107 protein-coding genes, 1 tRNA gene and 1 pseudogene (1 of these 109 only partly in view) are annotated in these 112,917 nt (G+C 74.1%); 36 read left to right on the forward strand and 73 right to left on the reverse strand.

The features are described 5' to 3' along the window. Positions 1-610: 610 nt before the first annotated feature. Complete coding sequence (locus C892_RS0118080; RefSeq protein ID WP_017558331.1) at positions 611-1,327, forward strand: aspartate/glutamate racemase family protein; 717 nt, start codon at positions 611-613, stop codon at positions 1,325-1,327. Between the two features lie 35 nt (positions 1,328-1,362). Here C892_RS0118080 and rdgB read toward each other — a convergent pair whose 3' ends face one another. Further along, the gene (gene rdgB / locus C892_RS0118085; protein WP_017558332.1) at positions 1,363-1,986 is read right to left on the reverse strand and encodes an RdgB/HAM1 family non-canonical purine NTP pyrophosphatase; all 624 of its coding nucleotides are present in this window, start codon (positions 1,984-1,986) and stop codon (positions 1,363-1,365) included. Beyond that, positions 1,983-2,660, reverse strand: coding sequence for a ribonuclease PH (gene rph / locus C892_RS0118090; RefSeq protein WP_017538295.1), 678 nt, complete (start codon positions 2,658-2,660; stop codon positions 1,983-1,985). The genes rdgB and rph overlap by 4 nt, the downstream gene beginning before the upstream one ends. 103 nt (positions 2,661-2,763) lie before the next feature. Between rph and C892_RS0118095 the strand changes: the two genes are divergently transcribed. After that, complete coding sequence (locus tag C892_RS0118095; RefSeq protein ID WP_017558333.1) at positions 2,764-3,423, forward strand: hypothetical protein; 660 nt, start codon at positions 2,764-2,766, stop codon at positions 3,421-3,423. Between the two features lie 48 nt (positions 3,424-3,471). Here the strand turns inward: C892_RS0118095 and C892_RS0118100 are convergent, their stop codons facing one another. The 7 genes from C892_RS0118100 to clpS form a co-directional block, all read right to left on the reverse strand. After that, positions 3,472-4,251, reverse strand: coding sequence for an MBL fold metallo-hydrolase (locus C892_RS0118100; RefSeq protein ID WP_017558334.1), 780 nt, complete (start codon positions 4,249-4,251; stop codon positions 3,472-3,474). Between the two features lie 215 nt (positions 4,252-4,466). After that, positions 4,467-5,273, reverse strand: coding sequence for a thioesterase family protein (locus C892_RS0118105; protein WP_026124469.1), 807 nt, complete (start codon positions 5,271-5,273; stop codon positions 4,467-4,469). Between the two features lie 50 nt (positions 5,274-5,323). Continuing rightward, on the reverse strand, positions 5,324-6,271 hold the full coding sequence (locus C892_RS0118110; protein WP_017538299.1) for a PLP-dependent cysteine synthase family protein: 948 nt from the start codon (positions 6,269-6,271) through the stop codon (positions 5,324-5,326). A gap of 5 nt (positions 6,272-6,276) precedes the next feature. Then, positions 6,277-6,555, reverse strand: coding sequence for a MoaD/ThiS family protein (locus C892_RS0118115; protein ID WP_017538300.1), 279 nt, complete (start codon positions 6,553-6,555; stop codon positions 6,277-6,279). A gap of 53 nt (positions 6,556-6,608) precedes the next feature. Continuing rightward, positions 6,609-7,049 carry a M67 family metallopeptidase gene (locus tag C892_RS0118120; protein WP_017538301.1) on the reverse strand — a complete coding sequence of 147 codons (441 nt, stop codon included), beginning with the start codon at positions 7,047-7,049 and terminating at the stop codon, positions 6,609-6,611. Positions 7,050-7,128: 79 nt separating this feature from the next. After that, positions 7,129-7,677: a DUF2017 domain-containing protein gene (locus tag C892_RS0118125; protein ID WP_017558336.1), complete on the reverse strand. Its 549-nt coding sequence runs from the start codon at positions 7,675-7,677 to the stop codon at positions 7,129-7,131. Positions 7,678-7,686: 9 nt separating this feature from the next. Then, positions 7,687-7,983, reverse strand: coding sequence for an ATP-dependent Clp protease adapter ClpS (gene clpS / locus C892_RS0118130; protein WP_017538303.1), 297 nt, complete (start codon positions 7,981-7,983; stop codon positions 7,687-7,689). 116 nt (positions 7,984-8,099) lie between these two features. Here clpS and C892_RS0118135 point away from each other — a divergent pair, with 116 nt between their 5' ends. Continuing rightward, positions 8,100-9,410, forward strand: coding sequence for a nicotinate phosphoribosyltransferase (locus C892_RS0118135; protein WP_017558337.1), 1,311 nt, complete (start codon positions 8,100-8,102; stop codon positions 9,408-9,410). After that, positions 9,410-10,021, forward strand: coding sequence for an isochorismatase family protein (locus C892_RS0118140; protein WP_161631989.1), 612 nt, complete (start codon positions 9,410-9,412; stop codon positions 10,019-10,021). The genes C892_RS0118135 and C892_RS0118140 overlap by 1 nt, the downstream gene beginning before the upstream one ends. Before the next feature lie 7 nt (positions 10,022-10,028). Here C892_RS0118140 and C892_RS0118145 read toward each other — a convergent pair whose 3' ends face one another. The 12 genes from C892_RS0118145 to C892_RS0118200 form a co-directional block, all read right to left on the reverse strand. Next, positions 10,029-11,039: a tryptophan--tRNA ligase gene (locus C892_RS0118145; protein ID WP_017538306.1), complete on the reverse strand. Its 1,011-nt coding sequence runs from the start codon at positions 11,037-11,039 to the stop codon at positions 10,029-10,031. Positions 11,040-11,049: 10 nt separating this feature from the next. Continuing rightward, on the reverse strand, positions 11,050-11,991 hold the full coding sequence (locus C892_RS0118150) for a zinc metalloprotease (protein WP_017558339.1): 942 nt from the start codon (positions 11,989-11,991) through the stop codon (positions 11,050-11,052). A gap of 103 nt (positions 11,992-12,094) precedes the next feature. Further along, on the reverse strand, positions 12,095-13,825 hold the full coding sequence (locus C892_RS0118155; RefSeq protein WP_017558340.1) for a DEAD/DEAH box helicase: 1,731 nt from the start codon (positions 13,823-13,825) through the stop codon (positions 12,095-12,097). A 51-nt stretch (positions 13,826-13,876) separates the two neighbouring features. Further along, positions 13,877-14,053: a hypothetical protein gene (locus C892_RS31855; protein WP_017538309.1), complete on the reverse strand. Its 177-nt coding sequence runs from the start codon at positions 14,051-14,053 to the stop codon at positions 13,877-13,879. A 4-nt stretch (positions 14,054-14,057) separates the two neighbouring features. Then, on the reverse strand, positions 14,058-14,858 hold the full coding sequence (locus C892_RS0118165) for a class E sortase (protein WP_026124470.1): 801 nt from the start codon (positions 14,856-14,858) through the stop codon (positions 14,058-14,060). A 124-nt stretch (positions 14,859-14,982) separates the two neighbouring features. Further along, complete coding sequence (locus C892_RS0118170; RefSeq protein ID WP_017538311.1) at positions 14,983-15,225, reverse strand: DUF3039 domain-containing protein; 243 nt, start codon at positions 15,223-15,225, stop codon at positions 14,983-14,985. 54 nt (positions 15,226-15,279) lie between these two features. Further along, positions 15,280-15,864, reverse strand: a complete 585-nt coding sequence (locus C892_RS0118175) for a YqgE/AlgH family protein (protein ID WP_017538312.1) — start codon at positions 15,862-15,864, stop codon at positions 15,280-15,282. A 91-nt stretch (positions 15,865-15,955) separates the two neighbouring features. Continuing rightward, the gene (locus C892_RS0118180; protein ID WP_017538313.1) at positions 15,956-17,365 is read right to left on the reverse strand and encodes an NAD-dependent malic enzyme; all 1,410 of its coding nucleotides are present in this window, start codon (positions 17,363-17,365) and stop codon (positions 15,956-15,958) included. A gap of 167 nt (positions 17,366-17,532) precedes the next feature. Next, the gene (locus C892_RS0118185) at positions 17,533-18,198 is read right to left on the reverse strand and encodes a cytidylate kinase-like family protein (protein WP_017538314.1); all 666 of its coding nucleotides are present in this window, start codon (positions 18,196-18,198) and stop codon (positions 17,533-17,535) included. A 38-nt stretch (positions 18,199-18,236) separates the two neighbouring features. Continuing rightward, positions 18,237-19,178, reverse strand: a complete 942-nt coding sequence (locus tag C892_RS0118190; RefSeq protein WP_017538315.1) for a tetratricopeptide repeat protein — start codon at positions 19,176-19,178, stop codon at positions 18,237-18,239. Positions 19,179-19,196: 18 nt separating this feature from the next. After that, complete coding sequence (locus tag C892_RS0118195; RefSeq protein ID WP_017558341.1) at positions 19,197-20,900, reverse strand: coenzyme B12-dependent isobutyryl-CoA mutase large subunit; 1,704 nt, start codon at positions 20,898-20,900, stop codon at positions 19,197-19,199. 76 nt (positions 20,901-20,976) lie between these two features. Next, positions 20,977-21,492 carry a MarR family winged helix-turn-helix transcriptional regulator gene (locus tag C892_RS0118200; RefSeq protein WP_026124472.1) on the reverse strand — a complete coding sequence of 172 codons (516 nt, stop codon included), beginning with the start codon at positions 21,490-21,492 and terminating at the stop codon, positions 20,977-20,979. Between the two features lie 255 nt (positions 21,493-21,747). Between C892_RS0118200 and C892_RS0118210 the strand changes: the two genes are divergently transcribed. The 3 genes from C892_RS0118210 (at position 21,748) to C892_RS0118220 (ending at position 26,050) form a co-directional block, all read left to right on the forward strand. After that, the gene (locus C892_RS0118210; protein WP_017558342.1) at positions 21,748-23,754 is read left to right on the forward strand and encodes a glycosyl hydrolase family 18 protein; all 2,007 of its coding nucleotides are present in this window, start codon (positions 21,748-21,750) and stop codon (positions 23,752-23,754) included. Between the two features lie 93 nt (positions 23,755-23,847). Beyond that, the gene (locus tag C892_RS0118215) at positions 23,848-25,533 is read left to right on the forward strand and encodes a glycosyl hydrolase family 18 protein (protein ID WP_017558343.1); all 1,686 of its coding nucleotides are present in this window, start codon (positions 23,848-23,850) and stop codon (positions 25,531-25,533) included. A 64-nt stretch (positions 25,534-25,597) separates the two neighbouring features. Then, positions 25,598-26,050: a GNAT family N-acetyltransferase gene (locus tag C892_RS0118220; protein ID WP_017558344.1), complete on the forward strand. Its 453-nt coding sequence runs from the start codon at positions 25,598-25,600 to the stop codon at positions 26,048-26,050. On the opposite strand, the gene meaB is transcribed toward C892_RS0118220, so the two are convergent. From meaB to C892_RS0118235, 3 genes are read right to left on the reverse strand one after another with little or no spacing between them, the layout of a single operon-like run. Further along, positions 26,028-26,975 carry a methylmalonyl Co-A mutase-associated GTPase MeaB gene (gene meaB, locus C892_RS0118225; protein WP_017538321.1) on the reverse strand — a complete coding sequence of 316 codons (948 nt, stop codon included), beginning with the start codon at positions 26,973-26,975 and terminating at the stop codon, positions 26,028-26,030. The genes C892_RS0118220 and meaB overlap by 23 nt on opposite strands. A 46-nt stretch (positions 26,976-27,021) precedes the next feature. Next, the gene (locus C892_RS0118230; protein WP_017558345.1) at positions 27,022-27,558 is read right to left on the reverse strand and encodes a DinB family protein; all 537 of its coding nucleotides are present in this window, start codon (positions 27,556-27,558) and stop codon (positions 27,022-27,024) included. Positions 27,559-27,561: 3 nt separating this feature from the next. After that, on the reverse strand, positions 27,562-28,749 hold the full coding sequence (locus tag C892_RS0118235) for an acetyl-CoA C-acetyltransferase (RefSeq protein ID WP_017558346.1): 1,188 nt from the start codon (positions 28,747-28,749) through the stop codon (positions 27,562-27,564). 100 nt (positions 28,750-28,849) lie between these two features. On the opposite strand from C892_RS0118235, the gene mce reads away from it, so the two are divergent. Continuing rightward, positions 28,850-29,296: a methylmalonyl-CoA epimerase gene (mce, locus tag C892_RS0118240; protein ID WP_017558347.1), complete on the forward strand. Its 447-nt coding sequence runs from the start codon at positions 28,850-28,852 to the stop codon at positions 29,294-29,296. Between the two features lie 290 nt (positions 29,297-29,586). After that, entirely contained in the window at positions 29,587-30,891 is a 1,305-nt protein-coding gene (locus C892_RS0118245) for a DivIVA domain-containing protein (RefSeq protein WP_017538325.1), read from the forward strand. 254 nt (positions 30,892-31,145) lie between these two features. On the opposite strand, the gene C892_RS0118250 is transcribed toward C892_RS0118245, so the two are convergent. The 3 genes from C892_RS0118250 to C892_RS0118260 are packed head-to-tail and all read right to left on the reverse strand — an operon-like array spanning position 31,146 to position 33,465. Beyond that, positions 31,146-31,880 (reverse strand): alpha/beta hydrolase, encoded by a 735-nt coding sequence (locus tag C892_RS0118250; protein WP_017558348.1) that lies wholly within the window; start codon positions 31,878-31,880, stop codon positions 31,146-31,148. Between the two features lie 33 nt (positions 31,881-31,913). After that, complete coding sequence (locus C892_RS0118255) at positions 31,914-32,210, reverse strand: Rv1322 family protein (protein ID WP_017538327.1); 297 nt, start codon at positions 32,208-32,210, stop codon at positions 31,914-31,916. Between the two features lie 55 nt (positions 32,211-32,265). Further along, positions 32,266-33,465 (reverse strand): 3-hydroxyacyl-CoA dehydrogenase, encoded by a 1,200-nt coding sequence (locus tag C892_RS0118260; protein ID WP_017558349.1) that lies wholly within the window; start codon positions 33,463-33,465, stop codon positions 32,266-32,268. A 70-nt stretch (positions 33,466-33,535) separates the two neighbouring features. Between C892_RS0118260 and C892_RS0118265 the strand changes: the two genes are divergently transcribed. After that, positions 33,536-34,549, forward strand: a complete 1,014-nt coding sequence (locus C892_RS0118265) for an LLM class flavin-dependent oxidoreductase (RefSeq protein WP_017558350.1) — start codon at positions 33,536-33,538, stop codon at positions 34,547-34,549. Between the two features lie 36 nt (positions 34,550-34,585). On the opposite strand, the gene C892_RS0118270 is transcribed toward C892_RS0118265, so the two are convergent. Continuing rightward, positions 34,586-34,966, reverse strand: a complete 381-nt coding sequence (locus C892_RS0118270; protein ID WP_017538330.1) for an SCO5389 family protein — start codon at positions 34,964-34,966, stop codon at positions 34,586-34,588. Positions 34,967-35,147: 181 nt separating this feature from the next. On the opposite strand from C892_RS0118270, the gene nucS reads away from it, so the two are divergent. Further along, complete coding sequence (gene nucS / locus C892_RS0118275; protein WP_026124475.1) at positions 35,148-35,825, forward strand: endonuclease NucS; 678 nt, start codon at positions 35,148-35,150, stop codon at positions 35,823-35,825. A 132-nt stretch (positions 35,826-35,957) separates the two neighbouring features. On the opposite strand, the gene gdhA is transcribed toward nucS, so the two are convergent. After that, positions 35,958-37,310, reverse strand: coding sequence for an NADP-specific glutamate dehydrogenase (gene gdhA, locus C892_RS0118280; RefSeq protein WP_017558351.1), 1,353 nt, complete (start codon positions 37,308-37,310; stop codon positions 35,958-35,960). A gap of 332 nt (positions 37,311-37,642) precedes the next feature. Here gdhA and C892_RS0118285 point away from each other — a divergent pair, with 332 nt between their 5' ends. Further along, positions 37,643-39,187 (forward strand): M28 family peptidase, encoded by a 1,545-nt coding sequence (locus C892_RS0118285; protein WP_017558352.1) that lies wholly within the window; start codon positions 37,643-37,645, stop codon positions 39,185-39,187. A 390-nt stretch (positions 39,188-39,577) separates the two neighbouring features. Then, complete coding sequence (locus C892_RS0118290) at positions 39,578-40,183, forward strand: cob(I)yrinic acid a,c-diamide adenosyltransferase (RefSeq protein ID WP_017558353.1); 606 nt, start codon at positions 39,578-39,580, stop codon at positions 40,181-40,183. Here C892_RS0118290 and C892_RS0118295 read toward each other — a convergent pair. From C892_RS0118295 to C892_RS0118420, 26 genes are all read right to left on the reverse strand, one after another. Continuing rightward, the gene (locus C892_RS0118295) at positions 40,180-40,473 is read right to left on the reverse strand and encodes an MTH1187 family thiamine-binding protein (protein ID WP_083932588.1); all 294 of its coding nucleotides are present in this window, start codon (positions 40,471-40,473) and stop codon (positions 40,180-40,182) included. The two genes, C892_RS0118290 and C892_RS0118295, sit on opposite strands and share 4 nt — an antisense overlap. 40 nt (positions 40,474-40,513) lie before the next feature. Further along, the gene (locus tag C892_RS0118300) at positions 40,514-40,969 is read right to left on the reverse strand and encodes a DUF2550 domain-containing protein (RefSeq protein WP_017558354.1); all 456 of its coding nucleotides are present in this window, start codon (positions 40,967-40,969) and stop codon (positions 40,514-40,516) included. A 31-nt stretch (positions 40,970-41,000) separates the two neighbouring features. After that, on the reverse strand, positions 41,001-41,411 hold the full coding sequence (locus tag C892_RS0118305) for a F0F1 ATP synthase subunit epsilon (protein ID WP_017558355.1): 411 nt from the start codon (positions 41,409-41,411) through the stop codon (positions 41,001-41,003). A gap of 88 nt (positions 41,412-41,499) precedes the next feature. Further along, positions 41,500-42,945, reverse strand: coding sequence for a F0F1 ATP synthase subunit beta (gene atpD / locus C892_RS0118310; RefSeq protein WP_017538338.1), 1,446 nt, complete (start codon positions 42,943-42,945; stop codon positions 41,500-41,502). Between the two features lie 9 nt (positions 42,946-42,954). Further along, positions 42,955-43,866 (reverse strand): F0F1 ATP synthase subunit gamma, encoded by a 912-nt coding sequence (locus C892_RS0118315; protein WP_017538339.1) that lies wholly within the window; start codon positions 43,864-43,866, stop codon positions 42,955-42,957. Positions 43,867-43,870: 4 nt separating this feature from the next. Beyond that, on the reverse strand, positions 43,871-45,511 hold the full coding sequence (gene atpA / locus C892_RS0118320) for a F0F1 ATP synthase subunit alpha (protein WP_017558356.1): 1,641 nt from the start codon (positions 45,509-45,511) through the stop codon (positions 43,871-43,873). 77 nt (positions 45,512-45,588) lie between these two features. Next, complete coding sequence (locus C892_RS0118325) at positions 45,589-46,395, reverse strand: F0F1 ATP synthase subunit delta (RefSeq protein ID WP_017558357.1); 807 nt, start codon at positions 46,393-46,395, stop codon at positions 45,589-45,591. Next, positions 46,395-46,934 carry a F0F1 ATP synthase subunit B gene (locus C892_RS0118330; RefSeq protein ID WP_017538342.1) on the reverse strand — a complete coding sequence of 180 codons (540 nt, stop codon included), beginning with the start codon at positions 46,932-46,934 and terminating at the stop codon, positions 46,395-46,397. Before C892_RS0118330 ends, C892_RS0118325 begins: the two co-directional genes overlap by 1 nt. A 39-nt stretch (positions 46,935-46,973) precedes the next feature. Beyond that, positions 46,974-47,192 carry an ATP synthase F0 subunit C gene (gene atpE, locus C892_RS0118335; RefSeq protein WP_017558358.1) on the reverse strand — a complete coding sequence of 73 codons (219 nt, stop codon included), beginning with the start codon at positions 47,190-47,192 and terminating at the stop codon, positions 46,974-46,976. A 115-nt stretch (positions 47,193-47,307) separates the two neighbouring features. Next, positions 47,308-48,147 (reverse strand): F0F1 ATP synthase subunit A, encoded by an 840-nt coding sequence (gene atpB, locus C892_RS0118340; RefSeq protein WP_017538344.1) that lies wholly within the window; start codon positions 48,145-48,147, stop codon positions 47,308-47,310. Positions 48,148-48,255: 108 nt separating this feature from the next. Further along, positions 48,256-48,474 (reverse strand): hypothetical protein, encoded by a 219-nt coding sequence (locus C892_RS0118345; RefSeq protein WP_017538345.1) that lies wholly within the window; start codon positions 48,472-48,474, stop codon positions 48,256-48,258. 63 nt (positions 48,475-48,537) lie between these two features. Continuing rightward, complete coding sequence (locus C892_RS0118350; protein ID WP_017558359.1) at positions 48,538-48,987, reverse strand: Cg1360 family ATP-synthase-associated protein; 450 nt, start codon at positions 48,985-48,987, stop codon at positions 48,538-48,540. A gap of 240 nt (positions 48,988-49,227) precedes the next feature. Continuing rightward, on the reverse strand, positions 49,228-50,406 hold the full coding sequence (locus C892_RS0118355) for a glycosyltransferase family 4 protein (RefSeq protein ID WP_017558360.1): 1,179 nt from the start codon (positions 50,404-50,406) through the stop codon (positions 49,228-49,230). A 107-nt stretch (positions 50,407-50,513) separates the two neighbouring features. Further along, positions 50,514-51,227, reverse strand: a complete 714-nt coding sequence (locus C892_RS0118360) for an L-threonylcarbamoyladenylate synthase (RefSeq protein WP_017558361.1) — start codon at positions 51,225-51,227, stop codon at positions 50,514-50,516. A 64-nt stretch (positions 51,228-51,291) separates the two neighbouring features. After that, a complete protein-coding gene (prmC, locus tag C892_RS0118365) occupies positions 51,292-52,149 on the reverse strand; it encodes a peptide chain release factor N(5)-glutamine methyltransferase (protein WP_017538349.1) in 858 nt (285 codons plus the stop codon). Further along, positions 52,146-53,213, reverse strand: coding sequence for a peptide chain release factor 1 (prfA, locus tag C892_RS0118370; protein WP_017538350.1), 1,068 nt, complete (start codon positions 53,211-53,213; stop codon positions 52,146-52,148). Before prfA ends, prmC begins: the two co-directional genes overlap by 4 nt. Before the next feature lie 114 nt (positions 53,214-53,327). Then, positions 53,328-53,537, reverse strand: coding sequence for a 50S ribosomal protein L31 (gene rpmE, locus C892_RS0118375; protein WP_017538351.1), 210 nt, complete (start codon positions 53,535-53,537; stop codon positions 53,328-53,330). A 217-nt stretch (positions 53,538-53,754) separates the two neighbouring features. Next, entirely contained in the window at positions 53,755-55,044 is a 1,290-nt protein-coding gene (locus tag C892_RS0118380) for a serine hydrolase domain-containing protein (RefSeq protein WP_017558362.1), read from the reverse strand. Between the two features lie 62 nt (positions 55,045-55,106). Next, entirely contained in the window at positions 55,107-56,912 is a 1,806-nt protein-coding gene (locus tag C892_RS0118385; protein ID WP_017558363.1) for an L-lactate permease, read from the reverse strand. A gap of 201 nt (positions 56,913-57,113) precedes the next feature. Next, positions 57,114-59,123 (reverse strand): transcription termination factor Rho, encoded by a 2,010-nt coding sequence (gene rho, locus C892_RS0118390; protein WP_017558364.1) that lies wholly within the window; start codon positions 59,121-59,123, stop codon positions 57,114-57,116. Between the two features lie 419 nt (positions 59,124-59,542). Further along, entirely contained in the window at positions 59,543-60,532 is a 990-nt protein-coding gene (gene thrB / locus C892_RS0118395) for a homoserine kinase (protein ID WP_017538355.1), read from the reverse strand. Next, on the reverse strand, positions 60,529-61,587 hold the full coding sequence (thrC, locus tag C892_RS0118400) for a threonine synthase (protein ID WP_017558365.1): 1,059 nt from the start codon (positions 61,585-61,587) through the stop codon (positions 60,529-60,531). The genes thrB and thrC overlap by 4 nt, the downstream gene beginning before the upstream one ends. Before the next feature lie 127 nt (positions 61,588-61,714). Further along, a complete protein-coding gene (locus tag C892_RS0118405; RefSeq protein ID WP_017538357.1) occupies positions 61,715-63,013 on the reverse strand; it encodes a homoserine dehydrogenase in 1,299 nt (432 codons plus the stop codon). Positions 63,014-63,070: 57 nt separating this feature from the next. Continuing rightward, on the reverse strand, positions 63,071-64,462 hold the full coding sequence (lysA, locus tag C892_RS0118410) for a diaminopimelate decarboxylase (RefSeq protein ID WP_026124477.1): 1,392 nt from the start codon (positions 64,460-64,462) through the stop codon (positions 63,071-63,073). Positions 64,463-64,549: 87 nt separating this feature from the next. After that, positions 64,550-65,680 carry a DALR anticodon-binding domain-containing protein gene (locus tag C892_RS0118415; RefSeq protein ID WP_017558367.1) on the reverse strand — a complete coding sequence of 377 codons (1,131 nt, stop codon included), beginning with the start codon at positions 65,678-65,680 and terminating at the stop codon, positions 64,550-64,552. Beyond that, positions 65,680-66,039 (reverse strand): response regulator transcription factor, encoded by a 360-nt coding sequence (locus C892_RS0118420; protein ID WP_017558368.1) that lies wholly within the window; start codon positions 66,037-66,039, stop codon positions 65,680-65,682. Before C892_RS0118420 ends, C892_RS0118415 begins: the two co-directional genes overlap by 1 nt. A gap of 110 nt (positions 66,040-66,149) precedes the next feature. On the opposite strand from C892_RS0118420, the gene C892_RS0118425 reads away from it, so the two are divergent. Further along, positions 66,150-66,221, forward strand: a tRNA-Arg gene (locus tag C892_RS0118425). Positions 66,222-66,314: 93 nt separating this feature from the next. Continuing rightward, positions 66,315-67,067, forward strand: a complete 753-nt coding sequence (locus C892_RS0118430; protein ID WP_017558369.1) for a hypothetical protein — start codon at positions 66,315-66,317, stop codon at positions 67,065-67,067. On the opposite strand, the gene C892_RS0118435 is transcribed toward C892_RS0118430, so the two are convergent. After that, positions 67,057-67,260 carry a hypothetical protein gene (locus C892_RS0118435; RefSeq protein WP_017558370.1) on the reverse strand — a complete coding sequence of 68 codons (204 nt, stop codon included), beginning with the start codon at positions 67,258-67,260 and terminating at the stop codon, positions 67,057-67,059. The genes C892_RS0118430 and C892_RS0118435 overlap by 11 nt on opposite strands. 124 nt (positions 67,261-67,384) lie before the next feature. On the opposite strand from C892_RS0118435, the gene C892_RS0118440 reads away from it, so the two are divergent. Both C892_RS0118440 and C892_RS0118445 read left to right on the forward strand, forming a co-directional pair. Further along, a complete protein-coding gene (locus C892_RS0118440; protein WP_017558371.1) occupies positions 67,385-69,181 on the forward strand; it encodes a gamma-glutamyltransferase family protein in 1,797 nt (598 codons plus the stop codon). Between the two features lie 124 nt (positions 69,182-69,305). After that, positions 69,306-69,791, forward strand: coding sequence for an inorganic diphosphatase (locus tag C892_RS0118445; protein ID WP_017538364.1), 486 nt, complete (start codon positions 69,306-69,308; stop codon positions 69,789-69,791). On the opposite strand, the gene C892_RS0118450 is transcribed toward C892_RS0118445, so the two are convergent. From C892_RS0118450 to C892_RS0118460, 3 genes are all read right to left on the reverse strand, one after another. Continuing rightward, entirely contained in the window at positions 69,788-71,227 is a 1,440-nt protein-coding gene (locus C892_RS0118450; protein WP_017558372.1) for a carboxylesterase/lipase family protein, read from the reverse strand. The genes C892_RS0118445 and C892_RS0118450 overlap by 4 nt on opposite strands. A 173-nt stretch (positions 71,228-71,400) precedes the next feature. After that, positions 71,401-72,969 carry a glycerol-3-phosphate dehydrogenase/oxidase gene (locus C892_RS0118455; RefSeq protein WP_017558373.1) on the reverse strand — a complete coding sequence of 523 codons (1,569 nt, stop codon included), beginning with the start codon at positions 72,967-72,969 and terminating at the stop codon, positions 71,401-71,403. Beyond that, on the reverse strand, positions 72,966-73,550 hold the full coding sequence (locus tag C892_RS0118460) for a TetR/AcrR family transcriptional regulator (RefSeq protein ID WP_017558374.1): 585 nt from the start codon (positions 73,548-73,550) through the stop codon (positions 72,966-72,968). Before C892_RS0118460 ends, C892_RS0118455 begins: the two co-directional genes overlap by 4 nt. 17 nt (positions 73,551-73,567) lie before the next feature. Here C892_RS0118460 and C892_RS0118465 point away from each other — a divergent pair, with 17 nt between their 5' ends. The 3 genes from C892_RS0118465 to C892_RS0118475 all read left to right on the forward strand — a co-directional run bounded on the left by C892_RS0118465 (position 73,568) and on the right by C892_RS0118475 (position 77,718). Next, entirely contained in the window at positions 73,568-75,190 is a 1,623-nt protein-coding gene (locus tag C892_RS0118465; protein ID WP_017558375.1) for an FAD-binding oxidoreductase, read from the forward strand. A gap of 182 nt (positions 75,191-75,372) precedes the next feature. After that, positions 75,373-76,893: a peroxidase family protein gene (locus C892_RS0118470; protein ID WP_017558376.1), complete on the forward strand. Its 1,521-nt coding sequence runs from the start codon at positions 75,373-75,375 to the stop codon at positions 76,891-76,893. A gap of 27 nt (positions 76,894-76,920) precedes the next feature. Further along, positions 76,921-77,718 carry a protein phosphatase 2C domain-containing protein gene (locus C892_RS0118475; RefSeq protein ID WP_017558377.1) on the forward strand — a complete coding sequence of 266 codons (798 nt, stop codon included), beginning with the start codon at positions 76,921-76,923 and terminating at the stop codon, positions 77,716-77,718. Here C892_RS0118475 and C892_RS0118480 read toward each other — a convergent pair. Beyond that, positions 77,715-78,449 (reverse strand): hypothetical protein, encoded by a 735-nt coding sequence (locus C892_RS0118480; protein ID WP_239647434.1) that lies wholly within the window; start codon positions 78,447-78,449, stop codon positions 77,715-77,717. The genes C892_RS0118475 and C892_RS0118480 overlap by 4 nt on opposite strands. 470 nt (positions 78,450-78,919) lie before the next feature. Between C892_RS0118480 and C892_RS0118485 the strand changes: the two genes are divergently transcribed. Beyond that, positions 78,920-81,481 (forward strand): ATP-binding protein, encoded by a 2,562-nt coding sequence (locus C892_RS0118485; RefSeq protein WP_152513425.1) that lies wholly within the window; start codon positions 78,920-78,922, stop codon positions 81,479-81,481. Further along, positions 81,481-82,158 carry a response regulator gene (locus tag C892_RS0118490; RefSeq protein WP_017558380.1) on the forward strand — a complete coding sequence of 226 codons (678 nt, stop codon included), beginning with the start codon at positions 81,481-81,483 and terminating at the stop codon, positions 82,156-82,158. Before C892_RS0118485 ends, C892_RS0118490 begins: the two co-directional genes overlap by 1 nt. 19 nt (positions 82,159-82,177) lie before the next feature. Here the strand turns inward: C892_RS0118490 and C892_RS0118495 are convergent, their stop codons facing one another. Together C892_RS0118495 and C892_RS0118500 are read right to left on the reverse strand one after the other, a co-directional pair. Continuing rightward, complete coding sequence (locus C892_RS0118495) at positions 82,178-83,290, reverse strand: glycerophosphodiester phosphodiesterase family protein (protein WP_017558381.1); 1,113 nt, start codon at positions 83,288-83,290, stop codon at positions 82,178-82,180. A gap of 145 nt (positions 83,291-83,435) precedes the next feature. Continuing rightward, positions 83,436-84,368, reverse strand: a complete 933-nt coding sequence (locus C892_RS0118500; protein WP_017558382.1) for an aminoglycoside phosphotransferase family protein — start codon at positions 84,366-84,368, stop codon at positions 83,436-83,438. Between the two features lie 277 nt (positions 84,369-84,645). Between C892_RS0118500 and C892_RS0118505 the strand changes: the two genes are divergently transcribed. Continuing rightward, positions 84,646-86,688, forward strand: coding sequence for a heavy metal translocating P-type ATPase (locus tag C892_RS0118505; protein ID WP_017558383.1), 2,043 nt, complete (start codon positions 84,646-84,648; stop codon positions 86,686-86,688). 12 nt (positions 86,689-86,700) lie between these two features. Here the strand turns inward: C892_RS0118505 and C892_RS0118510 are convergent, their stop codons facing one another. Continuing rightward, positions 86,701-86,964 carry a hypothetical protein gene (locus tag C892_RS0118510; protein WP_051060563.1) on the reverse strand — a complete coding sequence of 88 codons (264 nt, stop codon included), beginning with the start codon at positions 86,962-86,964 and terminating at the stop codon, positions 86,701-86,703. Between the two features lie 69 nt (positions 86,965-87,033). Continuing rightward, on the reverse strand, positions 87,034-87,723 hold the full coding sequence (locus tag C892_RS0118515; protein ID WP_017558384.1) for a sirohydrochlorin chelatase: 690 nt from the start codon (positions 87,721-87,723) through the stop codon (positions 87,034-87,036). A gap of 784 nt (positions 87,724-88,507) precedes the next feature. Here C892_RS0118515 and C892_RS0118520 point away from each other — a divergent pair. The 3 genes from C892_RS0118520 to C892_RS0118530 all read left to right on the forward strand — a co-directional run bounded on the left by C892_RS0118520 (position 88,508) and on the right by C892_RS0118530 (position 91,150). Continuing rightward, complete coding sequence (locus C892_RS0118520; protein ID WP_017538379.1) at positions 88,508-89,317, forward strand: nucleotidyltransferase domain-containing protein; 810 nt, start codon at positions 88,508-88,510, stop codon at positions 89,315-89,317. Positions 89,318-89,378: 61 nt separating this feature from the next. Continuing rightward, positions 89,379-89,954 carry a peptide deformylase gene (gene def, locus C892_RS0118525; RefSeq protein WP_017558385.1) on the forward strand — a complete coding sequence of 192 codons (576 nt, stop codon included), beginning with the start codon at positions 89,379-89,381 and terminating at the stop codon, positions 89,952-89,954. 224 nt (positions 89,955-90,178) lie between these two features. Beyond that, complete coding sequence (locus C892_RS0118530) at positions 90,179-91,150, forward strand: coiled-coil domain-containing protein (RefSeq protein ID WP_017558386.1); 972 nt, start codon at positions 90,179-90,181, stop codon at positions 91,148-91,150. Between the two features lie 53 nt (positions 91,151-91,203). Here C892_RS0118530 and C892_RS0118535 read toward each other — a convergent pair whose 3' ends face one another. From C892_RS0118535 to C892_RS0118545, 3 genes are all read right to left on the reverse strand, one after another. Next, a complete protein-coding gene (locus C892_RS0118535; RefSeq protein WP_017558387.1) occupies positions 91,204-92,448 on the reverse strand; it encodes an MFS transporter in 1,245 nt (414 codons plus the stop codon). A gap of 25 nt (positions 92,449-92,473) precedes the next feature. Further along, positions 92,474-93,265, reverse strand: coding sequence for an alpha/beta hydrolase (locus C892_RS0118540; protein ID WP_017558388.1), 792 nt, complete (start codon positions 93,263-93,265; stop codon positions 92,474-92,476). A gap of 91 nt (positions 93,266-93,356) precedes the next feature. Then, on the reverse strand, positions 93,357-94,445 hold the full coding sequence (locus C892_RS0118545) for a CPBP family intramembrane glutamic endopeptidase (RefSeq protein WP_239647435.1): 1,089 nt from the start codon (positions 94,443-94,445) through the stop codon (positions 93,357-93,359). Positions 94,446-94,629: 184 nt separating this feature from the next. Here C892_RS0118545 and C892_RS0118550 point away from each other — a divergent pair, with 184 nt between their 5' ends. The 3 genes and pseudogenes from C892_RS0118550 to C892_RS32805 form a co-directional block, all read left to right on the forward strand. Further along, positions 94,630-96,804 (forward strand): elongation factor G-like protein EF-G2, encoded by a 2,175-nt coding sequence (locus tag C892_RS0118550; protein ID WP_017558390.1) that lies wholly within the window; start codon positions 94,630-94,632, stop codon positions 96,802-96,804. Positions 96,805-97,155: 351 nt separating this feature from the next. After that, on the forward strand, positions 97,156-97,839 hold the full coding sequence (locus C892_RS0118555) for a formylglycine-generating enzyme family protein (protein WP_040685498.1): 684 nt from the start codon (positions 97,156-97,158) through the stop codon (positions 97,837-97,839). A 131-nt stretch (positions 97,840-97,970) separates the two neighbouring features. Further along, a pseudogene (locus tag C892_RS32805) lies at positions 97,971-98,090 on the forward strand (hypothetical protein); the annotation flags it as partial. Between the two features lie 23 nt (positions 98,091-98,113). Here the strand turns inward: C892_RS32805 and C892_RS32315 are convergent. Both C892_RS32315 and C892_RS30725 read right to left on the reverse strand, forming a co-directional pair. Continuing rightward, positions 98,114-98,827 (reverse strand): hypothetical protein, encoded by a 714-nt coding sequence (locus tag C892_RS32315; RefSeq protein WP_017558392.1) that lies wholly within the window; start codon positions 98,825-98,827, stop codon positions 98,114-98,116. 130 nt (positions 98,828-98,957) lie between these two features. Next, the gene (locus C892_RS30725; RefSeq protein ID WP_083934414.1) at positions 98,958-99,176 is read right to left on the reverse strand and encodes a helix-turn-helix domain-containing protein; all 219 of its coding nucleotides are present in this window, start codon (positions 99,174-99,176) and stop codon (positions 98,958-98,960) included. A 300-nt stretch (positions 99,177-99,476) separates the two neighbouring features. Between C892_RS30725 and C892_RS0118570 the strand changes: the two genes are divergently transcribed. After that, positions 99,477-100,244 carry an SDR family oxidoreductase gene (locus C892_RS0118570; protein WP_017558394.1) on the forward strand — a complete coding sequence of 256 codons (768 nt, stop codon included), beginning with the start codon at positions 99,477-99,479 and terminating at the stop codon, positions 100,242-100,244. Positions 100,245-100,351: 107 nt separating this feature from the next. Here the strand turns inward: C892_RS0118570 and C892_RS0118575 are convergent, their stop codons facing one another. Next, the gene (locus C892_RS0118575; protein ID WP_017558395.1) at positions 100,352-101,152 is read right to left on the reverse strand and encodes a M48 family metallopeptidase; all 801 of its coding nucleotides are present in this window, start codon (positions 101,150-101,152) and stop codon (positions 100,352-100,354) included. A gap of 127 nt (positions 101,153-101,279) precedes the next feature. Beyond that, positions 101,280-103,226, reverse strand: a complete 1,947-nt coding sequence (locus C892_RS0118580; RefSeq protein ID WP_017558396.1) for an amidohydrolase — start codon at positions 103,224-103,226, stop codon at positions 101,280-101,282. A gap of 473 nt (positions 103,227-103,699) precedes the next feature. Between C892_RS0118580 and C892_RS0118585 the strand changes: the two genes are divergently transcribed. Next, on the forward strand, positions 103,700-104,854 hold the full coding sequence (locus C892_RS0118585; protein ID WP_017558397.1) for an acyltransferase family protein: 1,155 nt from the start codon (positions 103,700-103,702) through the stop codon (positions 104,852-104,854). Between the two features lie 136 nt (positions 104,855-104,990). Here C892_RS0118585 and C892_RS0118590 read toward each other — a convergent pair whose 3' ends face one another. Continuing rightward, a complete protein-coding gene (locus C892_RS0118590) occupies positions 104,991-106,007 on the reverse strand; it encodes a CDP-alcohol phosphatidyltransferase family protein (RefSeq protein ID WP_017558398.1) in 1,017 nt (338 codons plus the stop codon). Positions 106,008-106,247: 240 nt separating this feature from the next. On the opposite strand from C892_RS0118590, the gene C892_RS0118595 reads away from it, so the two are divergent. Then, a complete protein-coding gene (locus C892_RS0118595; protein ID WP_017558399.1) occupies positions 106,248-107,687 on the forward strand; it encodes a GuaB1 family IMP dehydrogenase-related protein in 1,440 nt (479 codons plus the stop codon). Between the two features lie 82 nt (positions 107,688-107,769). On the opposite strand, the gene C892_RS0118600 is transcribed toward C892_RS0118595, so the two are convergent. Then, positions 107,770-108,258, reverse strand: coding sequence for a nitroreductase family deazaflavin-dependent oxidoreductase (locus tag C892_RS0118600; protein WP_017558400.1), 489 nt, complete (start codon positions 108,256-108,258; stop codon positions 107,770-107,772). Between the two features lie 226 nt (positions 108,259-108,484). On the opposite strand from C892_RS0118600, the gene C892_RS0118605 reads away from it, so the two are divergent. From C892_RS0118605 to C892_RS0118620, 4 genes are all read left to right on the forward strand, one after another. Further along, positions 108,485-109,285, forward strand: a complete 801-nt coding sequence (locus tag C892_RS0118605; RefSeq protein WP_017558401.1) for an ABC transporter ATP-binding protein — start codon at positions 108,485-108,487, stop codon at positions 109,283-109,285. Continuing rightward, positions 109,282-111,435, forward strand: coding sequence for a YhgE/Pip domain-containing protein (locus tag C892_RS0118610; RefSeq protein WP_017558402.1), 2,154 nt, complete (start codon positions 109,282-109,284; stop codon positions 111,433-111,435). The genes C892_RS0118605 and C892_RS0118610 overlap by 4 nt, the downstream gene beginning before the upstream one ends. Positions 111,436-111,525: 90 nt before the next feature. Continuing rightward, positions 111,526-112,116, forward strand: coding sequence for a TetR/AcrR family transcriptional regulator (locus C892_RS0118615; protein WP_017538397.1), 591 nt, complete (start codon positions 111,526-111,528; stop codon positions 112,114-112,116). A gap of 135 nt (positions 112,117-112,251) precedes the next feature. After that, positions 112,252-112,917, forward strand: partial view of an ABC transporter ATP-binding protein gene (locus tag C892_RS0118620; RefSeq protein WP_017558403.1) — the 5' portion only. 108 nt of this gene lie beyond the right edge of the window; the window shows 666 of its 774 coding nt (coding positions 1-666); the start codon lies at positions 112,252-112,254; the stop codon falls past the right edge of the window.

Consider the following 112,917-nt stretch of genomic DNA (forward strand, 5'->3'; position numbering starts at 1 on the left):
TGAGTTCTCAAGAAGCAACCGCTCATCCCGTACAAGCCCCGGACCGTCCACCGGTCCGACCGCTTTTCCGCTAGAGGCGGCTTTCCGCTTTGTTGTGCTCCCACTTTATCAGGGCCGCTCATTTCCGCCAAATCGGCGGGTTTCGCATTTCCCTGGGACTCTCCGCTTCTCCCGCGGACCGTTCCCCCGTCCGCGCACACGGCGCCGACATCGGATCGGATTCGGAAGACGCCCGCTCAGCGGGCAGAGTGTCCTCGGTGAGATGCGGCCCCGATCGCCCACCCGCTCTCGCGGGTGTTCGGACCTCGGTGGGCCGCTCGTCCTCCAGGATACACATCCGAGGCGGTGCCTCGAACGCCTTTCCAGAGGACGTGTCGCCTGAGCCTCCGGGAGTCTCCAGGTGCCTCTTGCGAAGCTGCCCCGAAACCCTTCGGCGCGGCGACCCGCACAACGTTACCGGACCCCCGGGGCCTTCCCGTCCAAGACGCGCCGTGCGCCGCATCACAGCCTCCGCCCCCCGCGGGTTACGCTCGCGGAACGGGCGTCCCCGTCGCCGTCCCCTTTCCCGACACGGCTTCCCGCTGCTCACGACACCGTTCAGGAGGCACCGATGAAGCATCTCGGCATCCTCGCCCACAGCGCCGAAGGCGCGTCCCTCTGTTTCCGGGAGTTCTGCCACGGCGCCGACGGCCGGGCCGACATGCATCCGGACGTCTCCCTGGACTGCATCGCGTTCGGCCGCACCATGCCCGCCTGGAACAGCGGCGACCACGCCGCGGTGAAGGAGGTCCTGGCGGTGAGCGTCGAGCGGCTCGCCGCCGCCGGGGCGGACTTCTTCGTCTGCCCGGACAACACCGCCCACTTAGCCCTGGAGTCCCCCGGGCCGGCGCTCCCCCTGCCCGGCCTGCACATCGCCGACGCCGTCGCCGACCGCGCCGCCCGGCAGGGCCACCGCAAGGTGGGCGTCCTCGGGACCGCGTTCACGATGGAAGGACCCGTCTACCCGCGCGCGCTCAAGGCCAAGGGGATCGACGCCGGCATCCCGGACTCGGACGACCGGGCGTTCGTACACGAGGCCGTCTTCAGTGAACTCGTCCACGGCGTCTTCAAGGACTCCACCCGCACCGCTTTCGGGGAGATCGTCGCGCGCCTGGCCAGGGACGGCTGTGATGCGGTCGCCCTCGTGTGCACCGAGATCCCGATCCTCCTGCCGCCGGAGGCGTCCCCGCTGCCGGTGCTGGACTCCACCCGCCTGCTGGCCCGCGCCGCACGGGAGGTGGCGGACGAAGGCCGCCCCATGCCGGTGTGGCGGGGCGGCCCTGTCTGAAGCGTCTTCCGGTCGTCTCTCCGGAGGGCCGTCGCTCAGGAGATCCTGCGGATCTCCTCGGCCAAGGCGCGGAAGGCCTTGCCCCGGTGGCTGATGGCGTTCTTCTCCTCGGCCGCCATCTCCGCGGTGGTGCGGTCCCCGCCCTCGGGGACGAACACGGGGTCGTAACCGAACCCGTTGGCGCCCCGCGGCTCGCGGATGATGCTCCCGCGCATGACGCCCTCGACCGCGGTCTCCTCTCCCCCGGGCACGACGAGCGCGGCGGCGGCGACGAACTCGGCCCCGCGGCGCTCGTCCGGGGTGTCGGCGAGCTGGTCGAGCACCAGGTGCAGGTTGGCCAGGTCCTTGTCTCCGGAGGCGTCGCCGAACCGGCCGGACCAGCGCGCCGAGAGCACGCCCGGCATGCCGCCCAGGGCGTCCACGCGCAGCCCGGAGTCGTCGGCGACCGCCGGCAGCCCGGTGGAGGCGGCCACCGCCCGCGCCTTGAGCAGGGCGTTGCCGGTGAACGTCGGCTCGGTCTCGGCGACCTCGGGGGCCCCGGGGTGCTCGTCGAGCCCGACGACGTCGGCGTCCACCCCGGCCTCGGCCAGGACCGCCGCCATCTCGGGGACCTTCTTGGAATTCCTGGTGGCCAGCACCAGTCGGAGCCGGCCGCTCATCCGGCCAGGGCCTTCTTCTGCAGCTCGGTCAGCTCGGCGCAGCCCCCCACCGCCAGGTCCAGCAGGCCGTCGAGCTCGGCGCGGTCGAACGGCGCCCCCTCGGCGGTGCCCTGCACCTCGACGAAGCTGCCGTCGCCGGTGACGACGACGTTCATGTCGGTCTGGGCGACCGAGTCCTCCAGGTAGTTCAGGTCCAGGCGGGGCTGGCCCTGGATCATGCCGACGCTGACCGCGGCCACCGAGCCGGACAGCGGGTTGTTCTTGAGGTTGCGCCGCTTGCGCAGGTGCTTGACGGCGTCGGCCAGGGCGACGTAGGCGCCGGTGATGGCCGCGGTGCGGGTGCCCCCGTCGGCCTGGAGCACGTCGCAGTCGAGGGTGATGGTGTTCTCGCCCATGGCCTTGAAGTCGACGACCGCGCGCAGCGACCGGCCGACCAGGCGGGAGATCTCGTGGGTGCGGCCGCCGATCTTGCCCTTGACCGACTCGCGGGCGCCGCGGGTGTCGGTGGAGCGGGGCAGCATCGCGTACTCGGCGGTCACCCAGCCTTCGCCGGTGCCGCGGCGCCAGCGCGGCACCCCCTCCTCGACGGTGGCGGCGCACAGGACGCGGGTGTCACCGAACTCGATGAGCGCGGAGCCCTCCGCGTGGCGGAGCCAGTTGCGGGTGATGTTCACGGGGCGGAGTTGGTTCGGAGCGCGTCCGTCGGGTCGAGCCATGTTCCGAAGACTATCCTCTGGCCCGGGTCCGGTCGCGCGGATCTCTGGCACCATTGGGGCCATGATCGAGCTTCCCAGGGCACTGGCCGCCGGGGCGCTGGCGCTCGCCGCTTCCGGCTGCGCGGCCGGGGAGGCGGACCCCCCGCCGGGGCCGGCCTCCGACTCGCCGGCGCGGTCCGCGGACGCGGCCCCGGCCTGGGAGGCGTTCGGCGGGGAGCCGGTGGCGCCGGAGGGCACCGCGGACGAGGCCGGGCCCCCGGCCGGGGCCGAGCCGGTGGAGGTGCCCGGCACCTGCGAGGAGGCCGGGCTGCCGGAGGACACCGAGGCGTTCGCCGAGCTGGCCCCCGAGGACGCCCAGTTCACCCAGGTGCGCGGGGAGAGCGCCCTGGAGTGCTCGTGGGCGGGGTTCGACCGCGGCGACGGCAGCGCGGTGGTGCTCGTGTCGCTGTCCCCGGAGGGCAGCCGGGTCGAGCACGCCGGCGAGGTGCCCGCGGCCGTGCAGGAGGCCGCCGCGGAGGGCTCGCAGGCCTACTTCACCACCGAGCGGCTGACCGCGCTGGGCGGGTTCGCCGAGTGGCGGCCGGGCGAGCGGTTCTCCCGGGTCCGCCTGCACCTGCCGGGCCTGCTGGTGACCGTGCAGGCGAACAGCGACACCTTGGAGCGGGACGGGGGCGCGGCCGTGGAGGCCGCGGCCGCCACCGCGGAGGGCCTGCTGGACTAGGGCGCGGCCGCGGGCCGGAGACGGCCCGCAGAACACCCCGTCCTCAGGTCATCCGACCGCGTCCAGCGCTCCGGCCTCCACGCCGATCCGGTAGACGGCGCCGGGCCGGGCCAGCTCCACGGGCCCCTCGTAGGCGCTGCGCGCCTCGCGGAGGGTGAGCTCGTCGTCGTTCCAGGGCACCAGGTGGGTCAGCACGAGGCGGTGGGCCCCCGACCGGTCGGCGTGCGCACCGGCCTCGGCCCCGGTCAGGTGCACCCCGTGCGGGTTGTCGTGGTGGTCGTGGAACGAGGCCTCGCACAGGAACAGGTCGGTGTCCAGGGCCAGGCCGGTGAGCTCCTCGCAGGTGGCGGTGTCACCGCTGTAGGTCAGGGTGGACCCGGCGTGCTCCAGGCGGATCCCGTAGGCGTCGACGGGGTGGTTGACGCGGGCGACGGTCGCGGAGAACGGCCCGATGTTCAGCTCCCCGGGGGCGAGTTCGACGAAGTCGAAGGTCTCGCGCATGCCGGGTTCGGGGTCCAGCCCGTAGGCCTCGGCCATCCGGTCGGCGACGCCGGGCGGGCCGAAGACGGGGATGCGGGGCTTGCGCCCGCCGTGCGGGTAGGTGCGCGCGACCCAGTAGGAGCAGAGGTCGAAGCAGTGGTCGGCGTGCAGGTGGCTGAGGTAGACGGCGTCGATGCCGTAGATGTCGGTGTACTTCTGGAGCGCTCCGAGGGCGCCGTTGCCGAGGTCGAGGAGCAGGCGGTATCCGTCCGCCTCCACGAGGTAGCACGAGGCGGGGCTGGCCGGGCCGGGGAAGCTCCCCGAGGATCCGATGATGGTGAGTCGCACGTCGCTTTTGCCTTTTCGGGTGGAATGCCTCCGCGGAGACCAGCGCGGCGGCGCCGAGCCGGGCGTCTCCATGTTCTCCGTGTTACGGGTCTACCCCAATGACCGCTGCGGTGGTACCGAATGTGGCCCGCGTCTCACGCGGCCTGGATCACATGTGACCTGTTCCCAGAGCCGAACACTCCACGTTTTTCCTGCTCAAAGCCGATAAACGGGGGTCAGCGCCCGTTTCGGGCGAGTTGCCGCCCCTGCGCCACGAGCCGCCCCTTCACATCCCACAACTCCACGCTCTCGTCGAACCAGCCCCCGGCGGCGAGCCGGCTGCGGGCACGGAAGGCCAGGGGGCCCGGTTCGGGGGCGGCGCGCATGTGCCAGGTGAGCTCCACGGTGGGGGCCCACCTCCAGGAGTCGAGCACGGTGACCACCGGCGGGGTGGCGTCCACCGCCACGGGCAGGAAGTCGGCCGGGTCGGCGGGCGCGCCCTCGGCCGGGGCGGGCGCCAGGTGGCCGCTGAGCTCGGGGACCGGGTCCTCGACCTTGCCGGTCAGGGCCTTCCAGGAGTCCTCGGTGTAGTACTGCTCCAGCCGGCCGATGAACCCTTCCTCGCCGGTGACGCTGCGCCGGGGGTCGAACCGGCGGCACCGCTCGGGCGGGGCAACGGCCGGGGCGGGCCCGGCGTAGTCGGGTTCGGCGCCGGGGTCCAGGCGCGCGGCGGCGATGGTGCCGGTGACCAGGTCGCGCCCGCCCTGGCGCAGGGTGGTGCGCAGCGAGGTGACGGTGCGCCCGGTCTTGAGCGCCTCGGTGACCACCTCGGCCGGCCCCGGGGAGGCGGGGTGCAGGAAGTGGTAGGAGGAGGCGACCGGGTGCGGGTGGCCGGGCGCCCGCTGCAGGGCGGCGCGCTGCATGACGGCCATCAGGTAGCCGCCGTTGAGCGCGGTGCCGATGAGGAAGCCGGGGTCGAGGTCGGCGCGGTGGCGCCCGTCGTCGCCGGCGGCGACCCGGGTGGCGCGGTCCAAGCGTGACATGCGCCCCATTGAACCGAACGATGTTCGGAACGCGCCACCCGGGTGCGGGCTCAGGCCCAGAGCTGGCCCTCCAGCCGCTCCTCGGCCTCGGCCAGGGTGCCCTCGTAGGCGCCGGTGGACAGGTACTTCCACCCGCCGTCGGCGATGACCAGGGCGATGTCGGCCCGCTCGCCGGCCTTGGCCGCCTTGTCGGCCATGGCCAGCGCGGCGTGCAGGGCCCCGCCGGTGGAGATCCCGGCGAAGACGCCCTCGCGCTCAAGCAGCTGCCGGGTGCGGCGCAGGGCCGCGTCGGAGGGCACCGAGAAGCGGGTGGTGAGCACCTCGGCGTCGTAGAGCTCGGGGACGAACCCCTCGTCCAGGTTGCGCAGCCCGTAGACGAGCTCGCCGTAGCGCGGCTCGGCGGCGACGATCTTCACGTCGGGCCGGTGCTCGCGCAGGTAGCGCCCCACCCCCATGAGGGTGCCGGTGGTGCCCAGCCCCGCCACGAAGTGCGTGATCTCCGGCAGGTCCGCGAGCAGCTCGGGGCCGGTGGTCTCGTAGTGCGCGCGGGCGTTGGCGGGGTTGCCGTACTGGTAGAGCATGACCCAGTCGGGGTGGTCGGCGGCCATCCGCTTGGCCACCCGCACCGCCTCGTTGGATCCCCCCTCGGCCGGAGAGGAGTGCACCTCGGCGCCCCACATCCGCAGCAGCTGGCGCCGCTCGGCCGAGGTGTTCTCCGGCATCACGCAGACCATGCGGTAGCCGCGCAGGCGGGCGACCATGGCCAGGGAGATGCCGGTGTTGCCCGAGGTGGGCTCGAGGATGGTGCAGCCGGGCGTGAGCAGCCCGTCCTTCTCGGCCTGCTCGACCATGAAGAGGGCCGCCCGGTCCTTGACGGAGCCGGTGGGGTTGCGGTCCTCCAGCTTGGCCCACAGCCGCACGTCGGGGGCGGGTGAGAGGGCGGGCAGGCCGACCAGCGGCGTGCCGCCCAGGGAGTCCAGGAGCGAGTCGTGGCGCATGGCGGCTAGCGCATGCCGCCGGCGACCGCCGGAAGCACGGTGACGGTGTCGCCGTCGGCGACCTGCGCCTCGATCCCGCCGAGGAAGCGCACGTCCTCGTCGTTGAGGTAGATGTTGACGAACCGCCGCAGCTTGCCGTCCTGGACGAGCTTGTCGCCCAGCCCGGGGTGGCGGCGGTCCAGGTCGTCGATGAGCTCGGCGAGGGTGGCTCCGCTGCCCTCGACGGCCTTGGCGCCGTCGGTCAGGTTGCGCATGATCGTGGGGATGCGGACCTCGGTGGCCATGGTGTCTCCGTTCTCTGGTGTGGTCCCGGTCGTCGTCACCGGCGTCAACGGCGCTAGGCCCCGGCGGATTCCCCGCCCCCGGCCCGCCCTTCGACGATCTCCACGGGCTCCTCGGCGACCTCGCCGCCGGTGATCCGGAAGGAGCGGAACTCGGCGGTGTGCGGGTCGCGGGTGGAGACCAGCACGTAGTGCGCGCCGGGCTCGGAGGCGTAGGAGACGTCGGTCCGGGAGGGGTAGGCCTCGGTCGCGGTGTGCGAGTGGTAGATGACCACGGGCTCCTCGTCGCGGTCGTCCATCTCCCGCCAGACCTTCAGCTGCTCTTTGGAGTCGAAGCGGTAGAAGGTGGGCGAGCGCTCCGCGTTGGCCATCTCGACCATGCGCTCGGGCCGGTCGGACCCGAGGGGGCCGGCCACGATGCCGCACGCCTCGTCGGGGTGGTCGCGGCGGGCGTGCGCGACGATCCTGTCGCGGATCTCCCGGTTGATCCTCAGCATGGCCCTCAGCGTAGCCGAGAAATTATCCCTACCCACTCACTGGGTATGACTTTTTCGGCGGGCCGTGCCGCCCGCCGCCTCAGTGGCCCCCCATCAGGGCCTGGACCAGGGTCTCCTGCAGCCTGCCGAGCCACTCGTAGACGCCGAGCGCGGCCCGGTCGGAGGCGGCCTCGGCGCGCACCCGGGTGGCGCCGCCGTCCTCCTCCACGCCCAGCCGGGTGCCCAGCGCCAGCCGGACGTCGTTGAGCGCCTTGAGCCAGGCGTGCGCGTCGCCGGTGTCCAGCACCAGCTCGCCGCCGCCGGGGCCCAGGCCCTCCAGCCCCGCCATCACCGCCTCGGCGTTCTCCCGCTTGTGCCGGCGCAGGTCGCCCTCGGTGTAGCGGCGGAAGTCCCCGGCGGCCTCGCGGTCGCCGGTGTAGGCGTCCGGCAGCAGCCGGGCCAGCACCGGGTCCTCGGGCGTGCGGGAGGCGCCCCCGATGCCCACCAGGGCCTCCAGCGGGTCGCCCCCGTCCTCGGGGGGATCCACCAGCTCCAGCACGAGCGCGGCCATCGAGCGCAGCACCGCGGCCTCGTCGCGGTCCAGGCGGATGCGCACGCCGCCGCGCACGGCACGGAATCCGTCGGTCATCCGGCCACCCTATTCGTCGTGCTGCAGTGTCGCCCACAGGCCGTACTCGTGCAGCACCGACACGTCCCGCTCCATCTCCTCGCGGGAGCCGCTGGAGACGACGGCGCGCCCCTTGTGGTGCACGTCCAGCATCAGCTTGTGCGCCTTGGCCCTGGGGTAGCCGAAGACGGTCTGGAAGACGTAGGTGACATAGGACATGAGGTTCACCGGGTCGTTCCAGACGATCGTCACCCACGGCGTGTCGGGTCGCACGTCCTCGTCGGCCTCCGGCCGTTCCTGCTCGACCGGTGCCGGGGCGGTCCCCATGGGTCGCTCACCTCTCACGCTCTACCGGCGGTACCGGCTCCATTGTCCCACTGCGCGGCCCCACCGCACGGCACCGCTATTTTGGTACCGAGAGACACAAACTAGTCTGGATGCCCATGACCGACCACGCGAGCAGCGCCCTGCTCACCGACCGGTACGAGCTGACCATGCTGCAGGGGGCCCTGCGCAGCGGCGCGGCGCACCGGCGGGCCGTCTTCGAGATGTTCGCCCGCCGGCTGCCCGAGGCGCGCCGCTACGGCGTGGTCGCCGGCACCGGCCGGTTCCTGGAGGCGCTGCGCGACTTCCGCTTCGGCACCGCCGAGCTGGACTACCTCTCCGACGCCGGGGTGGTGGACGAGGCCACCCTGCAGTGGCTGGCCGACTACCGCTTCACCGGCGACGTGTGGGGCTACGGCGAGGGCGAGTGCTACTTCCCCGGCTCCCCCATCATGGTCGTCGAGGGCACCTTCGCCGAGGCGGTGCTGCTGGAGACCCTGGCGCTGTCGGTGTTCAACCACGACACCGCGATCGCCTCGGCGGCCTCCCGGATGGCCGTGGCCGCCCAGGGGCGGCCGATGATCGAGATGGGGTCGCGGCGCACCCACGAGGGCGCCGCCGTGGCCTCGGCCCGGGCCGCCTACATCTCGGGCTTCGCCAGCACCTCCAACCTGGAGGCGGGCCGCCGCTGGGGCGTCCCGACCGCCGGGACCAGCGCGCACGCCTTCACCCTGCTGCACGACAGCGAGCGGCACGCCTTCCAGGCGCAGCTGGACGCGCTGGGCCCGGGCACCACCCTGCTGGTGGACACCTACGACGTCGCCCGCGGCGTGGGCACCGCGGTGGAGCTGGCCGGGACCGGCCTGGGCGGGGTGCGGGTGGACTCGGGCGACCTGGCCGCCGAGGCGGCGCGGGTCCGCCGCCAGCTGGACGGGCTGGGCGCCTCCGACGCCCGGATCGTGGTCACCGGGGACCTGGACGAGTACGCCATCCAGGCGCTGGCGATCGCGCCGGTGGACGGCTACGGGGTGGGCACCGCGCTGGTGACCGGCTCCGGGGCGCCCACCGCCTCGCTGGTGTACAAGCTGGTGGCCCGGGCCCGCGGGACCGGGGACGGGGTGCCGCTGGAGCCGGTCGCCAAGCGGTCGGTCGGCAAGCCGAGCAAGGGCGGGCGCAAATGGGCCTCGCGCGCGGTCGGCGACGACGGCACCGCCACCGCCGAGATGGTGCACGACCACGACCCCGAGCCGCGCCCCGGGCTGCGGCCGCTGCTGCGCCGGCTGGTCGAGGGCGGCGAGGTCGTGGGCGCCGAGCCGCTGGAGGCGGCCCGCGAGCGGCACGCCCGGTCGCTGGCCGAGCTGCCGGCCGCGGCGCGCCGGATGTCGCGCGGGGAGCCCGCGCTGCCCACCGAGTTCCTGGGGAGGCCGTGATGAGCGCACCGGACGCACAGAGCACAGAGAGAACACAGCGGGCACTGATCGTCGTGGACGTGCAGAACGACTTCTGCGAGGGCGGCAGCATGGGGGTGGCCGGCGGCGCCGCCGTGGCCGGGGAGGTCTCGGCCCACATCGCCGCGCACCGGGACTCCTACGCCCACGTGGTGGCCACCCGCGACCACCACGTGGACCCGGGCGGCCACTTCTCCGCCGAGCCGGACTTCGTGGACAGCTGGCCGCCGCACTGCGTGGTGGGCACCGAGGGCGCCGAGTTCCACCGGGCCTTCGACACCGCGCCGGTGGAGGAGGTGTTCAGCAAGGGCGCCTACACCGCCGCCTACAGCGGCTTCGAGGGCGCGGCCGAGGACGGCCGGCCCCTGGAGGAGTGGCTGCGCGCGCACGGGGTCACGGAGGTGGACGTCGTGGGCATCGCCACCGACCACTGCGTGCGGGCCACGGCGGCCGACGCGGCCGCGGCCGGGTTCTCCACCCGGGTGCTGCTGAACCTGACGGCGGGGGTGTCCCGCGCGACCACCGACGCCGCCCTGCGGGAGCTGTCCGCCGGGGGCGTCGTCCTGCAGGGCGAGCCGGTGGTCGCCGCCTGAGGGCGCCTCAGTCGATGCCGATGGCGGCGCGGACCTTGGCCAGGGTGGCCCGGGCGCGCCGCCGCGCGCGCTCGGCCCCGGCGGCCAGGATCGCGTCGAGGTCGCTGTCGGGCTCCATCAGCGCGTCGTAGCGCTCGCGCATGGGGCCGAAGGTGGTGTTGAGGACCTCGAACAGCTCGTTCTTGAGCTCGCCCCAGCCCATGCCGCCCTCTTCCAGGCGCTTGCGGACGGCCGCGGTTCGCTCGGCGTCGGCGAAGTGCTCCAGCAGCTGGAACACGGCCGAGGTGTCGGGGTCCTTGGGGTCCTCCACCGGGGTGGAGTCGGTGGGGATGCGCCGCACCAGCTTCTTGAGCCTGTTCTCCGGCAGGAACAGCGGGATGTGGTTGTCGTAGGACTTGCTCATCTTCCGGCCGTCGATACCGGGGAGCAGGCTGGACTCCCCCTCGGGGTAGGCGCCCTCCGGGATCGGGAAGGCGTACCCGGCGCCGTAGAGGTGGTTGAAGGAGCCGGCGATGTCGGCGGTGTACTCGATGTGCTGGCGCTGGTCCCGGCCGACCGGGACCACGTCGGCCTCCATCACCAGGATGTCGGCGGCCATCAGGACGGGGTAGTTGAACAGGCCCATGTTGACGCCGGCGTCCAGGTCCTCGGCGCCGGACTCGGCGTTGCGGTCCCGGGCGGCCTTGTAGGCGTGGGCGCGGTTCATCAGGCCCTTGGCGGTCACCGCGCCGAGCACGGTGGTCAGCTCGAAGACCTCGGGCACGTCGGACTGCCGGTAGAGCACGGTGCGCTCGGGGTCCAGACCGCAGGCGAGCCACGTGGCGGCGACCGACCGGACGTCGTGGCGGAGCCTCTCGGGGTCCCGGACCGAGTTGAGCGCGTGGTAGTCGGCGAGGAAGTACATGCTGTCGTGCTCGCGCGCCGCGTCCAGGGCGGGCTTGATGGCCCCGATGTAGTTGCCGAGGTGCGGCATCCCCGACGTCTGGATGCCGGTCAGGTAGGTCTTGGTCGCTGCCATGGCCCCGAGTCTAGGACACCCCCTGAGCGCCGTGCCCGGCGCGGAAGGCGTACCAGTGGGCGGCCATCCGCTCGGCCTGGCCGTCGGTGAACTCGCTCATGCAGGCGTCGTCGCTGTAGTTCATGAAGTTGCGCACGGGGTCGGAGCCGGGACGGGCGGGGCAGGTGTCGCGGCCGACCGGGCAGCCGGAGGCCTGCTCGCGCTCGTAGGGGGTGTCTCCGACGTAGTCCCCGGGCCAGGAGCAGCCGTTCTGGAAGGTGTGGAAGAGCCCGAGCCAGTGCCCGGCCTCGTGGGTGGCGGTGTGGCCGCGGTCGAAGTGCTCGCGGGCGCCGCCGGGGACGGTGCGGTGGTCCACGACGACGCCGTCGCCGCCGGGGTCCTCGGAGTAGTCCTGGGGGAAGGTCGAGCGGCCGAGCACCCCGCGCCCCAGGTCGGCGGTGAAGAGGTTGAGCGTCTCGGGCCCGCCCCGGCGCATCTCGGCCCGCTCCCGGGCGCCCTGCCCGGCGATGGTGGAGAACAGCCGGTCGTCGACGGTGCGGACGGTCTCCTCCAGCTCGAAGTCGAAGCCGGTGTCGGCGCCGCCGTAGCCGCCCCCGAAGGCCCGGTCCAGCACCCGGACCTGCTCGCGGACGGTGTCGGCGGACAGGTCCCCGGTCCCGTCGGAGGCGCTGACCACGTGCACCACCACGGGCACGGTGCGGCGCTCCCGGTGGGCCGACTGCGGCACCCGGGCCTCGCGGAGCTCACGCTCGTACTCGGCGGCCTGCTCGGGGGTGACGTGGCCGTCGCGGCCGCCGTCCCCCCCGCCGGTGCGGCACTCCTCGGCGGCCTCCGGTGCGTCCTGGCCAGCGCTCCCCTGCCCTGTGCTCCCCTGCCCGGCGGCGCCCAGCAGGGCGGCCAGGGCCGCGGCGCAGACCGCCAGCCCGGCACCGGTGCGGCCGATCCTCTTCACACATTGCCCCATGGCGCGGAACGTATCCGTTCGACCACTTTGGGTGGTTGTGGCGCGCGGGCCCGGTTCGCCGCCCTTGCCGGGTGTTTACCGGCCGATGGGCTCAGGTGCCCCCGGTGGCCCAGGTGCGGATCTTGGCGATGCGCTGCTCGATCTGCTCGGGCGAGGCCTGGGCGATGGGCGGCCCGCCGCAGGCGCGGCGCAGCTCGTTGTGGATCATCCCGTGCGGCCGGCCGGTGCGGTGGTGCCAGGCGCCCACCAGCCCGTTGAGCTCCTTGCGCAGCGCGGCCACCCGCTCGTGCTCGGGGGCGCCGTCCGACTGCTCCTGCTCCTGCCGGGGCGGCCTGCGCTCGCCGGCCCGCTGGTCGGCCTTGCGCTTGCGCAGCAGCTGGGCCACCTGCTCGGGCTCCAGCAGCCCGGGCAGCCCCAGGAAGTCCTCCTCCTCGGGCGAGTCGGGGGTGCCGCCGCCGAACTCCGAGCCGTCGTAGAGCACCCGGTCGAACTCGGCGGAGGCCTCCATCGTCTCGAAGGGCAGCTCCTCCCCCGCGTCGGGGGTGTCCCGCTTCTTGCGGGCCTCGTCCAGCTCCCGCCCCTCGGGGTCGAACTCCTCGCCCTCCTTCAGCGGCCGGTCCAGGGCGTGGTCGCGCTCGCGCTCCATCTCCCCGGCCAGCTCCAGCAGGGTGGGCACCGAGGGCAGGAAGACCGAGGCCACCTCTCCGCGCCGCCGGGACCGCACGAAGCGCCCCACCGCCTGGGCGAAGAACAGCGCGGTGCTGGTGGAGGTGGCGTAGACCCCCACCATCAGCCGCGGCACGTCCACGCCCTCGGAGACCATGCGCACCGCGACCATCCAGCGCTCGTCGGACTCGGCGAAGCGGGAGATCTTCTTGCTCGCGGTGGGGTCGTCGGAGAGCACGACCGTGGCGCCCTGGCCGGTGATCTTGCGCAGGATGCGCGCGTAGGCGCGGGCGTTCTCGTGGTCGGTGGCGATGACCAGGCCCCCGGCGTCGGGGCTGGAGTGGCGCACCTCGGTCAGCCGCCGGTCGGCGGCGGCCAGGACCTTCTTGATCCAGTCGCCCTTGGGGTCCAGCGCGGCCTTCCAGGCCTGGGACAGGGCGTCCTGGGTGAGCGGCTCGCCCAGGCGGGCGGCGAGCTCGTCGCCGGCCCGGGTGCGCCAGCGCATCTCCCCGGAGTAGGCCATGAACAGCACCGGCCGCACGACGCCGTCGGTCAGGGCCGGGGTGTAGCCGTAGTTGTAGTCCCAGGAGCAGCGGCGGATCCCCTGGCCGTCCTGGACGTAGTCCACGAACGGGATGGGGTTGACGTCGGACCGGAAGGGGGTGCCGGTCAGCGCCAGGCGCCGGGCGGCCGGGTCGAAGGCCTCGCGCACCGCCTCGCCCCAGGACAGGGCGTCGCCGGCGTGGTGCACCTCGTCGAAGACGACCAGCGTGCGGCGCGCCTCGGTGCGGTTGCGGTGCAGCATCGGGTGCGCCGCCACCTGGGCGTAGGTCACCGCCGCCCCGGTGTACTGCCGGCCCAGCGCCCCCTGGCCGTTCTTGAAGTCGGGGTCGATGGCGATCCCGAACCGCGCGGCGGCCTCGGCCCACTGCTTCTTCAGGTGCTCGGTCGGGCACACGATGGTCACCGAGCGCACCGCGTGCCGCGCCAGCAGCTCCGCGGCGAGCGTCAGCGCGAAGGTCGTCTTGCCCGCGCCCGGCGTGGCCACCGCCAGGAAGTCCCTGGGGTCTCTGCGGAAGTACTCCTCGAACGCCTCCCGCTGCCATTGGCGCAGCCCGGCGAGGCGCTCCCCCGTGCTCGTCTGCAGAACCGTCATTCGGCCGTTCCCCTGTTGCTCACCCGGACGAGGGTATCCGAGGCGGGGAGGTCAGCCGCCTGCCCCCGCGCCGGTGTCGACGGCACCGTCGTTGAACGGCATGTAGGGGTCGGCCCAGGGGAAGACGACGTACCAGAGCAGCCAGGCGGCTCCGGCCAGCAGCGCGAGCGCCAGGACGAGCTTGACCGGGACCGGGCCCGGGAGCAGCCGCCAGATCAGTCCGTACACCGGGTCACTCCCCCTCTTCGGCGTCGTCCGGCGCCATGTGCTCGATGGACTCGGGCATGCCCTCGTCCTTGGGCCGGGTGTCGGTCAGCTCGGCGTGCACGATCAGCCGGTGGGTGTTGTTGAGCTTGGGCGCGCAGGTGGTCAGGGTGAGCAGCGCGCGCTGGGGGTCGTCGTTGTTCTCCGGGTCGAAGGGGTCGGGGTCGACCACGTCGACCTGGTCGGGTGTGACGACCTCCTCCTCGATGACCTCGTAGGTGTAGAAGTTCTCCGCGTCCTCCAGGACCAGCGGGTCACCGTCGGAGAGCTGGTCGAGGTCCCAGAAGATGCCCGAGGTGCGGTGCCCGGCCACGGCGTAGTTGCCCAGCTCGCCGGCGGAGGCGGCGTCGCCCCCCGCGACGTCGTCGTCGGTGTAGCGGCCGGGGCTGTAGCGGATGTCCTCGGGCTGGACCCCGTTGACCACGACCCACTCCAGGTCCAGTCCGGGGATGTACAGCCGGCTGTCGGCCGAGCCGGGCAGCGGCTCGGAGTCGGGGCCCTTGGGCTCCTCCCAGGCCTGCTGCAGGTCGTTGTCGAGCCCCTGCTGCTCCCGGTCGGTCTCCATCTGCTTGCCGTAGATCTGGTACACGGCGAAGAAGAGCATGACGACCCCGGCGGTGAACAGCAGCTCGCCGAAGCCGCGCAGGATCCCCCGGGCGACATCGCCCGCGCTCACCCCGCGGCGCCTGCGGCGGCGTCCGCGCCCGCCCGAGCCGTGCGCCCCGGACCTCCGGCGGGCCCCCCGCTCACGCTCGCTCGTGGAAACCATGCGACCTACCTGACCTACCCGTCGTCACCGTCCCTAGGGAGCGTATCCTGCCCCACCCGCCCCCGGGGGCGCAGATCCCCTCAGCGGCGGGCGGTCCGGGCGGCGGCGGCCGGATGCGGCCAGGTCAGGAGGTCATCTCCTCGTAGATCTCCTTGCACTCGGGGCAGACCGGGAACCTCTTGGGGTCGCGGTTGGGGACCCAGACCTTGCCGCACAGGGCGATCACCGGTGCGCCGGTCACCGCGCTCTCGGTGATCTTCTCCTTCTGCACATAGTGCGCGAAGCGCTCGCGGTCCCCGTCGTCGTGCGAGATGTCGGGCCGGGTCTCGCTCTCGGGGACGACCTTGTTCAGCACATCCGTGGCCATGGTTGCCTCACACCTCCTGCGTCTGACGTCCACCGTATCGCCGCGCGGGGGGTGTCAGTTCATTCCGGGGTCGTCGGGCAGCGTCGCGACCAGCGCCAGGTCGCCGCCCTGGCGGCGCAGCACCCGGGGCCACAGCGTGGCCGGGTCGGCCGAGAACACGTCCTCGGCCAGGGCGGGCAGCACGTACCAGGCGCCCTCGTCGATCTCGCCGGCCAGCTGGCCCCGGTCCCACCCGGCGTAGCCGGCGAAGACCCGCAGGCGGCCCAGGGCGCCGCCGAGGATCTGCGGGGGCGCGTCCAGGTCGACCACGCCCAGCCCCTCGGGGACCGGCGGCCCCTCGCCGGGGGCCTCGAGCCGGCGCCAGCCGGGCGGCTCCTCGGCCCCGCCGGGCACCCCCAGGGCCAGCCCGGCGCCCTCGCCGACCGGGCCGCCGGCGAACATCACCGGCGGGTCGGTGGCGAAGGCGCCCCAGTCGTGCAGCACCTCGGCCACCGGCAGCCGGGAGGGCCGGTTGACGACGACGCCGAGCGTGCCCTCGGCGTCGTCGTCGACGACCAGGACGACCGTGCGGCGGAAGTGGGGGTCCTCCAGCGCGGGCGCGGCCACCAGCAGCCGCCCGGTCAGGTGGTCAGGGTCCATACCCGACTGTCTACCCGGTGCCCGGCGCGCCCGCACGGGTCCGCCCCGCCCGGTCCGCCCGGTCCGCCCGGTCCTGGGCTCAGTCCCGGGCTCAGTCCTCGGCCCGGCCGTGGCCGGAGCGCACCGCCACCTCGCGCACCGCGGCGGCCACGTCCTTGGACAGGTCGGTGTGGAAGACGCTGGGGATGATGTAGTGCGGGCCCAGCTCGTCGTCGGTGACGGCGTCGGCGATGGCGTCGGCCGCGGCGACCATCATGTCGGAGTCGACGTGGTGGCTCTGGGCGTCCAGCAGGCCGCGGAAGAAGCCGGGGAAGACGAGCACGTTGTTGATCTGGTTGGGGTAGTCGCTGCGGCCGGTGGCCACCACCGCGGCGTGCAGCCGGGCCACGTCCGGGTCGACCTCGGGGTCGGGGTTGGCCAGCGCGAAGATGATCGCGTCCTCGTTCATCTCGGCGACGTCCGCGCCGCCGAGCACGTTGGGCGCCGAGACCCCGATGAACACGTCGGCACCGGACACGGCGCCCTTGAGGTCGCCCTCGTACCCCTCGGGGTTGGTGTTGGCGGCGATCCACCCCAGGTTGGCGTCGAGGTCGTCGCGGCCCTGGTGGATCGCGCCGTGCACGTCGCAGACCACCACATGCTTGGCGCCGGCGTGCATGAGCAGCTTGAGGATGGCGGTGCCGGCGGCACCGGCGCCCGACATCGCCACCCGCACCTCGGCCAGGTCCTTGCCGACCACCCGCAGCGCGTTCTTCAGCGCCGCCAGCACCACGATGGCGGTGCCGTGCTGGTCGTCGTGGAAGACCGGGATGTCGAGCAGCTCGCGCAGGCGCGCCTCGACCTCGAAGCAGCGGGGCGCGGAGATGTCCTCCAGGTTGACGCCGCCGAAGCCGGGGGAGATGACCTGGACGGTGCGCACGATCTCGTCCACGTCCTGGGTGCCCAGGGCGATGGGCCAGGCGTCGATGTCGGCGAAGCGTTTGAACAGCGCCGCCTTGCCCTCCATCACCGGCATCGAGGCCTCGGGGCCGATGTTGCCCAGGCCGAGCACGGCCGAGCCGTCGGTGACCACGGCGACGCTGTTGCGCTTGACGGTCAGCCGGCGGGCGTCGGCGGGGTTGGCCGCGATGGCCTGGGAGACCCGGGCGACGCCGGGGGTGTAGGCCATGGACAGCTCGTCGCGGTTGCGCAGCGGCACCTTCGACTTCATCTCGATCTTGCCGCCGAGGTGCATCAGGAAGGTGCGGTCGCTGACCTTGTGGACGACGACGCCCTCCACCGCGCCGAGGGCGTCCACGATGGACTGGGCGTGGTCGGTGTCGCGGGCCGCGCACGTGACGTCGATGCGGATCCGCTCGTGGCCGGCCTGGGCCACGTCCAGCGCCGTGATGACGCCTCCCACATGCTCGACCGCGCTGGTCAGGCCGCCGACCGCACTGCCGTGCCCGTCGACCTCCAGGCGGACGGTTATGGAATAGGAGACGCTGGGAAGGGTGGCCACGTACAACTCCTCTGTGTCACAAGTGGTCTGCGCCACGGCCCGCCGGGGCTCATCCGGCGCGCCGGCGGCACCGCCGGGCGGCCTGGCTGGGTGGACCACCCGGTGGCTCCCGGTGCCCGGGCGCACCCTTCATGGTGCCACCGCCGCAGATCAAACGGTGCACCGCACTACATTTGCGGTGCCCGCTCCCGGGCCAGGCGGTCGATCACCTCGACGCAGGCGGGCAGTGGCAGCGCCGTGGCGTCCAACACGAGGTGGTACAGGGCGGCGTCAGCCGGGTCGACCCGGTAGAAGCGGCGCACGTAGGCGCTGCGCGCGCGGTCGTTGGCCTCCAGGTCGCGCATCCGCGGCGGCCCCCCGCCCTCCTCGCGGCCCTCGCCGGAGGCGCGGGCCTGGGCGAGGCGCCGGTCCTTGGGGCCGTCCAGGCGCACGTGCAGGGCGCCGGGCCGGTCGGCGAGCACCACCGCGCCGGCGCGCCCCAGGACCACTCCCCCGGTGTCGGCGACCCGGCCCAGGACCTCCTCGGTGCGGTCGACGAACTCCTGGTCGTAGAGGATGCGCCCCTCGGCGTCGGAGGGCGTGACGTAGGCCGGGTCGACGCTGCCCAGGGTGACGGTGGGCAGCCGCGCGGCGCTGGCCAGCAGCCGTTCGAAGCCGGTGGGGGCGCGGTCGTCGTGGCGCAGCGCGTCCTCCAGGGAGCAGCCGATCTCCTCGGCGACCGCGCCCGGGACGGCCCGGTCCACGAAGGGCACGCCGAGGCGCTCGGCGACGGCCGGTCCCACCGTGCCGCCGCCGGCGCCGAAGGTCGCCGAGATCGTCACCAGATACGGCATGACCTGGTTCTACCCGCGCCGGGGCGGGTCGGAACGGCTCAGAACAGCGCCGCGGTGAGCTGCCGCCGCGCCTTGGAGACCACCGGGTCGGCGGCCGGCAGCACCTCGAACAGCGACAGCAGGTGCTTGCGCACCCGGTCGCGGTCCTCGTCGCGGGTGTTCTTGACCAGGGTGATGAGCCGGTTGAAGGCGTCCTCCACCTTCTGGCCGTACATGTCGATGTCGGCGACCCGGATCTGGGCGTCGACGTCGCCGGGGTCGTCGGCGGCGGCCTTGCGGGCCGCGGCGGCGTCCACCCCGCGCAGCCGGCGGATCAGCCGCACCTGGGCCAGCCGCTGCCGGGCGTGCTCGTTCTTGGGGTCGGACTCCAGCGCCTTGGCGTAGACCTGCTCGGCGGCGTCGAAGTCGTCGCGCTGCAGCGCCTCCTGGGCCTCGGCGTCGACCGGGTCGACCTGCTCGGCCCCGGCGGCCTCCTCGCCGGGCTCGCCCTCCGGGCCGAGCCCGGTGTACTCGGGGGGCAGCACGTTCTGGTTGCGCAGCTCCTCGAAGACCTGGGAGAGCCAGTCGCGCAGCTGGGCCTCGGTGGCCGGCCCCGTCGGACCGGGCACCACCTGGCCGCCGATGACCAGGGCGACCATGGGGGCGGCGGGCACCCGCAGGGCCTGGGCGAGCTGCGGGCTGGCCTGCACGTCGACCTTGGCCACGGCCCACTGGCCGCCCGCGGCCACGGCCAGCCGGTCGACGGCCGACTCGACCTGGGCGGACTGCTCGGAGGAGGACTGCAGCACGGCCAGCACGACCGGCGCGCTCATCGAGCGCTGCAGGACCTCATCCTGGAAGTTGTTCTCGTCGACGTCGATCGCGTACGGGTTGGCGGTTCCCGAGGAGCGCTCGGCCTCCCGCTTGGCCTCGCGTTCCATGGCGGCCTTGCGCGCCCCGAGGTCGACCGCGCCCTGCATGGAGTAGTCCGATGGCTGCATGCCTCCATCCTGCCCCATCTAGAAGCGCGGATCCTCCACATAGGTGCCGAACTCCCGGCCCATCGTGCCGCAGATCTCCCCGAGGGTGGCCTCGGCCCGGGCGGCGTCCAGGATGAGCGGGACGAGGTTGGGGGCGTCCGGGTCGCGCACCGCCTCCAGCAGCCGGTCCAGGGCGGCCCGGACGGCGTCGCCGTCCCGGCGCTCCCGGCGCTCGGTGAGCGCGCGCACCTGGTCGCGCTCGACCTCGTGGCTGATCCGCAGGATGTCGACCTCGCCCGAGACGGTGGAGGTGGCGGCGTTCACGCCCACGATGCGCTTGTCGCCCTTCTCCAGGGCCTGCTGGTAGCGGAACGCGGACTCGGCGATCTCGGCGCTGAACCAGCCGCTGTGGATCCCGGCCAGGATGCCGGAGGTGACCGGCCCGACGGCGTGCTCGGCGTCCTCGCCGCCGCCCATCTCGATGATCTTGGCGAAGACCCGCTCGGCCTCGGCCTCCATCCGGTCGGTGAGGGCCTCGACGTAGTAGGAGCCGCCGAGCGGGTCGGCGACGTTGGCCACGCCGGTCTCCTCCATGAGCACCTGCTGGGTGCGCAGGGCGATCTCGGCGGACTGCTCGGTGGGCAGGGCCAGGGTCTCGTCCAGGGCGTTGGTGTGCAGCGAGTTGGTGCCGCCCAGCACGGCCGAGAGCGCCTCGGTGGCGGTGCGCACCACGTTGTTGTAGGGCTGCTGCGCGGTGAGCGAGACCCCGGCGGTCTGGGTGTGGAACCGCAGCCACTGCGCCTTGGGCGAGGCGGCGCCGAAGCGGTCGCGCATCCAGCGCGCCCAGATGCGGCGGGCGGCGCGGAACTTGGCGACCTCCTCGAAGAAGTCGATGTGGGCGTCGAAGAAGAAGGACAGCCCGGGGGCGAAGACGTCCACGTCCAGGCCGCGGGACAGGCCCAGCTCGACGTAGCCGAACCCGTCGGCCAGGGTGAAGGCCAGCTCCTGGGCGGCCGTGGCCCCGGCCTCGCGGATGTGGTAGCCCGAGACCGACAGGGGCTTGAAGGCGGGGATGTTCTCCGCGCAGTACTCCATCAGGTCGCCGATGAGGCGCAGGTGGGGCTCGGGCGGGTACAGCCACTCCTTCTGGGCGATGTACTCCTTGAAGATGTCGGTCTGCAGGGTGCCGTTGAGCGCGGACAGGTCGGCGCCCTGGCGCTCGGCCGCGGCCAGGTACATGCAGAAGGCGGGCACGGCGGGGCCGCTGATGGTCATCGAGGTGGTGATGTCCTGCAGCGGGATGCCGTCGAACAGCGCGTCCATGTCACAGGTGGAGTCCACGGCGACGCCGCAGTGGCCCACCTCGCCCAGGGCGATGGAGGCGTCGGAGTCGTACCCCATCAGGGTGGGCATGTCGAAGGCCACCGAGAGCCCGCCGCCGCCGGCGTCCAGGATCATCTTGTAGCGCTCGTTGGTCTGGCGCGCGTTGCCGAACCCGGCGAACTGGCGGATGGTCCAGGGGCGGCCGCGGTAGCCGGTGGGGTGCAGCCCGCGGGTGTAGGGGAACTCCCCGGGCCAGCCGATCCGCTCGAAGCCGGGCACGCTCGCCCCTTCGGGCGGGCCGTAGACCGGCTCGACCTCCTGCCCGGACAGGGTGGTGAAGTCGGCGTCGCGCTTGCGGGCGGAGTCGTAGCGGCGCTGCCAGCGCTCCCGCCCGGCCTCGATCTGGTCACTGGTCGCCATACCGACGATAGTAGGACTTCCAACTAATTTTCGATAGGGGCGCGCCGGGAACGGGCGCGCCGGGGCCGCCCGGGCGTCACTCCCCGGGGTCGGGGAAGTCGCCGAAGCCCACCCGCAGCTTGACGAAGGAGCGGTGCATCTCCTCCAGCTCCTCGCCGGTGTAGCCCTCCAGCCCGAAGTCCATGTCCAGCAGGTCGCGGGTGGCGTGCTCGACGACCTCGCGCCCGGCGGCGGTGATCTCGGCCAGGGTGCCGCGCCCGTCGCTGGGGTTGGGCAGGCGGCGGACCAGCCCCTGGCGCTCCAGCCGGTCGATGGTGTTGGTGACGCTGGTCGGGTGCACCATGAGGCGCTCGCCGATCTTGCCCAGGGGTAGGGCGCCGGTGTGGCTGAAGGTCAGCAGCACCAGGGCCTCGTAGCGGGCGAAGGTGAGCTCGTAGGGCTTGAGCGCGGCGTCCAGGCGCCCGATGAGGATCTGCTGGGCGCGCATGACCGAGGTGACCGCGGCCATGGCGGGCGAGGCGCCCCAGCGGCGCGTCCAGTTCTCGTGCGCGCGCTCGATCGGGTCGAACGGCAGATTAAGCGGGTTTCCCACCCGGCCACTGTAGCGACCCGCCCCTGGGAGCATGCCCGGACGGCCTTGTCCAGGGGGGCTGTGCGGCCGGATCCGGCCCGCGGGGGCCGGTCCAGTACACAGGCGCCCGCGGGCCGGGACCGCAAGCGGCCCGGTCCACCCGTGAACCGCCCCACCGCCCCCCGCGGCGCGAATTTCCCGGCGCGGACTCCTTGTCCCGGCGAAAACTAATAGTTAACTTTCCTAAAAATTAGCCCCGACAGTGAGGACACCCCCATGTCCGCGAGACCCCCCGCACGGGGGCGGATCCGGCCCCGCGGCTGGATCGCGGCGGCCGCCGCCGCGCTGACCGCCCTTCCGCTCGCCCTGTCGACCGCCCCCGCCTCGGCCGACGCTCCCGCGGCCGCCCCCGAGGGCGTCACGGTCGTCTACACCGAGGGCTCCTCCTGGGAGACCGGCTACAGCGGCCAGTTCACCATCGACAACGCCTCCGGCACCGAGCTGTCCGACTGGACGATCGAGGTCGCACTGCCGGACGGCGCCGAGATCACCAGCCTGTGGAACGCCGAGATGAGCAGGTCCGGCGCCGACTACACGCTCACGCCGCCGAGCTGGGGGGCGCCCGTCCCGGCCGGCGGGACCTACCAGATCGGCTTCAACGGCTCGCTGTCCGCCGGCGCCACCGAGACCGCGCCGGTCTCCTGCACCGTCAACGGCTCGCCGTGCGCGGGCGGGCCCGGCGAGGACGACACCGAGGCGCCGACCGCGCCCGAGGGGCTGTCGGTCTCCGGGACCACCTCCAGCAGCGTCGGGCTGTCCTGGGACGCCTCCTCCGACAACGTGGGCGTGGCCGGGTACGAGATCCTCTCCGGAGGGGAGCCGGTGCGCACCGTCATCGGCGACACCGCCTCGGGCACCGTCTCCGGCCTGGACCCCGACACCGAGTACACCTTCGCCGTACGCGCCTTCGACGACGCGGGCAACCGGTCCGACCCCAGCGGCGAGGTGACCGCCCGCACCGCCGAGGGGGGCGACCCCGGCGGCCCCGACGAGGGCAAGCGGGTCGGCTACTTCACCCAGTGGGGCATCTACGACCGCGGCTACCTGGTGAAGGACGTCGACACCAGCGGCACGGCCGAGCGGCTGACCCACATCAACTACGCCTTCGCCAACATCAACGACAACGGCCAGTGCTTCCAGGCCAACCAGCTCGGCGAGGGCGACGCCTGGGCCGACTACGGCCGCTCCTTCCGCGCCGACGAGAGCGTGGACGGGGTGGGCGACACCTGGGACCAGGACCTGCGCGGCAACTTCAACCAGCTGCGCGAGCTCAAGGAGAAGCACCCGCACCTGAAGGTGAACCTGTCGATCGGCGGGTGGACCTGGTCCAAGAACATCTCGGACGCGGCGAGCACGCCGGAGTCGCGGGAGCGGATGGCCTCCTCGTGCATCGACATGTTCCTGCGCGGCAACCTGCCGGCGTTCGACGGCGCGGGCGGCCCCGGGTCGGCCTACGGCGTGTTCGACGGCATCGACCTGGACTGGGAGTGGCCGGCCTCGGAGGGCCACCCGGACAACGTGTGGAAGCCCGAGGACAAGCAGAACTTCACCGCGCTGGTCGGCGAGTTCCGCTCCCAGCTCGACGCCCTGGAGACCGAGACCGGGCGCGCCTTCGAGCTGACCTCCTTCATGCCGGCCGACCCGGCGAAGGTGGAGGCCGGGTTCGAGGTCGACAAGATCATGCCGGACTTCGACTTCATCACCCTGCAGGGGTACGACTACCACGGGGCCTGGGAGGAGACCACCGCCCACCAGTCCAACCTGGTGGTCTCCCCTGACGACCCGAGCGAGCCGGAGCGGCTGTTCAGCGGGGAGGTGGCGCTGGACGCCTGGACCTCGCGCGGGGCGTCCCCCGAGGACATCGTGATGGGCGTGCCCTTCTACAGCCGCGGATGGACCGGTGTGGAGCCGGGCCCGAACGGCGACGGGATGTTCCAGTCCTCGACCGGCGCGGCCCCCGGGACCTATGAGGACGGCATCGAGGACTGGAAGCGGCTGAAGGACCTGCCGGGCCAGGGGTACACCCTGCACCGCGACGAGCAGGCCGGCGCCGCCTGGATCTACGACGGCACCACCCTGTGGACCTTCGACGACGAGACCGAGATGCGCCGCAAGGCCGACTGGATCAACGGCCAGGGCCTGGGCGGGGCCATGGTGTGGTCGCTCGACGGCGACGACTCCCAGGGAACGCTGATGCGGTCGCTGGACGGCTCGCTGGCCTGAGCGGTTGTGCAGCGCGGAACCTCCGTTGACCGGCGCCGAATCAAATAGTTAAGTTTCCTAAAAATTCGGCACGAGAAGTGGAGAACCCCCCGCATGCGCTCTGCTCGACTCGCCCCGGCGGCAGGGGCGGCCGCGGCCGCCCTGCTGCTGGTGCCCCTGTCCCCCGGGACGGCGCACGCCGCCCCGGGGGAGGGGGCCTCCCCCACCGCCGTGCACACCGAGAACGCCCGGTGGCCCGGCGGCTACCAGGCCCAGATCACCATCACCAACCCCGGCGCCGAACCGCTGGAGGACTGGAGCCTGGAGTTCGAACTCCCCGAAGGCGCCGAGGTCCACCAGATGTGGAACGCGGAACTGGCCGAACCGGAGGGCTCCGGCGGCGGCTACACCGCCGCCCCGCCGCACTGGGGCGCCGACGTCCCGCCCGGCGGCAGCTACACCTTCGGCTACAACGGCCGCTACGACGGGGACGGCCCCACCGACCCGGTCTCCTGCACCCTCGACGGCGCCCCCTGCACCGACGGCGGGAACGGCGGGGAGGACCCCGAGTACCGCCAGGTCGGCTACTTCACCCAATGGGGCGCCGACGACAAGGACTTCCACGTCAAGTCGCTGGAGACCACCGGCCAGGCCGACAAGCTCACCCACGTCAACTACGCCTTCGCCAACCTCGACGAGGACGGCCGCTGCTTCGCCAGCGACACCGAGGGCGAGGGCGAGGCGCTCTCCGACTACGGCCGCGCCTACACCGCCGAGAACAGTGTCGACGGGGTCGCCGACGACCCGGACCAGCCGCTGCGGGGCAGCTTCAACCAGCTGCGCAAGCTCAAGGAGCGCCACCCCGGGCTGAAGGTGTCGATCGCCCTGGGCGGCTGGGAGTGGTCCACCCACTTCTCCAACGCCGCGCTCCCGGAGAACCGCGAGGAGGCGGTGGCCTCCTGCGTCGACATGTTCCTGCGCGGGAACCTGCCCGAGCGCAACGGCGCCGGCGGCGAGGGCGCCGCGGCGGGCCTGTTCGACGGCATCGACCTGGACTGGGAGTGGCCGGCCACGCCGGGGGCGCCCGGCAACGTCGTCCGCCCCGAGGACAAGGAGAACTTCACCGCCCTGGTCGCCGAGTTCCGCGAGCAGATGGACGGACTCGGGGAGGAGACCGGGCAGGACTACCTGCTGACCTCGTTCATGCCGGCCAACACCGGCGCGATCGACGCCGGCTACGAGGTGCCCGCCCTGATGGAGGACCTGGACTTCATCAACGTGCAGGGCTACGACCTGACCGGCGCCTGGAACCCCTCCACCGGGCACCAGTCCAACGTGCGGACGGCCGAGGGCGACCCGGCCGCCGAACCGCGCTCCTACGAGACCGTGGTCGGCCAGTGGGTGGACCGCGGGGCCGACCCCGAGGACATCGTGATGGGCGTGCCCTTCTACGGGCGCGGCTGGCAGGGCGTGGAGCCGGGCCCCGACGGCGACGGGCTCTGGCAGCCGGCCGACGGCGCCGCCCCCGGGCCGCGCGACCCCGGCTACAACGACTACAACGTGCTCAAGGAGATGGCCGCCTCCGAGGAGTTCACCGTGTACCGGGACGACCACGCCGGCACGGCCTGGATCTACGACGGCGACCAGTGGTGGAACTACGACGACGCCGCGGCGATCTCCCAGAAGACCTCCTGGGCCCGCGAGTACGGGCTGGGCGGCGCCATGGTGTGGTCGCTGGACGGCGACGGCGCCGAGGGCGAGCTGATGTCGGCCCTCGACGGCGAGCTCAACGGCCGCTGAGGCGGCCGCGGGACCCGGGGCGCCGCCGACGGGAGACGGCGGCGCCCCGCCTATCATCGGGCCCATGACCGCGATCACCGTGCGGGCCTCGGACTTCCCCGGGTTGGACGCCGCCGACCTCTACGCCCTGCTGCGCCTGCGCGTCGACGTGTTCGTCGTCGAGCAGAAGTGCCCCTACCCCGAGCTCGACGGCCGCGACACCGAGCCCGGCACGCTCCACCTGTGGGCGTGCCGGGAGGACGACCCCTCGGCCGTCCTGGGGTACCTGCGGGTGCTGGAGGAGGACGGCGGGGCCGCGCGCATCGGGCGCGTCGCAACGGCGGAGCAGGCGCGCGGCCGCGGGGTGGCCGGCCGGCTGATGGAGGCCGCCCTGGAGCACATCGGGCCGCGCGAGGCGCTGCTGGACGCCCAGGCCTACGCCGCCGGCCTCTACACGCGCTACGGCTTCGCGCAGGAGGGCCCCGAGTTCCTGGAGGACGGCATCCCCCACGTTCCTATGCGCCGTTCAGCGCCTTGAGGAGATCGTCGGCCGCCGCATAGGGGTCGGCCCCGCCGACGACGTCGTCGGCCAGGCGGTCCAGCGCGCCGTGGCCGTGGACGTCGGCCAGCCGCTCGCGCAGCGCCTTCATCGCGATCGCCTCGACCTCCTCGCGCGCGCGGGCGCGCCGCCGCCGGGCCAGCTCCCCCGAGGCGTGCAGGTACTCGGCGTGCTTGTCCAGGTGCTCCAGCAGCTCATCGAGGCCCTCGCCCTTGGCGGCCGCGGTACTGGCCACGGGCGGCTTCCACTGCCCGGTCTCCCGCTCGGCCATGGCCACCATCTGGCGCAGGTCGCGCACGGTGGCCCGGGCGCCCTCCCGGTCGGACTTGTTGACCGCGAACACGTCGGCGATCTCCAGCACCCCGGCCTTGGCGGCCTGCACCCCGTCGCCCATGCCCGGGGCGGCCAGCACCACGGTGGTGTCGGCGTGCGCGGCGATGTCCACCTCGGCCTGCCCGACGCCGACCGTCTCCACCAGGACGGTGTCGAAGCCGGCGGCGTCCAGCACCCGCAGCGCGTGCGGGGTGGCCCAGGAGAGCCCGCCCAGGTGCCCGCGGCTGGCCATGGAGCGGATGAACACCCCCGGGTCGGTGGCGTGCTCCTGCATGCGCACCCGGTCGCCCAGCAGCGCCCCGCCGCTGAACGGGGAGGAGGGGTCGACCGCGAGCACCGCCACGGTGCGGCCGCGCTTGCGCAGCTCGCCGGTGAGGGCGCTGGTGGTGGTGGACTTGCCCACGCCGGGCGGACCGGTCAGGCCGATGATGCGGGCCCTCCCCCCGTGGGGGGCCAGGCCCGCCATGACCTCCCGCAGCTGCGGGGCGCCGTTCTCCACCAGGGACACGGCGCGCGCCACCGCGCGCCGCTCGCCGCGCCGCACGCGCTCGACGAGACCGGGGACGTCCACCTGCCACTCCTCACGACGCCGGAGACCGACCACACCGGCGAGTATGTCAGGGCGCCCCGGTGAACCGCCCGGTGGCTCCGTCGGTCTGCTCGCGCAGGATGTCGGCGTGCCCGGCGTGCCGCGCGGTCTCCTCCACCATGTGCACGTAGATCCAGCGCAGGGTGACCCGCCCCAGATCGGGGTGGGGGACCGCGTCGTCCAGGGCGAACCCGGCCGCCGTGCGCCGCGACTCGGCGCAGGCGGCGCGGTAGGCCTCGGACAGCGAGGCGACGGTGTCCCCCGGCTCCAGGCGCCAGGTGGCGCCCTCCTCGGCCAGGCCCTCCAGCCCCAGCTCCTCGGCGGGGCGCCCGCCCAGCAGGTGCTGGAACCAGTTGACCTCGACCAGGGCCAGGTGCCGCAGCAGTCCGGCCAGGGTGGTGCGGGAGGGCACCAGCCGCCTCCGGGCGTCCTGCTCGGACAGCCCGGCGGCCTTGTCCAGCACCGCCTGGCGCATGGCGTCCAGGAAGGCCTCCAGCACCTCGCGCTCGCCGCCCGCGGCGGAAACGGCCGCGGCGCGTGCCACGGCCCCGTCCTCGCCGCCCACGGCTCAGGCCCCCGGGACCTGGAACAGCAGCGCGTCGCCCTGGCCGCCGCCCCCGCACAGGGCGGCCGCGCCCAGCCCGCCGCCGCGGCGGCGCAGCTCGTGCACCAGGTGCAGGGCCAGCCGGGCGCCGGAGGCGCCGATGGGGTGGCCCAGGGCGATGGCGCCGCCGTCGACGTTGACCCTGTCCTCGGTGACGCCCAGGTCGCGCATGGACTGCACGGCGACCGCGGCGAAGGCCTCGTTGATCTCGATGAGGTCGAGGTCGGCGACGTCCCGCCCGGCCCTGCCCAGCGCGCGCCGGATCGCGTTGGAGGGCTGGGACTGCAGGGAGTTGTCGGGGCCGGCGACGTTGCCGTGCGCGCCGATCTCGGCGAGCACCTCGCAGCCGAGCTCCTCGGCCTTGGCGCGGCTCATGACCACCACCGCGCAGGCGCCGTCGGAGATCTGGGAGGCCGAGCCGGCGGTGATGGTGCCGCCCTCGGCGAAGGCGGGGCGCAGCCGGGCCAGGCCCTCGGCGGTGGTGTCCGGGCGCACGCCCTCGTCGGCGTCGACCACCTTGGCCTCGCCCTTGCGCTGGGGGATGCTCACCGGGGCGATCTCGGCGTCGAACCGGCCGTCCTTCTGGGCGGCGGCGGCGCGCTGGTGGGACAGGGCGGCGAAGGCGTCCTGCTCCTCGCGGGTCAGGCCCAGGCGGGCGTTGTGCCGCTCGGTGGAGGCGCCCATGGAGTCGCCGTCGAAGGCGTCGGTCAGGCCGTCGTGGTCGGTGGCGTCGAGCACCTCGATCGCCCCGTACTTGTAGCCCTTGCGCGCCTTGGGCAGCAGGTGCGGGGCGTTGGTCATGGACTCCATGCCGCCGGCGACCACCACGTCGAACTCGCCGGCCGCGATGAGCTGGTCGGCCAGGGCGATGGCGTCCAGCCCGGACAGGCAGACCTTGTTGATCGTCAGCGAGGGCACGTCCATCGGCACGCCGGCCTTGACCGCGGCCTGGCGGGAGGGGATCTGGCCCTGGCCGGCCTGCAGCACCTGGCCCATGACGACGTAGCCGACCTGGTCGCCGGCGAGGCCGGCGCGCTCCAGCGCGGCGCCGATGGCGGCGGCGCCCAGGTCGACCGCCTCCAGCGGGGCCAGGGAGCCGAGCAGCCGGCCGATCGGCGTCCGGGCGCCGCTGACGATGACGGATCCGGGCATGAGGGGCCTCCTGGTGGGTCGGGGTCGGCGGTGTCACGGCCGCACGTGTTCTGTCACCATACTCACGTCCGCTCGACCGCCTCCGGGGAGGACCGGCACCGTGTTCACGCGCATCGACCATGTCGGCATCGCCTGCCGCGACCTGGACGCGGCCGTCGCGTTCTACCGCTCGACCTACGGCTTCGAGGTGGCCCACGAGGAGGTCAACGAGGAGCAGGGGGTGCGCGAGGCGATGCTGCGCATCAACGGCACCGACGACGGCGGCGCCAGCTACCTGCAGCTGCTGGAGCCGATCCGGGACGACTCCCCGGTCGCCCGGTTCCTGGACCGCAACGGCGAGGGGGTGCACCACGTCGCCTTCGGCACCGCCGACGTCGCCGGCGCCTCGGCCGCGGTGGCCGGGAGCGGGGTGCGGGTGCTCGACGCCGAGCCGCGCCCCGGGTCGATGGGGTCGCGGATCGCGTTCCTGCACCCCAAGGACTGCGGCGGGGTCCTCACCGAGCTGGTGCAGGCGGCCGATCAGGCGGCCGATACGGAAGGTTCGTGACGCAACCGTCACACAGGGCGCGCCCTCCCTTGGTAAAGTCTGCTGACCGCCAGGATCCTGGCGCCCGCCCCTGTCGTCACACGCGGCCGGCGAGCCCGTCCGACGCCGACGGCGTCCCCCAGGCGCTAATGGTGTCCGCAACGGCCGACCAAGACTCCGTATCAATGGGGAGAACTTCGGTACGCCTGAGGTCGGCGCGCAGTACCCTCCCTCAGGAGGGCGTGCGCTGGAGGGCGACTCGCCACCCGTCCGTCCGCTAGCCGTCTCGTCACCGTTCAGGATTCCGCCACATGTCGTCCGATATTGAAGCCCAGCTCACCAACTTCTTCGAAGAAGAGCCCCAGACCACCGAGTTCGACGTGGTCCTGCGCGGTTTCGACCGGCAGCAGGTCCAGGAGTACATCGCCCAGAAGCACACCGACCTGAACCAGGCGCGTGAAGAGGCCGAGAAGGCGCGCACCGAGCTCACCGACGTCAAGCGCCAGCTCCAGGAGCAGGAGCGCCCGACCTACGCGGGGCTGGGCGCGCGCATCGAGCAGCTGCTGCGTCTGGCCGAGGAGCAGGCCGCCGAGCTGGTCCAGGGCGCCCGCGCCGAGGCCGACGACATCCGCGGCGAGGCCAAGATCGAGGCCGCCGACATGCGCGCGGCCGCCGAGAACGAGGCCACCGAGCTGCGCACCACCGCCCAGCGCGAGGCGGACGAGATGCGCACCTCGGCCGAGAACGAGGCCGAGGAGGTGCGCACCGCCGCCCGGCGCGAGGCCGACGAGCTGACCGCCACCACCGAGCGCGAGGTCCAGAAGAAGATCTCGCAGGTCGAGCACGAGATGGCCGAGCGCCAGGCCACGCACGAGGCCGAGATCTCCAAGATCCGGATGACCACCGAGCGCGAGTGCACCCAGGCCCGCGCGGCCATGAAGCGCGAGCGCGACGAGACCATCCAGGCCGCCAAGCGCCAGGCCGAGGAGCTGCGCGCCCAGGCCCAGCGCAACATGGAGGAGAGCGAGGCCCGGCGCGCCCAGGAAGAGGCCGAGTTCGAGATCCAGCTGGCCAGCCGCCGCGAGGAGGCCGAGCGCCAGGACGCCGAGCGGCTCGCCGCCGCCCAGGCCGCCACCCAGAAGCTGGTGGCCGAGGCCGAGGAGCGCGCCGCCAGCGCCGAGCAGCGCGCCACCAAGGCCAGCAGCCAGGCCGAGCAGACCCGCAAGGAGGCCGAGCAGCACGCCAAGCAGGTCGTCGGCAACGCCAAGAAGCAGGCCGACCAGATCGGCCAGGAGGCCCGGTCCAAGGCCGACCACCTGGTCAGCGACGCCAAGTCCGAGGCGGACCGGATCCTGACCGCCGCCCGCCAGCAGGTCGACGAGCTGACCAAGCAGCGCGACAGCATCCAGTCGCACCTGCAGCAGCTGCGCCAGCTGCTCGGCGGCGGGGAGGCCCCCGCCCCGGCGGCGCCGGCCGCCGCCGAGGCCCCGGCCATCGAGCAGAAGTCCTCCGCCAACGGGCAGGGCTCCAACGGCCAGTCGGCCAACGGCCAGGCCAAGCAGAAGGAGACCGTCAGCGCCTCCGGCGAGGAGAACGAGGACTGGTGGCAGGAGTGACGGCGGCGCGCTGAGCACCGTCGGCCGAACACCGCCGAACCGCGGCGAAGGCCCGGCACCCCAGGGGTGCCGGGCCTTCGCCGCGCCGGTGCGCGCATCTCGCCGGGTACTGCGACGACAGGTCGGTCGAGGACCCGGCGGACACCCCCGCGCGCAGGCCCGTTGTTGATCTCGGGGAAGTCGGCCTTGTACCGGCCGGTACAACCCCGACTTCCCCGAGATCAACAACGGAGCGGGGTACCTGCTGCTCCGTACTAGCGGCCGGTGTCCTTGGTGGCCGGGCCGTCCCACTCGGTGGGCAGGGGGTGGGCCTTGGGCGCCACGCGCTCGACGACGGCGTCCAGGACCGTGCGCACGTAGGGCTCGCCCACCCACAGGTGCTTGGCGCCCGGTACGCCGATCACCTCGGCTTGGGGCACCCGGGCGAAGCGCTCGCGGGCCTGCTCCGGGCGCAGGAAGTCGTCGAACTCGGGCACCAGCGCCACCAGGGGGCGGCCGAACTCCGCCCAGCCGTCCAGGTCGGCGCCGGTGGCGCGGTGCAGCGGCGGGGAGAGCAGCACCGCACCCTCCACCTCGGGGTCGCGCCCCCACTTCAGGGCCAGCTCGGTGCCGAAGGACCAGCCCAGCAGCCACGGCCGGGGCAGCCCCTCGAACTCGGCGTACTCGATGGCCGCGGCCACGTCGTAGCGCTCGGTCTCGCCTTCGCCGAACTCGCCCTGGCTGGTGCCGTGCCGCGAGGAGGTGCCGCGGGTGTTGAACCGCAGCACCGCGACGCCGGCCAGCGCCGGCAGCCGGAAGGAGGCCTTGCGCAGCACGTGGCTGTCCATCATGCCCTCGGCGGTGGGCAGCGGGTGCAGGCACACCAGGGTGGCGGCGGGGGCGCCGCCCTCGGGCAGCGCCAGCTCGCCGACCAGCTCCAGGCCGTCGGCGGTGTGCAGGGTGATCGGACGGCGCTCGGCGGGGAGCACCGTGGTGGCGCGGATCTCCATGGGTTCCTCTCGGCGCAGGTCTCGGCGCGGGTCTCAGCGCAGGTGCGTGCGCCGCTGCCAGCAGGAGGAGTGCCAGTGCCGGCGGTCCTCCCCGTCGCCGTAGGGCCGCCAGGCGACCACGTGCGGCATGCCCGGGGGGATCTCCTGGTGGCAGCCGGGGCAGCGGTAGGCCTTGGCGGCCGCGGCGCCGCTGATCCTCCGGGTGACCCACTCCCCGTCCGGCCCGGTCTCCCGGCGCTGTCCTCCGGTGACGCGCAGCATCAGGGCGTCGGGGTCGGCGTCGCGGGCGGGCGCCCCTCTGCGGCGGGGTGTGTTTCGGCGCGGGCTCACCCTTCCAGGGTAGGGGCCCCCGGAGTCCCGGGGGCCCCTGGGCCTGCGGTTCCGGTCACGTCCGGCCGCTCTCCCGCGCCGCCTTGGCCGTCAGCGGGGAGGGGGCGTAGGACGCGAGCCCGGCGTCGGCCGCGGCGCGCAGCACCCGGTCCACCTCGGCGGCGCCGCGCTCCTCGGCCAGCTCGACCGGGCCCTTGGGGTAGCCGCACCCGAAGCGCATGGCGGTGTCGACGTCAACGGCGGTGGCGTAGCCGTCGCCCACCATGCGCAGCGCATCGTCCATGTGCGGGGCGAGCAGCAGGTCGGCCAGGCCGAAGCCGAGCCCTCCCCCGCGCAGCTCGGCGGCGATGGGGCCCTGCGGCGGCTCCTCGGCCCGGCCGGCCTCGCCCTCGCGCTGGTCGCCGTAGGCGTAGAAGCCGCGGCCGGTCTTGCGGCCGAGCAGGCCGGCGGCGACCATCCGGCGCAGCAGCGGTGCGGCCGCGTAGCGCGGGGTGCGGAACTCCTCCCAGAGCACGTCCATGACGGCCAGGCACACGTCCAGGCCGACCAGGTCGGCCAGGGTGAGCGGGCCCATGGGCAGCCCGGCGGCGCCGGTCATGGCCGCGTCGATCTCCTCGCGGGAGGCCAGGCGGCGCTCGTAGGCGGCGACGGCGTCGTTGATGTAGGGAACGAGCAGGGCGTTGGCGGCGAACCCGGCGCGGTCGCCCACGCAGACCGGGGTCTTGCCGATGCGCTTGGCGACCTCCTCGGCCACCGCCGCGGTCTGCGCGTCGGTGGTGGGGGTGGTCACCACCTCGACCAGCTTCATCACCGGCGCGGGGTTGAAGAAGTGCAGCCCCACCACCAGGGAGGGGCGGTCGGTGAGCGCGGCGATCTCGGTGACCGACAGCGAGGAGGTGTTGGTGGCCAGGATCGTGCCGGGCGGGCAGATCCGGTCCAGGTCGGTGAAGACGTCGCGCTTGATCTCCAGGCGCTCGGGGACGGCCTCCACCGCGAAGTCGGCGTCGGCGAGCCGCTCGCGGTCGGTGGTCAGCGCGATGCGCCCCAGGATGGTGTCGTGCTCCTCCTGGCTGATCTTGCCCTTGTCCCGCGCCCGGCCCAGCGAACCGGTGATGTGGGCGCGCCCGCGTTCGACGGCGGCGTCGTCGATCTCGACTCCGGTGACGGCGAACCCGGCACGGGCGAAGACCTCGACGATCCCCGCGCCCATCGTGCCGAGCCCGACCACTCCGACCTTGTTGAATTCCTGCACCATGGGGCCAACACTAAACGGTGGTCCCGTGGTTCCGCCCCCGCGGGGCCCGGCGGCGCACCACAATGGCCCCATGCGCATCGGAGCCTTCCTTCCCGCGGCCGGGTTCCCCGGCCGGGACCACACCGCGACCCTGGAGGCGGCGGCCCGGGCGGCCGAGGCCGCAGAGCGGGCGGGGTTCGACGAGGTGTGGTTCGCCGAACACCACTTCATGTCCTACGGGGTGTGCCCCTCGGCGGTGGCGATGGCCGCCTTCGTGCTGGGGCGCACCCGCACGGTCCGGGTGGGCACCGCGGTGAGCGTGCTGAGCACCGCCCATCCGGTGGCCCTGGCCGAGCAGGCCAACCTGCTGGACCAGGTCTCCGGCGGCCGGTTCGTGCTGGGGGTGGGGCGCGGCGGCCCCTGGGTCGACCTGGAGGTGTTCGGCACCGGCCTGGACCGCTACGAGCGGGGGTTCGGCGAGTCCCTGGAGGTGCTGCTGCGGGCGCTGCGCGGCGGGCCGATGCGCGCCGACGGGGCGGTGTTCGGCTTCCGCGAGGTGGAGATCGTGCCGGGCCCGCGGACCGCGCCGCACCCGGAGGCGGTGGTGGCGGCGACCTCGGAGGCGACGCTGGGCCTGGCCGCCGAGGCGGGGCTGCCGGTGATGCTCGGCATGCACCAGGACGCCGGGGAGCAGGCCCGGATGCTGGCCGAGTACGCCCGCCTGCGCGAGCGGGCGGGCGGGGCGCCGGTGCGCGGGCACGTGGCGGCCTCGGTGGCGCACGTGGAGGACACCCGGGAGCGGGCCCGCAAGGTGATGCTGGAGTCGCTGCCGCGGTGGCTGGGGCCGGGGCTGGCGGGCTACACCACGGTGGACGGGCGGCCCCGGGCCGAGCGGGACCCCGACGCCTATGCGGCGTTCCTGTGCGACGCCCACGCCGTGGGGTCCCCGGAGGAGTGCGCGCGCCGGCTGCGCGAGCAGGCCGGGGCGACCGGCGCGGACGCGCTCATGCTGCTGGTGGAGGGCGCCGGCGAGGAGGAGGCGGTGCTGCGCAACATCGCACGGCTGGGCGAGGAGGTGCTGCCGGCGGTGCGCGGCGGGGCCTGAGCCGCGCCGCGCACCGCCGGACCGCAGGCGCGGCCGCTAGCAGTCGACCAGTTCGGGCGACTGGTTCAGCAGCTGGGCGCGGGGGGTGGTGAAGCGGTCGTAGGCCGCGTCGGCCCCGGGGGCGAACAGGGCCAGGCGGTGGCAGTTCTGGAAGGCCAGCCGCATGCCGAAGTGGCGCTCGACGGCGGCGCGCATGGCGTCGCTGGCCACCATCCGCAGCAGCTGCCCGCGCTCGGCCTCACCGGGCGGCGGGGTCTCATTGGCCGCGAAGCCCTCGCCGTCCACGCGGGCGGCGAGGCCGCTCACCAGGGACCAGGCGTACGGCAGGGATTCGCGGATGCAGGCGATGAAGTCCGCGTCCTCGACGTCGCCCTGCTCGGCCTTGGCCAGGAGTTCCTGAGGAACCGTCAGCGACATGGATGTCCCATCTTCTCGTCAGGCAGGTCGTTGCGACGGTAAGCCCCGTGCCACGGTGCGTCACGGGGCCCGGGGGCCACACATGGCTTCCCCGGCCGCCATATGAAAATAGTTTTCATTGTCGTTCGGCGCCACCGGATTCCGGGAATCCGGTGCCGCGGCGCCGCTAGGATCGGGACCCGTGAGACTCGTGATCGCCCGGTGCAGCGTCGACTACGTCGGCCGGCTCACCGCCCACCTGCCCATGGCCCCCCGGCTCGTGCTGTTCAAGGCCGACGGCTCGGTCTCGGTGCACGCCGACGACCGCGCCTTCAAGCCGCTGAACTGGATGAACCCGCCGTGCACGGTGCGCGAGGGCACGGACGAGGACGGCACGGACGTCTGGACGGTCACGCACGGCAAGTCCGGCGAGAAGCTGGTGCTGCGCATCGCCGAGGTGCTGCACGACAGCTCGCACGAGCTGGGCCCCGACCCGGGCCTGCAGAAGGACGGCGTGGAGGCGCACCTGCAGGAGCTGCTCGCCGAGCACATCACCACCCTGGGCGAGGGCTACACGCTGATCCGCCGGGAGTACCCCACCGCGATCGGGCCGGTGGACATCCTGTGCCGGGACGGCGACGGCGGGACCGTGGCCGTGGAGCTCAAGCGGCGCGGCGACATCGACGGCGTGGAGCAGCTCACCCGGTACCTGGAGCTGCTCAACCGGGACCCGGCGCTCAAGCCGGTGCGGGGCGTCTTCGCGGCCCAGGAGATCAAGCCCCAGGCCCGGGTGCTGGCCACCGACCGCGGGATCGGCTGCCTGACCCTGGACTACGACGCGCTGCGCGGGATCGAGCCGGACACCCCCCGCCTGTTCTGAGCCGGTTCCGTCCCCCCTGCGCGCGCGTTCATGACCGGGGACGGCCGGCCCTCCATCGCCCGCGGGCTGATGGAGGACCGCCGCCTGGCCTGGGCTCTCGTCACGCCGAACCTGTTCAGGGAGGCCGCGGGCTCAGATGAGGCCCTGGGCCAGCATCGCCTCGGCCACCCGCTCGAAGCCGGCGATGTTGGCGCCGGCCACGTAGTCGCCGGGCCGGCCGTAGCGCTCGGCGGTGGCGTGGCAGGAGTCGTGCACCGAGCGCATCACCGCGGTCAACCGCTCCTCGGCCCGCGCGAACGTCCACTCCTCCCGGGCGGCGTTCTGCTGCATCTCCAGGGCGCTGGTGGCCACCCCGCCGGCGTTGGCCGCCTTGCCCGGGCCGAAGGCCACCCCGGCCTCCTGGAAGACGGCGACGCCCTCCGGTGTGGTCGGCATGTTGGCGCCCTCGGCCACCGCCCGCACCCCGCCCGCGACCAGGGTGCGCGCGTCGGCCGCGGTGAGCTCGTTCTGGGTGGCGCACGGCAGCGCCACGTCGCAGGGCACCTCCCAGACCCGGCCGCCGGGCACGTGCCGGGCCTCGCCGCCGCGCCGCTCGGCGTAGTCGGACAGGCGGCCGCGCTCGACCAGCTTGACCTGCTTGAGCAGGTCGAGGTCGATGCCCTTGTCGTCCACGACGTAGCCGCCCGAGTCGGAGGCGGTGACCACCGTCGCCCCGAGCTGCTGGGCCTTCTCCGCGGCGTAGACCGCGACATTGCCCGACCCGGAGACCGCCACCCGCATCCCCTCCAGGTCCGCGCCGCGCATGCGCAGCATCTCCTTGGTGAAGAGCACGCAGCCGTACCCGGTGGCCTCGGTGCGCACCTGCGAGCCGCCCCAGTCCAGGCCCTTGCCGGTCAGTACGCCCGCCTCGAAGCGGTTGGTGATCCGCCGGTACTGCCCGAACAGGTAGCCGATCTCCCGGCCGCCCACGCCGATGTCGCCGGCGGGGACGTCGGTCCGGTCGCCCAGGTGGCGGTAGAGCTCGGTCATGAAGGACTGGCAGAACCGCATGACCTCGGCGTCGGACCGCCCCTTGGGGTCGAAGTCGCTGCCGCCCTTGCCGCCCCCGATGGCCATGCCGGTCAGGGCGTTCTTGAAGATCTGCTCGAAGCCGAGGAACTTGACGATCCCCAGGTTCACCGACGGGTGGAACCGCAGGCCGCCCTTGTAGGGGCCCAGAGCGCTGTTGAACTCCACCCGGAAGCCGCGGTTCACCTGCACCCGCCCGGCGTCGTCGGTCCAGGGGACGCGGAAGATCACCTGCCGCTCGGGCTCGGCGATCCGCTCCACCAGCCGGGCCTCGGCGAACTCCGGGCGCCGGGCCAGCACCGGGCCGAGGGTCTCCAACACCTCGTGCACGGCCTGGTGGAACTCCCCCTCACCGGGGTTGCGCCGCAGGATCTCCTGGTAGAGGGGTTCGATGTCGCGGTCGAGGGTCGCCGCCATGCGTGCCTCCGCATACGTTCGCCGTCTGGCAGTCCCGGGAGGCGCCCGACGGCTCCGACGGCTCCGACGACACCGGCGGAACGGGCGCACCCTCGGTTGATGGTAGGCCCCTCCGTGCCACGGCGCCCGCTGCACCCCTCCCGCCCCGGAATGAGACGAAACCGACCATCACAGCACGGATCGGGGCGCATCTGTAACCCCTGTGGCTGAATGTGGCAACGGGCCGTCCGATTTCTTGCCCCTGGGGCGGCCCGGTGACAGGCTGCACGCGAGCTCGCACCGTTCGCGCCCGCCCCTCCATCCCCGGGGCGGGACCGACAGGAGGACGTTCCGTGCGCAGAACCCATTCATCCCCATCCCCCCGCCGCGTCCCCGCGCTGCGCCGTGCGGCCGCCGGAGGCGTCGGCCTCGCGGCCGCCGTCGCGCTGGGCCTGGCCCCGGCCTCCCCCGCCGCGGCCGGAGAGGCCGGCCTGGACGAGCTGGTGACCACCGACGCGATCCGCGGCCACCTGGAGAACCTCCAGACCATCGCGGACTACAACGGCGGCAACCGCGCCACCAGCACCCCGGGCTACGACGTGGCCGCGAGCTACGTCATCGACCAGCTGGAGCAGGCGGGCTACAAGCCCAAGAAGAACGAGTACGAGTACTCGCTGTGGCAGCAGCACTCCGACGCCGAGTTCGCCCGCACCGCGCCGGACTCCTACACCTACACCGAGGACACCGAGTACGCGCCGATGACGTACTCCGCGGGCGGGGACGTGACCGCCCCGGGCGTTGCGGTGGCGCCGGACGCCGCGAACAGCGGCTGCGAGGCCGGCCAGTTCGACGGCTTCCCCGAGGGCGCCGTGGCGGTGATCCGGCGCGGGGCGTGCAGCTTCGCGGACAAGACGCAGAACGCCGCCGACGCGGGCGCGGCGGCGACCGTGGTCTTCAACAGCGGCAGCGACCCGGACGACCCGGACACCACCGAGCTGTTCTACGGCACGCTCGGCTCCGAGAGCGAGATCCCCGCGCTGAGCACCAGCCTGGAGGTCGGCGAGGAGCTCGTCGCGACCGAGGGCCTGGAGCTGCGGGTCGTCGTGGACGCCAGCGTGGTGACCGAGACCTCCTACAACATCATCGCCGACGCCAAGGGCGGGGCGAAGGACAACACGGTGGTCGCCGGGGCGCACCTGGACAGCGTCCCCGAGGGCGCCGGGATCAACGACAACGGCAGCGGCTCGGCAGCGCTGCTGGAGACCGCCCTGCGGTTCCCCGAGCTGGAGGACAAGCCCAAGAACAACGTGCGCTTCGCCTGGTGGGGCACCGAGGAGCAGGGGCTGATCGGCTCCACCGAGTACGTGGCGGGGCTGTCGGAGAAGAAGCTCGACCACATCGGGCTCTACCTCAACTTCGACATGATCGGCTCGCCCAACTACGGGCTGCTCGTCTACGACGCCCGCGGGGAGCTGCCGGACTCGCTGCCCGCCCCCTCGGGCTCGGGCGCGATCCAGAAGACCTTCGAGGACTACTTCGCCGACCAGGGCCACCACACCGAGCCCACGGTGATGGGGCGCCGCTCGGACCACGCGCCGTTCCTCGACGCCGGCGTCCCGGTCGGCGGCCTGTTCAGCGGCGGCGACGCGGTCAAGACCGAGGAGCAGGCCGGGCACTGGGGCGGCACCGCGGGCGAGACGTTCGACCCGAACTACCACACCGAGGCCGACGACATCACCAACATCGACTGGGGCGCGGTCGACATCCTCTCCGGGGGACTGGCGCACTCGGTGGAGACCTTCTCCGAGTCGACCCTGCCGGTCAACGGCAAGATCCGCTCCTTCTCGGCCACGCAGAGCCAGGAGCGGCACCGCGTGGGCGACATGTGGGTCCAGTAGGGACCGCGCCGGCCGAAACGGCACGACGGTAACCACGACGGTAACGGAGCCCGCCGGGGACTTCCCCTCGGCGGGCTCCGCCGCGTCCGCGGCACGGGGCTCACGGGCGGCCGGGGCCCACCGGCCGAGGATCCGGGCGGGCGGCGGGCCCCCCGACCCGCGCCGCCCGCCCGAACCGCTCCGGCCGCCCCTCCCGGGCACGTCCCCTCCGTGCCGGCGCGGCCTCTACCGGATGGCCCCCGGAGCCTCACCCGGTCGACGGTGTCCCCCTCGGCACCGATCGACTACGCTCCGTGCGTTGCGTGTTTCACACGGTATCAGCGCCGCCCCGGGCCCATAACCCCCCGTTGCCGAACGGTTACCCGAGGCGATGCCCTCTAGGGTGGGGCCATGACCAAGAAGGACACCGACAAACCGGTCGTGCTCTCCACGATCTACACGCGCGGCGGCGACGGCGGCCAGACCCGCCTGGGCGACATGAGCCGCGCCCCGAAGACGGACCTGCGCATCGCGGCCTACGCCGACGTCGAGGAGGCCAACGCGGCCATCGGGACCGCGCTGGCGTTCGGGGAGGTCCCCGACGACGTGCGCGCCCTGCTCGGGCGCGTACAGAACGAGATGTTCGACCTGGGGGCGGACCTGTCCGCGCCCCTGGTGGAGAACCCGGAGTTCCCCCCGCTCCGGATCGAGGAGGCCTCCATCACCCGCCTGGAGGAGGCCTGCGACGCCTACAACGCCGAGCTGCCGACCCTGCGCAGCTTCATCCTGCCCGGGGGCGCCCCCGGGGTCGCGCTGATGCACACGGCGCGTGTGGTGGCCCGCCGGGCCGAGCGGTCGGCCTGGGCGGCGATCGAGGAGCACGGGACCGGTGAGGGCGGCGTCAACCCGCTCACCGCGCGCTACCTCAACCGCCTGTCCGACCTGCTGTTCGTGCTGTGCCGGTACCTGGGCCGCGACGGCGGCGAGGTGCTCTGGAAGCCCGGAGGCGAGCGCTAGTCCCCCAGCTCGCGCTCGACGGCCGCGATCTTCTCGGTCAGGCCGTCGGTGACGCCGTCGCGGATGTCGGCCTTGAGGGTCATGCTCACCCGTGACGCCCCCTCGCCGGCGGCCTCCACCGCCCGTTTGACGACGTCCATGACCTCGTCCCACTCGCCTTCGACGGTGGTGAACATGGCATCGGTGCGGTTGGGCAGCCCGCTCTCGCGGACCACGCGCACGGCGCGGGCGACCGCGGGGGCCACCGACTCCCCCTCGCCCATCGGGCTCACTGAGAATGCGACGATCATGCCCTCACCCTAACCGGGCGGGCGGCGCTCAACCGTGGACCTACTCCTGCCAGTGCGTCCCGGGGGGCATCGACTCCAGCCAGGACAGAAAGCCGGTCAGCGCCGCCCTGCCCATGGCCAGCTCGTAGCCGGGCTCCTCGGGGTCGGCGCCGTCCGGGCCGGTCCAGCCGAGCTGGACCACGGCCATGTCGGGGGTGAGCTCGGCCAGGTCGCCGGTGTCGGGCGAACGGCGGCCCACAACGACGAGGCCGCGGCGCGGCAGCGTCGCTGCCGGCCGCGGCCACAGGGACAGGACCCGGTACCAGTGGAGCGCTCCGCTCCCGTACCGCCCCAGTCCGATACGCCAGGGGCCGCCCCCGTAGGGGCGCAGGTAGCACTCGACGGCGCCGCCCCGCCGCTCCAGGGCGTAGCGGCGCACGGCCACCGCCGCCACGGCGGCCAGGGCCGCGGCCAGCAGGACGAACAACGACCACTCGGCGATCTGCACCCCGGTCACCGCTCCCCCACTGCGCGCGCCCCGTCCGCCGTCAGGCCGCGTCCGTGCCGGCCGCCGCCAGGCGGCTGCGCGCCCGCGCGGCCCGCTCCTGGGCCTCGGTGTCCTCCGGGGACCCCCCGCCGGACTCGGTCTCCTCCAGCGCCCGCTTGGCCCGGTCGACGTCGACCTCTTCGGCCAGCTCGGCGACCTCGGCGAGGATGGAGACCCGGCTGTCGTCGGTGACCGACAGGAAGCCGCCGTGCACCGCGGCCCGCACCTCGCCGGTCTCCCGGCCGCCGACCACCCGGACCACCGACCCGGCGGCCAGCAGCGCCAGCACCGGGGTGTGCCCGGGCTGCACACCGAACTCGCCGTCGACCGTCTTGGCGATGACCATGTCGCCCTCGCCCGCCCACAGCTGGCGCTCCGGGGAGACGATCTCGACGAAAAGCCTCTTCGACACTGCCACAAACTCCTTCGTCCGCGGGCGGATCCGCGCCGGGCGGGCCCAAGCGGGCCCGCCCGGCGCGGACGCCTCAGCCCTGCAGCGTCTAGCCCTGCAGCGCCTTGGCCTTCTCGACGGCCATCTCGATGTTGCCGACGTCCAGGAAGGCCTGCTCGGGCAGGTGGTCGTACTCGCCGTCGCACAGGGCCTTGAAGGAGGCGATGGTCTCCTCCAGCGGCACGAACACGCCCGGGTTGCCGGTGAACTTCTCGGCGACGAACATGTTCTGCGACAGGAAGCGCTCCAGGCGCCGCGCCCGGTTCACGATGATCTTGTCCTCTTCGGACAGCTCGTCGATGCCGAGGATGGCGATCTGGTCCTGCAGGTCGTTGTTGCGCTGCAGGATCTCCTTGACGCGCTGGGCCACGTCGTAGTGCTCCTGGCCCACGTACTGCGGGTCGAGGATGCGCGAAGTGGAGGCCAGCGGGTCCACCGCCGGGTAGATGCCCTTCTGCGAGATCGGGCGGGAGAGCTCGGTCGTCGCGTCCAGGTGGGCGAACGTGGTCGCCGGCGCCGGGTCGGTGTAGTCGTCCGCGGGCACGTAGATCGCCTGCATCGAGGTGATCGAGTGGCCGCGGGTGGAGGTGATGCGCTCCTGCAGCTGGCCCATCTCGTCGGCCAGGTTGGGCTGGTAGCCCACGGCCGAGGGCATGCGGCCCAGCAGGGTCGAGACCTCCTGGCCGGCCTGGGTGAAGCGGAAGATGTTGTCGATGAACAGCAGCACGTCCTGCTTCTGCACATCGCGGAAGTACTCCGCCATGGTCAGCGCCGACAGGGCGACCCGCAGACGGGTGCCCGGGGGCTCGTCCATCTGGCCGAAGACGAGCGCGGTGTCCTGGAGGACCTCCATCTCGTCCATCTCCAGGAACAGGTCGGTGCCCTCACGGGTGCGCTCGCCGACGCCGGCGAACACCGAAACACCGCCGAAGTTGCGGGCGATACGGGTGATCATCTCCTGGATGAGCACCGTCTTGCCCACACCGGCGCCACCGAACAGGCCGATCTTGCCGCCGCGCACGTAGGGCGTCAGCAGGTCGATGACCTTGATGCCGGTGACCATCATCTCGGTCTTGGACTCGAGCTGGTCGAAGTCGGGCGCCTTGCGGTGGATCGGCCAGCGCTCGGAGACCTTCAGCTCCGAGGTCGGCACGTCCAGGGACTCGCCCAGGGTGTTGAAGACGTGGCCCTTGACCACGTCCCCGACGGGAACGCTGATCGGCTCGCCGGTGTCGCGCACCTCCGCGCCGCGGACCATGCCGTCCTGCGGGGCCAGGCTGACGCAGCGCACCAGGTTGTCCCCCAGGTGCTGGGCGACCTCCAGGGTGACGGTGCGCTCCTCGCCGCCGACGACGACGTCGGTCTTCAGAGCGTTGTAGATCTCCGGCAGGGAGCCGACGGGGAACTCCACGTCGACGACCGGGCCGGTGACGCGGGCGATGCGCCCCGTGGCCTGCCCCGCCTCGGCGGCGGTCCCTTCAACTGTCGCAGTCACTTTCCTTACTCACTCCCCGCTGGATGCGGCGAGGGCGTCGGCACCGCCGACGATCTCGCTGATCTCGTTCGTGATCTCCGCCTGGCGGGCCTGGTTGGCCTGGCGGGTCAAGGTCTTGACAAGCTCTTCGGCGTTGTCGGTGGCCGCCTTCATGGCGTTGCGGCGCGAGGCCCACTGGGAGGCCGCCGACTCAAGGAGGGCGAAGTAGATCCGGTTCGTCACGTACTGCGGAAGCAGCTGGTCGAGGGCCTCCTCGGCGGAGGGCTCGAACTCGTAGAGCGGGAGCGGACCCCCGTAGTGCTCCTCGATCTCCTCGGGCCCGGCCTCCTCCAGCTCCAGCGGCAGCGCCCGGCGCGCGGACGCCTTCTGGGTCAGCATGGAGACGAACTCGGTCGAGACGATGTGGATCTCGTCCACGCCGCCCTCGGAGGTGTCCTGGGTGAACCGCTCCATGAGGGCGTCGCCGATCTCCTTGGCCTGCAGGTAGGAGGGGCGCTCGGTGATGCCCTCCCACTCGCGCTCCAAGGGGCGCTCCCGGAACCGGAAGTAGCCCACGCCCTTGCGGCCGACCATGTAGGTGACGACCTCCTTGCCCTGCTCCTGGAGCAGGGCGGTGAGGGCCTCGGCCTCCTTGATGGCGTTGGCCGTGTAGGCACCGGCCAGCCCCTTGTCGCTGGTGACCACCAGCACCGCCGCCCGGGTCGGGTTCTCCGACTCGGTGAGCAGGGGGTGGTCGCTGACGCGCCCGGCCACCGCGGCGACCGCCCGCGTGATCTCCTTGGCGTAGGGGCGGGCCGCCTCGACGGCCCGCTGCGCCTTGGAGATGCGGGTGGTGGCGATCAGCTCCATCGCCTGGGTGATCTTCGCCGTCGACTTGGTGGCGCGGATCCTCCGGCGGTAGATGCGAAGCTGTGCTCCCATTCGGCTACTTCCCGGAGCTCTTGGCGACCTTGACGGACTCCTGGCCGACCTCGTCCTCGCCCAGCGCCTCGGCGTCCTCCGAGCCCAGGATGGAGCCGGCGGAGGTCTGGAAGGTCTGCTTGAAGGCGGTGACCGCCTCCTTGAGCGTGGCCTCGGTCTCGTCCTCGAACTTGCCGCTCTCACGGATGGTGTCCAGCACCCCGGCGTGCTCGCGGGCCAGGTAGTCGTGGAAGTCCGCCTCGAAGCGGCGCACGTCCTCGACCGGGACGTCGTCGATCTGGCCGGTGGTGCCCGCCCAGATGGAGACGACCTCCTTCTCCATGGCCAGCGGCTCGTACTGGCCCTGGCGCAGCAGCTCCATGAGCCGCTGGCCGCGCTCCAGCTGCTGCTTGGAGACGGCGTCCAGGTCCGAGCCGAACGCGGCGAAGGCCTCCAGCTCGCGGTACTGGGCCAGGCCCAGCCGCAGCGAACCGCTGACCTTCTTCATCGCCTTGGTCTGCGCGGAGCCGCCCACACGGGAGACGGACACACCGACGTTGATGGCGGGGCGCTGGCCCTGGTTGAACAGGTCCGACTCCAGGAAGACCTGGCCGTCGGTGATCGAGATGACGTTGGTCGGGATGTAGGCCGACACGTCGTTGGCCTTGGTCTCGATGATCGGCAGGCCGGTCATCGAGCCCGCGCCCATCTCGTCGGAGAGCTTGGCGCACCGCTCCAGCAGGCGGGAGTGCAGGTAGAACACGTCGCCCGGGTAGGCCTCACGGCCCGGCGGACGGCGCAGCAGCAGGGACACGGCGCGGTAGGCCTCGGCCTGCTTGGTCAGGTCGTCGAAGACGATCAGGACGTGCTTGCCCTCGTACATCCAGTGCTGGCCGATGGCCGAGCCGGTGTAGGGGGCGATGTACTTGAAGCCGGCCGGGTCGGAGGCGGGGGCGGCGACGATGGTGGTGTACTCCATCGCCCCGGCCTCCTCCAGGGCGCCCTTCACGCCGGCGATGGTCGAGCCCTTCTGCCCCACCGCGACGTAGATGCAGCGCACCTGCTTGTCCGGGTCCCCGGACTCCCAGTTGGCCTTCTGGTTGATGATCGTGTCGATGCAGACCGCGGTCTTGCCGGTCTGCCGGTCGCCGATGACCAGCTGGCGCTGGCCGCGGCCGACCGGGGTCATCGAGTCGATGGCCTTGATCCCGGTCTGCATCGGCTCGCCGACCGGCTGCCGCTGCATCACGGAGGGGGCCTGCAGTTCAAGCTCACGGCGCTCGGTCGTCTCGATCTCGCCCTGGCCGTCGATCGGGCGGCCCATCGGGTCGACGACGCGGCCCAGGAAGCCGTCGCCCACCGGCACCGACAGGACCCGGCCGGTGCGGCGCACCGTCTGGCCCTCCTCGACGCCGGTGAAGTCGCCCAGGACGATGGCGCCGATCTCGCCGATCTCCAGGTTCAGGGCAAGGCCCAGCGTGCCGTCCTCGAATTCGAGCAGCTCGTTCGCCATCGCCGAGGGAAGGCCACCGATACGGGCGGTGCCGTCACCAGCGCTGGTGACGGTACCGACCTCCTCGCGCGCGGCGGCGTCGGGCTCGTACGACTGGACGAAGCGCTGCAGCGCGTTCCGGATCTCCTCCGGCCGGATCGTCAGCTCCGCCATCTCAGGTATGTCCTTGCTCTCGAAGTGGCGCCGCTTAGCCCGGCGCCGTGCGTCTTGCGTTGCGTGTATCCGTCGTTTCAGCCGGCCAGGCGGCGGCGGACCTCCGCGAGCCGCCCGGCGACGCTGCCGTCGATGACCTCGTCGCCCACCCGGATGGACAGGCCTCCGACGAGCTCGGGGACGACCTCGATGTTGAGGTGGATGTCCCGGCCGTAGGTGCGGGTGAGCACTGCGGCCAGCCGGTCCTGCTGGGCCTGGCTGAGCGGCGCCGCGGTGCGCACCACGGCGATGAACCGCCGGGCGCGCTCGGCGACGACCTGTCCGAAGTGCTGCAGTCCCTGTTCCAGGGTACGGCCGCGCGGCCGGGTGACGGCCTCGGTGATCAGAGTCAGCGAGGGGGCGCTGACCTTGCCCGAGAGCAGGTTCTCCACCAGGGTCCGCTTGTGCTCGGCGGCCACGCCCTCGCGGGTGAGCGCCGCGCGCAGGTCCGGCTGGGCTTCGACGATCCGCTCGAACCGGAAGAGCTCGTCCTCCAGCTCGTCGAGCCGGGACCCCTCGGCGCCGGCGGAGACGGCGTAGACCGCCATCCGCTCGGTGGCGTCGACCAGGTCGCGCGGGCGGGACCACTTGGCCCGGACGATGTCGCCGACCACGAGGACCGTGGACGGCGACACCTTGGACTCCAGCAGACCGCCGATCAGCCCCGACTTGGCGTCGGCGTCGGTGGCCTGGTCGGCCAGCGACCGGCGGAGCGAACGCTGGTCCTCGAAGAGGGACACGACCTCGAAGAGCTCGTGCCCCAGCGTGGCGGCGTTCGCCGAGGGGAGGATGGCGTCCAGGCGCCGGGTCACCTCTTCCAGGGAGGTGCGGCTGATCCCACGCATCAGCGCACCTCGGCCCGGTCAGCGCCCTCGGCCTGCTCCAGCTCCTCCAGGAACCGGTCGACCACCCGGCTCTGCACCCCGCTGTCGTTCAGCGACTCACCGACGATGCGGGAGGCCAGGTCCGTGGACAGGGTCCCGATCTCGGTGCGCAGCTGCGCCAGGGCGTGCTGCCGGTCGGCCTCGATCTGCTGGTGCGCCGCCTCGATGATGCGGCGGGACTCGGCCTGGGCCTCGTCCCGCGCCTCGGCGATGATGGCGGCGCGCTGCTCCTTGGCCTTCTCCAGCTCTGCGGCGTACTGGCGGTGCGCCTCGTCGAGCTTCTCCCGGTACTGCTGGCGGATCTCCTCCGCCTCCGCCTCGGCCTTCTTCGCACGCTCGATGCCACCCTCGATCTGGTTGGCACGCTCGTCCAGAGCCGAGGTCAGCTTGGGCCACATCTTGTAGACGACGCCCAAGATGATGAGGAAGGCGATGGAGCCGAAGACGAACTCATCCCAGTGGATGCGCAGGATGTTCTCTTCCGCAGCCAATTCGATCATGGCTGGCATCTCCTTCGAAGTCGCGTTTGAGTCAGCTGGCTACTGGCCGGACTGGATGAACGCGAGAACGAAACCGAGGATGGCCAGCGCCTCGACGACCGCGAAACCGAAGATCATCTGGCCCTGCAGGATGCCGCGGGCCTCGGGCTGGCGGGCGATGGCCTGCACGCCCATGCCGAAGATGATGCCGACGCCGATGCCGGGGCCGATGGCGGCGAGGCCGTAACCGATGGTCGCGAGGCTACCGGTGATTTCCATTCTGAATTCCTCTTTACTCAGACACGCCGACGGGCATTTCGTGCCGTCGAACTGACGTTGATTACCGGACTGGGGTCGTAAAGCGCGCGCACTGCGCGGACCGCGGGAGCGGCCCCTAGTGCGCACCCTCCATGGCCTCACCGAGGTAAATGGAGGACAGCAGGACGAACACATAGGCCTGGACGGCCATGATGAAGAGCTCGAAGGCGGTGAACACCAGGAACCCGATCAGCGCGATCCCGGAGAAGCCCGCGGACAGCAGTCCGAGGCCGGCGTTGGGGGCGCCGAAGAGGTTGAACATGTACCAGCCGCCGGCGGCGAAGACCGCGAGCAGGAGGTGCCCGGCGAACATGGTCGCGAACAGACGGATCATGTGCGTGGCCGGGCGGATGACGAAGTTCGAGAGGGCCTCGATCGGCACCACCACCGGCAGGATCCACACGGGGACGCCGCCGGGGACCAGGCGGGCCTTGATGTGGCCGCCGACGCCGTGCCTGCGGATGCCCACGGCGTTCCACAGGATGAACACGAAGATCGCCAGGACCGCGGGGAAGGCCAGGTTGGAGGTGACCGGCAGCTGGAGGCCGGGGATGAGCCCCATGATGTTCATCGAGAAGATGAACAGGAACAGGGTCAGCAGCAGGGGGATGAACTTGTCCCCCTCCTTGCCCATGGTGGTGCGGGTGATCTGGTCCCGGATGAAGGAGACCAGCATCTCGGCCATGCTCTGCCCGCGGCCCGGGACCACCTTGGCGTTGCGGGTGGTGAAGTACCAGAACCCGGCGGCGACCAGCAGGGCGACCACCAGCACGAGGGTGTACTTGGTGATGCCGGAGGTGGCGGGCAGACCGAAGTCCAGCCACGGGTTGGGGAAGAACAGGCTCGTGCCGGGAGCTTCGAACTTGCAGCCGGGGTCGAAGAGGTGGCAGCCCTCCTCGGAGGCGGCGCTGTACATAACGTCAGCACTCACGGCGAACCCTTTCGTCGTGACGCAACTCAATCCTCGATGTATAGGGCCCTGCCGCGCCGCTCTCGGGGAGCCGCCGGCTACCGGGCTGGACGTTCAGGACCGGACGTACTGGGTGATGATCAGGTAGATCCCCCCGACCAGTCCCAGTAGCAGGCCGATGGGCAGGAACAGCGTGTCGAACCCGAGGGCCCGATCCGCCCCCCAGCCGATGAGGCCCCAGAAGGCCAGGCCCCCCAGCAGATACGAGAGGACCGCGCCGGCGCTCGCGCGGGGCGGCTCTTCGCCGACCACCGCGTCTGTACGCTCGTTCATCTCGTCGCTCCGGAAGATAGCAGGAGGTGATAACCGTTCGCACATCCCCCTGCCGGAGGGGGGTCACCGACGCCCCTCGGCCGGACCGGGCTCGGGCTCCGGTTCGGATTCGGCCTCGGAGGCGGGGACCACGGTCGGCTGCTTGACCCGCTTGGACGCCGCCGCCTGTCCGCCCAGCCAGCACACGATGCAGGCCAGGGCGGTGAAGGCGAAGGCGGTGTGGTCGAAGGCCGTGGACCCGCCGAAGAGCACCAGCACGACCGCGAGCACGCCGACCTTGGTGGTGTAGACCACGAAGGCCACCGGCAGCATCAGCTGCGGGTTGCGCTCGCCGGTCCAGGCGATGACGTAGGCCGACACCGCGAAGGCGCCCAGGACGAGCAGCGCCCCGTAGAGGGCGCCCAGGAGCCCGTGGACACCTGCGGCAGCGGTGGCTGCGGCCATCGCGACCAGGCCGGCAGCGGCCGTGGGAATCGCGGCGCCGCGGAGGATCCGGGCGTCGTGTTCCTGCATGTGCACAGCTCCGGGATGTTCAGTGGGGTGCTTGCTCGTGAAAGCTATCACAAGGATTTCGGACCCCGTTCCCAGGGACCTTTACCGCGAGCTTACCCGTGCCCGAGTTGTCCTGATGCGGGGTGCTTCTCCAGAGTAAGTGCTGGTCTCGGATGCTCGACACCGCCCCCCGGGCACGGCCGGGACCCACGCGCTCCCAAGAGTTCACAGAACCGATCACCGCACGTCGGCCCGTGTTGGTCAGGAGGCGGAGCCGCCGCCCGAGGCGGAGCGCCGGGCGGCCGCGGCGCGGGCCGCGCGGCGGCGGCGCAGCCGCGGGAGGGTGATCAGTCCCACGGCACAGGCCGCTACCAATGTGGTCACGGCCAGGACGGTGTACGGCGAGTCCAGCACCGACAGCGAGACCGAGGCGAAGGCGATGATCGCCGCCCACAGGTACATCAGCAGCACCGCCCGCTGGTGCGAGTGGCCCAGCTCCAGCAGCCGGTGGTGCAGGTGCTTCTTGTCCGGGGCGAACGGCGACTTGCCGGCCAGGGTGCGCCGCACCACCGCCAGCACCAGGTCGGCCAGCGGCAGCGCCAGCACCAGCAGCGGCAGCAGCACCGGGAGGAAGGCGGCCAGCGAGTGGATCCCGCCCAGGCCGCCGGCCTGGGGGGCCGCCTGGTTCTCGGGCAGGAACAGCCCGGTCACCGAGATGGTGATCGAGGCCAGCAGCAGCCCCAGCAGCATGGACCCGGTGTCGCCCATGAACACCCGGGCCGGGTTGAAGTTGTGCAGCAGGAACCCCACGCACACCCCGACCAGGATGATCGCGATCATCGCCGGGTAGGACTGGCGCTCGAAGCCGCGGTCGACGGCGGCCACGTAGTAGTAGGCGAAGAACGCCATCGAGGAGATGGCGACGATGCCGGCGGCCAGCCCGTCCAGCCCGTCGGCGAAGTTGACCGCGTTGATGGTGACCAGCACCAGCAGCACCGACAGCACCGCCCCCAGCCAGGGGCCCAGCGACAGCTGCATGCCCGGCAGCGGCAGCCACAGCAGCTGCACACCCTGGGAGACGAGGATGCCGGCGGCCGCGGTCTGCCCGGCCAGCTTGGGCACCGGGCCCATCCCCCACCGGTCGTCGATGATCCCGATCACCGTGATCAGCCCGCCGCTGAGCAGCAGCCCGGCCCAGATCTTGGCGGTGTCGGTGCGGAAGACCTCCTGCAGGTGCGGCAGCTGCGCCGAGATCAGCAGCGCCGCGGCGAACCCCCCGTAGATCGCCACCCCGCCCATCCGCGGGATCGGCTCGGTGTGCACGTCGCGGTCGCGCACCGGCGGGACGGCCCCGACCGCGATCGCCGCCCTGCGCACGAAGGGGGTCAGCAGGTAGGTGACCGCCAGGGCGATGACGAAAGTGAGCGCGTACTCACGCACGGCGTGACCGGTGGCCTTTCACGGACGGACGGCACGGGACGGGAAGGTACGGGGCGGGCGGCACGGGAACGGGCCGCGGGTGGCCACGAACCTAGCACCTTCGGGGGTCAGTCCGCGGAACCGTCGTCCGGGGAACCGCCGTCCGCGGGCTCCTCCGCCGGCGTGCGGCGCGGCCGCGCCTCGCCGATCACGGTCCCGCACACCGCGCGCAGCCGCTCCATGGAGACCGCGCCCAGCCGCAGCACCCGGGGCACCGCGTAGGTCAGGTCGACGATGGTGGAGGGGACGTCGTCGGCGCAGGGGCCGCCGTCCAGGTAGACCGACACGCTCTCGCCCAGCTGGGCCTCGGCCTCGGCGGCGGTCGTCGCGGCCGGCTCGCCCGAGGTGTTGGCGCTGCTGACCGCCATCGGGCCGGTCTCCTTGAGCAGCTCCAGGGCGACCGGGTGCATGGGCATGCGCACCGCGACCGTGCCCTTGGTGTCGCCCAGGTCCCAGGACAGGCTCGGGGTGGCCTGGCAGACGAGGGTCAGCGGCCCCGGCCAGAACTCGTCGATGAGGTCCTGGCCGTGCCCGCCCAGGTCCTCCACCAGCGCGTGGGCGGCGCGCACCGAGCCCACCAGGACCGGCGGCGGCATGTCCCGCCCGCGCCCCTTGGCCTGCAGCAGCGAGGCCACCGCGGCGGGGCCGAAGGCGTCGGCGCCGATCCCGTAGACGGTGTCGGTCGGCAGCACCACCAGCTCGCCCCGGCGCACGGTCGAGGCCGCGTCGGCGATCCCGTCCTTGCGCTCGGACTCCTGCGCGCAGTCGTAGCGGCGGCTCATCGGTCCCCTTCTCCCAGGCCTGCTCGGATCACGCGGATCACGCGGATCCCTCGGATCAGTCGGATCAGTCGTCGGCGCGGCGCATGACCACGAACCGGTCCCGGTGGGCCAGGTCCTTGCGGTTGCGCACGTCGCGCCAGCCCCGCTCCTCGGGGAAGAGCGGGGGGATGTCGATGCCCTGCCCGTCGCCGTGCTCGATGGCCATGGCGCCGCCCGGCCGCAGCAGCCGGCGGCCGACCGCCTCCAGGTCGCGGATCAGGTCCAGCCCGTCGGCGCCGGCCCACAGGGCGGGGGCGGGGTCGTGGTCGCGCACCTCCGGGGGGATGGCGCCGGCCTGGCCGGTGGGCACGTAGGGGGGGTTGCTCACCACCATGTCGGCCCGGCCGTCCAGCTCGCCGAGCGCGGTGCGCATGTCGCCCCGGTGGGCGGTGACGCGCTCGCCGTGGCCGCTGGCGTCGATGTTGCGCTGGGCCCAGGCCAGCGCCTCGGGGTCGAGTTCGACGGTGTGCACCCGCGAGCGGGGCACCTCCTGGGCGATGGAGATGGCGATCGCGCCGGAGCCGGTGCCCAGGTCGACCACGACCGGGTCGGCCACGTCCATGGCGCGCAGCGTGTCGATCGCCCAGTCGACCAGCAGCTCGGTCTCGGGGCGGGGGGTGAACACCCCGGGGCCCACCCGCAGCTCCAGGTAGCGGAAGTAGGCGCGGCCGGTGATGTGCTGCAGCGGCTCGCGGGCGGCGCGGCGGGCGACGCACTCCCAGTACAGGGCGTCGAAGTCGGAGTCGGCCACCTGGTGGAGCTCTCCTCGACGAACGCCGTGCACGAACGCCGCCAGCTCCTCGGCGTCGGTGCGGGGCGAGTCGACGCCCGCCTCGGCCAGCCTCAGCGTGGCGCGCGCGACTTCGTCGAGCAGGAAGTTCATGACTGGGCCTGCTCCAGCCTTTCCTTGGTGTCGGCGTCGATGAGGGCCTGCAGCACGCCGTTCAGGTCGCCGTCGAGGACCTGGTCGAGATTGTAGGCCTTGTAGCCGACCCGGTGGTCGGAGATGCGGTTCTCCGGGAAATTGTAGGTGCGGACCCGCTCGGAGCGGTCCACCGTGCGCACCTGGCTCTTGCGCTCGGCGGCCGCCTCGGCGTCGGCGCTGGCCTGGGCCTCGGCGTAGAGCCGGGCGCGCAGGATGCGCATCGCCTGCTCCTTGTTCTGCAGCTGGCTCTTCTCGTTCTGGCAGGAGACGACGATGCCGGTGGGCAGGTGGGTGATGCGCACCGCGGAGTCGGTGGTGTTGACGCTCTGCCCGCCGGGGCCGGAGGAGCGGTAGACGTCGATGCGCAGGTCGTTGTCGTGCACCTCGACCTCGATGTCCTCGGCCTCGGGCACCACCAGCACCCCGGCGGCCGAGGTGTGGATGCGGCCCTGGGACTCGGTGACCGGGACGCGCTGCACCCGGTGCACGCCGCCCTCGAACTTGAGCCGGGGCCACACGCCCTCGCCGGGCTCGGAGGCGCCCTTGTTCTTGAAGGCGATGGTGATGTCCTTGTACCCGCCCAGGTCGGACTCGGTGGCGTCGATGACCTCGGTCTTCCAGCCCCGCTGCTCGGCGTAGCGCAGGTACATGCGGACCAGGTCGCCGGCGAACAGGGCGGACTCCTCGCCGCCCTCGCCGGCCTTGACCTCCATGATGACGTTCTTGTCGTCGGCGGGGTCGCGCGGGATCAGCAGCACCCGCAGCCGCTCGGTGAGGCGCTCGCGCTCGGCCTCCAGGCGCTCGGCCTCCTCGGCGAAGGAGCGGTCCTCGGCGGCCAGCTCGCGCGCCGCCTCCAGGTCGCTCTCCACCTGCTGGAGCTCGCGGTAGGCGGCGATGACGGGGGTGAGCTGGGAGTACCGCTTGCCCAGGGAGCGCGCGCGGCCCGGGTCGGCGTGCACGTCGGGGTCGGCGAGCTGCTGCTCCAGCTCGTAGTACTCGCCGAGGAGGTCGTCCAGCTTCACGTGTCGTCAATCCCCATCGATGGCGCGGTGTGCGGTCCCTGTCGTGCGGCCCCTGTCGTGCGATCGCGGCGCCGGGACGCCCCCAGGGCGTCCCGGCGCCGCGGCGGGCAGGCGCTACTTGCGCTTGCCGAAGCGCTTCTCGAAGCGGGCGACCCGGCCGCCGGTGTCCATGATCTTCTGCTTGCCCGTGTAGAACGGGTGGCAGGCGGAGCAGACGTCCGCGCGGATGGCGCCCTCGCGCTTGGTGCTGCGGGTGGTGAAGCTGTTCCCGCAGGTGCAGGTCACCTGGGTGACGACGTACTCGGGGTGGATGTCGGCCTTCACTGGATCTCCTCGCTGTGTGCGGTCGCCGGACGCGCGCCGCGGAAGGAACGCGGACACGGATGGGTGGTCCTCGGCGCGCGCGAACCGGTACCGCCGGTCGCTGTCGACCTGGCGTGCCCCTGCGCTGGGCAGAGGGGTTCCTTCCCCTACCAGTCTGCCAGACGGCGCAACAAGAACCGACCGGCGCCCGTTCCCGCCCGGGCGGGGCTCCCGCGCCTCACTTCCCGCCGTCCCGGCCCCGCCCGGTGCCCTCGACGTCCTCGCTGGGGTAGGGGGTCGGGGCGGGCGAAGGCTCGGTGGAGGGGCCGGGCGAGGGCGCGCCCGGCTCCTGCTCGGGGCACATGGCGGTCTCGATCATGGCCCAGGCGGGCGGGTCGGGGTCCTCGGCGTAGCGGGCCTGGAACAGGGTCAGGTCGCGGTCCTTCGCGTGCACGGTCCAGGTGCGGTGGCCGGGGATGTTGCCCGGGTGCATCCACACCTGGACGCCGCAGTCCAGGGTGTAGGAGCGCGGGCCGAGCGCGTAGCCGTAGTCGCCGCCGTTGTAGGCCTGGACCGTGAGCATCTCCTGGAGCATCTCCTCGCCGAGGACCTCGCCGTCCAGCAGCGCGCGCCAGTAGGTGTTGATGTCGCTCACCGTCGAGACGACCTGCGCGGTGCCGTACCAGCGGCTGGTGTCGAACTCGGTGACGTCCTCGGCGGTGCGCCCGCCGGCGCCGTCGGAGACCCAGGCGTAGCCGTGCATCGCCGGCTCGGGGACCCCGAGCCCGTCCGGGATGGAGGTCCCGGTGAGCTCCAGTGGCTCCAGGATGCGCTCGCGGACCTCCTCGGCGTAGGGGCGCCCGGTGGCCTCCTCGATGACCAGGGCGGCCAGGACGTAGTTGGTGTTGGAGTACTCCACGTCGGTGCCGGGGGCGAACACCGGGTCGTGCGCGCCGGCGATCTCCACCAGCTCCTCGGGGCGCCAGGTGCGCCCGGGGTCGCTGCGCACGCTGGGCATGTCCTTGTTGTAGCTGTACAGCCCGCTGGTGTGGCTGAGCACCATGCGCAGGGTGATGTGCCGTCCGCCCTCGACGAGGCCGGGCAGCAGCTCCTCCAGGGTGTCGTCCAGGCCCAGGCGGCCCTCCTCGGCCAGCTGCAGCACGGTGGCGGCCACGAACGGCTTGGAGATGCTGGCCACGCGGAAGTGCGCCTGCGGGTCGACCGGGTCGCCGGTGGCCCGGTCGGCCACCCCGGCCACGCCGTTCCAGGTGTCCGAGCCGCCGGCGTTGTGCTCGGTGTACTCGGCCACGGCGCCGCTGGCCGAGCCCCCGGCCACGGTCCGGTTGAGCGCCTGCTGGAGCGCGATGCGCCGCTCGGGCCCGATGCGCGGGGGGTCGGGGGGCGCGGGAGAGGCGGCCGGCGCGGGCTCCTCGCCCGAGGAGGACCAGGGAAGGGCGACCAGCGCGGTCGCCGCGGCCAGCACGACCGCGCCCCCGCCGGCGACCGCGGCCCATCTCTTGGTGTCCATCGGGTGGCATGGAAGCACGGAACCGGGGTTTTGGCGAACCGCGGGGCGGGTACCGCTGTTTCTTACTCGCGGGGCCCCGCGGCCTGGTAGGCGGCCGCTTCGGCGGCGTCCCGCCGGCGGAGCAGGACCACCGCCGCGGCCAGCGCGAGCAGCAGCGCCGCGAGCTGCACGGCCCCGGCGTTGGCGCCGAACCCGTAGGCGAACAGGTACGCCAGCGCGCCCGAGGCCAGCAGGTAGTAGGTGAGGGGGATCACGGTCTGCCGGATGAGGTCGCCCTCGCGCCCGGCCAGGCCCACCACCGCCGAGGCGGCGACGACGTTGTGCACGGTGATCATGTTGCCCGCGGCGCCGCCCACCGCCTGGGCGGCCACCACCGCCTCGGGGACGGCGCCGATCCGCTCGGCGGTGGAGAACTGGAACAAACTGAACATCAGGTTGGAGACGGTGTTGCTGCCGGCGACGAAGGCGCCGAGCGCGCCGATCCAGGGGGCCAGGAGCGGCCAGGCGCCCCCGGCCAGTCCGGCCGCGCCCTGGGCCAGGGTGAGCGGCATGCTCTCCAGCCCGGCCCCGGAGAACCCCTCGCCGGAGTTGATGAAGACCCGCACCAGCGGCACCGCGAACAGCAGCGCCACCGCCGCCCCGGCCAGCTGGCCCCCGGCGGTGCGCCAGGAGGCGGCGATGCGCCGGCCGCTCATCCGGTGCAGGCCGTAGGTGGCCAGGCAGACGGCGATGAAGGCGGCGCCCGGGGAGTAGAGGACCTGCACCGCCTCGCCGATGCCGGTGCCCAGGATGTCGTCGGCGCCCAGCCGGACGCCCTGCAGCCACTCCTCGGCCGGGGCGATCAGCCGGGTCGCGATGAGCACCGCCGCCACCAGCAGGTAGGGCGACCAGGCGCGCACCAGGCCGATGCGGGGCCCGTCGCCGTCGGCGGGGGCGGCGTCGGGCACCAGGCGGCCGGTCCAGCGCGCCTCCCAGGCCGAGCGGGGCGGGAAGTCCCAGGGGGTCGTGGGCATCAGGAAGCCGGCGCGGGCGGCGGCGACCACGATCAGCAGCCCGGTGAGCCCGCCCAGCAGGGAGGTGAACTCCACGCCGAGGAAGGCGTTGTAGAGCACCGAGGGCACCACCATGGCCAGGGCGGCGAACAGGGCGAAGGGCCAGACCGCAAGGCCGTCGGTGAAGCGGCGGCGGCCCCCGTAGAAGCCGCACAGCAGGCAGCACAGGAAGACCGGGACCAGGGTGCCGGTGATCGCGTGCAGGACGGCGGTCTGCAGGCCGATGTCCTCGATCATGGCGGTGAAGGAGGTGCCGGCGGCCGCGGTGTGCGCCTCGACGCCGGGGGCGTCGGCCAGCCCGCCGCTGACGCCGACGAGGATGGGGGTGCCCACGGCGCCGAAGCTCACGGGCGTGCTCTGGATGATCAGGCCCACCATGACCGCGGCCATCGCGGGGAAGCCCAGGGCCAGCAGCAGCGGGGCGACCACCGCGGCGGGGGTGCCGAAGCCGGAGGCGCCCTCGATGAAGCTGCCGAAGAGCCAGCCGATGATGACCGCCTGCACCCGGCGGTCGGGGCTGATGCCGGTGAAGGTGGCGCGGATGGTGGTGATGGCCCCGCTCTGGGTGAGGGTGGCGAGCAGCAGCAGGGCGCCGAAGACGATGTAGAGCAGCCCGGCGGCCAGGATCAGGCCCTGGGCGGTGGAGGCGGCGATGACCGCCCAGTCCACCCTCCACACGGCGGCGGCCACCGCCACCACGACGGCGTATCCGGCGGGCATCGCGTACTTGGCGGGCCAGCGCAGCCCGACCAGGAGCACGCCGACGGTGATGATGGGGGCCAGGGCGAAGAGGCTGAGCAGGGCGGGGTCGTCCATCCAGGGCACTCCCGGGGGGCTGGAGCCGGTCTGGAACAGGCGGGGGACCGCGATCGTCGTACACCGTATGCCCATGTGCGGGAAGATGCTAAGCCCGTGGCGTGGGCCCCGTAAAGGGGGACATGTGGCCCAGGACACACGAGAGCGGCCCTTCCCCCGTGAGGAAGGGCCGCCTCAGGTGCGCCGGGCGGACGGAACGGGCTAGTTGTCCCCCGGGCTGGTCTTCTGGACCTGCATCAGGAACTCGGCGTTGCTCTTGCTGTCCTTCATCTTGTCCAGGAGCAGCTCGATCGCCTGCTGGGCGTCCAGCGCGTGCAGCACCCGGCGGAGCTTCCAGATGATCGACAGCTCCTCCTGGGACATGAGGATCTCCTCCTTGCGGGTGGAGGAGGCGTCCACGTCCACGGCCGGGAAGATCCGCTTGTCGGCCAGGGACCGGTTGAGCTTGAGCTCCATGTTGCCGGTGCCCTTGAACTCCTCGAAGATGACCTCGTCCATCCGCGAGCCGGTGTCGACCAGCGCGGTGGCCAGGATCGTCAGCGAGCCGCCGTTCTCGATGTTGCGGGCCGCGCCGAAGAACCGCTTGGGCGGGTACAGCGCGGTGGAGTCCACACCGCCGGACAGGATGCGCCCGCTGGCCGGGGCGGCCAGGTTGTAGGCGCGGCCCAGGCGGGTGATGGAGTCCAGCAGCACGACCACGTCCAGGCCCATCTCCACCAGGCGCTTGGCGCGCTCGATGGACAGCTCGGCCACGGTGGTGTGGTCCTCGGCCGGGCGGTCGAAGGTGGAGTGGATGACCTCCCCCTTGACCGTGCGCTGCATGTCGGTGACCTCTTCGGGCCGCTCGTCGACGAGGACGACCATGAGGTGGCACTCGGGGTTGTTCTCGGTGATCGCGTTGGCGATCGACTGCAGCACCATCGTCTTGCCCGCCTTGGGCGGGGAGACGATCAGGCCGCGCTGGCCCTTGCCGATCGGCGCGACCAGGTCGACGATCCGCGTGGTCAGCACGTTCGACTCGGTCTCCAGGCGGAGCCGGTCCTGCGGGTAGAGCGGGACGAGCTTGGAGAACTCGGCGCGGTTGCGGGCCTGGTCGGGCGCCATGCCGTTGATGGTGTCCAGGCGCACCAGCGCGTTGAACTTCTCACGGCGCTCGCCCTCGCGGGGCTGGCGGACCGCGCCGGTGATGGCGTCGCCCTTGCGCAGCCCGTACTTGCGCACCTGGGCCAGCGAGACGTAGACGTCGTTGGGCCCGGGCAGGTAGCCCGTGGTGCGCACGAAGGCGTAGTTGTCGAGGATGTCGAGGATGCCGGCGACCGGCAGCAGGACGTCGTCCTCGCTGATCACGGGCTCGGGCTCCTGGCGGTCGCGGCCGCGGCGGTCCCGGCGGTCCCGGCGGCGCCCGCGGCGGCGCCCGCCGCCGGAGTCGTCGTCGGCGTTCTGGCGCCCGCCACCGGAGTTCTGGTGCTGGGGGCCGCCGCCGTCGCCGTGGCCCTGGCCCTGGCCCTCGGCGGATCCGTCGTCGCGTCCGCCCCGGTTGCGGCGGTTGCGCTGGCGATCGCGGCCCTGCTTGCGGCCCTCGCCGCCGTCGGAGCCGCTCTTCTGGGAGGTGCTGGAGGTCTTCACACTGCTCGCGGAGGTCGGGGTCTCATTGGCTTCCGCGGCCGCCGGGGCCTGCTCGGCCTCGTCGGGGCGCCGCCGCGCCGAACGGCGGCCGCGTGCGGGCCTGCCCCCCTCGGCCTGCCCCTGGGCCTCCTGGCCCGCGGGGTCCTTGCGGTCGGCGGGCCCCTCGGCGCCCGCGTCCTTGTCGGCCTTCGGGCCGTCCTGCTCGGCGCCCTTCGCGGCGCCCTTGCCGCCGCCCCCGGAGGACCGGCCCTTCTTGGCCGCGGCGCCCTTGGCGGGGGCGTCCTCGGCCTCCTTGCGGTCGGCCTTGGGGGCGGCCACCGGGCCGCCCTGCTTGGCCTCGATGGCGGCGATGACGTCGTTCTTGCGCATCCGCCCCGTGCCGGTGATGCCCAGGCTCGACGCGAGCCGCTGGAGCTCGGTGAGCTTGAGCGCCGACAGCCCGGTGGCGCCGGACGAGGCCCGGGACCGGGCCGAGGCGCTCTTGGCGGCGCGTGCCGCGCCGTCGCCGGCGTCCGCAGCGGGCGCGGTGGATTCGTCGTTGCTGCTGACCGCCGCGTCCGTGTGGAGTTCGGTGGTGTCGCTCACTAAGGGTCCTTCCCAAGGAGCGGGCTCGTGCCGTTGTCATGTCGTGAACGGCCGGCCCGGTGGTGCGAACCGGCGGGGGCCGGGTCGGGCGTGCCCCACGTGGTTGTCGGGAACCGTCGGTCGGCGCCCTTACCCAAGCGCGGCGGGCTCTGGGTACAGCCAGACGTCGGGGCGGTGAGCTCGATGGTTCGTCCCGCGGACCGTTCTGTCGCTCTCGCCGGGCGAGGACGGCGCCTCGGTGGGATGGGCGGGGCCGCGGGGGCGACGTGAGCTCGACACGGGGGCCCGGCCTCGTTCCGGGCGCGGCGCGCTGCGGCGCACGCACGGAGCCGACGCGGAGGTCCCTGTGGCGGATGAGCACACGCCCCGCATCGGGGCATCTGGTGCTACGACCAGCCTAACATCACCGGAGCCCAAGGCTATTCCTCGACACTGGTCAATGAACGGGGAGAACTGATCCGCACCCCAGCCGGATCGATTGCTAAGGGGCGTATGTGCCATCCCGTACCCGTTCGCGCGTGAATCGAATCAACCGCATCCCGATGGATTTGCCCGGCATCGCCCGCCACTGGGGCGTTTCGGGCACCGGGGGCCGCCGCCAGCACCAGGACGGTGGGCCCGGCCCCGGACACCACCGCGGGCAGGTGGTCCAGGTCGCGGAGTTCGCTGATCAGACGCGCGCTGTCGGGCATGGCGGCGGCACGGTAGTGCTGGTGCAGCCGGTCCTGCGTGGCCTCCAGCAGCAGCTCGGGGTGGCCGGAAACGGCCGCGGTGAGCAGCGCCGCCCGGCCCGCGGTGAACGCGGCGTCGGCGTGCGGCACCTCGGCCGGCAGCAGTCCGCGGGCGGCCTCGGTGGACAGCCGCTCCGCGGGCACGCACACGACCGGCCGCAGCCGCGGGTCGGGCTCCAGGCGCAGCGCACGCCAGGCGCCGCGCTCGCCCCAGGACAGGGTGAAGCCGCCGTAGACGCAGGGGGCCACGTTGTCGGGGTGGCCCTCGATGTCGGCGGCGGTCCGGAAGATCCAGTCGGTGTCGGGGCCGCCGTCCGGGCCGCGCCGGCCGAGCAGCGCGGCGGCCGCCGCCACCCCGGCGGTGATCGCCGAGGCCGAGGAGCCCAGGCCGCGCCCGTGCGGCACCGCGTTGCGGCAGCGCAGCTCCACGCCCGGGGCGGGCGCCCCGGCGGCCGCGCAGGCCGCCAGGTAGGAGGAGGCCACCAGGTGGTCGGGGCCCTCGGGCACCTGCCCGGCGCCCTCCCCCTCCACGCTCACGCGCACCCCGGCGCCGGCGCGCGGGACGGCCTCGACCTCGTCGTGCAGGTCCAGGGCCAGCCCCATGGCGTCGAACCCGGGGCCCAGGTTGGCGCTGGTGGCCGGGGTGCGCACGCGCACCCCGGCGGGCGCGGCGCTCACGCCAGGCCCAGGGCGCCGGCCGCGGCGCGGGCGTCCACCGGGACGGTGGTCGCCGAGGAGGCGCCGGCCAGCGCCCAGTCGGGGTCCTTCAGGCCGTTTCCGGTCACCGTGCACACCACCCGGGAGCCGCGCTCGACCGCGCCGGCCTCGGCGGCCTGCAGCAGCCCCGCCACACTGGCCGCCGACGCCAGCTCGACGAAGACGCCCTCCTCGGCGGCGAGCATCCGGTAGGCGGCCAGGATCTGGCGGTCGGTGACCGCGTCGATGGCGCCGCCGGACTCCTCGCGCGCCTGCTCGGCGCTCTGCCAGGACGCCGGGTTGCCGATCCGGATCGCCGTGGCGATGGTGCGCGGGGAGCGCACCGGCGCGCCGCCGACGATCGGCGCCGCGCCGCTGGCCTGGAAGCCGAGCATGCGCGGGGTGCGGGTGGCCGGGCCCTCGGAGGCGGACTCCTTGTAGCCCATCCAGTAGGCGCTGATGTTGCCGGCGTTGCCGACCGGCAGGCAGTGCACGTGGGGGGCGTCGCCGAGGGCGTCGACCACCTCGAAGGCGGCGGTCTTCTGGCCCTGCAGCCGGTAGGGGTTGACCGAGTTGACCAGCGCCACCGGGTAGTCCACCGACAGCTTGCGGGCCAGCTCCAGGCAGTCGTCGAAGTTGCCGTCGACCTGGAGCAGCTTGGCGCCGTGCACCAGCGCCTGGGCCAGCTTGCCCATGGCGATCTTGCCCTGGGGCACCAGCACCGCGCAGGTCATGCCGGCGCGCACCGCGTAGGCGGCGGCGCTGGCGCTGGTGTTGCCGGTGGAGGCGCAGATGACCGCCTTGGCGCCGTCCTCGGCGGCCTTGCTGATCGCCATCGTCATGCCGCGGTCCTTGAAGGAGCCGGTGGGGTTGAGGCCCTCCACCTTCAGGAAGACCTCGCATCCGGTCAGCTCCGAGACCCGCCGGGCCGGTACCAGCGGGGTGCCGCCCTCCTGGAGGGTGACGACCGGGGTGTTCGCCGTGACCGGGAGGCGGTCGCGGTACTCCTCGACCACCCCGCGCCACGCCCGTGCCATGCTCACGACAGGGACCTCTCGCGATCAATAATCATCAATGGGAAAACGCGGGAACCCGCGCCAGCAGTCTAGAGGGCCGCGGGCGGCGGTGCGTCCGCCGCCCCCGACCGGTCTCACCAGCCGAGACTCACGCCCCGGTGCCGAGCGCCTCGACCCGCATGACGCTGGCCACCGAGCGCACCTCGTCCAGGGCGCGCAGCCGCTCGACCGTGGCGTCCAGCGCCGCGTCCGGGGCGGGGTGGCTGACCAGGACGAGCTGGGCGTCCTCGCCCCGGCCCTCCTGGCGCACGTTCATGATGGACACCCCGTTCTCGGCGAAGACCTCGGCCACCTGCGCCAGCACGCCGGGGCGGTCGGCCACGTCGAGCGAGAGGTGGTAGCGGGTGACGGTGGCGCCCATCGGGTGCACCGGCAGCCCGCTGTCGTGCGCGCCCTCGCCCACCGAGGTGGAGGCCAGCCGGTTGCGGGCCACCGCCACCACGTCGCCCAGGACCGCGCTGGCGGTGGGCGACCCGCCGGCGCCGGCGCCGTAGAACATCAGCCTCCCGGCCGACTCGGCCTCCACGAACACCGCGTTGTAGGCGCCGCCGACGGTGGCCAGCGGGTGCTCGCGGGGCAGCATCGCCGGGTGCACCCGCACCCCGACCGAGGCGCCGTCCGGGGACAGCTGGCAGATCGCCAGCGGTTTGACCACGCAGCCCATCGCCTTGGCGCTGGCGATGTCGGCGGCGGTCACCCCGGTGATGCCCTCGCGGTGCACGTCGGCGGCGGTCACCTGCCGGGTGTGGAAGGCCAGCCGGGCCAGGATGGCGGCCTTGGCGGCGGCGTCGAAGCCCTCGACGTCGGCGGTGGGGTCGGCCTCGGCGTAGCCCAGCGCCTGGGCCTCCTCCAGGGACTCGGCGAACCCGGCGCCCTGGGCGTCCATCCGGTCCAGGATGAAGTTGGTGGTGCCGTTGACGATGCCCATCACCCGGGTGACGCGGTCCCCGGCCAGGGAGTCGCGCAGCGGGCGCAGCAGCGGGATGGCGCCGGCCACGGCGGCCTCGTAGTACACGTCGACCCCGGCCTCGCGGGCGGCGTCGTGGATCGTGGCGCCGTCCTCGGCCAGCAGCGCCTTGTTGGCGGTGACCACCGACTTGCCGGACTTGACCGCGGCCAGGATGAGCGAACGGGCGGGCTCGATGCCGCCGATGACCTCCACCACCAGGTCGATGTCGTCGCGCGTGACCAGGGACATGGCGTCGGTGGTGAACAGCTCGGGGTCCAGGCCCGTGCCGCGGGTGCGGCCGAGCCGGCGCACCGCGATGCCGCCGATCTCCACCGGCGTGCCGATGCGCGCGGCGAGCTCCTCCGACTGCTCGTCGACCAGGCGGACGACTTCAGCACCCACGACGCCGCATCCGAGCAGCGCCACCTTCATCGCCATAGGGGGGTGACTCCCACTTCTCTCACGGAACTCACAGAACTCACGGACGGCACTCTCTCAGCCCTGGTCGAGGCGGAGCAGGTCCTCCTCGGTCTCCCGGCGCACCAGCGTCCGGGAGGACCCGTCGCGCACCGCCACCACGGCGGGGCGCGGCAGGTGGTTGTAGTTGCTGGCCATCGAGTGGCAGTAGGCGCCGGTGGCGGCCACCGCCACCAGGTCGCCGGGGCGCAGGTCCCGGGGCAGGTACAGGTCGTTGACGATGATGTCGCCGCTCTCGCAGTGCTTGCCGACCAGGCGGGAGAGCATCGGCTCGGCGGACCCGGCCCGGGAGGCGGGCGCGCAGGTGTACTCGGCCCCGTACAGCGCGGTGCGCACGTTGTCGCTCATGCCGCCGTCGACGCTGACGTAGGTGCGGATGCCCTCGACGTCCTTGACGGTGCCCACGGTGTAGAGCGTGACGCCGGCGGGGCCGGCGACGGCCCGGCCCGGCTCGACCGACAGCCGCGGCACCGGCAGGCCGCCGGCCGCGCACTCGCGGGCGACGATGGCGCTCAGGCTCTGGGCGATGTCCTTGGCGGCCAGCGGGGTGTCGGCCGGGGTGTAGGCGATCCCCAGGCCGCCGCCCAGGTCCAGTTCGGACAGGGTGGCGCCGGTCTCGGCGTGCACCCGGGCCAGGAAGGCGGCCACGCGCCGGGCGGCCACCTCGAAGCCGGCGGTGTCGAAGATCTGCGAGCCGATGTGCGAGTGCAGGCCGACCAGCTCGATGCGGTCGGACTCCAGCAGGCGGCGCACGGCGCGCTCGGCGGCGCCGGTGCTCAGCGCCAGGCCGAACTTCTGGTCGTCGTGGGCGGTGGCGACGAACTCGTGGGTGTGCGCCTCGACGCCGGTGGTGACGCGGACCAGGACCCGGGGGCGGGCGCCGCGCTCGGCGGCGATGCGCTCCAGGCGGTCGATCTCGTCGAAGGAGTCGACGATGATGCGGCCCACCCCGGCCTCCACGGCGCGGTCGAGCTCGGCGGCGGACTTGTTGTTGCCGTGCAGGCCGATGTCGGCGGGCGGGAACCCGGCGGCCAGGGCCACGGCCAGCTCGCCGCCGCTGCACACGTCGAGCTTGAGGCCCTCCTCGCGGACCCAGCGGGCGACGGCCTTGGTGAGCAGGGCCTTGCCGGCGTAGTAGACGTCGGCGCCCACGGCGGCGAAGGACTCGCGGAAGTCGCGGGCGCGGGCGCGGAAGTCCTCTTCGTCGAGCACGAAGAGCGGGGTGCCGTGGCGCCGGGCGAGCGCGGTGGCGCTGACGCCGCCCAGCACCATCTCGCCGTCGGTGCGGTGGGCGCCGCCGGGCCACACCCGCGGGTCGAGGGTGTACAGGTCCTCGGGCGGGGCGGGCGGGTTGTCCTCGGGCAGCACGTCCGCGTGTCGGGGACCTGCGGGGTGGGCGTATCGGCTCATGTGCGGCTCTCGGCGGTGTGGGGCGGGCTGTGGGCGGGCGACGGCGCTGTCGCCGAAGCGTGTCACGGGCGGGACGGGACCGGGTGCCTAGAGCCTTGTGGGCGCGGTCACACCGAGCAGGAGGAGGCCGGCCCCGAGCACCGCGGCGACGGCGGCGCGCGTGTCCTGCCGGTCGGCGGCGCGCTCCCCCGGTCCTCCCGCTCCGTCGCGGGTCTCGGCCCACACATGGTAGGCCGTGGCCAGTCCCTCCAGGTATCTGACCAGCATATGCGGTCGCCCACGTCGCCCGGCCGCGGCGGCGGCTCCGGGACCGTCGTAGAGCGCGCCGACCAGGCCGGCCGGATCCGCGGCGGGACCGTCCGCAGAGGGCAACGCGCACGGGGCGCGGTCTCTTCCCTCCTCTTCCCCGTCCTCCCCGCCCCGGCGCAGGGCGGTGACCGCGTGGGCGTGGGCGTAGCGCACCGCGAAGGCGGGGTTGTCGGCGGTGAAGCGGGCCCAGGCGCCGGGGGCGTCTGCGGTGGGCAGCGCGGGCAGGCCGGGGCCGGTGAGCTCGCCCGGCCGGGGGTGCTCGGACAGCGACCGGCAGAAGGCGATGCGGGCGGAGGCCTCCCCGACGGCGGCCAGGAGCAGGGCGGTCGCGGAGCCGCCGCAGGGCCGGTCGGCCAGCGGCTCGCGCCACCCCGCCTCCGCCGCCGGTTCGCCCCGCTCCGCGCTCTGCCCGCCCTTCCGCTCGCCCTCCAGCAGCCACCGCAGCCGGCGGCGGGCGTCGTCGCGGGCGGCGGCGCGGGCGGCCGACGGTGCGGGAAGGCCGCACAGGTCGGTCAGGGCCCAGTCGGGGGCATCGGGGGCGCCGGGCGCCGGGAAGGCCCGGCGCCGGCCCGCGCCGAGGTGGAAGGCGCCGTTGCGGGCGGTGCGCACCAGGGCGCCGAACAGGGCGGGCTCGGGTTCGAGGGTGAGGCGGCCGTCGGCGGCGGCGCTCGCGCGGGCGATGCCGTCCTCGCCTTCGAGCCGGGCGGCGATGCCGCGGGCCAGGCGCTCGGGGCCGGTTCCGGCGCCCTTGGCCAGGCGGAGGGCGAGGGCCGAGGTGAGCCGGAGCGTGCCCTTCTCCCGCCGGGGGTCGGCCGGCGGGAGGGCGCGGGGGTCGGCCCCGAGCGCGTCCGCGGCGGCACGGCGCACGGCCGCGTCGACCTCCCAGGGGGCGGCGGAGGGGAGCGCCATCAGGCGACCCCGGCGAGTTCGCGGACGGTCCCGATGAGCTCGTTCGGGTCGAAGGGCTTGGTGAGGTAGGCGTCGACGCCCAGTTCCTCGCCGCGCCGCAGGTCCTCGCCCTGGGCGCGGGCGGTGATGAGCACGACCTTGGCCTCGCGGGTCCCCGCGTTCTCGCGCAGGCGGGTGGCGGTGACCCAGCCGTCGAGCCGCGGCATCATCACATCGAGGGTGATCACGTGCGGGCGCACCTCCTCGGCCCGCTCCAAGCAGTCGCGGCCGTCGACGGCCTGGTGCACCTCGAACCCTTCGAGCTGCAGGTTCACCGCTATGAGCTGCCTGATGACCTCGTTGTCGTCGACCACCAGCACCCGTGCAACCGCATCTCCCACGCTGGCGAGACTAGCGCCCGCCCCATCGGCCGCGCGGCCGTTTCGCACGATCCACCCTCGGAGTGCTGCTAGAGTTGTCCACGCAGCGCGCCCCCTTAGCTCAGGGGATAGAGCACCGGCCTCCGGAGCCGGGTGCGGAGGTTCGAATCCTCCAGGGGGCACATCGCAGCGGCCGCTCAGGGCCGCACTACGACCAGCGGGAATGCTTCGGCACCCGCTGGTCTTTCTTTTTCCGCCACTGGAACAATCGGGACATGCTCCCCGTCGCCCCCTCCCGGATCCTGCGCAGCGCCGTCGCCAGCGTCCTCGCCCTGGTCTGCGGGCTGGCCATGGTGGGCGGCTCGGCCTATGCGCTGGCCGTGAACCTCCCCGACGGGGACCGGGAGAACCGGGCCTACCTGGAGGCCGAGCCCTGCGCCTCCCCGCCCGGGGGGTCGGCCGACTGCCTGTGGGAGCAGGAGTTCACCGCCTCCGACATCGTCACCGAGCGGGGACGGGGGGCCCGGAACGAGCTCACCCTCACCGCCGTGGACGACCCCCGCTTCCAGACGCGCACCCACGCTCCCCGGTCGATACTGCGCCGCCTGGAGGAGGGACAGAAGGTGACCGGCACCGTCTGGCGCGGGCTGCCGCGGGAGATCACCGCCGGGGGCGACCCCGGGCGCACCGGCCACTACCCGGTCGACCAGCGCCGCAACTCCCTGTTCCTCGCGCTCATCCTCGCGCCGGGCGGGCTGGTGGTGACCGCGGTGTGCGCCCTGCGGCTGGTGCGCCGCCGGGCGCCGACCAGGCCGATGGCGGCCGCCCTGGGACTCGGCCTGGCCCTGCCGGTGGCCGGGCTCATCATGCCGATGTTCCTGGGCGACCTGCAGGACCGGTGGTGGGGCGTGCTCCTGGTCTGGTCGGTGCTCGCCGTCCTGATGGCGCTCACGGCCTGGGTCTCTGCCACCTACACGTCGCCCGAACGGGTCGAGGAGAGCGCCCCCGGCACGGACCTCAGAGATTGAACCAGTGGATGTGCCGGCACCGGGAGCAGACGTAGCACGTCGCGCTCTGGTTGAGGAAGTCCACGTCGAAGAAGGTCGCACCGGCGGTGTTCAGCTGCCACCGGCGCTCATGGAAGGTGTCATTCCCGCAGACCAGGCAGGACAGCGCCCCGCCCCCGCGCAGGGCCACCGTGGATCCGGACTCGTCGGTCATCTCTCCCCGTTCCGCCTCGGTACGGACGGCGGACCACGTTACGCCCTTCGGGGGCGCCCCTTCCGTTCGGCGACCATCCGTATACCGTGTACGAGATCACACGAGCGGACGGAGGGACGGCCGGATGAGCGGATTCACCACCAGGCCCGAGGTGCGCGGGACCTTCGGGATGGTCGCGTCGACCCACTGGATCGCCAGCGCCGTGGGGATGTCCGTGCTGGAGCGCGGCGGCAACGCCTTCGACGCCGCCGTGGCCGCGGGGTTCACCCTCCAGGTGGTCGAGCCCCACCTCAACGGGCCCGGCGGCGAGGTGCCCATCGTCTTCCAGGCCGCCGGGGAGCGCCCCGCCGTGCTCTGCGGCCAGGGCCCCTCCCCCGCAGCGGCCACCCCCGAGGCGTTCGGGGACGCGGAGCGCATCCCCGGCAGCGGCGTACTGCCGGCGTGCGTGCCCGGCGCGTTCGACGCCTGGGCGCTGCTCGCCCGCGACCACGGCACCCTTCCGCTGCGCGACCTGCTCGGGCCCGCCATCGGCTACGCCCGCTCCGGCTACCCGCTGCTCCCGCAGATCACCGACAAGATCGCCGGGGTGCGCGACATCTTCCTGGAGCACTGGCCCACCTCCGCCCGGGTGTGGCTGGACCGCGGCGGCGCGGTGCCCTCCCCCCGCGGCCTGCACCGCAACCCCCTCCTCGCCGACGCCTACGAGCGCCTGCTCACCGAGGCCGAGGACGCCGCCCGCGGCCGGGAAGGGGTCTACGACGCCGCCCGCCGCGTCTGGCGGGAGGGGTTCGTCGCCCAGGCGATCGTCGACTTCCTCGCCGACCCGCCGCCCGGCGGCACCGGCGAGCCCCAGCGCGCCCTGCTCACCGGCGACGACCTGGCGTGCTGGAGCGCGACGTACGAGGAGCCCGCCTCCCTGGAGTACAACGGCCTGACCGTGCACAAGACCGGCCCCTGGGGCCAGGGCCCGGTCTTCCTCCAGCAGCTCCGCCTGGCCGAGGCCCTGGGCACCGGGGACGCCGACCCGCTCTCCGCCGACTTCGTCCACCTGGTCACCGAGGCCGCCAAGCTCGGCTTCGCCGACCGCGAGGCGCACTACGGCGACCCCCGCTTCACCGACGTCCCCCTGGACGCCCTGCTCTCTCCCGGGTACGCGGCCGAGCGCGCCGCACTGGTCGGGGCCGAGGCCTCCCTGGAGCTGCGCCCCGGCTCCCCCGGCGGCCGCGCCCCGTACCTGCCCGACCTGAGCTTCGAGGCCGCCGCGACCGCCGCCGACCGGGCCGGCGGCGAGCCGACCGTGGACCGCTCCGGCGTGCAGCGCGGCGACACCTGCCACCTGGACGTGGTCGACGCCGCCGGCAACGCGGTGGCGGCCACCCCTTCCGGCGGGTGGCTGGCCAGCTCCCCCGTCGTCCCCGGGCTCGGCTTCCCGCTGGGCACCCGCGGCCAGATGTTCTGGCTCGACCCGCGCTCCCCCAGCGCCCTCGCCCCGCGCAAACGCCCCCGCACGACGCTCTCCCCGACGCTGGTCACCCGGGGCGGGGAGCCGGTGGCGGCGCTGGGCACCCCCGGCGGCGACCAGCAGGACCAGTGGTCGCTGACGCTCTTCCTGCGCCTGGTGCACGGCGGGGCGCGCCCCCTGGAGACCGACCTGCAGGCGGCGGTCGACGCGCCCATGTTCCACACCAACGCCCTGCCCTCCTCCTTCTATCCGCGCGAGATCGCCCCGGGCGAGCTGGTGGTGGAGGACCGCCTGGGCGCGGACGCCATCGCCGAACTGCGCCGGCGCGGCCACCGGGTCACCGTGTCGGGGCCGTGGACGCTGGGCCGGGTGTGCGCGGTGGTCCGCGACCCGGGCACCGGCCTGCTGCGCGCCGCCGCCGACCCGCGCGGCGCCCAGGGGTACGCGATCGGCCGGTGAGAGCACCGGCCGCGCGGGGACGCGCGGGGACGCGTGGGGTCCCCGGGCCCGGTGGGGCATCACCGGGCCGCCGAACGGGTAGGGGCCGGATCGTCGGGCACCGCCCGGGCCGGAAGGAGCGCGCATGCACCTGGACATGGTCGTGGAGATCCCGCAGGGGTCGCGGAACAAGTACGAGATGGACCACGGGTCGGGCCGGATCCGCTTGGACCGGACGCTGTTCACCTCGACCCAGTACCCGGCCGACTACGGCTACTTCCCGGGGACGCTGGCCGAGGACGGCGACCCGCTGGACGCGATGGTGCCGCTGGAGCAGCCGTCGTTCCCCGGCTGCGTGGTGCGGGTGCGGCCGGTGGCCGTGTTCTGGATGCGCGACGAGAAGGGGCCCGACGCCAAGGTGCTGTGCATGCCGGCCGAGGACCCGCGCCTGGAGCACGTGCGCGACCTGAAGGACCTGCCCGAGTTCCAGCGCCGGGAGATCACCCACTTCTTCGAGATCTACAAGCTGCTGGAGCCGGGCAAGAGCTCGGAGGTGCGCGGCTGGCAGGCCCGCAGCGCCGCGATCGAGGCCATCGAGGACGCCCGGCGGCGCGCGGGCGCCCCCGTCTAGCGCGTGGCCGGGACCGCGTCCCAGAGCCGCCGGGTCTCCGCCCCGGGGTCCTCCACCAGCGACGAGTACGGGTCGGCGAACCTCCACACCGGCCGGCCCACCGGGTTCCACGGCGTCCACCCCGGGTCGCCGGTGCGGGCGAAGCGCACCCAGGCCGAGCGCACCTCGCCGGAGAGCCGCTCCGGCGGACCGGCGCCGACCAGTCCTTCGGCGCGGGAGAGGGTGCCGAACAGGAACGGCAGCTCGACGCCGTGGCAGGCGCCCAGCTCGCCGCCGAAGCGGGGCGAGCGCCAGGCGAACTCGTAGCCGAAGGCGCGCACGCCCACCCGGGACCGGGCCTCGAGCACCCGGTAGGCCGGGATGCGGTAGAACGCGTCGCCGAGCAGCGCGGCGAGCGCGTCGCCCGCGCAGCCGGGGTGCTCGGCGGCGTAGACCCCGGCGGCCTTGGCCTCCAGCCCCAGGCGGGAGACGGTCTCGCCCAGCTCCCGCTCCCCGGCGGCGCGGTGCGCCCCGGCGGGCACCAGGAAGCGCCGGTACTCCTCGGCGGCGGTGCCGATGAGCAGGTCCACCTCGGCGCCCTCGCCCGCGCGCAGCCCGTCGACGGGGCGGCGGGCGAGCAGTTCGCCGTCGACGACCGGCGCGAACGGCAGGGCCGCCGGGTGGGACAGCCGCTCGCCCCACACCCGCGGGTCGGGGCGGCCCTCGAACTCGGCGGCGATCGCGGACGCGGCCCGTGCCAGCAGGTCGGGCGGCACCCGGGACAGCGCGGCGGCGGAGGCGGACCGCGCCCCTGCACGGCGGGCCAGCCGGTCGGCGACGCGGCGCGCGTCCTCGGCCCGCAGGGCGTGGTGCCCGGCGCCGGACTGGGCGATCACCCGGCGGAACAGTCCGCGGGCGCGCGGTGCGGTCATGAGGGCGACCGCGCTCATGGCGCCGCCGGCGTGGCCGAAGACCGTGACCTTGCCGGGGTCGCCGCCGAACCGGTCGATGTTGTCGCGCACCCACTCCAGGGCCTGGACCTGGTCGAGCAGCCCGGCGTTGGGGGTGCCGCCGTCGAGCAGCGCGAAGCCCTCGGCGCCGGTCCGGTAGGTGAGGGAGACGGCGACGACGCCCTCCCGGGCCAGCGCCGCGGCCGCACAGACCGGGTCGGGGCCGGCGCCGTCCCGGAGGCCGGGGCCGGGGATCCACACCATGACGGGCAGTCCGCCCGCCCCCGGGTCGGGCGTCCACACGTCGAGGACGAGGGGGCCGCCGCCGGGGGCGGCGGCGTCCCGGACGTCGTCCCAGGGGGCGGGGTGGCGCGGGGGCCGGAACCGCAGCTCCCCCACCGGGGGCGCGGCGTAGGGGATCCCGCGGAAGACCGCGACCCCGCCGTCGGACCCGCCGTCGAAGGCGCCCCGTACCCGCCCGGTGACGGTGTCCACCACCGGCTGCATGATCGGCTCCCCTCCCGCGTTCCCTCCGGTCCTCACCCGTCCTACGGAGCCACCGGAAGGGAGTCAATAGGGCGAAAGCCCTAGGGGTGACCTGTTCCGGACAGGAATGCCGACCCACCGGGGATCATGCGAGCGCACGGGACGCACGGGACGCACGGGGCCCTCCGCCGGCGCTACCGGTGGGGGTCCGCCTCCCCGGCCCGTGCCACCGCCGCCTCGGCCGCCGGGCGGGCCGCCTCGCGGTCCTCGGCCACCAGGCCCAGCCGGGTGCGGCGGTCCAGGACGTCCTCCGCGTCCAGCGCCCCCTCCGCCTCGACGGCGAAGCGCATCTCCGCCGGGGTCACCCCCGCCGCGACGGGGCGCAGCATCTCCGGGTCGCCGCCGGCCGCCGCCACGACCGCGGGGGCCTCGGTGCCGTAGCGGGCGATCATCCTCCTGGGGGCGTCCACCGCATCGAGCACGGCCCGCGGCGCCGCGCCGACCAGCGGCAGCGCGCGCGTCCTGCACGCCCCCGCCGCCAGCCCCGCCGCCCCGACGGCCGCGTCCACCGCCTCCTCGGCCATCCTCCGGTAGGTCGTCAGCTTGCCCCCGACGACCGTGAGCACGCCCTCGGCCGACCGGATCACCGCATGGCTCCGGGACAGGTCCGCGCTGGTGCCGCCCCGGCCCTCCAGCAGCGGCCGCAGCCCCGCGTAGGCTCCGGCCACGTCCGCCCGCCCGAGCGCCGTCCCCAGCGCCCGGTTGAGCACCTCCAGCAGGAAGTCGACGTCGCCCTCCGGGGCCTGCGGCACCTCCGGGAGCGGTCCGTCCACCGGCTCGTCGGTCAGACCCGCGAACACCCGCCCGTCCGGCTGCGGCAGCGCGAACACGAACCGGTTGGCCGTCCCCGGCACCGGCACCATCAGCGCCGCCTTGGGCCGCCCCACGGACTCCGCGCGCAGGACCGCGTGCGTGCCCCGGCTCGGCCGCAGCCGCACCTGGGGGACGAGCTCGCCCGCGTAGACGCCCGTGGCGTTGACCACCGCGCGCGCCGCGACCTCGATCCTGCGCCCCGTCCGCAGGTCGCGCAGGACCGCGCCGTCGCCGCCCAGCCGTTCGGCCGCGCAGCGGGTGACGACCCCGGCCCCGAGGCCGGCGGCGGTCCGCGCCAGGGCCACGACCAGCCGCGCGTCGTCGGTGAGCTGCCCGTCGAAGGAGAGCAGCCCTCCGCGCAGCCCTTCGCGGCGGACCCCGGGGAGCAGCCGCAGGGTCTGCTCGACGGTGAGCCTGCGCGAGCGCGGCAGCGCGCGGCGGTCGGTCCCGGCCGCCGCGCGGAGCACGTCCCCGACGGCCATCCCGGCGCGGGCGGCGGCCGCGTGCGCGGTGTCCACGCCCTCGTGCAGGGGGATCACCATCGGCAGTGCCCGCACCAGGTGGGGTGCGGTGGTCTCCATGAGCACGCCGCGTTCGCGCGCGCTCTCGACCGCCACACCGATCTGCCCCTTGGCGAGGTAGCGCAGCCCGCCGTGCACGAGCTTGGAGCTCCACCTGCTGGTGCCGTGCGCCAGGTCGCCCCGGTCGACGAGGGCGACCCTCAGCCCCCGTGCGGCGGCGTCGAGCGCCGTCCCCGCACCGGTCACGCCCGCGCCGACCACCAGGAGGTCCGGCTCGCCGCCGGAGGCCAGGGCGTCGAGGTCCGCCCGGCGCCGCGCCGCGTCGAGTGCCGTCGCCGGGTCCACCCGCGGCCGGTCCGCCCCGCTCATCGGTCCCCCTCCGGCGCCAGGTAGCCGTCGAGGAGCCGGCGCGCCTCGGCGACCAGCGCGTCCTCGTCCAGCACGTCCTCGGTGAGGCGGCGCGAGGTCATCAGTCCCTGCACCGACAGCAGCACGACCCGCGCGAGGGCCTCGGGGTCGCCCCCGCGGATCGACCCGTCGGCCTGCCCGTCCTCGATGCCGGTGCGCAGCAGGTCCAGGGCGGCGAACTGGCTGGTGCCCAGGCGCTGGAAGGCGTAGACGGCCATGGTCTCGGGCTCGTGGTCGATGATCCGGGTGAACAGCGGGTGCCGCAGGGCCCGGCGCATCAGCCCGTCGGCCTGGGCGGTGAGGCGCTCCCGGGCGGTGCCCCCGCCCTGTTCGCCGGCCCGGTCGAGCAGCGCCAGCAGCTCGCGGGTGAGCAGGTCGGCCACGAGGGCGGTGACGTCCGGCCAGCGCCGGTAGACGGTCGGGCGGCTCACCCCCGCCCTGCGGGCCACGTCGGTCAGGGTGGTGCGGCGGATGCCGAAGGCCTCGACGCAGGCGCGGGCGGCGTCCAGGACCTCGTCCTCAACGTTACGTCTTGACGTCATATGTAAAACTGTACGCCATGAGCATGCAGCGACCCACCGCCCGCACCGGCGCGATGTCCTGGTACGCCTGGGGCGAGGAGGACCGCGCCGCGCCCCTCGCCCCGCACGTGCGCGAGCTGATCGCCCGGACCCTCGGCGCCGAGCTGCACGACCTGCCGCCGGTGCCCGAGGAGGAGGTGCGCCTGCCCGAGCCGGAGCTGCCCGGCCCCGCCCGGGACGCCCTCGCCGCCGCACTCGGCGGGGACGGCTCCCGGGTGCGCTCCGACCGCGCCGCGCGGCTGCGGCACGCCGCCGGCAAGTCCACCCCCGACCTGCTGCGGATGCGCGCCGGGCGCGGCGTGCGGGCGCCGGACGCGGTGGTGCTGCCCGGCTCGCACGAGGAGGTGGAGGCGGTGCTGGCCGCCTGCGCCGGGCACCGGGTCGCGGTGGTGCCGTTCGGCGGCGGGACCAGCGTGGTGGGCGGCGTCGACCCGCTGCGCGGGCCGTTCTCCGCCGTCGTCGCCCTGGACCTGCGCGGGATGGACCGGCTGGTGCGCATCGACGCCGAGTCGGGGACCGCCGTCCTCCAGGCGGGCCTGCGCACCCCGGAGGCCGAGGAGCTGCTGGCGGCGCACGGGTACACGCTGGGCCACCTGCCGCAGAGCTATGAGTACGCCACCATCGGCGGCTACGCGGCGACCCGCTCCAGCGGCCAGGCCTCCTCCGGCTACGGCCGGTTCGACGCCATGGTGCTGGCCCTCAAGGCCGCCACCCCGCGCGGCACCCTGGAGCTCGGGCGCGCCCCCGCCTCGGCGGCCGGACCCGACCTGCGCCAGCTGCTGCTCGGCTCCGAGGGCGCCTTCGGGGTGATCACCGAGGTGACGGTGCGGGTGCGCCCGGTGCCCGCCGCCCGCCACGACGAGGCGTGGGCCTTCCCCGGCTTCGCCGAGGGCGCCGCCGCCCTGCGCGCGCTGGCCCGGTCCCCGCTGCGCCCGACCACGGCCCGCCTGTCCGACGAGACCGAGACCTTCGTCAACGCCGCCCTGTCCGGCAAGGAGGCCGCCCCCGGCTGCCTGGCGGTGATCGGGTTCGACGGGGACGCCGAGGACGTGGAGGCCCGCCGCGCCGCGTGCGCGCGCCTCCTGGGCGAGGCGGGCGGGACCCCGCTGGGCTCCGGGCCGGTCGCCGACTGGCGCGACTCCCGCTTCCACGCCCCCTACCTGCGCGACACCCTGCTCTCGGCGGGCGTCCTCGCCGAGACCCTGGAGACCGCCGCCACGTGGGCCGGCCTCCTGCCGCTCTACCGCGCGACGTCGGAGGCGGTCTCCGAGGCCCTCAAGGGCCGGGAGGGCGACGCGGTGGTGCTCTGCCACATCTCGCACACCTATCCCGAGGGCGCCTCGCTGTACTTCACCGTGGTCACCGCCGCCGGGGACGACCCGCCGGCGCGGTGGGAGCGGGCCAAGCGCGCGGCCGGCGACGCGATCGCGGCCAACGGCGGGACCATCAGCCACCACCACGCCGTGGGCACCGACCACCTGCCGTGGATGGAGTCCGAGATCGGCCCCCTGGGGGCCGAGGTGCTGCGCGCCGTCAAGGAGCGCCTGGACCCCGAGGGCATCCTGAACCCCGGCAAGCTCGTTCCGCCCAGGGCCGACTGACCTGGGCTCTTGACCGGGTGCGGTCACGGCGGTGCCGGGAACGGCCATCCGTATTGCCAGGGGGCGCCCGCGCGGTGAGTGTCACGGGTACCAGAGGCGGGCGGCGCGAGGCCGCCGCTCCCCCCACCGCCGCCACTCCCGTCCCCGGCACGGCGCCGTGCCGGGAGGAAGCAGGGGCCGCAATGGAGAGCCGAAGCACCACCGTGCCGACCGTGCCCGAACAGCTGCCGGTGGAGGTCACCGGGGCCGGGGACGTCCTCCCGCAGCCGGAGTCGCCCACCCGCACCCACGGGTACGTCCCGCGCGGGCTCGGCTATGTCCCCGAGTCCCGCACCCACGAGGGGCGCTTCGGGCGGATGTTCCGCCGGCTGCCGCCGTTCGTGCCCGGCCCGGACGAGATCGCCGAGATCGCGGCGGTGATGGCCGACCCGCAGCCGCCGGACCGGGCCCGCGACAACCCCGACATCCCGGCCGGCTACACCTACCTGGGCCAGTTCGTCGACCACGACCTGACCCTGGACACCTCCGGGATCCAGGAGCGCCGGGACGACCCGGACGCCCTGACCAACTTCCGCACCCCCCGCTTCGACCTGGACGGCCTCTACGGCCGCGGCCCGGCCGACCAGCCCTACCTGTACGAGGCGGGGGGCTCGGGCCGGCTGGCCGTGGACCGCCGCGGCGACCTGCTCGACCTGCCCCGCTCGGCGCAGGGCACCGCGCTGCTGGGCGACCCGCGCAACGACGAGAACATCCTGGTCGGCCAGGTGCACCTCACCATGGCCCTGTTCCACAACCGGGTGCTGGAGCTGCTGGAGGATCTGCCGGGCCTGGAGCGGCGCCCCGGCGAGGACGACTTCGCCCTGGCCCAGCGCACCGTCCGCTGGCACTACCAGTGGATGGTGGTGCACGACTTCCTGCGCCGGATCGTCGGCGAGCGGACGCTGGCCGACGTCCTGGTCCGCGAGCCGCTGATCCGGGGCGGCCGCCCGGTGGAGCAGCCGCGCCTGCGCTTCTTCGGCTGGAAGCGCAACCCGTTCATGCCGGTGGAGTTCTCGGTGGCCGCCTACCGCTTCGGCCACTCCCTGGTTCGGGCCGGCTACAAGTTCAACACCACCGTCCCGCCGCTGCCCACCTTCGTGCCCACGCCCGTCTCCGAGACCGACCCGCTGGCGCACCTGGGCGGGTTCCGCCCGCTGCCGGACCAGTGGCAGGTGGAATGGGACCGGTTCTTCCCGATCAGCGGCAAGGACGCCGAGCGGATCACCCCCTCGCGGGCGATCGACCCGCTGCTGGCGCCCCCGCTGCTGGAGCTGCCCCCGGAGGTGGCGCCGGTGATGGCCTCGCTGGCCGAGCGCAACCTGACTCGCGGGGCGCGCCTGGGCCTGCCCTCGGGCCAGGGGGTGGCCCGGGCGATGGGCGCCGACCCGCTCACCGACGAGGAGCTGGACCTGCCCCGGCCGGGCCCGGCGCCGCTGTGGTTCTACGTGCTGCGCGAGGCCGAGGTGCAGTGCCGCGGCCGCCACCTGGGGCCGGTCGGCGGGCGGATCGTCGCCGAGGTGGTGCTGGGCCTGATGGCCGCCGACCCCGCCTCCTACCTCGCGGTCGAGCCGGGGTGGCGGCCCACGCTGCCCTCGCAGGTCCCCGGCGACTTCACCATGCCCGACCTGGTCTCCTTCACCGGCTTCGGGCTGCGCCAGGTCTGAGCTCCGGCGGGCGCGTACAGTGCCCGCGTGGACATCGCATGGGCCTCGCGCCCCGGGGCGGGCGCGCACAACGAGGACGTGGCCGCGGCGGGGGCCGGCTGGGCGTTCGTGCTGGACGGCGCGACCGCCCCGCCGGGGGCCGCCGACGCCTGCCGGCACGGGGTGCGCTGGACGGTGCGGCGGCTGGCCGCCGAGCTGGCGGCGCTGCTGGGCGCCCCGGCGGCCCGGAGCGCCCCGGGGGCGGTGCTGGCCGGAGCGCTGGAGGAGGCCACCGTGCGCACCCGGGCCGCGCACGGGCCGGGCTGCGACCCCGACCACCCGGACGCCCCGTCGAGCACGGTCGCGGCGGTGCGCGCGGTCCCCGGCGGGCTGGAGTACCTGGTGCTGGCCGACTCCGCGGTGCTGCTCCCGGTGCCGGGCGGCCCGCCGCGGGTGCTCACCGACGACCGCCTCGACCGGCTGCCCGGGGGCCGCCCCTACCCGCCGGGGCTGGTGCGGTCGCTGCGCAACGCCCCGGGCGGGTTCTGGGTGGCCGGCTCCCGGCCCGACGCCGCCCGCGAGGCGCTGACCGGGGTGCACGCCTTCCGCGCCGCGCCGGACGGCGGCGAGGACCGGCGGTTCGCCCTGCTCACCGACGGGTGCACGCGGCTGGCCGAGCGGTTCGGCCACGGCTGGGACCGGGTGTGGAAGTGCGCCGAGGACGAGGGGCCCGAAGCGCTGATCACGTGGGTGCGCGGCGAGGAGGAGGGCGCCCCGCCCTCCCCCGGCAAACGCCACGACGACGCGACCGCGCTGTTCGGGCGGCTCGACCCGGTGCGCGCTTAGGCGGTCTCGGCCTCGCTCCTCAGCGCGGAGTCGACCTGCTCGGCCAGCTCCACGGCGAGGCGGGCCTTCTCCTCGGCCTCTTCGTCGTCGCCGTAGTAGGTCACCCCGACGATGACGTTGGACGTGCGGAAGACCGCCGTCCCGAACTCCCAGTCCTCGCCGAGGAAGGAGTCCTTCAGCACGAAGGCCCGCTGCTCGTCGCCGACGGAGATCGGTTCGGTGCCCAGGATCTCCCGGCTGTGCTCATCCTCGGACTCCGAGGAGCCCGAGGAGCCCGAGGAGCCCGAGCCGCCGTCCTCCTGGTCCTCCAGCTGGTCGTCGAGGTCCTCCACCTGGTCCTCGAAGAAGCGGGCCGGCTTGCGGTAGTCGTCGTCGCGCGTGGCCGGGTCGAAGAGCTCGGCCCACATGCCGAAGGCGGGTTCGTCCCCGCCGCCCGCGCCGGTGCAGCCCAGCGCCTGGACGACGTCGTCGTCACCGCTCTCGGGGCCGCCGGGGCTCTCGTCGACCTCCGTGCCCTCCAGGTCGCCGATGCGGGCCAGCGCGTCCTCGGGCAGGAGGTCGTCGCAGCCGGGCAGGCCCGCGTAGGCCGGGCCGGTCCGGGTGGTCAGGATGACGACCGTCACGACGGCGACCAGCACCAGCGCGGCGCCGCCCGCGGCCAGCCCGATGAGCAGCCCCTTGCGGTTCGGGGGCTGCCCGGCCCCTCCTGGCGGCATCCCTCCGGGAGGCATCCGGCCAGGGGGCGTGCCGCCGGGCGGAGGCCCTGCGGGCGGGGGCGTCGGCCCGCCGGGGGCACCGGGGCCACCGGGGAACGCCGGACCTCCGGGCGTACCGGGGAACGGCGGGCCGCCGTGCGGACCGGGGCCGTGCTGACCGGAGCCGTGCTGACCAGGGTCCTGGGGACCGGACGGGGGGTAGGGGGGACCGGCGGCCATCGTGGGGACTCCTCAGGGGGTTCTCGGGGGAGGGGGAGGAAACGCCCGACTGGGCGGGCGCGATCCACCGTACACACCGGCGGGGTCGCCCCCGGCACGTGACGACCGGCACACCGCCCGTCAGGGGTGCGTTAAGAATCTCCGCTTCCTCCCCGTCACCCCCTTCAATGGCGTTTCGGGCGGGTTCCCGCCCACCGAGGGGCCACCCGCCCGCCGGACGGGCCGATCACGGAAGAGCAGTGGAAGACCAGGCGAAATCACCCACAATGGATGGTGTGACACGAGGACGGCTGCGCATCTACCTCGGGGCGGCGCCCGGGGTGGGCAAGACCTATGCCGCGCTGAGCGAGACCCGCAGGCGCGCCGCCCGCGGCACGGACGTGGTCATCGGCTTCGTCGAGACGCACGGCCGCGGCCGCACGGCCGAACTCACCGAGGGTCTGGAGGTGCTGCCGCGCCGCCGGATCGCGCACCGCGGGACGGAGTTCGAGGAGTTCGACGTCGACGCCGCGCTGCGCCGCGCCCCGAAGGTGGCCCTGGTCGACGAGCTCGCGCACACCAACGTCCCGGGCAGCCGCAACGCCAAGCGCTGGCAGGACGTCGAGGAGCTGCTCAACGCCGGCGTCGACGTCGTCTCCACGGTGAACATCCAGCACCTGGAGTCGCTGAACGACGTCATCAAGCAGATCACCGGCACCCGGCAGGGCGAGACCATCCCCGACGAGATCGTGCGCCGCGCCGACCAGATCGAGCTGTGCGACATGTCGCCCTTCGCGCTGCGGCGCCGCATGTCGCACGGGAACATCTACCCGGCGGAGAAGGTCGACGCCGCGCTGTCCAACTACTTCCGCGAGGGCAACCTGACCGCCCTGCGCGAGCTGGCCCTGCTGTGGGTGGCCGACCGGGTCGACGAGGGCCTGGCCCGCTACCGGGGCGAGCACAAGATCCGGCACACCTGGGAGGCCCGCGAGCGGATCGTGGTCGCCCTGACCGGCGGCCCCGAGGGCGAGACCCTCATCCGCCGGGCGGCGCGCATCTCGGCCCGGCTGCGCGGCGGCCACCCCCAGCCCAGCCACCTGATGGCGGTGCACGTGGCGGCCGGGGACGGCCTGGCGCGGGTGGCCACCGAGTCGCTGGTCCGCCAGAAGCGGCTGCTGGCCGAGCTCGGCGGCACCTACCACCAGGTGATCGGCGACGACGTGCCCACCGCGCTGCTGGAGTTCGCCCGCGGGGTGAACGCCACCCAGATCGTGCTGGGCTCCTCCCGCCGCCGCTCCTGGCAGTACGTGTTCGGTCCCGGCGTGGGCGCCACCGTGGCCCGCGAGTCCGGCGACATCGACGTGCACATCGTCACCCACGAGGAGGTGGGCAGCGGCCGGGGGCTGCCCCCGCCCCTGCGCGGGGCGATCGGCCGCGCCCGCGCCGCCTGGGGCTGGGCGATGGCGGCGCTGCTGCCGCCGCTGCTGGCAGGGCTCCTGCACCTGCCGCCCTTCAACGCCCTGGGGCTCACCACCGACCTGCTGGTGTTCCTCACCGCCACCGTCGGGGTGGCCATGGTCGGCGGCCTGTGGCCGTCGATCGTCTCCGCGGTGTGGGGCAGCGTCCTGCTGAACCTGCTGTTCCCCCCGCCGCTCTACCGGGCGACCATCACCGACGCCGACAACACCATCGCGCTGGGGGTGTTCGTCTTCGTGGGGGTGCTCGTGGCGTTCGTGGTCGACCTGTCCAAGCGCCACTCGCTCGCGGCCGCCCGCGCGCGCTCGGAGGCCTCCACCATCTCCCTGCTGGCGGGGAGCGTGCTGGCCTCGGAGAATCCGCTGCGCGCGCTGCTGATCCGGATCCGCGAGACGTTCACGCAGCGCTCGGTGGCGCTGCTGGAACAGCAGGACGACGGGTCCTGGTCGCTGGTGGAGAGCCACGGCGACGCCCCCTGCGCCACCCCGGACGAGGCCGACGCCCTGGTCTCGGTCAGCGACTCCCTGGCGCTGGCCCTGCGCGGCCGCGTGCTGCCCGCCTCCGACCGGCAGATCCTCAGCGCGTTCGCCAGCCACATCGGCATCGCCCTGGAGCGCCAGCGGCTGGCCCGGGACGCCGCGCTGGCGCGGCGCCAGGCCGCCGGGAACAAGATCCGCACCGCGCTGCTGGCCGCGGTCTCCCACGACCTGCGCACCCCGCTGACCTCCATCAAGGCCAGCGTCTCCAGCCTGCGCTCGCCCGAGATCCACCTGGACGAGGCGGACCGCGGCGAACTGCTGGAGAACATCGAGGAGTCCACCGACCGGCTCAACGGCCTGGTCGGCAACCTGCTGGACATGAGCCGGCTGCAGACCGAGTCGGTCACCCCCAAGATCCGCGAGGTGGGGCTGGAGGAGGTGGTCCCGGCCGCGCTCATCGGCGTCCCCCCGGCGGAGGTGGAGGTGGACGTGCCCGACGCGCTGCCGCGGGTGCGGGTCGACGCCGGGCTGCTGGAGCGGGCGGTGGCCAACGTGCTGCAGAACGCGGTGCGCCACTCCCCCGCCGGCGGGCCGCCGGTGCGGGTGGCCGCCAGCGCCCACGAGGGGGCGGTGGAGCTGCGGATCGTGGACCACGGTCCGGGCGTGGACGACGAGTACAAGGAGCGCATCTTCGAGGCCTTCCAGCGCCTGGGGGACGCCCCCCGCGGGACCGGAATCGGCCTGGGCCTGGCCGTGGCCCGCGGGTTCGCCGAGGCCATGGACGGCGGGCTGGCCGCCGAGGACACCCCCGGCGGCGGGCTGACCATGGTCTTCACCCTGCGCTCCGCGGCCCGGCCGGGCGCGGGGCCCGAACCGGAAACCGAGGACGCCTGATGCGGATTCTCGTCGTCGACGACGACGCCCAGATCATCCGGGCCATGCGGATCAACCTGCGCGCCCGGGGCTACGACGTGGACACCGCCTTCGACGGGGCCTCGGCCCTGCACGCGGCGGCGAAGAACCCCCCGGACGTGGTCCTGCTCGACCTGGGCCTGCCCGACATGGAGGGCGGCGAGGTGATCGAGGGGCTGCGCGGCTGGACCCAGGTGCCCATCATCGTGCTCTCGGCGCGCCACTCGGCCAGCGAGAAGGTGCGCTCGCTGGACCAGGGGGCCGACGACTACGTGACCAAGCCCTTCGGCATGGACGAGCTGCTGGCCCGGATCCGCGCCGCCCAGCGGCGCTCGGCCCCGGTGGAGGAGGCCCCGGTGGTGGCCGCCGACGCCTTCACCGTGGACCTGGGGGCCAAGCGGGTGAGCCGGGACGGCCGGGAGGTGCGGCTCACCCCCACCGAGTGGCACATCCTGGAGATCCTGGCCCGCAGCGCCGGACGACTGGTGAGCCAGCGCCGGCTGCTGCAGGAGGTGTGGGGCCCGGCCTACCAGAGCGAGACCAACTACCTGCGGGTCTACATGGCGCAGCTGCGCCGCAAGCTGGAGCCGGACCCGGCCCACCCCCGCCACCTGATCACCGAGGCGGGGATGGGCTACCGGTTCGAGAAGAGCGGCTGAGCCGCGGGGCGGGCGCGCCTCAGGCGCGCTCGTCCAGGTACTCCTCGCGCGCCTGGCGCAGGTGGTCGGGGTTGTCGGAGAACACCCCGTCCACGCCGGTGCGCAGCACCTCCACGTAGTAGGTTCGGTGGTCGCCGTAGGCGGTGGGGCCGCCGCCGGTGCGGTACCCCTCGGGCAGGAAGCCGTTCTCGCTGCGCAGGGTGTAGGGGGTGACCAGCAGGCCGCGCTCGTGGGCGTCGTCCACCAGCGCGGTGGGCTCGGCGGCCCGGCCGTCGTCCCCGATGGGCAGCACCCAGCGCAGGTCGGGGCCGATGGCCTCGGCGTACTCGGCGATCCCGTCGAGCGCCCCGGGGGTGGTCAGCTCCTGCTGCCCGGAGCCGATGAGCTGCACCACGGGGGTGTCGACCAGGCCGTCCACCTCGCGCGCGCTGTCCGGCTCGAAGGACTGCACGATGACCGGGGCGTCCTCGCCGTCGAGCCCGTGCCTCTCCAGCGAATCGGCCAGGGCCCTCTCGGTGTCCAGGCCGATGGAGTCGAAGTAGGCCCCGTGCTTGAGCTCGGGGATCAGCATGACGTCCCGGTAGCGGGGGTGCTTGGTCATGATCCTCCACTGGAGGACGACCTGCTCCCAGGTGGGGATGCGGAAGGCGCCGTCGAAGCGGGTGTTGTCGGGGCGGATGCCGGGCACGCGCTCCTTCGCGCGCAGCGTCCTGATCTCCTTGAGCGTGAAGTCCTCGGAGAACCAGCCCGTGACCGAGCGCCCGTCGATGGTCTTGGTGGTGCGCCGGTCGGCGAACTCGGGGCGGTCGGCCACGTCGGTGGTGCCGCTGAGCTCGTTCTCGTGGCGCACCACGAGGCGGCCGTCCTTGGTGGGCACCAGGTCCGGCTCCACCACGTCGGCGCCCATCCGGTAGGCCAGCCGGTAGGCGGACAGGGTGTGCTCGGGGCGGTAGGCGGAGGCGCCGCGGTGGGCGATCACCCAGGGCTCGTCGAGGAGGGACTCCCCCGCGGCCGCCGGGTCCGGGCGCTCGGCCGGCTCGGCGGCGGCGGCGGGGGCCTGCAGGGAGGCGAGCATCGCGCCCGCGGTGGCGGCGGTGGCGGCCAGGGCGATCCATCTGGGGGTGCGCGGCATGGGTCTCCTTATGTCCGCAGGTGGTGCACGGGCATGGGACGTTTCCGCACCCGCGCGTCGCCGGGCTTCACTCGGCTTGAACGAAAGCCCACGCGCGACGGAAAAGTAAACGGGCGGTCCGTTCGTGGCCAGGGCCCCGCGCGCCTCACGCACCCCCGTCGGCCAGCTCCATGAGGAAGGCGAACTGCGCGCCGCCGGCGCGGCCCCGGTCGGCCAGGGCGGCGGCGTAGACCGGCGCGAGCGCGCGGCACCACTCCAGCAGCCGTTCCTGGGACACCCCCATGGCCTCGGCCAGGGTCGCGGCCCGCGTGCGGGCCTCGTCGCGGCTCCGGGTCCGCCACAGGACCCAGTCGATGCCGTCGGCGGCGGGGTCGCCCAGGCAGGCCCGGGGGTCGACGGCGACCAGGCCGCGCTCGGGCCCGCCGTCCAGGACGTTGCCGGGGTGCAGGTCGCCGTGGAGGGGGACGCTGTCCTCCTCGCCCGCGCCGTGCGCCAGGGCGCGCGCCCAGGCGTGGCCGTGGTGCAGCAGGGGGGCGGGCACCAGGTCGGCCGCGGGCCCCTCGGCGCGCTGGCGCTCCCACAGGTCGAAGACGAACTGCATGCGGTTGACCAGGGGGTTGAGCTCCATGCGCTCGCGCCGGGAGACGGGGACCGCGTGCAGGTCGGCGATCAGCCCCCCGATCTCGCGCATGGACGGGACCTCCTTGCCCATGGCGACCGTGCGGCCCTCGCCGATGGCCTCCAGCAGGATGGCCCCGCGGGCCTCGTCCACGGCCCACACCCGCGGCACCCGGCGGGTGCCCTCCCACAGCCGCAGGACGCGCGCCTCCGAGGTGCCCATGCCGGCGTCGGGCGAGACCTTGAGGATCGCCGCCGAACCGTCGGAGCGGGTGCAGTGCAGCACCACCGAGGTGCGGCCGTGCGGGGCGGGGCCGGCGACCTTCAGGTCCCAGGCGCGGGCGAGCGACGCCACCAGGTCGGGAAGCTCCTCCAGCCAGGCGGACGCGCCGCCGCCGAACCTGCGCAGCAGGCGCTCTCGCTGCCGGTCGTCGACCAACTGCGCTGTGACGTTGCTCATGGGTCCACCTTAGGGATCGGTCCGCCTCGTGCTCAGGGGTTCGCCGTCGCCCCCGTGCCGGCGCCGTGGGGTTCTCCCGGCCGCCCCCGGTGCCTCCGGCGCCGCGGGGAGACCTACCCACGGGCACCGGTGGTCTATACCCCTGCCCTCCGGGGCGCCGGGCCCGGTGTCCGGACACGCCGCACCGCACCCTTGACGCGTTCATACCCCCTAGGGGTATAAAGGAAGGAGGTCGGCGGCACCGCCGATCCCACATCCGAGCAGGGAGGCGGATCACATGGAGGCCGACCACGAGGACCACGGAGGCGGCCGGCAGGGCCACGGCGGACACGGGGGGCACGGTGGACACGGCGGGCACGATGACCACGCCGCCGCCTTCCGCAGCCGGTTCTGGCTCAGCCTGGTCCTGGCCCTGCCGGTGGTGGCGACCAGCCCCATGGTCGCCGGGTGGCTGGGCTACACCGTCCCCGGCGCGCTGGTGTGGGTCCCCCCGCTCCTGGGCACGGCGGTCTTCCTCTACGGCGGGTGGCCCTTCCTCAGCGGCGCCGTCGCGGAGCTGCGCCCTCCGCGGCCGGGCATGATGACCCTGGTCGCGATGGCGATCACCGTCGCCTTCGCCGCCAGCCTGCTCTCCTCGCTGGGCGTCGCCGGCCGGGAGCTGGACTTCTGGTGGGAGCTGGTCCTGCTGGTGGTCATCATGCTGCTGGGCCACTGGCTGGAGATGCGGGCGCTGGGACAGGCCTCGGGTGCCCTGGAGGCCCTGGCCGAGCTGCTGCCGGACACCGCCGAGCGGATCGGCGGCGACGGCGCCGCCGAGGAGGTGCCCATCGCCGACCTGCGCTCCGGCGACACCGTGCTGGTGCGCCCGGGCGGGCGGGTCCCGGCCGACGGCGCGGTCTCCGAGGGCGGCGCCGCCATGGACGAGTCGATGATCACCGGCGAGTCGCGCACCGTCCGCCGCGGGCCGGGCGACACCGTGGTCGCCGGCACCGTCGCCACCGACTCCTCCGTCCGGGTGCGGGTGGAGGCGGTCGGCGAGGACACCGCACTGGCCGGGATCCGGCGCCTGGTCGCCCAGGCCCAGCAGTCGCGCTCGCGGGCCCAGGCGCTGGCCGACCGCGCGGCCGCGCTGCTGTTCTGGTTCGCCCTGGCCGCCGGGGTCCTCACCGCCGCCGTCTGGGCCGCGCTGGGCAGCCCCTCCGACGCGGTCACCCGGACCGTGACGGTGCTGGTCATCGCCTGCCCGCACGCGCTGGGACTGGCCATCCCGCTGGTGACCGCCATCTCCACGGCCAAGTCGGCCCGGGCCGGGATCCTGGTCAAGGACCGGCTGGCACTGGAGCGGATGCGGCGGGTGGACACGGTGCTGTTCGACAAGACCGGCACCCTGACCAAGGGCAGCCCCGCGGTCGCGGACACCGCGGCGGTGCCCGGGCGCACCGAGGACGGGGTGCTGGCCCTGGCCGGGGCCGCCGAGGCCGACTCCGAGCACCCGCTGGCCAAGGCGATCGTGCGGGCCGCCGCCGAACGCGGGCCGGTGCCCGGCGCCGAGGACTTCCGCTCCGAGACCGGGCGCGGCGTGCACGCGCGCGTCGAGGGCGCCCGGGTCTCGGTCGGCGGGCCGTCCATGCCGGCCGAGCAGGGGCTGGAGGAGCCCCCGGCGCTGGCGGAGCGCACCGCCGACTGGCGGGCGCAGGGCGCCACGGTGCTGTACGTGATCACCGACGGGGAGGTCGCCGGGGCGCTGGCCCTGGCCGACGAGGTCCGCCCGGAGTCCGAGCAGGCCGTCCGCGACCTGCACGGGCGCGGGGTGCGGGTGGCCATGGTGACCGGGGACGCGCGCAACGTCGCCGACGCGGTCGCCTCCCGGCTGGGCGTGGACGAGGTCTGGGCCGAGGTCCGCCCCGAGGACAAGGACGCGGTGGTGCAGGAGCTGCAGGGCCGCGGGAGCACCGTGGCCGTGGTCGGCGACGGGGTGAACGACGCCCCGGCCCTGGCCCGCGCCGACGTGGGCCTGGCCATCGGGGCCGGGACGGACGTGGCGATCGAGTCGGCCGGGGTGGTGCTGGCCTCCGACGACCCGCGCGGGGTGCTCTCGGTGCGCACCCTGTCCGAGGCGGGCTACCGCAAGATGGTGCAGAACCTGGCCTGGGCCGCCGGGTACAACGTCGTGGCGGTCCCGCTGGCGGCGGGCGTGCTCGCCCCGGTCGGGTTCGTGCTCCCCCCGGCGGTGGGGGCGGTGCTGATGAGCCTGTCGACCATCGTGGTGGCCCTCAACGCCCAGCTCCTGCGGCGGGTGCCCCTCAAGCCCGGCGCGTAGGGCGCCTGCCCGCTACCGCTGCGGGTGCCCGGGAGGCGGCGGAGGCTGGCCGGGCCCCTGCTGCGGATACCCCGGAGGGGGACCCTGCTGCTGCGGGTGGCCGCCCGGGCCGGGCGGCGGACCGGGCTGCGGCTGCGGCGGGTAGGGGGGCGCACCCTGCGCGGGCGCCTGGGGCCGGGACCTGCGCGAGGCGATGGCCACCGCCGCCACGATCCCGGCGACGACCAGGACCGCGATCGCGATGAACACGATGATGAGGAGCGAGGAGACCATCATGGGGGCCAACGTACCGGAGCGGGCGCCGCGCACGGCGCGGCACCCGCTCCCGGTGCGGTGCGGCCGCCCTCAGGCCGCCAGCCGTGCGGTGGCGGCCCGGTGCTTGGCCAGCAGGGTGTCGACCACGTTGGCGCAGGGCCACAGCGGCGGGGTGACCAGTGCGTCCAGCTCGTGCAGCCGCTCGGAGCCGGCGTCGGCCACCAGCCGCCAGGAGGCCACCGCCACCCGGCCGCGGCCGGCCCCGCGCAGCCGCTCCACAGCGTCGGCCACGGTCGGCGCCCACGCCCGCACGTAGCCCACCTGGACGGGGGCGCGCAGGCGGCGGCTGAGCATCCGCGCCACCTCGGCCACGGACTGGCGCTCCTCCGGGCTCTCGCCGCCGTCGGCGGCCAGCACCACGCCGTCGCCCGGGGTCCAGCCCCGGTCGGCCAGCCGCCCCGCCAGCTCCCCGACGACGGAGGGCACCGCACCCAGCGGCGCGGTGGCGCACACCCCGCCCCCGGCGTCCGGGCCGGCGCCCAGGTCCAGGGCGGCGTACAGCTCGGCACTGTCCACGCAGCCCCCGGCGACATAGGCGGGCACCACGACCTTGGGCCCGTCGACGGCGTCGAGTTCGCGCTGCACCTCCTCTCGGGCGCCGAACGCCGGGACCACCGGCGCCTCGCCCCGCCCGGCGACCGCTCCGGCCAACTCGTACAGGGATTCCGCGCGGTGGGCGTCTTTCGCGTCGTCGGCCACGAGGACCATGGTGGGGACCATTACCGCCTCCTCTTCGATCGCCGTGCCGCCGGCCGTCGTTGAATACTAGGGTCCGACGGTTTCACTCCCATGACCTGGTGTTACGCACCGGAAAACTCACCGGGCGCGCCGGGGCGCGGTGAGGGGGAAGCCCCGGCCGCCGCAGATCACGGCGGCGCATGGCGGGTGGCCAGGTCACGAGTGGGCTCAGTGGCGATGATAGGGCGTTCTGCGGATTTTCTCGATTTGGAATTCACGCCTTCCTCTCCACTCTCTCCAGGACGCTTCAGAAGCGTCGGCGACGCGCGCTCCGGAACCACGAAGGCTACTCCGGAACACCGATCCGACAAGCTCTCCAGAGAAGAGCCGGCGCCACACCGCACACGGCTCCGCGAGTTCACCGGGGAAACCCTGAATACCCATGGGAACGCGAACGACAAACCTTTACAAAATTCTTCCGCGACTATCCGCATGCCGAAACGGGAAACGAACGTGCACCTGGGCGTGCACGGCCCGGAACCGCAGATCGGACGCCTATTTCCCATTTGCAATCCCGCATCAGCCGCTCATAGCACGTTCCACACTCACCGTCAAGGGGGAGCGCACCACTTTCGCAAGTCGTCCGCGCACCTCCTGACGTGGGGAGACAGGACGCAGATGCGGCGTGACCACTTGCCATCGGTGCGCACGCCGCCCAGACTTGGTGCCGTGACGAGGAGGGACGCGGAGCGCTCGGCTCCGAGCGCCCGGGATCGCCCGGACGACGCGTCTCCTCCCGCCCCGAGCAGACTCTGGAGTACTCCCGATGGTGATCCACCCGCGTGTGCAGGCGCTGGCCGACGAGTTCCTGCGGAACGCGGACGCCGAGGCGCCCGGTCTGGTGCAGGGCCTGTACCTGACCGGGTCGGTGGCGCTGGGGGACTTCCGGCCGCACACCAGTGACGTGGACTTCGTGCTGGTCACCGACGACGCCCCCACCCCGCAGGAGCGCGCGGCGCTGCGCCGCGCGCACGGCGCCACCCGGGCCCGCGTGCACCGCCCCCAGTTCAACGGCATCCACGTCACCTGGGACGACCTGACCCGCGACCCGGCGGCCTGCGGCCCGGTGGCCGCGGTGGTCGGCGGCCGGTTCCGCGACTCCACCCGGGCCGAGGTCAACCCGGCCACCTGGCACGTGCTCGCCGAGCGGGGGGTGGCGGTGCGCGGACCGGTACCGGTGGAGCTGGCCGTCAGCGACCAGCGGGAGAGCCTGCGCGCCTGGTCCCTGGGCAACCTGGAGGAGCAGTGGCGCCGCTGGCGGGCCAAGGCCGGCCGCCTGCTGACCCCGCGCGGGCTGGCCGCGCTGGGCTCGCTCGCCCCCTCGTGGAGCGTGCTGAGCGTCTCGCGCCTGCACTTCACCCTGCGCACCAGCGAGATCACGTCGAAGTCGGGCGCGGGGTCCTACGCGCTGCACGCCTTCCCCGGGCACTGGCACCGCATCGTCAACGAGTGCCTGCGGGTGCGGCGCGGCAGCGAGCAGCCCTCGCTGTTCGAGAACGCCCTGGAGCGGCGCCGCGCCGCCCTGGACTACATCGAGATGGTCATCGACGACGCCCTGGAGCCCACGACCGCCTGAGGCCCGCCGCCCGGCGCCGTTCCCGGAGCGCCCGCACGGCCGTGGCAATAGGCTGGAGGGCATGAGCAAGCGCCCCATCGTCCGTTTCGGCGACCCCGTCCTCGTCTCCCCGACCACCCCCGTCACCCGGTTCGACCGGCACACCCGGGCCCTGGTCGACGACCTGCTGGACACGGTGGACGAGCCCGGCCACGCCGGGGTGGCCGCGCCGCAGATCGGCGTGGGGCTGCGGGTGTTCAGCTACCGGGTGGACGGGGCGATCGGCTATGTGATCAACCCGGAGATCGCGGAGCTGTCCGAGGAGGTCCAGGACGACGAGGAGGGCTGCCTGTCGGTGCCGGGGCTGTGGTTCCCGACACGGCGCGCGATGCACGCCACCGTCCGCGGCGTGGACCTGCGCAACGAGCCGGTGACGGTGAGCGGGTCGGGCCTGATGGCGCGCGCCCTGCAGCACGAGACCGACCACCTGGACGGCACGGTGTACCTGGACCGGCTGGAGGCCGAGACGCGGCGCCGGGCGCTGCGTGAGGTGCGTCGCTCCGACTGGTTCCTCTCGGCGGACGCCCCCGCCTCCCCGTCGCCCCTGTCGGCGCCCGGAACCGCGCGGCTTCCCGGCGCTTTCGGCGGCACGGGCTGACCGGGCGCCGGACGTCCGTTCCGCCGGATTCGTGCGGGTCGGACGGGAAACGTGGCGACTCGCTAGGCGGATAACGGCAGGATCACGTATGGTGTGGCGCAGCATCGCGCGGCCCCCGGGTCTCAGCCGCCCCTCCCGCTGAGCACCCTCCCGGGCGGGCCGAACGCAGCCCCTCCCCGACGGAGATCCTTCACGTGACGCGAACCCACAGACTCCCGACCCGTGTGCGCGCCGGCGCCACCGTCATCGGCGCCGCCGCAGCCGCCTCCCTGCTGATGGCGGCCCCCTCGGCCTACGCCGACGACGACGAGCCCAGCCTGGAGGAGCTCAACTCCGAGGCCGACGGCCTGGAGGAGGAGCTCGACGGCGAGCTCGTCGTCTACGAGGAGGCCCAGACCGCCGCCGAGAAGGCCCAGAAGCGGCTGGCCGAGGTCGAGGACCGGTACGACGAGGCCCGCTCGAACGTCACCGAGCTCGCCGCCGCCCAGTACAAGGGCAGCGGCATCGACCCCGCCATGGAGGTCGTGATGAGCAGTGACCCGGACCTGACCCTGGACAGCGCCGCGATGGCGGGACAGGTCTCCTACAACAACGGCGAGCGGCTCCTGGCGCTGTCGGAGTCCAAGGCCGAGCTCGAAGAGGCCTCGGACAAGGCGGACGCCAAGCTCGACGAGGCCGAGGAGATCGTCGACGAGCTCAAGGACCGGCAGGACGAGATCAAGGAGCGCATCGAGCGCTACGAGGCCGAGCAGGTCCCCGAGCCGCCCGAGGACGACTCCGGCGGCGGGGACGGGGGCGGCACCGGCGGCGGGCCGGTCCCCGACCGCCTCAAGGGCTGGGGCTTCGACGGCGCCACCCCGCGCATGGCGGCGATCCGCGACGAGGTCATCGCCAATTTCTCCCTGCCCTACGAGGTGGGCTGCGTGCGCTCCAGCGCCGACGACCACGGCACCGGGCAGGCCTGCGACTTCATGATGAGCGCCGGCGGGGCGATGCCCAGCTCGCAGAACGCGCAGATCGGCCAGAGCGTGGCGAACTACGCCCAGAACAACGCCGACCGGCTGGGCGTGAAGTACGTCATCTGGGAGCAGAAGATCTGGGACTCCCGCAACCCGGGCGCCGGCTGGAAGCCGATGGAGGACCGCGGCAGCGTGACCCAGAACCACTACGACCACGTGCACATCTCGTCCTTCTGACGGACGTGGCGGCCCTGGGCCCTCCCCGCGCGCGGCGCGGGGAGGGCCCGGCGTCATGCGCCCCGGGGGCGGGCGGCCGCGGCGGCCGCGGGCGCGGAGGCCAGCACCACCGCGGCCGCGCCCAGGAACGCCGGGCCGTAGCCGGCGGCGCCGATCGCCGCGCCCAGCGCGACGGCCCCGAGGCCGGTCCCGCCGTCGAAGCCGATGTTCCACACCGCGCTGGCGGTGCCGTAGGAGCCCGGGCCGCCGCGCCGGAACATGGCGGTGATGGTGTCGTTCTGCACCGCCCCGAACCCGGCGCCGAACAGCGTGGCCCCCGCCACCGCCAGGCAGGCGGCCGCCCCCGCGGGCGCGGGGGCCCACAGCGCCCAGGCGGTCAGGGCGGCCCCCGCCGCGCAGGCGGCCACGCCCGGCAGCAGCAGCGCCGGGCGGCCCGTGCGATCGCTCGCCACCCCGGCGGCCCAGCGCAGCGCGACCGACCCGGCCCCGTAGCCGAGCAGCGCCGCCGCGGCCACCCAGGGCAGGTGCTCCAGGGGGAGGGACAGGAAGGTGAGGAAGCCCGCCGCGGCCGCGGCCGCGGCCAGCATCAGCGCCAGCGGGACCGCCATCGCCGCGGCCTGCTCCCGCCGGGAGGGGGCCGGGGCGCGGCCGGCCGCGTCGCCGGGGGCGCGGCCGGGGCCGATGAGGACCGAGGCGGCGGCGCCCACCAGCGGCAGCAGCGTCGCCGTCCAGAAGGCGGGGGCGAACCCCACCTGGAGGGCGACCCCGACGCCGGTGGACAGGAAGACCACGTTGGGCACGCCCACCGCCAGCCCGTAGTAGCCCGCGGCACGGCCGATCTCACGCGGTTCCACCAGCCGCGCCGCCAGCGCCGCCCCGGCAACGCTGAACAGGCCGAACCCGGCGCCGCGCACCGCGCTGACCGCCAGGACCGGGCCCAGCTCGCCCCAGACCAGCAGCAGCGGCGTGGGCAGGGCCATCAGCAGCGCGCCGGCCGGGAAGGTCCACCGGTAGCCCCCGGCCCGGCCCAGCAGCCAGGGCATGCCCAGCTGGGTGAGGACGGTGGCCGCCATGAACACGGCGGTGGCGGCGCCCGCCCCGGCCTCGGACGCGCCGTGGCGGACCGCCCAGAGCGGGACCAGGGGGAGCATCAGGACATAGCCGGTGAAGCTGGCGACCGTCGCGGCCACGAGCAGCCGGAAGGGCCGCCCGCGCAGCCCCGGCCGCCGCGGGCCCGCGGAACCGGGCGCGGGCTCGGGCACAGGGTCGGACGCGCTCTCCGTGGCGGGGGAATTCATCCGACGATGGTATCCATCAGGCCCCTCAGGCGGGCGGCGTGATCCGGTTGTCCGCGATCCACGCGGCGATGCGGGCGGCGCGCTCGGGCGTCACCGCCCGTTCGGCGTGGCCCATGCCGGCCTCGATCCACAGGTCGCCGGGGCCGCGGACGGCCTCGTGCAGGCGCCGGGCGTGCTCCAGCGGGAAGTAGGAGTCGGCGTCCCCGTGCACCACCAGCAGCGGGGTCGGGGCGAGGTGCGCGGCCATCTCGGTGGGGTCGGGCGGGACCGGGTCCCAGTGCCGGTCGGTCACCCGGACGCTGCGCGCGGCCCGCAGGAACAGCCGCCCCGCGGCGCGCTCGACCCCGAAGTGCAGCAGCCGCATCCGCGGGGTGCCCCGGTAGTACCAGCGGCTCGGGCCGCTGACCGAGACCGCGGCGCCCACCCCGCCGTGCAGGCCGGCGTGCCGGACCACCACGGCGGCGCCCATCGAGAAGCCGACGGTGGCGATGTCGGTGTACCCCAGGCCGCGCAGGTGGGCCACGGCGGCCTCCAGGTCGTGGACCTCCTCGTTGCCCACGGTGGACACGCCGCCGGAGCCGTAGTGCCCGCGGAAGTCGAACAGCAGCACGTCCCCGGCGGCCAGCAGGCGCTGGGCGATCATCCGGGTGTCGGGGCTGCGCCAGGACCCGGTGAAGCCGTTGGCGACCACGACCGCACTGGTCCGGCCGGGGGTGCCGCGCAGCAGCACCGAGTCGATGGGGACCCCGTCGGAGGCGGTCAGCATCCGGCGCTCGGGGAGGTTCGGGAAGGCGGTTCGCGAAGGTGCGTCGGTCACCCCACCATCGTGCCCGACCGGTTCGGGAATCAGCGGGAGTGGACCCCTGTGTCCCGGAGGGAGGGCGTGCACCACCACCGCGCCGGCCGGCTCAGTACCGGGGCGGCCACCCGCCCTCCTCGGAGGAGTGGGGCGGCCAGGGGGCCGCGCTCTCCGGCGGCGGGCCGGGGGCCGGCGCGTATCCGGGACCGGGCGGAGGCGGCCCGGGAGCACCAGGGGGCACCGGAGGCACAGGGGGCACCGGAGGCACAGGGGCACCGGCGGCCCCGGGGGCGCCGTAGGGGACGCCGTGCGCAGGGGTCGGCGCGTGCACCTCTCCGTCCCCGGGGTCCTCGGGCCCGTCCTCCCCGGCGGGCGCCTCATCGGCGGGCGCGGATCCGGCCGGGGCGCCGCGGGAGCGGCGGCCGCTGCGGTGGCCCCGGCGGCCCGCGCGGCCGGCGTGGCGCCGTCCCCGGCCGGTGAACAGCAGCGACCGGGCCTCCACCGCGATGTGCAGCAGGATCGGGACGATCAGGCTGCCGGTGCCCAGGTAGAGCACCATCAGCAGGGCGCCCAGGACGCCCGGGCCGACCAGGCCCCACCACCCCTGGTAGAGGTGGGCCAGCGCGAACAGCGCACAGGAGAGCACCGCGGCCGCCCACACCGGAAGGCCGAACGCCACCCCGAGGGCGGTGAGCAGCCCGCGGTAGAGCAGCTCCTCACAGATCCCCGCGGTCACCGCCAGGGCGGCGGCCGCCCGCCGCTCGCTCCGGGTCTGCGGCGCCAGTCCGGCGATGACGTCCCCGCCCGGCTCGGCCGAGGGGGCCAGCGACGGGCCGGGGCGGCCGCCGCGGGAGGCACGGGAGAGCACCCAGATCACCGCCAGCGCCAGTGCGAACCCCATCCCGGCGGCCACCAGCGGGCCCCAGGCCGAGGGGGCGCGCAGCCCCAGGTCGCCCCAGGAGACGCCGGGGGACAGCAGCACGGCGGCGACGGCGACGGCCGCCCAGGCCCACTGGATCCCCAGAGTCAGGCCGTAGAACCGGATGAGGGCGCGCGGGTCCCGCTCCCGCGTGGAGGCGACCCTGCGGTAGGCGAAGCGGCCCAGGACGGGCTCGCCGACCGCCGCGTACAGCAGCAGGACGGCGGCCAGGACGGTCCCGGCCGCACTGAATTCGGGAATGCTCTCGGACCACGGCACGGCCACAGCCTAGGAGATGCGCGCACCGGGGACGCACATTCCGGATCTTTCCGCCCGCCTCTGAACGCCCCCGGCCGACACCCCCGGTTCGACCCGCCGACACCCCCTTGTGATATGGGGCGCCGCGGGCGACCGTGGGAAGTGTCCTGGATCACATCCTGCGGACGAGAGAAGGTTGGGAAGCATGGCGGACAAATCCGGACCGGCGACCACCGGCAGGGCACCCGGGGCCGACCGGCCCGCGGACATCCGCAACGTCGTGCTGGTCGGCCCGAGCGGAGCGGGGAAGACGACGCTGATGGAGGCCCTGCTGCACGCCTCCGGCGCCACCGGGCGCCGGGGCCGGGTGGAGGACGGGACCACCGTCGGCGACCACGACGAGGCGGCGGTCCGGCAGAAGCGGTCGGTGGGGCTGAGCACGGCCCCGCTGTCGGCCGGCGGCCTGAAGATCACCCTGGTGGACACCCCCGGCTACGCCGATTTCCTGGGCGAGCTGCGGGCCGGCCTGCGCGCGGCCGACGCCGCGCTGTTCACGCTCTCGGCCCTGGACGGGGTGGACCCGCGGACCCGGCTGCTGTGGGAGGAGTGCGCCGCGGCGGGCATGCCGCGCGCCGTCGCCCTGACCCGGATCGACCACCCGCGGGCCGACGTCGCGGCCACCGTCGAGCAGTGCCGCCGGGAGCTGGGCGGCGGGGTGATGCCCGCCTACCTGCCGGTCTACTCCGGCGACGGCGAGGACCGGCGGCTGGACGGGCTGGTGGGGCTGCTCTCCCGGACCTTCTTCGACCACCGCCCCGGGGCGCCGGAGCCGGGCGCGTCCGGCGGGCCGGTCCCCGGGCACGTCGCCGCCGAGGTGGAGGAGCTGCGCAACGGGCTCATCGAGGAGGTCATCCAGGAGAGCGAGGACGAGGTCCTCATGGAGGCCTACATGGAGGGCGGCGAGCTGGACCCGGACCGCCTGGTCGCCTCCCTGGAGACCGCGGTGGCCCGGGGCGGCCTGCACCCGGTGGTGCCGGTCTGCCCGGTGAGCGGACCGGGCGTGGCCGAGCTGCTGCGGGAGCTTCCCGCGTCCACGCCGTCCCCGGCCGAGCGGCCGGTCCCGGAGGCCGTGGACACCGGGGGGCGGCCGGTCCAGGGGCTGGAGTGCGACCCGGACGGGCCGCTGCTGGCGCAGGTGGTGCAGACCGTCAGCGACCCCTACGTCGGCCGCATCAGCCTGGTGCGGGTGTTCTCCGGCACCCTGCACCCGGACGAGCCCGTGCACGTCTCCGGCAGCAGCCCGCAGGGGCGCGACCGCCCGGACCGGGACGGCGAGGAGCGCATCGGTGCGCTGTCGGTGCCGATGGGGCGGCAGCTGCTGCCCGCCGCCAAGGCCGTGGCGGGCGACATCTGCGCGGTCGCCAAGCTCTCCACCGCCGAGACCGGGGACACGCTCTCGGGCAAGGACCGCCCGCTGACGATCCGGCCGTGGGCGTTTCCCGAGCCGCTGCTGCCGGTAGCGCTGCGCGCGGCGTCCAAGTCCGACGAGGACCGCCTGGCGCAGGCGGTGGCGCGGCTGTCGGCCGAGGACGCCGCGCTGAAGGTGGAGGTGAACCCCGAGACCCGGCAGATGGTGCTGTGGTGCACCGGCGAGGCCCACCTGGACGTGGCCCTGGACCGGCTGAAGTCGCGCTACGGGGTGGAGGTGGAGACCGGGGAGGTGCGCATCCCGCTGCGGGAGACCTTCACCGTCCCGGCGCAGGGGCTGGGGCGCAACGTCAAGCAGAGCGGGGGGCACGGCGAGTACGGGATCTGCCGGATCAAGGTGGAGCCGCTGCCGTCCGGGGCGGGCCTGGAGTTCGTCGACGAGATCGTCGGCGGCGTGGTGCCGCGCCAGTACATCCCCTCGGTGGAGAAGGGGGTGCGGGCGCAGATGGAGAGCGGGGGGCGGACCGGGTTCCCGCTGGTCGACCTGCGGGTGACCCTCTACGACGGCAAGTCGCACTCGGTGGACTCCTCGGACATGGCGTTCCAGAAGGCGGGCCGGCTGGCGCTGCGGGACGCGGCCGAGCACGGCGAGACCGCGATGCTGGAGCCGGTGGACGAGCTGTCGGTGCTGGTGGACGACGCCTACGTGGGCGCGGTGATGAGCGACCTGGCGGCGCGGCGCGGCCGGGTGGTGGGCACCGAGCCGGTGGCGGGCGGGCGCACGCTGATCAAGGCCGAGGTGCCGGAGCTGGAGACGGTGCGCTACGCGGTGGACCTGCGGTCGGTGGGGCACGGGACCGGGTCGTTCAGCCGCCGGTACCTGCGCCACGAGCCGCTGCCGCCCGACCTGGCGCGCAGGTTCCGCGAGGAGGCCGGGACGAACGGGGGCTGAGCGGCGCGGGTTCCGGCCCCGCCGTGGGAGCGCTGTCCGGTGACGGCCACCACGGACACGGGGCGCGGTGCGTCATAGGGACATGGAGGCGCCGTGCGGACGGCACCGCCGCCGAGCGGGTCCGGCCTCCCGACCCTGTCCCCGAGCGACCGCCGCCCTGCAGCCCCGTGCCCGGGAACCGAAGCGAAAGCCGAGGGCCGCCATGTCCGACTCCCCTGCCACCGCCCCCGACAACGAGACCCCGCGCCGTTTCCCCGGCCAGGAGGGCCCGTCCAGGGCCCCGAACCCCTGACCCGACGCCGCCGGGGCGGCGGGCGATACGGTCGGCGTGTGCACATCGACATTCCGGCCATGGCCGAGATCCCCCCAGGGCGCGTGGTGCTCTCGGACCGGCGGACGCGGACGCGGTGGCCGGTCGACGTGGCGCCGTTCCTGCTGTCCGCCGCCCCGGTCACCCAGGAGTTCTACGCACAGGTGACGGGAGAGCGGCCCGGCGGCTTCCAGGGCGCCCGCCTCCCCGTCGAAGGCGTGTCCTGGACGGACGCGGTCCGGTTCTGCGCCGCGCTGTCCGAGCGCGAGGGCCTGCGCCCCGCCTACCGCCTCCGCCCGGACGGGAGCGGGGCGGAGTGGGACCCCGGCGCGGACGGCTACCGGCTGCCGACCGAGGCCGAATGGGAGCACGCCTGCCGTGCCGGGACGACCGGCCCGCGCTACGGCGAGCTCGGCGCGATCGCCTGGTACCGGGAGAACTCCGGGGGACGGATCCGCCCGGTGGGCGGCAGGCGCCCCAACGCGTGGGGGCTGTACGACATGCTGGGCAACGCCTGGGAGTGGTGCTGGGACCTCTACGACCCGCAGGTCTACGGCCCCTACCGGGTCCTGCGCGGGGGCGGCTGGGCCGACGCGCACTGGAGCTGCCGTGCCTCGGTCCGGCGCCGCAGCCACCCGGCGTTCCGCATCGACGACGTGGGCTTCCGCATCGCCCGCTCCGCGCCGGGGGAGGCCCCACGGCGGCCAGGCGCAGCGAGTCTGTGAGGCCGAGGGCGCCCTGAGGGCACGGGAGGCGGGCGATGACGCTGGTCGGCATGGACGACGGTGTGCGGCTCCGGACCGCGACCGACGGCTCGGGCGGCCCGCCGGTCGTGCTGCTCCACGGCGGGCCGGGGATGTGGGACTACCTCGCGCCCGTCGCCGGGCTGCTGACCGCGGATGCGGGCACCGCCACCGTGCACAGGTTCGACCAGCGCGGGTGCGGGCGCTCGGACGCCTCCGACGACCAGCGGATGGACCGGCTCGTCGCGACGGGCGCTCAGTGGGACGCGCCCCGCCGGGTGGATGCGAGGGTGCGGGCGGTCATGGCGGCGAAGGGGGTCAGCACCGCCGCCGTGACCGTCGTCGCCGCGATGGCGAACGCCAGGGCACCGTCCGGGAGCAGGAAGGCGTACAGGGGAGCGGACAGGACCAACAGGAATCCGGCTCCGGCCATGACCGCCCCGCCCAGGGAGTGGGAGGCGTGCCAGGCCGTTACGGCCTTTTCCAGTAGTGGGCCTCCGGTCGTTCCCGCGGGGACGGAGGGGGTCGCACGGCGGGCGATGGCCGGCATCGCCGCTCCGACACCGAGCAGGACGGCGCCGCACAGGGCCACCGCGGTCGGCGCCACCGGCAGGTCCGCCCCCGCGGCCAGTGCGGTCACGACGGCGTGCACCCCCGGGAAGACCGCCGACAGCAGCACGAGGAGCACGTTCAGCCCGGTGGTCCGCGCGGCGGGGGCGACCGCCCTCTCCCCAGGACCCGCCACCGTGACCAGCGTCGTGACCAGCGACGTGACCGTCAGATGCAGGAGTGGTACCGCCGCGGCGACGACCCACCGGGGGACCTCGGTCGCCGCGCGCCGGGCGGAGGCCTCCCGGGTGACGACGGCTTCCGGGATGCGGTCCCACCACCCCAGGCTCACCGCGAGCATTCCGACGAGGCCCAGCAGGGCGCACGCCGTTCCGGCGACGGGGACACGGGATCTGCGCATGGTCACTCCTCTTGCCGGGAGCGGCGGACGGGGGACGGCCACTCCCCGACGAGGCTAGGAAGCCGCCGTCGGCCGCACATCCCCCCGGCGTCATGGCGGGGGACATGCCGGAGGTCATGCCGGGCGGCCCTCAGATCCAGCCGTGGGAGCGCGCGATGTGGGCGGCGATGTGGGCGGCGATGTGGCGGTTGCCCGCGGTCAGCTTCGCCACGGCCGACGAGAGGTGGTCGCGCACCGTCCCCGGCGCCAGGAAGGCGCGGCGCGCGATGTCGGCGACCGGGGCGCCGTCCGAGGCCCGGGAGAGCAGGTCGGCCTCCCGCGCCGTCAGGGGCGAGTCCCCGGCGGCGATGGCGTCCGTACCGGGCCATCTGGAGGTCCAGGACGGCGACGTCGGGAGGTACCGCCTCCGCCTGCCGGGCGACCGTCCAGGCGAGCACCGCCGCCACGGCCCCCACCGGGACGGGCAACGCCCACCGGGTCGCGGTCTCCATCGCGTTCACGGCGCGCCCGGTAGCGGGGCGGCCGGTCGGTTCGTCCTGTCGTGAGGCGCCCATGGGGACGATTCTCGGTGCCTCGGTGCACGGCCGGGCGGATCCCAGTGTGGTCTGTCACGGGCCGCGGTTGTCACGTTCGCGGGTCCCGGAGTGTCATGGCGGGCATGAAGACGATTCTGGTCACCGGTGGGACGGGAACTCTCGGCAAGGCGGTCGTGCGGCGGCTCCAGGCAGCGGGACGGGAGGTGCGGGTGCTGAGCCGACGAGCGGACCCGGCCGGGGAGCAGGGGCGGCCCGACGGCGGGCCGGTGCGGTTCGTCGGCGACCTGCGCACCGGCGACGGGGTGGACGCGGCGGTGTCCGGCGCCGACACCGTCGTGCACTGCGCGACCATGCTCGGCCGGGACGACGTCCGGGCCACACGGGTGCTGGCCGAGGCCGCCCGGCGCGCCGGAGGCGACGCCCACCTGCTCTACATCTCGATCGCGGGCATCGACGCCATCCCCCTGCCCTACTACCGCGCCAAGCTCGCGGCCGAGCACGTCGTGGAGAACAGCGGGCTGCCGTGGACGATCCTGCGCACCACCCAGTTCCACGACCTCCTGGCGACGGTCTTCCGGGCGCAGCGCGCGCTGCCGTGGACGACCGTGCTCTCCGGGGTGCGCTTCCAGCCGGTCGACGTGCGCGACGTGGCCGACCGCCTGGCCGAGCTGGCCGAGAAGGGGCCGTCCGGCAGGGCGCCCGACCTGGGCGGCCCGCGGGTGCGCACCATGCGCGAGCTGGCGCGCGCCTACAGCGGCCGCCCGGTGCTGCCCGTGCCGCTCCCCGGCCGCATCGCCGGCGCCTTCCGCGCGGGCCGCAACCTGGTCCCCGGCAACCGGTCCTCCGGACCCGGCTTCGAGGACTTCCTGGCGGATCGGTGAGCGGCCCCGGGGCGGACCGGGGGTGTACCGACCGGCGCCGCCCCTGCCTTCCCCGGGTGCGGAGACAGGGCGGCGACGGAAAAGGCGGAGGGGAGGGAGCGGCGGCCTCAGAACACCCGGCCGGGGCGGGAGCGGTCCGCCAGGGCCTGGAAGCGCCAGGTGTTGACCGGGTGCGTGGACAGGAAGTTCACCAGCATCACGAACAGCCCGTTGTCGGTGTTCCCGCGGTCCGCGATCGCGTGGAAGTCCACCGAGGGGTACAGGTACTTGCCCGCCGCCAGGACCCGCAGGCCGTACATGCCCTCCGGGCAGAACCGGTAGGCGTGGTTGTCCGCCGTGTACTCCTGGGCGCGGTTCAGCGTCGCCCCGATGCCGGGGATCACGTTGGCCACCGACACACCGAACTGGCGCCAGAACGACCCGTGCCCCGCCGCGATGTGGCCGACCTCGTGGCCGATCACGAACCGCAGCGCATCGGCGTCGGCGAGCCGGCCGCCGACCTCGAACAGGTCGCTGTTGACCGCCACGTACCTCCGGAACCCGTGCCCGGAGGCGAAGGCGTTGATCTGCCCGTTGCCCAGCACGACGTAGGCGTCGGGCACCTTGTCCATGCCGAACGCGCGGGCCGCGTCGGCGACCATGCGGTGCGCCTCGGGGAACTCGGTCTCGGTGATCAGCACCCCGTTGACCCGCTGCTTGGCGTAGAGCTGCCCGCGCGCGAAGAACACGAAGGCCGGGATCGCCAGCAGCATCAGGGGCCGGCCGCCGTCGCCCTCGAACGCCCGCGTCACCGCTCCGAGCACCGCCAGGGCCGTCACCGACAGGCACAGCCCCAAGAGCATGTTCTCCCAGGGATGGCGCAGTTCACGGGCGCGCCGCCGGTCCCCCCACAACCACCGCTTGGCCATGCTCCCCATTCTGGGCGCACAGGCCCGGCTCGGCCTGTGGCCGCGCGGATAGAGGGGGATACGCGGGTCTGGAGGGACGGCGGTCCGGCCCGCCCGTGCCGGTGCGCGGGCGGGCCGGGGCCGGGCGCTAGAAGCGCTGCGGCGGGTCCTCGTAGCCGTCGTGGCCGTCGCGGCCGTCATCGCCCTGCCGGTCGCGGTCGAACCGCTCCTGGTCGAACCGGTCCTGGTCGAACCGGTCCGGGTACGGCTCGCCCTGCGGCGGCGGTGCGTCGCCGAAGGGGGCCCCGCTCGGCGGCGGTGCCGACACGGGCGGGCCGGAGGGCGGCGGCGCGGCGATCGGCGGGCCCTGCGGGGGCGGCGGGGCCTGCGGCGGCGCCCCGAACGGCTCGGAGGCGTAGGGGTCGGCCGGGTAGGGCTCGGGCGCCTGCGGCGCGGGCGGCGGGGCCGCGAACGGGTCCGGCTCCTGGTGGGGGGCGCCGTCGCCGATGTGGCCGCCGGGTCCCCCCTGCAGCGGAGGGGGCTCGGGCGCGGCGGGGTCCGCTCCCAGGTCCCACGGCTCCTGCCCGCCGGAGGCGGGCTCGGCCGGCCCCGGCTCCCCCATGGCGAGCAGCGCGTCCATGTCGGCCTGCCGGGTGGAGACCGGGGCCTCCGCGGCCTCGGGCGGGGCGTCGTAGCCGGGCAGGCCCTCCGTGGGCGGCATGGGCGGAGCGGGCGCGTGCAGCGGCGCCTGCGCCCCGGTCGCCGCCGCGGGGGCGTCGGTCCCGGTTCCCAGGTAGGTCAGCGCGGCCACGGTGAGCGAGGCCAGCCCCGCGCGCAGGGTGGGCTCGCGGTCGGGCGCGAAGTACGGGGAGTGGTTGCTGGGCACCCCCGAGAGCTTCTCGTAGGGGGTCTCCCCCGGGGCCTGCTGCCACACGTCGTGCGGCGTGCCGCCGATGAACCAGTACACGTACGGCACCGGCCGGGGGTCGCCCGGAAGGCCGAACTCGCCCACGTCCTCGCTGCCGGTGAACGGCTCGGGCATCTCGATGACGTAGTCGTCGCCGAAGTAGGCCCGGTGGGCGGCCATCACCTCGCCGGTGCTCCCCGGGTCGTTCTCGGTGGTCCCCGCCCGCTGGACGATGTCCACCTCGGGCTCGCGCGGCGCGCCGGAGGCGGCCGCCTCGGCCTTGACGATGCGCCGGATCGCCTCGTGCAGCTGGTCGGCGACGGCCGCGTTCAGCGCCCGGGTGTTGATCTCCAGGTAGGCCTCGTCGGGGATGATGTTGGCCTTGCTCCCCGCGCGCAGTACGCCGACGGTGGCCACGGCCATCTCGCCGGGGCTGACCTCGCGGGCGACCACGGTCTGCAGCCGGGTGACGATGTTGGCGGCGATGACCACCGGGTCGACGGTGGTGTGCGGCCGGGAGGCGTGCCCGCCGACCCCGTGCACCCGCACCCGCAGCACCGCGCCGGCCGCCAGGATCACCCCGGGCCGGTGGGTGACGAGCCCGGCGGGCTGGGGCCCCACGTGCTGGCCGAGCACCACGTCGGGGCGGCCGAAGCGGGTGTAGAGCCCGTCGCGGAGCATGCCCAGCGCCCCGTCGATGGTCTCCTCGGCCGGCTGGGCGACCACCATCAGCGTGCCCTGCCAGCGGTCCCGCGCCTGGGCCAGCAGGTCGGCGGCGCCGACCAGGCAGGCGGTGTGCACGTCGTGCCCGCAGGCGTGCATCACCGGCACGTCGTCGCCCTCGGGGTCGGTGCCCCGGGCGGTGCTGGCGTAGGGCAGGCCGGTCTTCTCCTCCACCGGCAGGGCGTCCATGTCGGCGCGCAGCATGACGGTGGGACCGTCCCCGTTGCGCAGCAGGCCGACCACGCCCGTCCCGCCGACACCGGTGTGCACCTCGAACCCGGAGGTGCGCAGCCACTCGGCGACCGCGCTGGCCGTGCGGTGCTCCTGGTGCGAGAGCTCGGGGTTCTTGTGCAGGTCGACGTAGAACCCCTCGACCGGGGGGAACACCTCGTCGACGAGGCTCATGACGGCGCCGCCGTGCTCGGCGGCGCGGGTGGGTTCGACAGCGTGCGGCACGTACTCCACCGCCTTCCGTTCTCCGTGATGCGCGGACCGGCGGTGGACGGCACAGGTCACCGGCACCTCGCCCGCCCGCCGATTCTCTCGCCCGCCCTGGGCGAACTCAAACGGGGGGTGGGCTCCCGCGGCCCCCGCCCGCCCGGCCCCTGCTCACCTGTGCGCCCGATGGGAAATTTGAGAGACCGCTCAGGAACGGGTGCGGACGGACCCGGCGGATGTTATCGTCACGTTATCCGGACGCGCGCCCGCCCCGTCCCCGCGGGACTCTTGCGGAAAGCCGCGAGCTGGAATTACTCTCCCCTGCGTTCGGCCGACCACCCTCGGGCACCGCCCTTCGCCCTGTGTACGGGTAGGGTGCCCGCCTGGAATTCTCTCAGGATTCCCAGCTTCGCCGCCCCCGGGCGGCGCCGTGCCGCGCCGCGTCCGCGGCCGGCCGTTGCGACGACGTCCCTGCCCCGAGAAGGTGACCCGGAGACCCCGTGGCCTCGACGACCCGCCTGCCCGACGAACCCCCCGCCCCGGACCGCGCCCCGGACCGCGCCCCCGGCGCGGAGGCCGCCGCGCCCGCGCGCCCGCCGAGGGCCGGGCGCGACGCCCTGCTCGACAACGCCAAGTTCCTGCTGATCGTGCTGGTCGTGGCCGGGCACGCGATCGAGCCGACGACCGAGTCGCGCATCGCCGAGGCGGTCTACTTCTGGGTCTACCTCTTCCACATGCCCGCGTTCGTGCTGATCAGCGGGTACCTGTCGAAGTCCCAGGACGGCTCGGGGCGGCGCATCGACAAGCTGCTGACCACGATCGCCGCGCCCTACCTGATCTTCTGGGGCGTCTACGCGCTGCAGTCGCTGTCGGTGGACCGCAACCTGCCCGACGGCCCACTGGAGCCGCTCTGGCTGACCTGGTTCCTGGCGGCGCTGTTCGTGTGGCGCCTGACGGTGCCGCTGTGGAAGCGGATCCGCTTCCCCCTGGCGGTGGCGGTGGCGGTCTCGCTGGCCGGGGGGCTGGTCGCCACCGGCGACGTCCTGGGGATGTCGCGCATCGTCAGCCTGCTGCCGTTCTTCGTGGCCGGGCTGCTGATGGAGCAGCGCCACCTGGACCTGCTCAAGTCGGGCTGGGTGCGCGCCTGGTCGGTGGGGGTCCTGGTGGTCACCGCCGCCATGTCCTACCTGTACCTGGAGCAGCTCAGCCGCGAGTGGATCTACTGGCGGGAGAGCCTGGCCGACCGGGACATGGACATCCTCCCGGTGGGCATCCCGGGCCGGATCCTGTTCATGCTGCTGGCGTTCTCGCTGACGGTGGCGGTGCTCTCGCTGACCCCGCGCGCCAAGACGTGGTTCACCCGCTACGGCGCCCTGACCATGTACGCCTTCCTGCTGCACGGCCTGGTCATCCGGATCGCCGAGCAGTTCGGCTGGTACGAGTGGGCCCTGGGGACCCTGGGCGACATCGGCGCGTTCGCGGTCACCGGCGTCCTGGGCGTGGGCCTGACCTTCCTGCTGATGTCGGCGTGGGTGCGGGCCGGGACGCACTGGCTGGTCGAGCCGAAGCTGGACGGGATCCTGCGGCGCGACCGCGACCTCCGGCCCGCCCCGTCCCTCCGGCTCCCCGACCTCCGGCTCCCCGGCCGGCGCTGAGGCCGCGACGGAGGCGGCGCGAACCGGGGGAGGGAATCGTCGAGGAAGGGCGTCGACGAGGGGCGGGGCCGTACGGCCCCGCCCCTCTTCTTCCCCGCGTTCCTCTCCGCGCCGTACGGGCGGTGTGCGCAGCGGCTCAGCCCCGGTTCCCTCCGTGGTCCCGGCGCAGCCGCTCCAGCTCCCTGCCGAAGTCACGGGTGGCCAGCAACAGCTTGGCGACGATGGCCAGCTCGAAGGCCAGCAGCGCCGCGCAGGCGAGCACGGTGACCGCGACGATGAGCGTGGTGCCCGGCCACACCGCCGAGAGCACCGCGGTCAGCGGCGCGACCACGCACACGAACATCTCGAACTCGATGCCGCTGAACAGGTGCGGCCGCACCCGGCTGCGCAGCAGCCACCGCCGCAGCCGCTCGTACCAGCCCATCCGCTCGCTGAACCCGGCGTGCACGTCGACCACCCGGGCGCCCTCGGCCTTGGCCCGGGCGTAGACCTGCTCGCGGTCGAGCGAGGGGTCCTCGCGCAGCGCCTCCTCCATGAACACCACGCGCTCGCCGCTCTCCTCGCCCTCGGCCTCGGGGACCCGGCCGGCGGTGGTCTCGGTGCTCTCCGGGTCGGCCACGCCGGCGTCCACGTCCCGCCCCGCGGCGGCCTCGCGCAGCTTGTCCCGCATGGCCTGGCGGGTCTTGGCGACCTGGGCGCCGTTGAGGTAGCGCAGCAGGTCCACGAAGACCGCCACCGGCGCCAGCAGAAGGTAGACCGCCTCCCCGGTGGCCGCCCACTGGCCGACGAGCAGCGCCATCATGCAGCCGAAGAAGCGGATCCGGTCGAAGACGAAGTCGACCCAGGCGCCGAAGACCGACCCGTTGCCCTTGAGCCGGGCGATCTTGCCGTCCATGCAGTCGAGCACGAAGCTCAGGTGGAACAGCACCGCGCCCAGGACCAGCCACGGCCAGGTGCCCAGGGCGAACGCCACCGCCGACCCCAGCCCCAGCACCCCCGCGCCGAAGGTGATCTGGTTGGGGGTGATGTTCGTCCGGTTGGCGGTCCACACCACCAGGCGGGAGGCGAGCGGATCCACCAGGAAGACGGTCCACCATGCGTCGCGGCTCTTATAGGTCCGCTCGCGGACGTCGGCGAGGGTAAAGGTCGTCATCTCTTCTCCTGCGGGCCTCCCCCGGCGCCGCGTGTCGGCTCCGGCGGGCGGTGCGTCCGCGGGGAGGATCGCCTCCAGGAGGGCGCCTGCGGGAGGGGAGGATGGTCGGGACCGGAAGATCATCCCAGACGGGATGTCGGGTATTCCAATCGGCGCGGTCATAATTGACAAGTAAGAACGGGCTTCGGCCGGGCACTGACCCGACCGGCCGGCCCGGACGGCATCGACCGAGGTAGTGGCGTGCGCTTTCTGAACGACCAGGTCCCCCAGCATGACCTGACCTACAGCGACGTGTTCATGGTCCCCCGGCGGTCCGCGGTGGGCTCGCGCCTGGGCGTGGACCTGTCGACCGGCGACGGGACGGGGACGACGATCCCCATCGTAGTCGCGAACATGACCGCGGTGGCCGGGCGGCGGATGGCCGAGACGGTGGCCCGGCGCGGCGGCATCACCGTCATCCCGCAGGACATCCCCATCGACGTGGTGACCGACGTGATCACCTGGACCAAGCGCCGCAACCTGGTCCACGACACCCCGCTCACCCTGGGGCCGACCGACACCATCGGCGACGCGCTCAACCTGCTGCCCAAGCGGGCGCACAACGCCGTCATCGTCATCGACGGCGAGCGCCGCCCGCTGGGCGTGGTGACCGACGCCGACTGCGTGGGCCAGGACCGCTTCACCCAGCTGCGCGAGGTGATGTCGGGCGACGTGCTCACCGTCGCCGAGGGCACCGAGCCCAAGGAGGCCTTCCAGACGCTGCACGACTTCCGGCACCGGCTGGCGCCGGTGGTCGATGCCGACGGGGCGCTGGTGGGCGTGCTCACCCGCACCGGCGCGCTGCGGGCGACCCTGTACTCCCCGGCCGTGGACCACGACGGCGACCTGCGCATCGCGGCCGCGGTGGGCATCAACGGCGACGTGGCCGGGCGCGCCGCGGAGCTGCTGGAGGCCGGGGTGGACACCCTGGTCATCGACACCGCCCACGGCCACCAGGAGAAGATGCTGAGCGCGCTGCGCAAGGTGCGCGGGCTGGACCCGCGGGTGCCGCTGGTGGCCGGCAACGTGGTGACCGCCGAGGGCACCCGCGACCTGGTCGAGGCCGGCGCCGACATCGTCAAGGTCGGCGTGGGGCCGGGCGCCATGTGCACCACCCGGATGATGACCGCCGTGGGCCGGCCGCAGTTCTCCGCGGTGCTGGAGTGCGCACAGGCCGCCCGCGAGCTCGGGGCCCACGTGTGGGCCGACGGCGGCGTGCGCCACCCGCGCGACGTGGCGCTGGCGCTGGCCGCGGGCGCCTCCAACGTGATGATCGGCTCCTGGTTCGCCGGCACCTTCGAGTCGCCCGGCGACGTGCTGCGCGACGCCCAGGGCCGGATGTACAAGGAGAGCTTCGGCATGGCCTCGGCGCGGGCGGTGCGGCTGCGCACCGCCGAGGACTCGGCCTTCGAGCGGGCGCGCAAGGCGCTGTTCGAGGAGGGCATCTCCTCGGGCCGGATGTACCTGGACCCCGAGCGCCCCAGCGTGGAGGACCTGATCGACGAGATCGTCGCCGGGGTGCGCAGCTCGATGACCTACGCCGGCGCGTCGAACCTCCAGGAGTTCACCGAGCGCGCCACCATCGGCCTGCAGAGCACCGCCGGGTTCACCGAGGGCAAGCCGGTGCCGACCAGCTGGTAGCGGCCGTCCGGCGGGGGCCTCCCCCGTCGCGGGCCCCGGCGGGAGAACGCTCCCGCCGGGGCCCGCCGCATGTCCGGGGCCCTCAGGCCCGGCCGGGCTCCTCCAGCAGCACGACGGGGATCTCGCGCTCGGTCCACGACTGGTAGTCGGCGTACCGGGGATAGAGCGCGACGAGCCGGGGCCACAGCCGCTCCCGCTCCTCGGGCCCGGCGGTGCGGGCCCGCCGCAGGCTCAGGTCGGCGCCGGTCTGCAGCACCGCGCGCGGCTCCTGGAGGATGTTGCGGTACCACATCGGGTGGCGGTCCATGCCGCCCTGGGAGGCCACGACCGCCACCGAGCCGTCCTCCAGGCCCAGGTAGAGCAGCGGCGCGGTGCGCAGCCGCCCGGTCTTGCGCCCCCGGGTGGTCAGCAGGCAGACCGGGACCCCGTGCGGGCGGTCCCGGTTCGCGGGCAGGCGCCCGCCCAGGCGCCCGTCGGTGGCGCGGTAGAGGACCGCGTTGATCCGGGACACCGCCTTCACGGCGCGCCGGGTCGCGGGCGCGTCCAGCCTCGGGGGCCTGCTCGGGGTCATGGGTCCTCCCATCGGGGTCGCCCGAACGCTACGCCGCCTCCCCCACCTCTGGTCAAGATGTCCCCGATGGCCCGATTCGGCCGCATTTCGGGGAACCGGCGCCGCCCGCCCCGTGACCGATCCCACCGCCGCACAGGGCCGCACACACCCCACTCCTGGCGTACTTTTGTACTGACTGGTCAGTTCAAAAGATGCGGGCGAGCACGAGCGAGCGGAGGACGAGCGCATGCGCACGGCGACGGGGGCGCGGGTCAGGGCCGAGGGCCTGGGACTGCGGACCGGCCAGGGGACCGTCTACGCCGGGGTGGGGCTGGACGCCGCCCCCGGATCGCTGACCGTGCTGCGGGCCGACTCCGGCGGAGGGCGCACCTCCCTGCTGCTCACCCTGGCCGGGCGGATGCGCCCCACCTCCGGCACGCTGGCCGTCGACGGCCACGAGCTGCCGCGCGCCGCCCGCCGGGTGCGCGGCACGGCCGCCCTGGCGCTCTGCGAGGGCGTCAACGACCTGGACGAGCGGCTGCGGGTCGAGGAGCACCTGCGCGAGCGGATGCTCATGCGCCTGCGCCCGGCCCCGCGCTCGATCACCGGCCCCGCCCTGGCCGCCGCCGGGCTGGACGGCCTGGACACCTGGTGCCTGGTGGGCGAGCTGAGCATGGCCGACAAGCGCCGCCTGGGGGTGGCGCTGGCGCTGCTGGACGAGCCCCGCCTGGTCCTGGTGGACAACGCCGACACCGGTCTGGGCCCCGAGCAGCAGCGCGCGTTCTTCAAGCGGCTGCGCACCGTCGCCGACACCGGGCCGACCGTCATCGCCGCCTGCGCCGACGCCGAGGCGGCCCGCGGGATCGCCGAGGTGGTCGAGATCGGCGGACAGGGCCCGCCCCCGGAGGGGCGCCACCACGCCGGCCGCGCGCCCGCCGACTCCCCGGCCGACTCCCCGGCCGACTCCCCCTCCGAGTCCCCCGAGTCCCCGGCCGAGTCCCCCGCACCGACCGCCACCCCGAACCGTTCCGAGAAGGAGAACGCGTGAAGCTCCGGAGGCCCCGGGCCCTTCCCTCGCTCCGCCTGGGCGGCCTGTCCGTCCGGTCGTTCTTCCGGGCGCGGCTGACGACCGCCGCGATCATCGCGCTGACCATCATCCCGCTGCTCTACTCCGGCCTGTACCTGTGGTCGTTCTGGGACCCCTTCGACCGGATGGACAACCTGCCGGTCGCCCTGGTCAACGAGGACCGCCCGGTCGAGGTCGGCGGGGAGGAGCTCAGCGCCGGCGACGAGATCGCCGGCGAGCTGCTGGAGGGCGGCGACCTCGACTGGCGCCTCGTCGAGGCCGACGAGGCCGCCTCCGGCGTCGCGCAGGGCCGCTACTACGTGTCGCTGACCATCCCGGAGGACTTCAGCGAGCGCCTGGCCTCCCCCGACGAGGACGGCTCCGACCCGGTGCCGGCCATGCTGGAGGCCGACTTCAACGACGCCAACGGCTTCACCGTGCGCCAGCTGCTCACCTCGGCGTTCAAGGAGGTGCGGTCGGCCGCGGCGAGCACCGCGGTGGCGGACTACCTGGACAAGATGTTCGTCGGGTTCAACGACGTGCACGAGGCCACCGAGGAGGCGGCCGACGGCGCCGGCAAGGTCGCCGACGGCACCGCCGACGCCAAGGACGGCGCGGACCGGCTGGACGACGGGCTCGACGACGCCAAGGACGGCTCCTCGCAGCTCTCCACGGGCACCGGGGAGCTCAGCTCGGGGATCGGCCAGCTCTACGACGGATCCAAGACCCTGACCGCGGGGCTGGAGGAGGCCTCCGGCGAGGTCTCCAGCGCCGCCGACGAGCTCAACCCCAAGGCCGACAAGGCCGTCCCGGTGCTGCGGGAGAACGAAGAGGAGATCACCACCGTCGCCGAGGAGGCCGAGACGGCCGCCAACGCTCTGTCCGAGGCGCTGGGCAAGCTCCCGGCGGAACCGACCCAGGTGCGCCAGGACGCCGAGGACGCGCGCGCCCTCTCCGAGGAGATCGGCGACCACCTCGAAGCGAACCCGGACATGGAGACCACCGACCCCGCCGCCTACCGCCTGTTCACCAAGGCCCAGGACCGCCTGTCCTCCGGCGCGGACTACGCCGACTTCATCGCCGACAACTGGGACCACATCACCACCGTCAAGAACAAGGCCGACAAGGTCGCCGACATCGCCGGGACCGTCGCCGACACCGTCCCCGGCCTCGCCGACGAGGCCGAGGACGCGCAGGACAAGCTCAACGAGCTGGACGAGGGCCTGGGCGAGCTGGCCGAGGGCAGCCGGACCCTGCGCGACGGCCTCGAGGACGCCTCCGGCGGCGCCGAGGAGCTGGACGAGGGCGCCGGCTCCCTGGACAGCGGCATCGGCGAGCTCAACGACGGGGCCGGGCAGCTGGGCTCGGGCCTGGGCGAGCTCAAGGACGGCTCGAACGAGCTGGCCGGCGGCCTGGAGGAGGGCGTCGACCAGATCCCCACCTTCGGCTCCGACGAGCGCGACGCCCGCGGCGACATGATGAGCGAGCCCGTCCGGCTCTCCTCGGCAGTCGACAACGAGGCCCCGCAGTACGGCACCGGGTTCGCCCCGTTCTTCATCCCGCTGTCGCTGTGGGTGGGCGCCATGATGATCTACATGGTGCTGGCGCCGATGTCCTCGCGCGCGCTGGCATCGGCCGCCCCGTCGTGGCGGATCGCCCTGGCCGGGTGGGTCCCGGCCGCGGCCATCGGCGCCGTCCAGGTCGCCATCAGCCTGACCGTGCTGCACCTTTCGCTGGGCCTGGAGGCCGAGCGCTGGGCGGCCACCACCGGGCTGCTGCTGCTGACCGTGGCCGCCTACACCGCGGTGGTGCAGTGGGCCAACGCCCGCTTCGGCTCGGCCGGGCGCATCCTGGCCCTGGTGCTGCTGATGCTGCAGCTCACCTCCGCCGGGGGCACCTACCCGATCGAGACCAGCGACGGGTTCTTCCAGGCGATCTCGCCGTACCTGCCGATGAGCTGGGTGGTCTCCTCGCTGCGGGTGCTGATCAGCGGCGGGGACACCACCGTGGTGCTGCAGGCCTGCGGGGTGCTGGCCGCCTACACGGTGGTCTTCGGACTGCTGACCTGGCTGGCCGTGGCGCGCAAGCGGATGTGGACGATGAGCGCCCTGCACCCGGCGCTGAAGCTGTGAGCTGGGCCCGGGGGCGCCCGCGCGGCGCCCCCGGGCCGGAAAGGCGGGATAATGGCAGGTGCGACCATCCCCCGTACGCAGGAGCGACCCGTGAGCGCGCGACGCGAGGCCACCCGGCAGCGCCTCTTCCAGGCCACACTGGAGGAGGTCTCCGCGAACGGCCTGGACGCCGTGACCGTGGACCAGATCGCCGAACGCGCCGGCCTGGCCAAGGGCACCGTCTACTACAACTTCGGCGGCAAGGCCGAGCTGTTCACCGCCTTCATGGAGTGGGGCGTGGACCGGTTCGCGGCCATGCTCCGCGAGGGCGCCTCCGGTCCGCCCCGTGCGGCGCTCTCCGGGCTGGTCCGCGCCGAGCTGCAGTTCATCGCCGAGTACGAGGACCTGGCCCGGCTGCTGCTGTCGGAGTCCTGGCGCACCCACCAGGCCTGGGAGGCCACGGCGCTGCGCATCCGCCGCCAGGCCATCGACGTGTTCAGCGGGCTGCTGGACGCGCTGGCGGCCGAAGAGGGGATGCGCCCCGGACTGGACACCGCGGTGGCCGGGTCGGCGCTGTTCGGGATGGCGCTCACCGCCGCCCTGGAGTGGCGCACGCTCGCCCCCGAGCGCCCGCTGGAGGAGGTCCACGCCGTGCTGATGCGGCTGATCGACGACATTCTGGAGGCCGAGGGCCGCCCCTGACGGCGTCCCCCGCCGGCCGCTTCCGCCCGTTGGTTCGGGCTTCGTCCCGGTATCGCCAAGTCCGAGCGTGGCGCGTTGCCCCGCCGCCGCCGGACCCCGCACGCTCGTGACCAGGAGGCGAGCCGAGGGGGGCGGATGCGCCGTGCGACGGGGGCCCGGGTCGAGGCCGAGGAACTGGAGCTGCGCACCGGGGAGGGCCCGGTCTACTCCGGGGTCGCCCTGCGGGCCGCCCCGGGGTCGCTGACCGCCGTCGCCGGGGACGCCGGGAGCGGGCGCACCGCGCTCCTGCTCACCCTGGCCGGGCGGATGCGGCCCTCCGGCGGGCGGCTGGTGGTGGACGGGCACGAGCTGCCCCGGCGCGCCCGCCGGGTGCGCGCCATCGCCGCCCTCGGGCTCTCCGCGGGCGTCAACGACCTGGACGAGCGGCTGCGGGTCGCCGAGCACCTGACCGAGCGGATGCTGCTGCGGTTCCGGCCCGCCCCCCGCTCGGCGGTCGACCCGGCGCTGAAGGAGGCCGGCCTGGACGGGCTGGACACCCGGACGCTGGCCAAGGACCTGACGGCGCTGGAGCGCCGGAGGCTGGGGGTGGCCCTGGCGCTGCTGGAGGAGCCGCGCCTGCTGCTGGTGGACGACGCCGACGAGGGCCTGGGCGAGGAGCACCGGCGCGCGTTCTGGGGGACGCTCCGCGCCCTGGCCGACTCCGGGCTGACCGTCGTCGCCGCCTGCGGCGACGCCGCCGAGGCCGACGGGGACACCGCGGTGGTCCGCCTGGAGCGGGCCGCACGCGGCACGGACCCCGGC

It is taken from the genome of Nocardiopsis baichengensis YIM 90130 (genome assembly GCF_000341205.1).
GTDB lineage: Bacteria > Actinomycetota > Actinomycetes > Streptosporangiales > Streptosporangiaceae > Nocardiopsis_A > Nocardiopsis_A halophila.

Coding starts and splice junctions, on each gene's coding strand:
- C892_RS0118080 (WP_017558331.1), top strand. CDS start 611: ATGAAGCATCTCGGCATCCTCGCCCACAGCGCCGAAGGCGCGTCCCTC.
- rdgB (WP_017558332.1), bottom strand. CDS start 1,986: ATGAGCGGCCGGCTCCGACTGGTGCTGGCCACCAGGAATTCCAAGAAG.
- C892_RS0118095 (WP_017558333.1), top strand. CDS start 2,764: ATGATCGAGCTTCCCAGGGCACTGGCCGCCGGGGCGCTGGCGCTCGCC.
- C892_RS0118105 (WP_026124469.1), bottom strand. CDS start 5,273: ATGTCACGCTTGGACCGCGCCACCCGGGTCGCCGCCGGCGACGACGGG.
- C892_RS0118110 (WP_017538299.1), bottom strand. CDS start 6,271: ATGCGCCACGACTCGCTCCTGGACTCCCTGGGCGGCACGCCGCTGGTC.
- C892_RS0118115 (WP_017538300.1), bottom strand. CDS start 6,555: ATGGCCACCGAGGTCCGCATCCCCACGATCATGCGCAACCTGACCGAC.
- C892_RS0118120 (WP_017538301.1), bottom strand. CDS start 7,049: ATGCTGAGGATCAACCGGGAGATCCGCGACAGGATCGTCGCGCACGCC.
- C892_RS0118125 (WP_017558336.1), bottom strand. CDS start 7,677: ATGACCGACGGATTCCGTGCCGTGCGCGGCGGCGTGCGCATCCGCCTG.
- clpS (WP_017538303.1), bottom strand. CDS start 7,983: ATGGGGACCGCCCCGGCACCGGTCGAGCAGGAACGGCCGGAGGCCGAC.
- C892_RS0118135 (WP_017558337.1), top strand. CDS start 8,100: ATGACCGACCACGCGAGCAGCGCCCTGCTCACCGACCGGTACGAGCTG.
- C892_RS0118140 (WP_161631989.1), top strand. CDS start 9,410: ATGAGCGCACCGGACGCACAGAGCACAGAGAGAACACAGCGGGCACTG.
- C892_RS0118145 (WP_017538306.1), bottom strand. CDS start 11,039: ATGGCAGCGACCAAGACCTACCTGACCGGCATCCAGACGTCGGGGATG.
- C892_RS0118155 (WP_017558340.1), bottom strand. CDS start 13,825: ATGACGGTTCTGCAGACGAGCACGGGGGAGCGCCTCGCCGGGCTGCGC.
- C892_RS0118165 (WP_026124470.1), bottom strand. CDS start 14,858: ATGGTTTCCACGAGCGAGCGTGAGCGGGGGGCCCGCCGGAGGTCCGGG.
- C892_RS0118170 (WP_017538311.1), bottom strand. CDS start 15,225: ATGGCCACGGATGTGCTGAACAAGGTCGTCCCCGAGAGCGAGACCCGG.
- C892_RS0118175 (WP_017538312.1), bottom strand. CDS start 15,864: ATGGACCCTGACCACCTGACCGGGCGGCTGCTGGTGGCCGCGCCCGCG.
- C892_RS0118185 (WP_017538314.1), bottom strand. CDS start 18,198: ATGCCGTATCTGGTGACGATCTCGGCGACCTTCGGCGCCGGCGGCGGC.
- C892_RS0118190 (WP_017538315.1), bottom strand. CDS start 19,178: ATGCAGCCATCGGACTACTCCATGCAGGGCGCGGTCGACCTCGGGGCG.
- C892_RS0118195 (WP_017558341.1), bottom strand. CDS start 20,900: ATGGCGACCAGTGACCAGATCGAGGCCGGGCGGGAGCGCTGGCAGCGC.
- C892_RS0118210 (WP_017558342.1), top strand. CDS start 21,748: ATGTCCGCGAGACCCCCCGCACGGGGGCGGATCCGGCCCCGCGGCTGG.
- C892_RS0118215 (WP_017558343.1), top strand. CDS start 23,848: ATGCGCTCTGCTCGACTCGCCCCGGCGGCAGGGGCGGCCGCGGCCGCC.
- C892_RS0118220 (WP_017558344.1), top strand. CDS start 25,598: ATGACCGCGATCACCGTGCGGGCCTCGGACTTCCCCGGGTTGGACGCC.
- C892_RS0118235 (WP_017558346.1), bottom strand. CDS start 28,749: ATGCCCGGATCCGTCATCGTCAGCGGCGCCCGGACGCCGATCGGCCGG.
- C892_RS0118245 (WP_017538325.1), top strand. CDS start 29,587: ATGTCGTCCGATATTGAAGCCCAGCTCACCAACTTCTTCGAAGAAGAG.
- C892_RS0118250 (WP_017558348.1), bottom strand. CDS start 31,880: ATGGAGATCCGCGCCACCACGGTGCTCCCCGCCGAGCGCCGTCCGATC.
- C892_RS0118260 (WP_017558349.1), bottom strand. CDS start 33,465: ATGGTGCAGGAATTCAACAAGGTCGGAGTGGTCGGGCTCGGCACGATG.
- C892_RS0118265 (WP_017558350.1), top strand. CDS start 33,536: ATGCGCATCGGAGCCTTCCTTCCCGCGGCCGGGTTCCCCGGCCGGGAC.
- C892_RS0118270 (WP_017538330.1), bottom strand. CDS start 34,966: ATGTCGCTGACGGTTCCTCAGGAACTCCTGGCCAAGGCCGAGCAGGGC.
- gdhA (WP_017558351.1), bottom strand. CDS start 37,310: ATGGCGGCGACCCTCGACCGCGACATCGAACCCCTCTACCAGGAGATC.
- C892_RS0118290 (WP_017558353.1), top strand. CDS start 39,578: ATGACCAAGAAGGACACCGACAAACCGGTCGTGCTCTCCACGATCTAC.
- C892_RS0118295 (WP_083932588.1), bottom strand. CDS start 40,473: ATGATCGTCGCATTCTCAGTGAGCCCGATGGGCGAGGGGGAGTCGGTG.
- C892_RS0118315 (WP_017538339.1), bottom strand. CDS start 43,866: ATGGGAGCACAGCTTCGCATCTACCGCCGGAGGATCCGCGCCACCAAG.
- atpA (WP_017558356.1), bottom strand. CDS start 45,511: ATGGCGGAGCTGACGATCCGGCCGGAGGAGATCCGGAACGCGCTGCAG.
- C892_RS0118325 (WP_017558357.1), bottom strand. CDS start 46,395: ATGCGTGGGATCAGCCGCACCTCCCTGGAAGAGGTGACCCGGCGCCTG.
- C892_RS0118330 (WP_017538342.1), bottom strand. CDS start 46,934: ATGATCGAATTGGCTGCGGAAGAGAACATCCTGCGCATCCACTGGGAT.
- atpE (WP_017558358.1), bottom strand. CDS start 47,192: ATGGAAATCACCGGTAGCCTCGCGACCATCGGTTACGGCCTCGCCGCC.
- atpB (WP_017538344.1), bottom strand. CDS start 48,147: ATGTACAGCGCCGCCTCCGAGGAGGGCTGCCACCTCTTCGACCCCGGC.
- C892_RS0118345 (WP_017538345.1), bottom strand. CDS start 48,474: ATGAACGAGCGTACAGACGCGGTGGTCGGCGAAGAGCCGCCCCGCGCG.
- C892_RS0118350 (WP_017558359.1), bottom strand. CDS start 48,987: ATGCAGGAACACGACGCCCGGATCCTCCGCGGCGCCGCGATTCCCACG.
- C892_RS0118360 (WP_017558361.1), bottom strand. CDS start 51,227: ATGAGCCGCCGCTACGACTGCGCGCAGGAGTCCGAGCGCAAGGACGGG.
- prmC (WP_017538349.1), bottom strand. CDS start 52,149: ATGAACTTCCTGCTCGACGAAGTCGCGCGCGCCACGCTGAGGCTGGCC.
- C892_RS0118380 (WP_017558362.1), bottom strand. CDS start 55,044: ATGGACACCAAGAGATGGGCCGCGGTCGCCGGCGGGGGCGCGGTCGTG.
- C892_RS0118385 (WP_017558363.1), bottom strand. CDS start 56,912: ATGGACGACCCCGCCCTGCTCAGCCTCTTCGCCCTGGCCCCCATCATC.
- thrC (WP_017558365.1), bottom strand. CDS start 61,587: ATGGCACGGGCGTGGCGCGGGGTGGTCGAGGAGTACCGCGACCGCCTC.
- C892_RS0118405 (WP_017538357.1), bottom strand. CDS start 63,013: ATGGCGATGAAGGTGGCGCTGCTCGGATGCGGCGTCGTGGGTGCTGAA.
- lysA (WP_026124477.1), bottom strand. CDS start 64,462: ATGAGCCGATACGCCCACCCCGCAGGTCCCCGACACGCGGACGTGCTG.
- C892_RS0118415 (WP_017558367.1), bottom strand. CDS start 65,680: ATGGCGCTCCCCTCCGCCGCCCCCTGGGAGGTCGACGCGGCCGTGCGC.
- C892_RS0118430 (WP_017558369.1), top strand. CDS start 66,315: ATGCTCCCCGTCGCCCCCTCCCGGATCCTGCGCAGCGCCGTCGCCAGC.
- C892_RS0118435 (WP_017558370.1), bottom strand. CDS start 67,260: ATGACCGACGAGTCCGGATCCACGGTGGCCCTGCGCGGGGGCGGGGCG.
- C892_RS0118440 (WP_017558371.1), top strand. CDS start 67,385: ATGAGCGGATTCACCACCAGGCCCGAGGTGCGCGGGACCTTCGGGATG.
- C892_RS0118445 (WP_017538364.1), top strand. CDS start 69,306: ATGCACCTGGACATGGTCGTGGAGATCCCGCAGGGGTCGCGGAACAAG.
- C892_RS0118450 (WP_017558372.1), bottom strand. CDS start 71,227: ATGCAGCCGGTGGTGGACACCGTCACCGGGCGGGTACGGGGCGCCTTC.
- C892_RS0118455 (WP_017558373.1), bottom strand. CDS start 72,969: ATGAGCGGGGCGGACCGGCCGCGGGTGGACCCGGCGACGGCACTCGAC.
- C892_RS0118460 (WP_017558374.1), bottom strand. CDS start 73,550: ATGACGTCAAGACGTAACGTTGAGGACGAGGTCCTGGACGCCGCCCGC.
- C892_RS0118465 (WP_017558375.1), top strand. CDS start 73,568: ATGAGCATGCAGCGACCCACCGCCCGCACCGGCGCGATGTCCTGGTAC.
- C892_RS0118470 (WP_017558376.1), top strand. CDS start 75,373: ATGGAGAGCCGAAGCACCACCGTGCCGACCGTGCCCGAACAGCTGCCG.
- C892_RS0118480 (WP_239647434.1), bottom strand. CDS start 78,449: ATGCCTCCCGGAGGGATGCCGCCAGGAGGGGCCGGGCAGCCCCCGAAC.
- C892_RS0118485 (WP_152513425.1), top strand. CDS start 78,920: ATGGATGGTGTGACACGAGGACGGCTGCGCATCTACCTCGGGGCGGCG.
- C892_RS0118490 (WP_017558380.1), top strand. CDS start 81,481: ATGCGGATTCTCGTCGTCGACGACGACGCCCAGATCATCCGGGCCATG.
- C892_RS0118495 (WP_017558381.1), bottom strand. CDS start 83,290: ATGCCGCGCACCCCCAGATGGATCGCCCTGGCCGCCACCGCCGCCACC.
- C892_RS0118500 (WP_017558382.1), bottom strand. CDS start 84,368: ATGAGCAACGTCACAGCGCAGTTGGTCGACGACCGGCAGCGAGAGCGC.
- C892_RS0118505 (WP_017558383.1), top strand. CDS start 84,646: ATGGAGGCCGACCACGAGGACCACGGAGGCGGCCGGCAGGGCCACGGC.
- C892_RS0118510 (WP_051060563.1), bottom strand. CDS start 86,964: ATGATGGTCTCCTCGCTCCTCATCATCGTGTTCATCGCGATCGCGGTC.
- C892_RS0118515 (WP_017558384.1), bottom strand. CDS start 87,723: ATGGTCCCCACCATGGTCCTCGTGGCCGACGACGCGAAAGACGCCCAC.
- C892_RS0118520 (WP_017538379.1), top strand. CDS start 88,508: ATGGTGATCCACCCGCGTGTGCAGGCGCTGGCCGACGAGTTCCTGCGG.
- def (WP_017558385.1), top strand. CDS start 89,379: ATGAGCAAGCGCCCCATCGTCCGTTTCGGCGACCCCGTCCTCGTCTCC.
- C892_RS0118535 (WP_017558387.1), bottom strand. CDS start 92,448: ATGAATTCCCCCGCCACGGAGAGCGCGTCCGACCCTGTGCCCGAGCCC.
- C892_RS0118550 (WP_017558390.1), top strand. CDS start 94,630: ATGGCGGACAAATCCGGACCGGCGACCACCGGCAGGGCACCCGGGGCC.
- C892_RS0118555 (WP_040685498.1), top strand. CDS start 97,156: ATGGCCGAGATCCCCCCAGGGCGCGTGGTGCTCTCGGACCGGCGGACG.
- C892_RS32315 (WP_017558392.1), bottom strand. CDS start 98,827: ATGCGCAGATCCCGTGTCCCCGTCGCCGGAACGGCGTGCGCCCTGCTG.
- C892_RS0118570 (WP_017558394.1), top strand. CDS start 99,477: ATGGCGGGCATGAAGACGATTCTGGTCACCGGTGGGACGGGAACTCTC.
- C892_RS0118575 (WP_017558395.1), bottom strand. CDS start 101,152: ATGGCCAAGCGGTGGTTGTGGGGGGACCGGCGGCGCGCCCGTGAACTG.
- C892_RS0118590 (WP_017558398.1), bottom strand. CDS start 106,007: ATGACGACCTTTACCCTCGCCGACGTCCGCGAGCGGACCTATAAGAGC.
- C892_RS0118600 (WP_017558400.1), bottom strand. CDS start 108,258: ATGACCCCGAGCAGGCCCCCGAGGCTGGACGCGCCCGCGACCCGGCGC.
- C892_RS0118605 (WP_017558401.1), top strand. CDS start 108,485: ATGCGCACGGCGACGGGGGCGCGGGTCAGGGCCGAGGGCCTGGGACTG.